Genomic DNA, 112,055 nt, shown 5'->3' with positions numbered 1-112,055 from the left:
GCCCTGCGGGCGTCGGCTCGAACGGGCCTGCGGGCGTCAGTCTGGGCCTGGAGCTCGCCGGGACCGCCGCCGTCGAAGACCCGCCGCACGGTGATCCTTCCCGAGGCGGTCCTGGAGGAGCCGGAGGCCGCCGCGGTCGAGAAGCGCGACGCCTGAGCAGTGGCTGGCGCGACACCACTCCCATGGACGCAGCCCGGCGAGAGGGATGTGAGCCGTCACCATGCTTGATCCAGATCTGCCGTATGTCTGTGCCGACGATACTGCTGGGCCACAATGGCCCACATGCCTACCATGCCCGAAGATCTCGCTGGGACCGCCAACCCCTCCAGGCTCAACGACTACGACAGGATCGCCGAGGGGTACGCGGCCGAGAACGAGACCAGCCTCCCGAACGCGTACTACGAGCGGCCCGCGATGCTCGAACTCGCCGGGGACGTGACCGGCAGGCGAATCCTCGACGCCGGCTGCGGCTCGGGTCCCTTGTTCTCCGCGCTGCGCGATCGAGGTGCCATCGTGACCGGTATCGACATGAGTGCCGGGATGCTGGAGCTGGCCCGACAGCGGCTGGGCGCCGACGCGGATCTACGGGTCGCCGACCTGGCCGGCCCACTGCCCTTCCCTGACGGCTCATTCGACGACGTCGTCGCGTCCCTGGTGCTGCACTACCTGGAAGACTGGGGACCGACACTGGCCGAGCTGCGACGCGTGCTGAGACCTGGCGGCCGGCTCCTCGTCTCGGTCGACCATCCTTTCGTGATCCCCCTCATGCGTGCCATGGCCGGGGGGAAGCCCAGCTATTTCGGCGTCCGTAACCGGACCGAGGAATGGACCATGGGTGGGCAGACCGCCCAGATGAGCTTCTGGGACCGGCCACTGCACGTGATGACCGAGGCCTTCACCGCGGCTGGATTCCGCATCAGCGTCATCAGCGAGCCGCCGTTCGTGCCGGAAGCCCGCGAACTGTTCCCCGATGAGTTCCGCGAGATCACCGGCACGAGGTTCCTGAGCTTCCTGTTCTTCGTTCTGGAAGCCGGCTGACGGCGCCTCGTGAGGCGGTCGATCGCGAAGGCGTGGGCGCGGTGGGTGTTGGGGCTGGCGGTGCGCGCGGTGGCGGGAAGGCGCCGGCGGCCGCGGTACGAGTCCGAGTGGTGTAACGGATAACGCGCGCGAGGCGCGTACCGGTCCGGTGGGACGTTCTCCTGGTCGTGGCGCCGCCATGATCACTCATGTACGCGGTCATCCCCTGTTGCCACGTACATGGGTCAGGACGAGCTGGGCCCGCCGGTGACACCCGGCCCTGCCGGAGCCGTAGCCCAGTTCCTGCGGCAGGCGACCCCGGCACGAACAGGATGCCCTGCAACGCCGGCCGATCATCCAGCCGCTTGCGTCCCGGATGCCGGAACCGAGTCCGGGCGGTCCCGGTGGTCCGGGCGGTCCGGGCGTTGCCGGGGGTGGCGCGGTGCTTCGGCCAGTATGTCGGACAGCACCGCCGCCGCGCTGATCTCCGGCCGCCTGGTCGCGGTCAGCAAGGTCAGCGGCCCCGCCGCGGCCAGCTCGCGCAGGCCGGCCAGCGCCTCTGCCCGCTCCGGCTCCGCCAGCTCGCTCCGGTAGCGGCGGGCGAACTCGTCGAAGCGCTCGGGCGCGTGGCCGTACCAGGTGCGCAGCTCCGTGGAGGGCGCGACCGATCTGCACCAGTGGTCCAGCCGGGCGGCCGCCTTGGACAGGCCGCGCGGCCACAGCCGGTCCACCAGCACCCTGGCGCCGTCGTCGCCGGCCGGCTCGTCGTACACCCGGCGTACCCGTACGTCGATCTTCGCCATGCGCGCCCCCTTCCTTCCACGGTAGGCCGTCACGCGGCGTGCGGACGTCTCCGGAGCAGCTCGACCAGGACCGAGCCGCTGTGCTCGACGCGGCCCTCGGCCGGTCGTTCAACACCGCGATCGCGCCGCTCGGCGAATGAGGCGAGCAGCACAGGGAGCGCATCCGGTCCCGGTTCTGACAGGCCGGGCAGCATGGACCGGTCCCCGGACGAGGAGAGCGCGGTCACCCGATCGCCGAGGTGGTCCAGGGCGGAACTGCCGCGCCTCGCCCGGCCGCGCCTCACGACCTGTCGCCGAACAGCGCCCTCCGGGCGACGTCAGACGGAGCCGAGGGCGTCGATGAAGTCGCGGATCACCGGCCGGTGGTCCGCCGGGTCCCAGGCGACGGCCAGCTCGCAGGGGGACAGCCCGGTGACGGGGATCGCGCGGATGCCGGGCCGCCGGTAGATGGCGGCGTTGCCGGAGGCGAGCAGCACGACGCCGCACCCCTCCTCGACGGCGGTGAACGTCTCGTCGGCGTTGGAGACGGTCGCGCCGACCGTGACGGGACGCCCGCCGCGTTCGTCGAGGCCGAGCCAGTACGCGCGCAGCGGCCCGGCCTCCTCGGGCAGGGCGAGGAACGGCTCGTCGAGCAGTTCGGCGAAGGACACCTCGTCGCGCCCGGCGAGCCAGTGGTCGTCGCGGAAGGCGACCCAGCGCGGCTCGCGCGCCACGACGCGCACGGCGAGCGTCGCGGCGGGCGGGAGGGGCAGCCAGACGAACGCCAGGTCCGCCTCGCCGGCGGCGACCCCCGCCGTGGCGTCGTCCCAGTCGACCTGGCGGATCACGAGCCGCCAGCCGGGCCGCCGCTCCCGGAACACCGACCGCACCGAGGCCAGCAGGCCGCGGCCCACACTGGTCGACATGCCGACGGTGAGGACGGCGGCCTCGGCGGCGGCCGCGTCGCTGACCTGGCGTTGCGCCTGCGCCCAGCGGTCGAGCAGCTCACGCGCGGCGGGCAGCAGCGCGCGGCCGGGCGCGGTCAGCGCCACCACGCGCCGGTCGCGGTCGAACAGCCTGACCCGGAGCGACTCCTCCAGCTGCCGGATCTGCTTGCTGAGCGCCGGTTGCGAGACGTACAGCCGTTCGGCGGCGCGGGTGAAGCTCAGCTCCTCGGCGACGGCCACGAAGTAGCGCAGATCTCTCAGGTGGGCATCCATAGCTGACGGCTATCTAAACAGATATTGGACGTCCGAAATGACGCAAGGCAGGATGATCGCATTCGTCACGAGAGGAGTCCCCATGAGCACGGTCGAGGACCGCTGGGCCATCGTCGAGGTCTGCACGCGGATGGCGTGGCACGCGGACCAGAGGGAGTGGGACCTGCTGAAGTCCGTCTTCGCCGACGAGGTGGTGCTCGACTACACGAGCCTCAACGGCGGCGAGCCCGCCACGCTCACCCCCGAGCAGATCGTCGGCGCCTGGTCCCGGGTGCTGGGCGGCTTCGACGCCACCCAGCACCTGATCACCAACCACCTGGTGACCGTGGCCGGCGACACCGCGGTGTGCACCGCGTCGTTCCAGGCCACGCACCGGCTGGCGAACCCGTTCGGCTCGCCGCTGTGGACGCTGGGCGGCACCTACCGCTTCGACCTGGTCCGTGCGGGGGACGCCTGGCGGATCAGCGGCGTGGTCATGACCGCGACCTGGGCCGACGGCAACAGGGACCTGATGGCGCTCGCCGCGGACGCCGGGTGATCGCCCTCGTCACGGGCGCGAACCGGGGCATCGGACGGGAGGTGTGCCGCCAGCTGGCCGCGCTCGGCCACACCGTCCTGCTCACCGCCCGGTCGCTGGAGGCGGCCACCGCCGCCGCCCGCGAGATCGGCCCGGACGTGCGTCCGATGCGGCTCGACGTGACGGACGAAGCCGGCGTCGCCCGGCTCGCGCAGGAGATCGACGAGCGGTACGGCGGCCTCGACGTGCTCGTCAACAACGCCGCCATCACCTACGACACCTGGCAGCGCGCGATCACGGCCGACCTGGACGTGGTGCGCGAGGCGGCGGAGACCAACGTGTACGGCCCGTGGCGGCTGACCCAGGCCCTGCTGCCGCTGCTGCGGCGGAGCGGGCACGCCCGCGTGGTCAACGTCTCCAGCGAGGCCGGATCGCTGACCGGCATGGGCGGCGGCACCCCGGCCTACAGCCTGTCGAAGGCCGCGCTCAACGCCCTGACCCGGATGCTGGCCGCCGAGCTGCGCGCCGACGGCGTCCTGGTCAACGCCGTCTGCCCCGGCTGGGTCGCCACCGACATGGGCGGCCCCGGCGGCCGTCCCGTCGCCGACGGCGCCTCCGGGATCGTCTGGGCCGCCACGCTGCCCGACGACGGCCCGACCGGCGGCTTCTTTCGCGACGGCCGGCCCCTGCCCTGGTGAAACCGAGAAAGGACCCCCATCACATGATTCTGGTAGCGGGCGCCACGGGTAACGTGGGCGCCGAAGTCGTCCGCGCGCTGGCCGCCGCCGGCACACCCGTCCGGGCGCTGACACGGGACGCCTCCCGGGCCGAGCAGCGACCGGGCGTCGAGTACGTCAGCGGCGACCTGGGCCGGCCCGAGTCGGTCCGGCCCGCCCTCGACGGAGTGCGCGGCCTGTTCCTGCTGCCCGGCTACCCTGGCCTGCAGCACCTGCTCGCCGACGCCCGCCGGGCCGGCGTGGAACGCGTGGTGCTGCTGTCGGGCGGCTCGGCGGGCCTCGGCGACACCGGCAACGCGATCACCCGCTACATGGCCGAGTCGGAGCGGGCCGTGCGCGAGTCCGGGCTGCCGTGGACGTTCCTGCGTCCCAGCGCGTTCATGTCCAACACCTTCCAGTGGATCCCGCAGCTCCGGGCCGGTGACGTCGTGCGCGCCCCGTTCGCGGACGTGCCGATGGCCGTCGTCGACCCGTACGACATCGCCGCCGTCGCCGCGCGGGCGCTCACGGAGGACGGCCACGAGGGCCGCATCCACCAGCCGACCGGCCCCCGGGCCCTGCGGGCCGCCGACCGGGTGCGCATCCTCGCGTCGGTGCTCGGCCGGGACCTGCGGTTCGAGGCGCAGCCGGACGACGAGGCCCGCCGCGAGATGCTGGAGACCACCCCGGCCGAGTACGTGGACGCCTTCTTCGACTTCTACGTCACCGGCACCCTGGACGAGTCGGTGGTGCGCCCGACGGTGCGGGACGTGACCGGCCGCCCGCCCCGCAGCTTCGAACAGTGGGCCCGGGAGCACGCGGCGGCCTTCGGCTGACGACCGCACCACCCGGCCGCGGACCGGCATCGCCCGGAGCCCGCCGGACGGCGTCGAGCGAGGGCCGGGGGCGACGTCGCGCGGAGCCGCCGGGTGGCGTCGTCGCGGCGCCGCCGGGTGGCGTCAGACGATGCCGCCGTTGGCGCGGACCACCTGACCGTTGATCCAGTGGCCGTGCGGCGAGACGAGGAACGCGGCGACCTCCGCGATGTCGGCCGGGGTGCCGAGGCGCTCCAGCGGCGGCTGGGCGGCCATGCGCTCGACGGTCTCCCGGTCCTTGCCGTCCAGGAACAGCGCCGTGGCGGTGGGTCCGGGAGCGACGGCGTTGACGGTGACGTCCCGGCCGCGCATCTCGCGGGCCAGCACCATCGTCATCGCCTCCACGGCGCCCTTGCTGGCGGCGTAGGCGCCGTAGGTGGGCAGGGCCAGGCCGATCATCGAGGTGGAGAACAGCAGGATCGCGCCGCCCGGCCGGACCCGGCGGGCCGCCTGCTGCGCCACCGCGAACGTGCCGCGGATGTTCGTCCGGTACAGCCCGTCCAGGACGTCCAGATCCAGGTCGGCGATGGGGGCCAGGTGCATCCGGCCGGCGGCGTGCACCACCGCGTCCACGCCGCCGAACTCCGCCTCGGCTGTGTCGAACATGGCGGCGACCGCGTCCGCGTCGGCCACGTCGGCGCGTGCCGGGATCGCCTGGCCGCCGGCCTTGACGGCCTCGTCGACGGCGGCCTCGGCCTCGTGCGCGTTGCCCGCGTAGCCGACCACGACGGCGTGGCCGTCGGCGGCCAGGCGGCGGACGATCTCGCGGCCGATGCCGCGGGAACCGCCGGTGACGATCGCGACGCGCGGCGCCCCGCCGGTGTCCGGGGTGGGTTCGGTGGTCATGGAGTGCTTCCTTCCGGTTCCTGGGCCGAGCCGGTGGGGCCGGCCCCTGTCTCCCCTCCTACGGTTCCCGCTGACCCGCGTTCACGCCAGGGCGCCGCGCCCCCATGGAGGGCCGCCAGAGGGCGACGGCCAGCACCAGCAGCCACAGCAGGTAGCCGCCGACGTTGATGCGCTCGAACACTCCGAGCCAGGGCGTGGGCTCGTTCGCGGCCATGTGAGGACCCTGCATTCCCGCCAGGGCGCCGAACACGACGAGCGTCACCAGGGTGACGAGCGAGTAGAGGAGGAACCCTTTCCCGAACGCTCCGGCCGCGAACCCGATGGCCAGGACGATGAGGAGCACGAGCACCGCGGTGAGAGCGGCGTGCATCGTGTCGGTCAGCGTCCCCTCGACCCCACGGAGATGGATCGGGAAGAACGGCGTCGCCACCAGGCCGACGAGCCCGATGCCGATCAGCATGCCGGCTGTGACCCGCAGGGCTCGTCTCCGCCCGGCCGATGCCCAGATTCCCAGCGCGAAGGCGATCACCAGCACGTCGTGCACGAGGAACAACACGACGACGAGCGGCCTCGACGGAGCGCCGATGGCGAAGAGTTCGCTGATGGTCTGGGACGTGGAGCTGTATCCCTCCCACTGCATGCCCGCCAGTACGGTCGTCACGGCATAGAGCAGCGCGGCCAGGACACCGCAGAGGAGCAGGGCCGTGCGCGCCCCGCTCGGGGTCTCGCGTGGTGCGTCGGGCCGCGTCGGCTCCGGCACCTGATGGATCGTCTCTGCCATCGCTCACCTCCACAGGGTGCGGGCTCGGGGACCACCCTCTCCCTGCCTCGATCTTGATCTTGTCGAGTCCGGTGGACCAGGGTCCTGTGGACCACGGATCCCGGGACTTCCGGCCTTGGCCACCCCGCCGGGCCTGGCCGAGGACGTCCCGGCCCGCTGTGCCCCACGGTTCGCCTCGCGGCCCCGCGACGATTCCGCGCCCCTGGCGGAGTCCTACCTGTCGAACCCCCCCGCGAGCCGCGGGGACGACCACCCACGGAAGGACCGCCCAGCATGACCAGCACCCACACCCTCACCGTCCCCGGCGCCCGCCTGCACTACGAGGTGCGCGGCTCCGGCCCCGTGCTGCTGGTGATGGGGTCGCCGATGGGCGCCGCCGCGTTCGCGCCCGTGGCCGACGCCCTCGCCACCGGCCACACCGTCGTCACCCACGACCCGCGCGGCATCGCCGGCAGCCGGCTCGACGACCCCGAGCAGGAGTCCACGCCGCAGCTGCGGGCCGATGACGTCGCCGCGCTGCTGGACGCGCTCGGCGCCGAGTCGGCCGACGTGTTCGGCACCAGCGGCGGCGCGGTGACCGGGCTGGCGCTGGCCGAGCGGCACCCCGGCCGGGTGCGGACCCTCGTCGCGCATGAGGCTCCCGTGCTGGAGCTGCTGCCCGATGCCGCCGAACGGCGCGCCGCGGTCGAGGACATGATCGACACCTTCCACCGGGAGGGGCTGTTCGCCGCGTGGCGGAAGTTCATGGCCAACGCCGGGTACGGGGAGGACGACGTCCCCGGTCCCACCGGGGAAGAGCCGAGCGAGCAGGACCTCGCCGACAGCGCCCGCTTCTTCGCCCACGAGCTGCGCGGCACCACCCGGTACACACCGGACGTCGACGCGCTGCTGAAGGGGGCGGGCCGGGTGGTCGTCGGTGTCGGTGCCGAGTCGGGACACCTGATCGTCCACCGGACGTCCATGGCCCTGGCGGAGCTGCTCGGCACGGCGCCCGTCGAGTTCCCCGGCGAGCACGGCGGTTTCATCGACCGGCCGGCGGAGTTCGCCGACACGCTGCGCGAGGTCCTCGGATAACGCGCGCGCCCAGGGACGGGAAGCCGGGGGCGGGCGGCCGGGGACGGGTGGGCCGGGCTGGGCGGGCCGAGGGCGGGTGGAGCGCCTCCGCCCGTCCCCGGGCGCGGACCGGCGCGGTCAACCGGCGGTGAGCGCCCGCCCGGCCGTGAGGCGCCGCAGCCCGGCGTACTCCAGCCCGGCGTAGACCGCCACCACCACCGCCCCGGACAGCAGGAACGCCACACCCAGGCCGGTGAGCGGCAGCAGACCGCTGACGACGAGCGCCAGCAGCGCGACGCACGACACCGCGTTGCCGGCCACGACGCAGACGGCGTGCCGGACCGGGATCCGCGGATACCCGGCGATGAGGCCGAGGGCGGCGGCGCCGCCGAGCATGGCCACCCCGAACGGGACGGACCAGGAGACGGGCAGCCCCAGCGGCCCGCTCAACGGCGCCGCGCCCGCCAGCAGCACCACGCCGAAGACGGCGGTGCTCCAGCCGTCGATCCGCATCACCTTGCGCAGCAGGTCCGCCTCCGCTTGCATGATCACTCCCTTGTGCCGTGGACGTACGCGCACACCGTGCCAGCACCGGAGACATCGGCTCAATGACCTCCAAGGTCATGCCGGAGCCGATCGGGGCGGTGGCTATCCTCCTGGCATGAACGTGGAGCGGCCGTCCCAGGTAGGCGTCCTGCTACGGGAGTGGCGGCGGCGGCGCCGGCTCAGCCAGCTCGACCTGGCGCTCCAGGCGGGCAGTTCGGCCCGGCACCTGTCGTACGTCGAGACCGGGCGCGCCCACCCCAGCCGGGCGATGGTGCTGCGCCTGTCGGCGGCCCTCGACGTCCCGCTGCGCGAGCGCAACACGCTGCTGCTGGCCGCCGGCTACGCCCCCGCCTACCGTGAGAGCAGCCTCGACGACGCCTACCTGGCCTCCGTCCGCGCCGCCGTCGACACCATGCTGGCGGCGCACGAGCCGTACCCCGCCGTCGTGGTCGACCGCCTGTGGAACGTGCTCGACGGCAACCGCGCCATGACCGTCCTCATGGACGGCATCCCGCCGCACCTGCTCCGGCCGCGGCCCAACGTGTTCCGGCTGACCCTGCACCCCGACGGCCTGGCCGCCAGGCTGGCCAACCTCGGCGAGGTCAGGGCGCTGTTCCTGGAACGGCTGCGGCGCCAGGTCGACGCCACCGGCGACGCCGCCCTGCGCGACCTGTACGAGGAGGTACGCCGCTATCCCGTGCCCGCCGGTCCCGTCGAGGCTCCGACCGGTGACGCCGGGCCGATCCAGGTGCCGCTGCGGGTCCGGACGCCGTTCGGCGAGCTGTCGATGTTCAGCACCATGGCCACCTTCGGCGCCCCGGCCGACGTGACGCTGTCGGAACTGGCGATCGAGCTGTTCTACCCGCTCGACGAGTTCACCGCCGCCGCCCTGCGCGGCCTGTCAGCCGGCGTCCGGGGCGGCGCGGCAGACACCGGAGGCGTGTGACAGGCCACCCGCGTGACCCGGCGCTCCGGCGGGCAGGTGGCCCGCGTTCCGGTGACGCGCGGGCCCCGCGGTCGGTGGCCCCTCGGCCCGGAGCCTACGAGTGTGAGGTCGCGGCGGCGATGGCGGCGGGATCCCAGTAGAAGGGCCGGCATTCGAGCATGCGCCCGTCCCGTACCCGGATCAGCTGCATGATCAGCGTCTCGACGTCCCGGCCGGTGGCGCGAGCGCGGAACCGTACCCGGCTCCACACCACCACCGTGTCCATGTCGCCCCAGTGTTCCTGCTCCAGGAACTCCATGGACGACCAGGTCTCGCTGAAAGCGGCGAGGAACCGCTCCAGCCCGTCGCGTCCCCGCCACGTCCCCGTCCCCGTGAACGGCAGGCCCGGGGCCTGATGCAGGACGACGTCAGGGTCGAGGTATCCGGCCACCTCGTCATAGTCGGCCTCGCCGAACCCGCCCGCGGCGACGTACGCGGCCTCGGCCCGGTAGAAGTCCTCCATCACCGCCCACGCGTCCCGCGGTCGTCCCTCGGCGGGCGAGCCGTCAGTCTGCTTCTCGGTCATGTTCGCCGTACTCATGGGCTCCAGCGTCACAGACGCGTGAGGCGCCGCGCCGGCGGTGATCGGACCTCTCGGCGGAGGGCGAGATCCGCGCTACGGCGCGCCCAGCAGGTCGATCATGCGCTGCAGCGCGGCGGACGTCTGGTCGACGTAGCCGCCGAGCGACGCGCCCGGGCCGACCACGATCTCGATGTCGTCCCAGGCGTCGGCGACGGCCGCGCAGGCCGGGAGGGCCACGCCGGCCAGGACGAGGGCGGCGGTCAGGGTCGTACGGAGGATGAGTCTGGTCATGACGTTTCCTTTTCCTGCGGTCGGCTGGTGGACGGTACGGCGGTTTCGGTGGGGGCCGGGCCCCGTCCCGTGGCGCGCGAGCCGCGGGAAGGGGCCATGGGTGGGGAGACAGGTTCGTCCGGAGGGGGGCCGGGGGCGCGCCCGGCGACGGGAGCGGCTAGCAGGTGCCGCGCACGTAGGCGCGGAAGGTCCAGTTCCACGAGCCGACGTACCTGGACTCGCCCGGAGGCACGCAGAAGTACTCGCTCGGGGAGATGAGGTAGGTCACGAGGATCCGCTGGTTCTCCGCGGTGCAGTTCCGGTACATCGCGGCGCTGCCGTCCCGGTAGAGCCCGCACTCGGCCGCGGCCGCCATGGAGATCCGCACCCCGTCGCCGGACGGGGCGGGCGCGGCGGCGGCCGTGCCGCCGGCGAGGAGGGTGGCGGCGCAGAGCGCGGACGCGGCGACGGCCGCCCGGCGGATCGTGGTGGGCTTGCTCACGGTGTTCTCCTTCGGTGTGCCGGCCACCGCGGCATGCGGTGGCGAGTTCGACAGGTCGATCGTGGCGTCGCCCGGCCGCCGGTCAGAAGGGGTTTCCCGGCCCCCGGGCCAGGAGGAAACCGGGAAACCGGCTGCGACATCGGGCTTCGCGACGCCCACCCGGATCACTACAGTGGGTGCTGGATCGGATGCGAGCGGTGTGCGAAGGGCGGGGTACGCGGGTGCGGGCCGACGATCGGGACGACACGGACACCGGCAGCCCGGGCGCCAGGTTGCGGCGGCTCCGGCAGGCACGCGGGCTGTCCCTGAACGAGCTGGCCAGGCGCACCCACTACACCAAGGGCTATCTCAGCAAGGTCGAGACCGACGAGAAGGCGCTGACCCCGGGCGTCGCCGGCCGCTGCGACGAGGTCCTGGAGACCGGCGGCGCGCTCGCCGCCCTGGTCGAAGGCGGCGCCGGCGGCTGCCCCTACCGGGGGCTGCGCCCGTACGAGGCGGAGGACGCGCGCTGGTTCTTCGGCAGGCAGCACGCCGTCGCCCTCCTGGTGAGCTGGCTGACCGACCGGCTGCACGGGGAGGGTCCGCTCGCCGTGGTCGCCCCCTCGGGAGCGGGCAAGTCGTCGCTGCTGCGGGCCGGGCTGCTGGCCGCCGTACGGGGCGGCGCGCTGCCGGTGCCCGGCTCCCGCTCCTGGCCCGCGCTGCTCTTCACGCCCGGAGACCAGCCGGTCGGTGAGCTGCTGACCCGCGTCGCCGCGGCCACCGGGCTGGACCGCGCCGCCCTCGACCGGGCGCTCGCCGACGGCCCGGACGCGTTCGCCGCCCGCGTCCGGGAGGGGCTGGGCGGCTCCGGTGACCGGCGGCTGGTGCTCGTCGTCGACCAGCTGGAGGAGCTGTTCACGCTGTGCCGCGACCCGGCGGAGCGGCACACGTTCCTGTCGGCCGTCCACGCCCTCACCGTGCCGCCCGGCGCCGGTGGCGGGGCGCCCGCGCTGGTCGTCCTCGGCGTGCGGGCCGACTTCTACGGCCACTGCCTGGCCCATCCCGGCCTGGTGGACGCCCTGCGCGACGGTCAGCTGCCGCTCGGCCCCATGACGCCGGCCGAGCTGCGCGACGTGATCACCGGCCCCGCCCGCGCCGCCGGCCTCACCCTGGAACCGGGCCTGGTGGAGCTGCTGCTGCGCGACCTCGGCGTACGGCCGGAGACCTCCGAGCACGACCCCCGCCCCGGGCCCGAACCCGGCGCGCTGCCCCTGCTGTCCCACGCGATGCTCGTCACCTGGCAGCGGCGCAGCGGCGACACCCTGACCGTCGAGGACTACCGGCGGACCGGCGGCATCGGCGGCGCCGTCGCCGCCAGCGCCGAACGCGTCTACCAGGCGCTCGACCCCGAGGGCCGGGAGATCGCCCGCAGGCTGTTCCTGCAGATGGTGTGCGTGGGCGAGGACGACGCCGAGACGCGCCGCCCCGTGGACCCCCGGCGGCTGCCCGAGTCGCACTTCCCTCCGGAGGCCACCTCGGCGGTCGTCGAGGCGTTCGCCCGCGCCCGGCTGCTCACCGTGGACGCCTGCCACGTGCAGCCCGCGCACGAGGCGCTGCTGCGGGCCTGGCCGCTGCTGCGCGAGTGGATCCTCGCCGGACGGGCCGGCCTGCGGCTGCGCCGGCAGCTCCTGGAGGCGGCCGAGACGTGGGAGCGCGAGGGGCGCGACCCGTCCCTGCTGTACCGGGGCGCCCGCCTGCAGGCGGCCCAGGAGTGGGCGGCCGGCGCCGAGACCGTGCCGACCCTGCCCGAACGGGACTTCCTCGACGCCGGGCTCGCCCTGCGCGCCGCCGAGGAAGCCGCCGCCCGACGCCGCGTCCGGCGGGTGCGCCACCTGGCCGTCACGCTCGCCGTCCTGCTCGTCCTGGCCTCCACGGCCACCGTGTACGCCGCCCGTACCCAGGTCGCGGCCACCGAGCAGCGCGACGTCGCGCTGTCGCAGAAGGTCGCCGGCGAGGCGGCCGCCCTGCGGGAGGCGGCGCCGTCGCTGGCCGCGCAGCTCAGCCTCGCCGCCTACCGGCTGGCCCGCACCCCCGAGGCGCGCGGCGGGCTGCTCACCGCGTTCACCCTGCCGTACGCGACCCGGCTGCCCGCGGGCGCCGGCGTCAACAAGGCGCTGTTCAGCCGCCGCGGCGACCTGCTCGTCACCGCGGGCGACGACGGCGTCCGGCTCTGGGACGTGACCGCCCGGCACCGGCCGCGCCTGCTGTCGGCGTTCGGCGCCGACGCGGCCGACGTCGAGTCCGCCGCGCTCAGCGGCGACGGACGCCGGCTCGTGACAGCCGGCCACGACGGCTTCCTGCGCGTCTGGGACGTCGGCGACCGGCGGCGCCCGACCGAGCTCGCCGGGGTGGCCGCCCACCGGGCGCCCTCCTGGTCGGTGGCCCTGACCGCCGACGGCGCGACGGCGGCCACCGTGAGCGACGACGGCACCGCCCGGCTGTGGGACCTCACCGACCCGCGCGCCCCCCGCCCGCTCGCCACGATGACCGGCCACGCCGGCGCGGTCCGCGGCGTCGCGCTGAGCCCCGACGGCCGCCTGCTGGCCAGCACCGGCGACGACGACACCGGACGACTGTGGGACGTCTCCGACCCGCGCGAGCCCCGCCCCCTCGGCCGGCTCATCGGGCACGACGAGGACGTCTGGGGGGTGACGTTCAGCCCCGACGGCACCCGGATCGCCACCGGGAGCGACGACCGCACGGGCCGCCTGTGGGACGTCTCCGACCCGCGCCGGCCCCGCCCGCTCGGCGTGATGACGGGCCACACCGGCCCCGTCATCACGGCCGGGTTCGCGCCCGACGGGCTGACGGTGGCGACCGGCGGCTGGGACCACGAGGCCCGGGTGTGGGCGGTGGACGACCCCGCCCGGCCGCGGCTGGTGACGACGGTCACCGGGCACAGCGACACGATCGGGACCGTGGCGTTCAGCCCCGACGGCCGCACTCTGGCCACCGCGAGCTGGGACCGCAGCGCCCGGCTGTGGGAGACCGGCGAGCCCGTCGCACGCGGACACGAGGGGGCCGTGCGCGCGGCGGCCTTCCACCCCGGCGGGCGCCTCCTGGCCACCGGCGGCGACGGCCGCGACGTGCGGCTGTGGGACGTCGCCGACCCCTACCGGCCCGCCCCGATCGGCGTGCTCGACAGCCCCTCCGGCACCACGTACGCGCTGGCCTTCGGTCGCGGCGGCACCGTGCTCGCGGCGGCCGGCGAGGACGAGACGGTGCGGCTGTGGGACGTGTCGGATCCGGCGGACCCCCGCGAGCTGCCCACCCTCACCGAGCACACCGCCAGGGTCCGGGCCGTCGCGTTCAGCCCCGACGGGCGCATCCTGGCCGGCGCCGGGTTCGACAACACGGTGCGGCTGTGGGACCTCACCGACCCGCGGCGGCCCGAGGCGCTCGCCACGATCCCGTACCACGCCGGCTCCCTCTACACCGTGGCGTTCAGCCCCGACGGGCGCACGCTGGCGAGCGCCGGGTTCGACGCCGCGGTGCGGCTGTGGGACCTCGCCGACGCCCGCAGGCCGGCGCTGCTCGCCACGCTGCCGAAGCACGCCGGCCCGGTCCACGCCGTCGCCTTCAGCCCGGACGGCCGCATGCTGGCCGGCGCCAGCTTCGACCGGACCGTCCGCCTGTGGGACGTCGGCGACCGGCGCGGCCCGGCGCACCTCGCCACCCTGGAGGGGCACCGCGCCGGCGTCAGCGCCGTGGCGTTCGCGCCGCGCGGCGGCGTCCTCGCCACCACCGGGGACGACCGGACCGTGCGGCTGTGGGACCTCGCCGACCCCGGACGGCCGCGCCCGCTGGCCACGCTCACCGGGCACGCGGACACCGTCCGCGCGGCGGCGTTCGCCTCCGACGGCCGCACCCTGGCCACGGCGAGCGCCGACCGGACGGTGCGGCTGTGGGACCCCGACCCCGAGCGGGTCGCCGCCCGCGTCTGCGCCCTCGCCCACCCGGCCATCACCCCAGCCGAGTGGGAGGAGCACTTCTCCGGCCTCGCCCACACCCCGCCCTGCCCGGCTGACCCGCCACCGCCTCAACCGCGGCGGTGAGCGCCAAGCCGATGCCGCGCCCTACCGGATCGTCCTGTGCCGTCTGCGCTGGGACCCCGCACCCTCGCCTACGCCAGGCGATTGCCCCCTTCTGGGGGTCTGTCAGGGGGCGGCAGCGATGGCATGGATCTCGATGGCGGAGCCGTAGTGGAGTTCGCTGGCTCCCGCAACGGCCCGGGCCGGCCGGTGATCACCGATCCATTCGCTGTAGACCGTATCGAAAGCGGGCCAGTTCGATATGTCCGTGACGTAGCAGGTGACCTGGAGCAGCCGGCCGCGATCGGCTCCCAGCTCTGCCAGGCAGGCGTCAAGGTTGTGCAGCACCCGCCGCGCCTGTTCCGTGAACGGCTCGTCGGCGAGGACTCTGCCGCTCGCGTCAACAGGGAGCTGTCCAGATATGAATGCCAAACCGGAATGAACGGATAGGTGTGAGTAATGCCCCAAAGGCGGCTGCAGTGCCGGTGTGTTGAGAAGTGATATGGGGAGGCGGTGCTGCGTCGGCGACCGATAGGTCATCGAAGGCCTCATTTCTGTTTCGTGTAGTTGTAGACGCTCGCCCGGGAGATTCCCAGCAGATTCGCTATGGTGAGGGCGGAGCTGCGTGATTCGAAATAGCCCGAACGGTGCAGTTTCCGGACGAGTTCCCGCTTTGCTTCCCTTCCCAGCCCGCGAGGCGTCTGAGACCGCTCGGCGGCGAAGGCTTCGATGGCGTCCCGCAGTTCCTTGGATCTGCGGTCACTGAGCGTCTCCACCGGCACGGCGTCGTCGGCGCCGGTCTCTATCACGTTGGCCAGCGTCATGAGCAGGGGGGACAGGGCTGACACGTCAAGGTTCAGGCAGAGCGCCGCGATGTAGCGCCCCTCGCTGTTCTTGATCCCGATAGACGTGCTCTTCACCGGGCGGCCGTCGGGAAACTTGTTGGGGTAGTTCTGGATGACACTCGGGAATTCGGGGTCCTTGATGCGCTGGAGCCCGAGTTCGGTCGCCGAGTCGCCGATCTTGCGGCCGGACAGGTTGTTCTCGATCACGCGTATCGCGTGGTCCGGCTGCGTAAGATCGTGGAGGACCACTTCGCACAGGCCGGGAAACATCTTTCCGACGGCGGTGGCGATCTTCTCTGCTTCCTGGAGCAGGTGTTCGTCCTCTGTCGACGTCATGTCGTCCGAACCCTTCGTCAGATCACGGCGGCCATCGTGTCGGCTGCCTTGAGCGCTGAGCCGGTGAGAACCACGATCGTAGTCTCATCCGCGCCGATGGTGCCGTTCGCGATGTACTGATCCAGCGCGGCCACCGCCACCGCGCTCGTCGGTTCCGCGTACAGGCCCCGAGCGAGCAGTTCTCGCAGGCTCGCGCGGATGGAGTCCTCGTCGACGGCGATGGCCGCGCCGTTGGATCGGTGAATCGCCTCGACCACTTCCCTCAGCCGTACCGGTGCAGAGATGGAAGCCCCTGCGGCGATCGTGGGCGTGCGGGTACGCGGGGCGGTGGACCAGCCGTTGACGCCGTCGACGATGGTGGCCCAGCTTTCGGGTTGACCGACCAGCAGGCGGGGACGGCGGTCGATCTGGCCCGCTTCGAGCAGCTCGGTGAACGCGATGTCGCAGCCGAGGACGACGCTGCCGGCACCCGCGACGAGGACGACGTTGTCGGGTGCGCGGAAGCCGAGCATCTCCCACATCTCGTAGGCGATGGTCTTGGTGCCCTGGAGGAAGAACGGATGCCAGTTGTGGCTGGCGTAGAACACCTTCGCCGACTGCCGCAGGGCCTCCTCGGCCACCTCGTCCCGGGTTCCCGGGTACAGCTCGACGTCGGCGCCGAAGGCCCGGCACTGCAGGGTCTTCGCCTCCGACATCGTCGCTGGAGCGAGAATCCGGGCGCGGATCCGGGACGCCGCGCAGTACGCGGAGACTGACGACCCTCCGTTGCCGGAGCTGTCCTCGAGCAGTTCGGTGACACCGAGACTCGCCAGGTGGGAGATCATGACCGCCGTCCCGCGGTCCTTGAAACTGGACGTGGGGTTGAACCATTCGAGCTTGAAATGGATGTTCCTTCCATGCCAGTCCAGCGGCACCTGCGGCGTGAATCCCTCACCCAGGCTCACCCGCGCCGCGGGGTTCACCGGGATCGCCGCGCCGTATCGCCACAGCGAGCGCTCGGCCGTGTCCACCTGCGAGGGAGTGATGCCGGAGAGCGGGCTCATCATGAGCGGGCCGCCGTCGTCGCCGCGCCAGCGTGGTTCCGCCAGACCATAACGTCGCCCGCTCCGGTCGACAAGGTGAGGGGTTTCCTCGGACTGCTTCATTGATTTCTCCTTCGGGTATCGACGAGCACGTCGATTCAGGGAGGAGCTCGTGCGAACGCCGCGGTTCGCACGAGCGATGGGTCTTCAGGCGCCGGCGGGCTCGATCAGTTCGTCGCCCTTCTGCCGCGCACGAGGCTCGCCTGCCTGGGCGCCGTGCGGCATACGCCCGATGACCGCGGTGGCGATGCCGTTGCCCAGGCAGTTCGTCGCGGTACGCCCCATGTCGAGTATCTGGTCGATGACCAGCAGCAGAGCGACACCGGCGGCTGGAACCCCGAATCCAGGCACCACCGCCGCGACGATGACGAGCGCGCCTCGGGGGACGCCGGCCATGCCCTTGCTGCTGATCAGGAGTATCAGCACCATGAGAAGCTGCTGGCCGATGCTGATGTCGAGATCGTAGGCGTTGATCAGGAACGTGCCCGCGAACGTCATGTACAGCATCGAGCCGTCGAGGTTGAACGCATACCCCATCGGCAGGACGAAGCCCGTCGTCCGACGATCCACCCCGAACTTCGTGAGGGATTCGATCAGCCGGGGAAACGCGGCCTCCGTACTGGCGGTGGAGAACGCGATGAACATCGGTTCCCGGATGGCGGCCACGAGGCGGAACGCCGCTCGGCCGAGGAACAGCACCGCGACGCCCAGCATGACGATCCACAGTCCTGCCAGCGCACCGTAGAAGGTCGCGATGAACGACCCGTACGTGGAGAACGCCTCGAATCCCTCGTCCGTGAAGGCCGAGGCGACGGCCGCGAAGACCCCCACCGGGGCGAGGATCATGACATATCCCGTCATCCGCAGCATGACCGCGGTCAGTTCGTCGATCATCGACCCGATCTTGTTGCTGCCCTCCCTCTTGAGGGACAGCAACGCCGCGCCGAAGAACATGGCGAAGATCAGAATCTGCAGGGGCTGGTTCTCGGCGAGCGCCTTGACGAAGCTCTGGGGAACCAGGTTGACCAGGAACGTTCCAGGGTCGTGGGGCTTGGCCTGGAGCCCGGAATCCGCACCGGTCGCCCTGAGGTGCAGTCCCTCGCCGACCCTCAGCAGGTGGGCCACGCCGAACCCGGCAAGGCCGGCGATGACGGAGGCTGAGGCGAACCAGAGCATCGAACGGACGAAGATCTTGCCGAGCCCCGACTTGGCGGCGTTGATGATGCCCGACACTATCGTGGCGAAGATCAACGGCGCGATGACCATCTTGATGAGATTGAGGAAGAGGTGCGCGATGGTGTCGAAGACATCGACGATGCTTGCTCGGACCGATTCGTCGGTTGTCAGATGATGGCAGCTGAGTCCTACGCCGACGCCGAGAACGAGGGCTGCGGCGATTGAGATGGCGGCCTTGTTTTTCATGAGCGACTTCCTGGAAGGCTTCTGCTTCAGCGGTTGCAGCGTGGCGTCTGGTGACGGGCAGACGTGCCGATCGTCAGTCGTCAGCCCGGGAGGCCGCCTGTTGCCAGGAGTCGCCGGCCCCTTGTGAGGGACCGCGTGCCGGGATGGTTGGCGCGGCCGCCGCGCCGATCAGGAGCAGGCGACCGCTTCTTCAGGGCTGCTACCGACTGGGTAGTCATCGGGAGTGGTGCTTGTGCCACCAACTATAGATTTGACGTCCAAAATTGCAATAGGAGTCTAACTGTCTAAATGTCGCGGCTCCCGGCGGGTCGACCGCTTCCCCGCCAGGCCCGCGATTCTCCGCCTCGCGCATGACGGCGGTGGTGCCGTCTCGCCCGGCCTCGGGGCGACGCAGGCCCTGGCTGGGCCAGGCCCGGCCGGTCGGACGGGCCTGGCCGTGCTCAGGCGCCGAGGTGTGGCGCGCGGGCCGCGGCAGAGCCGTCGCGCAGCACCTCCCCGGTGAGGTTGCCGTTGGCTCCGGAGCCGAGGAAGACGACCAGCCTGGCCACGTCGCCGGCGTCGGACAGCCGCCGGGTCGGCGTGGCCGCGGTCAGGGCGTCGACCAGGGCCGCAGGGACGGGCGGGCGGCTGTCGGTCAGGGTGAACCCGGGCGCCACCACGTTGACCAGGACGCCGTCCCGGCCGCCCTCCCAGGCGAGGGCGCGCGCGAGCCCGTACAGGCCGGACTTGGCGGTCCCGTACGGTCCGGGACCGGGTAGTCCGTCCTCCGCGACGCTGGAGGAGATCAGCACGATCCGGCCCCAGCGCCGCGCGCGCATGCCGGGGAGCACCGCGCGGACCTGGGCCGCGGCGCCGACCAGGTTGGCGTCGATCATGGCCCGCCAGTCCTCGATCGGCACGTCCTCGAAGCGGACGCCCGGGTCCGGCGGCCCGTCGCCGCCCCACCGGACCGCGTTGGCCACCAGGACGTCGACGCCGCCCCAGTGGCGGGTGACGGCCGCGACGGCCTCCTCGACGGTCGCCAGGTCGTCCAGGTCGAGCCGGACCACGAGGGCCTGCCCGCCGGCGGCCTCGACGTCGTCCGCCACCCGGCGGGCGAGGCCGGGGTTGTCGCGGTAGGTGAGGGCGACCCGGGCGCCCTCCCTGCCGTAGGCGCGGGCGGTCGCCGCGCCGATGCCGGTGCTGGCGCCGGTGACCAGGACCACGCGGTCCTCAAGTTCGGTGTCCATGACGTTCGATCCCTTTCCTGGATGATCCGAAAGCAAGATAAACATAGCGCCAGATGATTTGAAATCAATACTATCTAGAGATGGTGGTATCCTGGCGGGTATGGCCACGCGTTCTCCAGCCGCCGACCGCAGCTCGCCGGGGCGGCTGCACGACGACCTGCACTGGGTGTTCGCCCGGCTCAAGCAGGGCCTGGCCACGGCCGAGACCGCCGTCGTCCAGGCGCACGGCATGAGCCTGTGGGGCTACACCGTGCTGATGGCGGTCGCCGAGGCCCCGGCGCGCAACCAGCTCGCGCTCGCCCAGGCGGTGTCGGTCGACAAGAGCAAACTGGTCCTGATCATCGACGAGCTGGAGGCGGCCGGGCTGGTCCGTCGGCGGCCGGACCCGGCCGACCGCCGGGCCCGCATCGTGGAGGCCACCCCGGGCGGTCGTGACGTGCTGGAGGCCGCCCGCGCCGACGTCGAGGCGGTCGAGGCGCGGCTGCTGGCCGACCTCGACGCGGAGGCCGGCCGCGCGCTACGGGAGACACTGCGACGGCTGGTCGGCGACCCCGTCACCCGGATCGAGGACGGCCGCCCACCCCAGACTCCGTGCCCGCCCGGTCCGTGACTCCAGGCGTGTCCCGGCCCGCGTGGGCGCTGCTCCCCGTTCCACTATGAGCCGTGGCCTTCGCGGCCTGTCATCAGATGGCCAGGCGGAAGCGATCGCCGAGGCCGGTGAGGCGTTCGACGGGTTCGTTGGCGAAGACCATCCGCAGGTAGTGCCCTCCGCTCGGGCCCCAGCCGTCCATGGGGGTGGCTGCAATCTTCGCCCGATCGAACAGGCGCCGGGACAGTTCGGAGGCGGTCAGGTCCAGGGGTCTGGTGTCGAGGAGGAGTGACCAGCCGCCGTGCGGCCGGATGACCGGGTAGGCGGCGAGCTGGTCCAGAACCGTCTCGCAGCGCCGCTGCCATTCGGCGGTGGCGGCGGCGACGTCGGCCTCGGCGTCGGGTGCGTCCAGCGCGGCGGCCACGGCCTGCTGGGCCAGGCCGACCTGGCAGACGACGTTGGTCAGACCGACGAGGCGGATGTCGGCCATGACGGGGGCGGGCCCGACGACCCAGCCGACGCGCCAGCCGATGAGTCGCAGCTCTTTGGAAGCCGAACCGACGGTGATGGTACGCCGGGCCAGGCCCTCGTGGGCGGCCGGGTGGCTGGGAGGGCGGCCGTCGAAGCGGATGCGTTCCATGGCCGCGTCGTAGATCAACCAGGCGTCGTGGCGTTCACAGGCGCCGGCGAGGGCGGACCAGTGGCGCTCGTCCAGGACGAGGCCGGTCGGCATCGCCGGGCCCATCACCAAGACCGCCGCCGTGTCGGGTCCGACGGCCTCGGCGAGTCGTTCGGGGTCGATGGTCCAGCCGTCCGCGGTGGGGTGGGCGGGAACGAAGCGGGGGATGCCGCCCGCGAGCCGGACCCGGTTGACCAGGCCGGCGTAGACGGGGTCGCACAGCACGACTTCCTGCCCGCCTTCCACGGTTGCGAGCAGCGTGTTGAGGATGCCGTTGAGCCCGCCGGCCACACCGACGCACTGGGTGTCGGCGTCGTAGACGTGGCCGGAGATGCGACCGACATGCGCTGCGGCGGCCGCGCGGAGCGAGCGGTGCCCGGGGAACGGCAGATAGCTGTTGGCTGAGTCGGCGTCGATGGCGGCATGCGTGGCGGCGAGGGCGACGGCGGGCGGACGCAGGTCGGTGTCGAGATTCTCCAGCCGCAGGAAATCCGGATCGCCTGCGGCGTCGGCCGCGTCGCCGACGGCATCCACGCCGATGCCCGGGATGTCGCGTAGCCGCGTCACCGTCATGCCGCCTCCACGGTCGGACCTTCTACTGGTACGGTCATACCACTATGCTGATACGCATGGATCTCGCGCAAGTGGTGGGGCAGAACGTGCACCGGCTCCGTACGGCGGCCGGGACATCGCTGGCCGACCTGGCGTCCGCCAGCGGCATCAGCAAGACCACGTTGCACGGCATCGAGCAGGGCCAGGGCAACCCGACCCTGAGCACCCTGTGGGCCCTGGCCACCGCGCTGAGCGCGTCCCTCGGCGAACTGCTGGAAACGGCCGCCCCGACGGTCGAGGTGGTACGCAGCGGTGACAGCCGGCCGAAGGTCGAGGGTGACGCGGTGAGCGCGCGCCTCCTCCACCGCATCAGGCTGCGCGGCACCGTGGAGGTCTACGACATCGCCATCGGCCCGAACACCCAGCACTCCGACGCCCACCTGCCCGGTGTCGAGGAGTGCCTCGTGCTCACCCGCGGACGCGTCACCATCGGGCCCGCCGACTCCCTCACCGACCTGGCCGAAGGCGACTTCATCCGGTTCGATGCCGCCCGCCCGCACCGGTACCAGGGCCACGCCGCCCGCAACCGCGCCGTCCTTCTCATGGTGCACCCCGACGGCTGAGGAGCGCGTCGACCTCTTCGGCCGCGGTGTTCCACGGCGGCCGAGGGGATCTCGTGGTCGGTGCCCACAGGCGCCGCCGTTGCGTCCGACGAGGCCGGGATCGTGGATGACGGTGAGTCCGGTGACCGTGAAGCCGGCCGATCATCGTGGCCGCACCGACGCTTCGGCGCGATCGCGGTCCTCCACCCACGGGCCGGTCCGGGCGTAGCCCAGCCGCTCCAGCACCGCGTCGCGCTGCGCCGGCGACAGCGGCACCTCCGGGTGGTCGCGGGGCTCCACCTCGCTGGCGACGACGGCGTCGTCGTCCAGGATCTCGAACGTGTCCCCGCGGGTGACGCCGATGGGCTCGTCGGCGGGATCCGGGTACATGCGCGCGACACGGCGATTCATGGGCTGCTTCCTCCCCCGTATGAGGACGTGGGTCCTGTATACCCCGTGAGCCTCCCCACGACGGGCGCGCGCAGCGCCACGCGCTGTCACCGAGGTGTGCTCCCGGCATGGACCAGGCGACGAGACGCCTACGCGCAGGCGACCAGCCGGCGAATTTCGTCGCCAGGGTCTTCTGCCATGATCACCCATTGGCCAAGATCCTTGACGAGCGGACAGCACGACACCGCTCCGTACAGGAAGGCCATGATGAAGAAGCTTCTCAAGACCGCCGTGGTCGGCGCCACCGTCGCCGCGGCCACCTTTGCCCTCTCCCAGCCGGCGCTGGCCAACTCGTTCACGAAGAACGTCGGTGACGGGACCGTCAGCTACAGCGACGCGGACGACCGGTTCTGCGCGCAGGCGTTCAACACCGAAGGCCCCCGCTGGGTGCGGGTGAAGCTGGTCCCGATCTCCAGGTCCGGCCCGTCGCCCACCATCACCGACTACAACAACAGCTACGGCCACTCGGGCAGCACGTGCACGAGCCTGGCCACGGCCTACGAGGACACGCACTACCGCGCCGACATCACCACCTACTGGGGTGAGCGGGGCACCACGGTCTCCCGTGGCTCCGTCTACTTCTACAGCTGATCGCGCGTACCTGATCGGGCCGCGCCCCGCACGCGTCCGGCGTGCGGGGACGCGGCCCGAAGCGCGTGGTCACCGCGGCGAACCCGCAGGCCGGGCGCGATGCCGGTGGGCGGTCGAGCGGTCTCCCGCTGCAAGATGGGAGAAACGCGAGACCGGAGAACGATGCCCGACACGGGATGGCCGGGTATCGGTCCAGCCGGACTCCAGCACCATGTTGACCCGGTCTTTCACCTGCGGCATACCGCCGGTGACTTCGAAGGTCAGCACCCTTGGAGGTGTCGCGGTCGATGATCAGCTGCCCTGGGTGGGTTGGCCCTCCTGGATCTGGAAGGTCACGGCGGCGCCCGGCCGCCCCTGCGGATCGGCCCTGCGCTCCCGTATGACGCCGACGGGGAGCTTCGCTTCGCGTCGGCGGCGGTGTGCGGGCACGTTAGCTACGCCTGAGGTGCCACGCCGAAGCGTAGGAAGCCGGCGATGCGGGGGGAGAACGTGAGCGGGGTCTGCTCGCCGAGCGACGAGCGCAGGCCCGCCGCCACCTCGGCGTCCGGCTCGCCGAACACCTCGAAGTGCTCCACCCGGCAGTGCTTCATCACGTCCTGGATGAACGGGTCCGCGAGCTTCCAGTGCAGGCGGACCGCGTCGGAGTCCCGATAGAGCTGGAAGCTGTGCGCGAGCATCCGCTTCTCGTCCACGAAGGTCTGCACCATCAGCTGCGGGCCGTGCTGCTGGGCGAACTCCACGGCTCGGGCGATGGCGTCGCGGAACTCCTCCAGGTGGCCGTCGGTGATTCGCATGGTGTTGCGGAAGAGAAGGATTGTTTCGACCTGGTGGCTCATGACGCGGTTCAGCCTTCCTTTTCCAGCAGCTCGAAAAGGCTCGAGAATCCCTGTTCGCCGTGGCCGTCGGCGATCCGGCGATCCATCAGTTCCTTGACCTGTCGCATCCGCACGGCTTCCACGCCGACGGACTCCCGGTGGTCGATCATGTCGTCCATCAGCGCGGCCTGGACGCGGAGCGGACCGAGGTCCGGCGGGTATTCCCCACTCGCGACCGCCTTGGCGATCGCGGTCAGCAACGGCGCATAGGCGGCCAGCGAGCCGGCGACGCGCTCGCCGAACTCCGTCACGTCGGCCCCTTCCGCCCGAACCAGCTTGAGCACGTGCAGAAAGCCGATGAGCATCTCGTAGCCCATGGCGACCTGGGCCATGAACTCCACGGCGGCCAAGCCGGCGTCCTCGCCGTGGTAGCCGACGCCGCCCAGCTCCCGCAGGGCCGACTCGTGGGCGTCGAAGGCGCTGCGGGAACCGCTGAGCAGGACGGTGATGTTCGGTGTGCCGACGTACGGCGGGTCTCCCATGAGCTTGCCGTCGATGTACACGGCGCCGCGCTCACTCGCCCAGCGCTCGTTGGCCCGCGCCTGGGCGGGTGAGCCGCTGGTGAGGTTCACCAGCACCTTGCCCGCGACCGCGGTATCGACCGAGGCCAGCACTTCGTCGACCGCCGCGCTGTCGAGGAGGCAGACCACGACGAGCGGGCTGGCCGCCGCCGCCTCCGCGGCCGTGGCGGCCGCCGTGGCGCCGGCGTCGACGAGCGGCGCGCTCTTGCTCGCCGTCCGGTTCCAGACCGTTGTGCGATATCCGCGTTCGACGAACGTTCTGGCGATCGCCGATCCCATGGAACCCAGACCGAGCACGGTGACCTGGCTCGCCGCTGTGGTGGGGTTGTCGGTCGTCGCTGTTGTCGTCGTCATGGTGCTCCCTCTCGTGTCGGATTCGGGTCGAAGGAATGGCCGCCGGCTCGACGTGGAAAGACCGCGTACTCGGCGGTCGGTTCACCGACGAGCCCGTCCCGTGCCCGGCTGCGCGTCATGGGCGCCATGACCAGGCGGTCGGGAAGATCCAGTTCGCCGATGGTCACCGGCGTGAGAAGCCCGTTCACGTCACCCTCCTCGGCACGGGATCGTCTTCGTCGCCACGAGGGTATGAACGGGCGTTTACGGGCCGAATCGGTAAGGTTTCGGTACGGGACTACTGGGATCGCGTCAGTATCCCCGATGGCACGGCCGTGCGTATCCCCGCACGAAAGGCATAGTCGGTTACTGCATGGCAGGGCGGTCAGCACGCCCCGCTCGACGATCCGCGCCCGCCCGCTGTCCATGCCGGGACCTCACCGTCGCGCACACGAGTACGGAACAAACGCACGGCAGCGCACAGGACTATGGACGCACCGGATGTTCGCAGTCCTCTGCACAGATCCCGTAACCCCCAGGACAGCCGTGCACATGACTTCGAAAAGTGACAGCCTGGCCTGGGGCCGTGAAATGGGCGGGGACGTTGCTTGGTCGACCGTCGGAGATGTTCTGTCGATTGATCAGTCGGTGTCGGTAGCCGCCAGGACGGCGAGGGCTCGGCCGTCAGGTGACAGAGCCGCGATGGCGATGTCCCAGGCGACCTGCTCGAACCACTTCGTCGTTGCCGAGAAGGTGAACCATCGGTGGTCATGGATCTGGTGCTCGACGTCGACGAAGGTCGCGGTCTGCGGCGCTCCGGAGAGTCCCGCCATCGATTTCCACGCCTCCAGGCGTCCATATGCACCGTAGAGACCGTGGTTGTAGGCACCTCCGGCGGAGGCTGCGGCGAAGAGGACCTGCCAAACCCGTGAGGGCGTGCAGGCGGAGGCCGACGGCGCCGCCCGCCGTCCCTTCGCGGCAAGGCAGTCCAAGCTCAGCGCGGAGAGGAGTTCCGCGATCGACCCGCCGGCGGTGCTGAGCGCGAAGGTCCGTACCTCGATCCGGCCGTTGGACTCCTCGGCCCAGTTCGCGACGGCTCTCGCTATTTCGGCGACAGCCGATGACGTGGTGGTCTCCACCGCCGATACGGCTCGGCCGTCCCCTGCGGGAGCAGGGCCGGCTTCATTGCCGGAGGGCCCGAACGGCAGGGAGTGACCGGAACCGCGGACACTGTAGCTGGGGAGGTCGGGGCTCTGCTCGATCGAGGACCGGCGCGGCGGCAACCAGCCCAGGGGGTGGTGTCGCCAGTGCGGCGACGTCGCCCATGGCGCGATCCCGGGCAGGTCACCGACGGCTTCTCCGCGCAGTACCAACTCGTGTACGAGACAGGCGCGGAGCTCTTCCAACCCTCCGGCGTGCACCTGGCCTCCAGCGAAGACACACGCCAGGTCGGTCGCCGCCCGGCTTGAGGCCAAGAGCGACGCGGCATAGCGCGCCTTCTTGCGGTCAACGGAGGCGACGGTCCCGATCAGACGCAGGGCGTGTCCCAGATGCTCTGGGTCGGCGGCGACGGCCAGGAGGCGAAATACCGAGTCGAAGACACTCCTGTACTGCCAGATCGGCCGATCCGCCGACCCGTACGTCCTGAACAACGCGATCCCGAGATCCGCGACGAACGCGGCATCGCCTTCCGCCAGACGCTGCTCGGCCATCTCATGCACGCTGTTCACATCGTTCAGGATCGGCAAGGACCCAACGATCTCCTGAACCTTCTCCGCCATGATCAGAGCCTATGGGTCCGCTTGATCGGGTTCTGTGTCGATCTCCGAAGTTCGTTCCACAGCTGTCCGCAGTCGCCTGCGCAGCGATGAACACTTGCCGGGGAGGCCGGAGGAGGGATGTCGGCAGCTTCGGGGGCGGCGGCGAGGGCCTGGCCGGGGCACTCCGTGACCGGCATCGTCGCAGGCCGTGCTCGGCTCAAGATCATCCTGGTCCTGCCCTGGCCGGACCCCATGATCACCCGGCTGCGCGTCGCACCGAGGCCTCGCGCTGCTGCGTCATCGCGACACCCCCGCCTGAGCATCCGAGAGCCCCCCGGGGGTCCCCTTGATTTTTGAGGGGCTCCGGGAGGCTCTTCGTGCCAGGTCCCCTGGAAGGGGGAGGGCTACCTTGATGGTGGGAGTGGGTCGGTGCAATCTGCGCGGATGCTATGTGTAAATGCAGGGCGTGCCGAATCCTTCACCCGTGCTTCCTGCTCCAAGAGTAGCGGCGTATGCCTGATTGCAGTACGTTTTTCCGTTAGAACCGTAAGTGCTTACGGATGAGCTGCATGTCTTGCCGCGCCCACACTTGGTACTGTGCGTCGTGATGACGCCAGAGATTTTGGCGGTTGCGATCCTGGCTCGCGCGGTGTAGCCGAGCTGCTCGCCCGGGCAGGTGACGCGGGTCGAAGCCTCGATGTATCCGTTCCAGGTCTGTCCGACCCAGGCCCAGCCGTTACAACGCGTGGTGGGGGTGCTGCCGGGTTTTGACACGTAGAAAGTCGTTTCAGATTCTCGTCGGTAATCTGAATCTGCCTGTGCGGGGGTGGCTGATCCTACGATCAGCATGAGCGCTGTTGCGGCAGCGGCGCCGGCCACTGCTCCTACTGCGATTCTTTTCGGCGGGTTCATGCGACTCTTCCCTCGTTGCGTACGACCACTCGAATTTCGGCTCCCTGTGTTCTTTCGAAACCACAGGACGTGTGGCCGCAAGGCGATAAATCGCTGGTAACAGCGACTCTTTCCCAGTTGGAGCCGACCGTCAAAGCCTTTCGGGCAGGGCTGAAAAAGCGAGCTCAGCGGCATCGCCGACGCCGCCGACGCCATCGCCGCCGAGGGCCGCCCCGTGAGGCCACCCATGCGGACGGACAGGCCTTCGAGGAGGATCGGACCGGTCGCAGCGTCGTCGACGATCTTGTCGAGTCCCTTCCGGACGTAGGCATCACCTGGTGTCACGCCGTAAGCGCCGATGATGTGGCCGTTGCGCTCGGAGGGAAACTCTCCAGTACTGCGCCGCGTTCTCTGTCGGAAGCCAGCGGGGAAGCGGGGCATCACGTTCAGCGGTCTGGCCATGGAAAGACACTGGTCATTGGCGAGTTGGGCTCGTTGCGCGGGTGCCACCGGAATACGGTAGAAACGGGCCGCGGGCTTGATCACCGCTCGTCAAGATCTGAGGGTCCACGAGAAGATCAACAAGTTCAACGAGCTGCTGGCCAGCCCATTTGTTCGTGACGCCGCAGAGGGTCCGTCACAGGGTGCCGGGGAAGCCTGGGAGCACGAGTTGGAAGAAGCCTTGGGCGGTGTAGGTGGCGAGCTTCCTGGCCTTGCCGGTCTCGACGTTCACCGCGTAGGCCGTGAAAGGAACGTATGGCGGGTCGAGGCTCGATCCAGGCGCGTTGTCGTCCCGCTCACGGCAGTCCAGGGGCTTGGCCAGGGCCGTGATCTCGTGAGGGCCGGTCCAGCCGCGCAGGTAGACGAAGTTGGCCGTCATGGAAAGGCCCCGCACGCGGACCCTCCGGAGCACCTTGCCGGTCTTCCGATCCAGGTGCACGAGGTCGGCGCCGCTTCTCAGGCATCCGGTGATGCCCGCGTCCACGCTCTCCACCGCGACGACGCTGTGCCCGTCGAGGCCGAGCGCGCCGACCATGTAGTGGCCGGCGACGTTGACGGTTGTCGCGTTGCCCGCCGTGGACGTCTGCCAGAGCCGGGTGATGGTCTGCAGACGGGTCTTGGGCGCGTACTCCGCCAAGGTGATCGTGTCACCGTCCGGGGACAGACCGATGGGGTTCCAGCCGTTCGGCAGCGGCCGGGCCATGCGCTCGCGCATGTCGAACAGCATGGCCGGGTCCTTGAGTGGCGGTCTTTTGGTGAAGGCGAGGAAGCGGCCGTCATCCGACAGCAGGAGGTGCGCGATACTGCCGAGCCAGGCCGTGGGCACCTTCGTCGGCGCCGTGATCACTGCTCCGGAGGCGAGGTCGCGCACCGCGAAGGTGTCAGCCTCGGTGTCGTAGTACGCGATCTTACGGCCGTCCCGGCTGATCGCCAGCGGGCTCGCCCGGAGCCCCGACGGGGAACCGGACAGGGCCTGCGCCACCCGGTACGTCGTACCACCACGGGTGACCACCCGCCAGCCGCCGTTCACGCATCCCGCCGGTGCCTTGCCGCGCTCCGGCCGGCAGAACGTCATGAAGGCGTGGCTCAGCGGCCCCACCCCTCGCGCCGGCAGGTCGGTCACTGTCCCGGGCGCCACGGCAGGGCGCGGCTGTGTGGGCTGCAGCCGTACGGCGGACGTCACGCCGAGCGCGATGGCGACGACCGCGGCGGCCGCGACGATCGAGGTCGTCCTGCGCCGCCGCCGCTTGCGGATCCCGATCGTCCGCTCGGTCAGGTCTACCTGAGGAGCGTCGTCGGCTACGTCGTCCAGCATCTCTCGCAGCCAGGTCATCGGTGTGCTCCCTTCAGGTCTTCCATTTCGGCGAACTTCGGTGCCAGCTCCGGCGCGAGTACTCGTAACCGGGCGAGCGCATGATGGGCTTGGCTCTTGACCGTGCCGATCGAGCAGCTCAGCAGCTTGGCGGTCTCGTGTTCGGTGAGGTCCTCGTAGTAGCGCAGAACGATCACCGCCCGCTGCTTGGGCGGCAGTTGCGCGAGCGCCCGAAGCATGACGATCCGGACAATCATTGAATCTTCGGTGGAATACGGTCGATCCGGCGGCTCGGCTCTCGGCAACTCGGCCACCCTGGCCAGACGCCGGCGCTAGGAGATGTACTGGTTGACCAGGGCCTTGCGGGCGTACGCCTGCGGACTGGTGACGTCCGCCAGCTTGGGCCAGCGGCCGAGCACCTTCAGCAGCACACTCTGCAGCAGGTCCTCGGCCAGGTGGGCGTCCCCCGTGAGCAGGTAGGCCGTCCGCATCAGCGACTGCTGATGGACGGCCATGAACTCGCGGAAGCTGTCATTGGGGTCCAAGATGACTCCTCTCGCCCGTTACCGACGCCCGTGATCGGCAGATGGTTGGGTCACTCCATCCCGCAGCCGGAGTCGGAAGCAGGCGGCCTGGGCGAAGTCACTGCGCGGACACATCCGTGAGGAGTCACACCATCAGACGTGTCCGCTTGAGAACACGGTTCCAAAGCCCTCGGCTACCGGCTCGGCCCTGCACGCCACGGGCCTGGGTTGGGGTGCCCGCTAACCAGGGTGGCCAGCAGAAGCCTTAGAGCGTGTTTGAGAAGATCATCCATGCTCGGCGTGGCGGCGTGACCGAGGATGCGGAAACCGTCAGGGGGGCCGGATGCCCCCTCGTCGCCACTCCTCGACGGATCTCGAATCCCACTACCGCAGCGTCGTCGACGATCTTGCCGAGTCCCTTCCGGACGTAGGCATCACCTGGTGTCACGCCGTAAGCGCCGATGATGTGGCCGTTGCGCTCGGAGGGGAACTCTCCAGTACTGCGCCGCGTTCTCTGTCGGAAGCCAGCGGGGAAGCGGGGCATCACGTTCAGCGGTCTGGCCATGGAAAGACACTGGTCATTGGCGAGTTGGGCTCGTGGTTCGTCATCGTGGAACCCGACGACTGGAATGGCGCTGAAGCCTTGCCCCGGCTCTCGGCCGGTGGTGAGGCGGTGTCCTCGTGGCTCGGGGACACGATGCGGCACTAACGCCCGGGACGGACAGCGTCCAGGGGCCTCACGCACGTGATGTGCCGCCTGATGATGCCGAGCTGTGGCCTTAGTGCGCGCTCGAAGGGCCGTTTGCGCTGGATGTCGATCGCAAATGAAGCGCGGTTGTCGTCGGGCGGGTCCTCCTCGAGCGAGGCGGCGGGTCATGCCGGCGATGGCAGCCCAGCGGATGATCGCCTCGGAGACGGCGGAGTCGCATTCGTAGTCACGAGCCAATCGTCGGCAGGCGGTCAGCCACGCCAGTGTCCCTTCCACCACCCAGCGGCGGGAAATGACGCTGAACCCTTGCTGATCCGCGGGCTTGCGCACGATCTCCACAGTGGTGCGCAGCGTGTCGCGGGCCCAGTCCACCAGCCGTCCCGCGAAGCCCTGGTCGGCGAAGACGTGCCGGATCGGGGTGGTCAGGTAGGTCGATAGCAGGGCGGTCTTGGCGCCGTCGCGGTCTTGCCAGCTCGCGGCCATGACAGCCACGGTGACGAGCAGGCCGGTGGTGTCGGTGATGATGAACCGCTTGCGGCCGTTGACCTTCTTGCCCGCGTCGTAGCCGCGACTGTCGCGGCCCACGGTGTCGGCGCCCTTGACGCTCTGCGAGTCGATTATCCCTGCCGAGGGCTCATCTTCGCGACCCGCCTGGCGGCGCGCCTTGATGCGCAGCTCGGTCAGCAGCTCCTCGGTGACGCCAGCCTGTTCCCACTGCTGGAAGTACCAGTACACGGTCTGCCAGGGCGGCAGGTCGGTAGGGAGGTACCGCCACGGGCAGCCCGAGCGGACCACGTACAGGATGGCGTTGACGATCTCCCTGCGTGTGCTTCTCCGGACGTCCGCCGGTGTTCGGCTCAGGCAGTAGGTCCTCTACCAGCTTCCCTTGGGCATCGGTCAGGTCGGAGGGGTAGCGGGCAGGGGGCATTCGGCCATCCTGACGGCCCCAGCATCCGCGGTCACGCTGTCACGCCAAACTGGAATGATCTTCCCAAACACGCTCTAACGTCGCTTGGGCAGCCCGCGGTAGGTGACGACTTTGTCGCCCGATCCCGGGTACGCCATGATCAGCAGCCGCTGGGTGCCGTACTCCTCGCCCTTCCAGGGGAACCAGGCGAAGTGAACGCGGATGCGGTAGTGCCCCTTGCGGCCGTTGAGCGACAGGTCGGGCAGTTCGGTGCCGCTCAGCCCGTCCATGAAGCTCATCTCGCCGCTCTGGTTGGCGTAGCCGACCTCGACGACGTCGTCCCAGCCCTTGGTCTCGACCGGTGGGCGGCGCGGGTAGGTCTCCAGCGTGACACAGACGTAGAAGTCGGAATGCGTGCCCACCGTCACACGGCCGGGCCCGGCGGTGACCGGGCCGGCGGACGTGCTCCGGCCCTCGCCGGCGGACTCGTCGTACAGCTCCAGCCCCGCCTCGGGCCACTCCGGCTCCTTGAGGCGGATCGCCTTGGCGGGCTTGATGAGGGGACGGTGACGCGGGGTGGCGTCGCATTTGCGCTGCTCCTCGGCTGCGAACTCCTCGTATTCGCGGTTCTCGGCGGCCGCTTTCGCCGTGACCTCTGCCTTCGCGGCCGGGCAGATCTCGGCGAGCACCCCGCTCAGGTTCCCGACGTCCACCCCTTCCACCTCCCGCAGTCGGGCGAGTTCGCGTGGGTCGTTGCGGGTGTAGACGGCGCACAGGCGACGGCCGTAAGCGAGCAGCACCTGGTCCGGCGTGGTGGCGTCGAACGTGAGTGCATTCTGCCGGCGTACGGCGCAGATGAAGGCCTGCGAGCCGGTCCGCGGCGGGGGTTTTGCGGGCCTGCCGTCCATCTCCCAGGGTTCGGGAGGCGAGCAGTCCTCGGCCGTGGTGACCGGGCCGCGTGACTGGTCGGCGGCCGGCAGGAAGCACATGGCCACGGAGGTGGCCAGCGCCGTCACGAGCACGTGGTGGCGCAGGCGGGCGGCGGGTGGGGCGCCGTACAGGGCGAGCAGGACGAGGGCGGAGGCGGCGAGCGCGGCGCTGTACCACAGCGGGGAGAGCCCGAAGAGAATCTCGCCCTTCTCGTTCGGGTCGAACAGCCCGTCCGGGTACAGAGCCAGCCGCTGGTCGACCACCTCGGGGATGAGCTGCCAGTCCGCCTCGGGCTTCGTGGTGAACGAGGTGACGACGCCGGCCGCCGCGGCGAGGGTCAAGATCAGCATCGTGACGCGCAGCAGCCGCCTGGTCCTGCGGACGATCGCGATCAGGACCAGTACGGCAGGGGCGCCGACTCCGATGAGCATGTCGACGGCGACCCAGAGCACCGTCGCCGGGTAGCTGACGTACCCGTGGAAGAAGTCGTCGACCGCGCCCCTGGGGCCGGTCCACACCGGCATGCCGTCCGCGAGGTTGACGGCTGCGGGGATCAGCGGGATCACCACGGCCAAGGCGGCGAGGGGCCACGCCCGCGCAGGTGCGCGCCGGACCGGAGCGGCCGGGGACGGTGCCGGGGCCGGGCCGCCCAGGTCGTGGGCGGAGCGGGCCTGCCACACCATCCCGAAGACGCCCAGGACGCTCAGGACCATGAGCATCACCAGGCGGTAGTTGACGTCCGAACCGCCGAACGCGACGATCGAATGACCTCCGGACGACAGCAGCGACAGCGCCGCCGCGGCTCCGCCCATCCGCACGGTGCCTCGATCCCAGCGCGCGTCCCTGGCCTGGCCGACCAGGACCGGCACGAGCCACAGCAGGTGGACGGTGTTGCCGAGCCGGTACGGAGAGATGGCCTGAACGACGGAGTACTGGTCGAGGCCGTAGGCGACGGTGGAGGTCACGCCCATGACGGCGCTCGCCAGCCCGGCCACGCCCCCGAGCAGCCGCAGCCATCGAGGCAGGGCCCCGGCGAGGACCACGAAGAACAGCCCGACGACGGCGAAGTCGAGCAGGTCGGCGGGCAGGTCCGACCACCACGGGTACGAGATCGGCAGCCGGTACAGCAGCGTGCAGGCGACGCTGAGGTACAGGGCCGCCCGTAACAGCCGGACCGGCCTGTCGTTGACCGCTGCCGTGCCGGCCGGCCGCCCGCGCAGCACCTGCCAGTAGGCCCAGCCCTGCAGGACTCCTCCCGCGACCATGAGGAGCTCCACCCACCAGGTGTAGGGCACGAGGTTCGGGTCCCACCAGCCGGTGACGATCTTGCGCAGCAGCGTGGGGTCGCCGGTGGCCAGCGCGTGGGCGCCGGACCCGACGACGGCGGCCACGTAGCTGGCGGCGAACAGCGCGGCGACTGTGCCGAAACGATGGCGGCGCACGAACGATCCCCAGGGCACGAGCGGACAGGAGGCGAACAACGGCGCCCAACCCTAGCGAGCCACCACCGAAACGATCAAGGGCCTGGCCGGCCGGAACCCGCACCCTCGACGGCCGGCGCGAGGCCATACCCCGCGCGGAGCGGATCATCGGCAGGCGGCACAGCGCTGCGCTGGTCGTCGCACGTGGCGGGGACGTTCCCATGCCAGGATGCGCCAGTCGATGCCCTGGTCCTCATCCAGTAAGAACTCCACCACCACCCCGGAAGCTTCAGCGACCAGATGGCCGAGGTGGGCGCGGAAGGCAGCGCGTCCGCATACGCGCGGGCTGCCCACGGCATCGTCGACGACCCCGCGCCCGGCCGTCTGCGGTCGAGAAGCTCCAGAAGGTGCTGGGCACGCTGGACGAGCAGATCGAGCAGCGGGCCCGCGAGATCTCGCCGAGTCGGTGTCGTGGTGAGCGATAGCTGGCGGAGCCGACGACGCCGGGCGGCTCGCAACCTGAGCCCACCGGCGCGGCCTGACAGACTCGTGACCCATGATCGACGATTTCGCGAAAGACAACCTGCACGAGAGGCTGCGGCGGGACCGCGAGGCGCTGCTCTGGAAACTCGACGGCTTGTCCGAATACGACGTCCGCCGACCTTTGACAGCGACCGGGACCAACCTCCTCGGCCTGGTCAAACACCTGGCCACCGTCGAGGCCAGGTACTTCGGCGAGGTCTTCGACCGCCCTTCCCCGGAACCGCTGCCCCGGTGGCAGGACTCCGACGGCAGCGACCTGTGGGCTACCGAGGACGAGACCCGCGATCAGATCATCGCCTTCTACCGGCGCGCATGGGAACACTCGGACGCGACGATCAACGAGCTTCCCCTCGACGCCCCCGGCCACGTGCCGTGGTGGCCGGAGTCGACGCCGGCCTGGCACACGAACCTGTTCGCCATCATGGTCCATGTCCTCGGCGAGTCCACCCGGCATGCCGGGCACGCCGACATCCTGCGCGAGGGCCTCGACGGCCGGACCGGGTTGCGCGCCGAATACGAGAAGCAGATCGACGAGGAAGCCCGTGCGGCCTACTGCGCGAAGATCGAGCAGGCCGCGCTGGTGGGGGCGGGGGTGAACCGTGGCCCCCGCCCCGGGCGCGGCCACGGTGGCGCGATGGTGGGCAAGCCTTGAAGAATGACGCATGGCGGAGGGGTAAGGAACCATGGTTGTGACGTCCAGCCTCGCCCTGGTCCGGCCGCCAGGGACGTGTCCTCCGGATCATGGACTTCCCGCGAGCCCTCCTGCCGGCATCATCCCGGACCAGGCGTTCTGATGGCTGCTCCCCGGCATCCCCGGTGCTTGCTGCGCCGGGGATGCCGGGCCCGTGGCGACGGGGCGTCGGCCGGGTTACCGGTTCACCCGGGCACGATCAGCATCTGCGCAGGCCGTACCTGCTGGGGTCGGCGTCGAAGGCGCTGGTCGTGTGCACCACGGATGCGGGTACGTACCCGAAGTTGCCGAACCTGTCGCCGACGGTTCCGTACCAGGTGGTGTTGCCGCCCGGGTGGAGTTCTCCCGGTGTCCAGCAGGTGAACCAGCTTTCCGTGGTGTCGAGGTAGTCCACCGCGTCGACGGGCCGGGGCTCGTGGAACACGGGGAGGCCGCCGGCTTCGTTGCTGCAGTGCAGCCTTCCGTCGTGCGGATCGACTCCGCAGGCGGCGGCGGAGGCGGCGGAGGCGGTGGCTGGGGCGACCCCGAGCAGCGCGAATGCCGCGGCGACGATGGTCGTGGAGATGGCTCGGTGCTTGTTCATGTGTGGTGCCTCGTTCGGTGCTGCGGTTGTCGGGGATGCGGATCGGGGGGTCACGGTCCGATGAGTTCGTAGTCGGCGGAGGTGCACTCGCGCAGTCCCGGCGCGGGGTCATGGGGGGTGGACACATGAACGGCGGGCAGGAAGCCCCAGCCGCGGTAGGGCGGCACCGCCTCGTCACCGGCGGCGAGGTACCAGATGTTGTTGCCGCCGGCGTGCGGGCCGCCCTCGACCCAGCACTGGAACCAGCTGAAGCTGCTCGTCAGCACGCCGGTCTCGGCGGTCTGGTAGGAGGCGTCGTAGGACAGGGTGACGTTGGGGGTGTTGCGGCAGTAGAGCCTGCCGTCGGCGCGGACCCCGCATTCCTCGGCCGCCGCGGCCGCCGGGGCGGTCGCCGCGGTGGCCTCGGGGGCGGGGGCTGCCCAGATGACGCTGGACAGGGCCGCGGTGAGCAGCGCGCCGGCCGCGTGCTTGCGGATCACCATGGTGATGGTTGCCTTTCTGCTTCGACAGGGGCGGCGGGTTCGCCGCCCTGAGAGTCAGCGAAGCCGTGGGTACGCGGTGTCCAACAGGGCCGCGGACGGACTCGTCCGAAGACGAGCCATCCGTCGGCCAGCCCCGGACGGCAGGCCGCCGGCGCCGACACGTCTTGGACACTGTGCGTAGTCACTTGTAAACTTTCGGTCAACTACGGGCCGGTGAGCTGCGACGGCCCGCGCGGAAGGGCGAGGACTGAGGCGATGAGCGAGCATCCGGACGGCGACGAGGATGCCCGGGCCGTCAGGCAGGCGTCCCCGTCCCCGGTGGAGTCCGTGACCTGTCACGAGGATCTGGTGAGGCTGCTGGCCGAGCAGTTCGCGCGGGCCGACACGTCACTGCGGGAGCTGCAGCTGCGGGCGGACAGGGCGGGCGGGACCCGCCTGCCGCGGGCGACGTGCGCGGACATGCTGGCCGGTCGGCGCTTTCCGAGGAAGGCGCTGATGGTGGCCTTCCTGCGAGCGTGCCAGGTGCCCGAGGATCAGCTTCCGGCCTGGGAACGGGCGTGGGAGCGCCTGCGCGTCACCCGGATGCCCGCCGGGAGGGAGGAGGAGCGCGGGATCGTGACTCCCGGCGGCGCGGCGCCTGCTGCGCGGACGGCCGGGCCTGGCGAGGCGGCGCCGGCGGGCGTCCTCGGCCGGGGCCGGCGTCGGGCTGCCGTGTCCGCGGCGCTGGCCGTGCTGGCGGCGGCGCTGGCCGTGAGCGTCGTCATCGATCAGCGGGCTGCGTCGCGACGCGACGCGTCCGACGGTTTGGGTGGCTCCGCGGGGCCCGGTCACCTCGTCAGCGACGACGGCCGCGCGTTCGGCCCCGGCGGGTCGAGCCGGTTCACCGTATCCGTTGATCCGGCCAGCACCGGCGTACGCCTGATCCGCCGCCTGGATGTGGGCGTCGCCTCGCAGTACGCCACCATCACCGTGAACGGGGCCCCGGCCGGGGTGTGGCGGGAGCTGCCCGGCGACGGCACCTACAAGTGGCGGGACCAGGTCGTCGAGCTCCCGCGGACCCTGACCGCGGGCCGGCGCTCTCTCACCGTCGTCAACACGTTCGTCTCGTCCTCCCTGGGCTTCAACGAGTTCCTCTACGTCATCGAGCAGCAGGTCAACGGAGACTGGTCGATCGCCGACACGGTCGACGTCGGCCCCCACCACCCCGCCAGCGAAGCCTCGCACGACTACCACATCGTCGCGGAGGGCTGGGCCGGTCCCCAGACATTCGCCTATCCACCACGGGAGGAGGACTGGAGGGTCGAATGAGTGGCGGCGGGCTCGCCGATCGTGGGGGCGGAGTTTCGCCGAGTACGAGGGATTCGACCACGCCACCGGCCGGCACGAGCTGCTCGACGTGCTGAGCCCGCTCTGGACCGACGTGTAAGGGTTATATGGCGATTATATCGGTTACACTGGGCGGGTGCTGATACCCATAACCGACTACGCGGCCGGGGCCGCGGTGGCGACCGACCTGGTCAACACCTCCCCGACCGTCCGGGCCCACCGAGGCGAGGCCCTGACCGGTCCGGAGGCGCTGGCCGGCTTCCTCGCCGAGCACGGCCTGCGGCCCGACGCCCTGGCGGGCGGCCTCACGGAGCAGGACGTGTTCGAGGTGCACCTGCTGCGCCGGGAGGTGCGCGGCATCATGGAGACAGAGACCGAGGAGCAGGCCGTCGCGGGCGCGGCCGTCCTGACCCGCCGGGCCGGTCTCGCCCCGGTGCTGCGTCGCGACGGTGACGGCCGGTGGCAGTGGCACGTGCCCACCGCCCCGGGCGCGTCGCTCGCCGACGAGCTGGCCGCGCTCGCCGGCATCGCGCTGTTCGGGGTCGTCCGGGCCCTCGGCCACGACCGGTTCCGCGGCTGCGCCGCTCCGGACTGCCGGGGCGTGTTCGCCGACCCCAGCCGGGGCGGCCGCCGCGCGTACTGCGCGCCGGAGTTGTGCGGCAACCGCCGCAACGTCGCCGAGCACCGTGCCCGCCGCCGAGAGGGGAGCGCGGTCCGATGAGCGATCCCATGAGCGGCTCGGTGGACGGCCCTGCCGGTGGGCGGGGGAGTGGCCCGGCGGACGGTCCGGCGGGTGGTCCGGCGGGTGGTCCGGCGGAGGGTTCCGGGAGTCGCCCTCCCCTGGAGGGAGCCATCCGGTTGCCCGACGGCCGCTGGGTGCGTGGCCGCGGTCTGCGGAACCCGCTGCCCGGCGGCGCGGTCCCAGGTTTCGGGCTCTATCTCGGCTCCGGCCGGTTGCGCCGCCGCCACGAGGACGGACTGCGCTGGCCGCACGAGTGGATCGACTGGCCCGACTTCCTGCTGCCCCGCGACCGTGACCTGGCGATACGGCGGATCGGCGCCCTGCACGAGCGGGCCGGGGCCGGTGAGGCCGTCGAGGTGGCCTGCGGTGGCGGCGTGGGACGCACCGGCACCGTGGTCGCCTGCCTGGCGGTCCTGTCCGGGCTCGACCCTGCCGACGCCGTCGCCTGGACGCGGGCGCACCACCACCCCCGGGCGGTGGAGACGCCCTGGCAGCGCCGCTGGGTGGTCGCCTTCCCCCGCGGCTGACGGTCAGGTGGCGACGCGGTCGAGAAAACCGGCGATGAGCGGGCCGATCTCCGGCAGGTGCTCCTCCAGTGCGAAGTGGCCGGTCTCGAACAGGTGGAGTTCGGCCCCGGGCAGGTCGCGCAGGTAGGCGCGGGCGCCGGGCTCGGGGAAGAACGGGTCGCGGGCGCCCCAGACGATGAGGGCGGGCGGGGTGTGCTCACGCAGCCACGCCTGCCACTCGCCGTAGCGCTCGACGTTGGTGTGGTAGTCGAAGGCGAGGGCGACCTGGGCCTCCTTGCGTCCGGGCAGGTCGAGGAAGTGCTGGTCCAGCGTCCAGCCGTCGGGGGCGACCCGCTCGGGGTCGGTGACCCCGGTCTCGTACTGGCCGCGGGTCCCCTCCAGGGTGAGCAGGTCGCGGATCGTCTCCTCGGCGCCCGCCTGGCCGGGGCGCAGCGCGACGAAGTCGCGGGCCCCCGCCGACAGGCCCTCCTCGTAGGCGTTGCCGTTCTGCACGACCAGGCCGGCGATCCACTCGGGGTGGCGTGTCGCGAGCCGGAACCCGACCGGCGCGCCGAAGTCGAAGACGTACATGACGAACCGCGTCAGGCGGAGCCGCTCCACGAACCCCTCGACCACGTCGGCGAGCCCGTCGAAGGAGTACGTGAACCCGTCCGGCGCCTCGGTGTGCCCGAACCCCGGATAGTCGGGAGCGATCAACCGGTAGTGGCCGCCGAGTGCGTCGATGAGGCGGCGGAACTGGTGCGACGCCGAGGGGAAGCCGTGCAGGAGCAGCAGCACGGGGGCGTCGGGCCGCTCGGGCAGCGACTCGCGGTAGAAGACGCGGACCCCGTCGACGTCGAGGTGACGGTGCGCGGTCCGGGTGACGAACGGGAACGTCATGACTAATGCCTTTCCGGGTATCTGATGCATTAGGTCTAGCCGCCGATCATCTAATGTGTCAACCCGGGGGCGTACCATTAGAAGCATGAGGCCACTCACCGGGGAGCTCCTGCCGCTGGACCTGGTCAACACCCGTCCGGCCACGGGCGATCTGCTCGCCACCCCCGGCGACCTGCGCGCCTGGCTGGAGCTCCAGTCGGACCGGCTGCCCGAGGAGTTCGGCGAGCTCACCGATGCCGACCTGGCCGCCGTGCGTGCCGTACGCGAGCACACGGCCACCGCCCTGGAGCACGCCCGCCACGGCCGACGGCCACCCGAAGCCGCCCTCGCGGCGCTCAACGAGGCGCAGCGCGCCGCCCCGGCCGTCACCGAGCTGGCCTGGAACGGCGACGCGGTCACCGCCACCCGCCGGCGCGCCGGTCCGGCCGGGCCACGCCTGGCGGCCTGGCTCGCCGAGGCCGCCGCCGCGCTGCTGGCCGACCCGGCCGTCACCACCGTCCGCCAGTGCGCGGCCGGCGACTGCGTGCTGCTGTTCCTGCCCGCCCACCCGCGGCGCCGCTGGTGCTCGGCCACCCGCTGCGGCAACCGCGCCCGCGTCGCCCGCCACTACCAGCGGCATAGGCCCTCCTGAAGTCCGGACCTCACGGGTTCCGACGTGTCGCCCCGGACGGAGCGAACCGCCCGGCAGGCCCCTTACCTTCGCCCGGCAGGCCCCCTACCGTCGGAAGGCACGCCACCGACGAAAGGACCCACCCGTGACCGCAGCAGTGGACCCGGGCCGCTGGCACGCCCGGCTCGCCGAACTGGCCACCGAGTACGAGGTCCCCGGCACGAGCCTGGCCTTCCTGTACGAGGGAGAGATCCACGAGTTCGCCGCGGGGGTGCTCAACGTGGCCACCGGGGTGCCCGCCACCACCGACTCGCTGTTCCAGATCGGCTCGATCACCAAGGTGTGGACCGCCACCCAGATCATGCTCCTCGCCGAGCGGGGCGAGCTGACCCTCGACACCCCGGTCTCGCGAGTCCTGCCCGAGTTCAAGGTCGCCGACCCCGAGGTGACCGAGGCCGTCACCATCAGGCACCTGCTCTCGCACACCTCCGGCCTCGACGGTGACCTGTTCCTCGACACCGGCCGCGGCGACGACTGCGTCGAGAGGTACGTCGCCGCCTGCGCCGACCTCCCCCAGAACCACCCGCTCGGCGCCACCCAGTCCTACTGCAACTCCGGCTTCATCGTCGCCGGCCGCGTCGTCGAACGGCTGACCGGCACGGTGTGGGACGCCGCGCTGCGCGAGCAGATCATCGAGCCGCTCGGCCTCACCCACACCTGGACCCTGCCCGAGGACGTGCTGCGCTTCCGCGCCGCCATGGGCCACCTGGACGGCGCGCCCGCCCCGATGTGGGGCCTGATGCGCTCCTGCGGCCCCGCGGGGCTGGTCAGCGCCCGCGCCGCCGATGTCGTCGCCTTCGCCCGCGCCCACTTCGACGCCGACGGTCTGCTGCTCGCCCGGCCGCGGGCCCTGTGGGAGCCGCAGGTCGACATCCCCAACCCGCACACCATGGGCAGGCAGTGGGGCATCGGCTGGATCCTCGACGAGTGGCAGGGCCACCGCGTCATCTCCCACGGCGGCAACACCATCGGCCAGGCGGCCATGCTGTGGGCGATCCCCGACACCGCGACGGCCGTGTGCGTCCTGGCCAACGGCGGCCACACCGCCGCCTTCCAGCACGCCCTCGCCACCGAGCTGTTCGGCGAGCTGCTCGGCCTGGCCGTGCCGCCGAAGCTGGGCCCGCCGGCCGAGCCGTACGAGACGGACGTCGAACGGCACGCCGGCGTCTACGAGCGGACGGGCGCGCGCCTGCAGCTGACGGCCCGCGACGGCCGGCTCACGCTGCACGTCGAGCCCACCGGCGCGCTGGCCGACCGGCAGCCGCGGCTGGACGTCGACCTCGTCGCGGTCGACGACGCCACCTTCGTCGGCCGCCCCGACGGCCGGCCCGACTGGCTGCCGGTCGTCTTCTACCGGCTCCCCGACGGCACGCCGTACATCCACCTCGGCGTCCGGGCCACACCCAAGGTCGCCTGACACCCGGCCGGTGCCGATCGCCTACCGTGAGGACATGACCGACCGCCCCCGAGCAGCGTGCTGCACGATGCCGGGCTGACCCGGACCTGCCAGGAAGGCACCCGCTGCTTCGTCGAGTCGCGCCGCGATGATCTGGTCGTGCGCTTCCCCGGGCTGCTGGAGGCGGTGCGAGAGGTGGCCCACGGCGACGACGTCGGCGCGCACGTCGGCCACGCCGAACTCGCCGACGCAGCCGCTGCACCTTGCGATACGGCCCCCCGCGGCCCGCCTCACGGCGGCAGGGCCGGGCTCTCGCCGCCAGGGTGGCCGATGCCTCTGCTGGTGTGTTCCCGGCGCCGGTGCCGGTGCCGGTGTCAGCGGGTGCGGGTCGGCAGATCGCTGGTTCGCAGCGCACGTAGCGCGAGCTGTACGGCGAGCCGGGTGTCGGCCTGGCTCAGCGACAGGCCGAGGAGCTTCTCCGCTCTGGCCATCCGCTGGGAGACGGTGTTCCGGTGGATGCCCAGGACCCGGCCGGTCTGCATCGCCGAGCAGGAGCGGTCCAGGTACGCCTCCAGCGTCGCGATCAGGTCCTTGTCCCTGGTATCCAGCAGCGGGCGCAGGATCTGGCCGGCGTAGTCGCGGAAGGCGCTGGAGGAGTACCAGCCGAGCAGCAGCCGTGACGCGCCCAGGTCCTGCACCACCCGCACCGCCATGCCGTCCCCGGACGAGGCGGCGATGACGGCGGCCTGGCGAGCTTCGGCCAGGGTCGTGGCGATCCCGCTGGCGTCCCGCTGCGGCGATCCCACTCCTGCGGCCACCGTCACGCCGCTCCTGCGGTCGCGGAAGGCTTTCAACGCCCGGGTCAGCTTTCCGGCCACCTTGTGGGCGTGGTCGGCGGGCACCGCCTGCGGGCTGGTGATCCAGGTGGACCAGCCGTCGGCGCGTTCGACGAGCGGACCGGGGAAGAGCTGCGCGGCGGCCAGCTCGCGGGCCAGGGTGTCGACCGTGAAGGTGGACAGGCCCGCGCTGTGGCTCAGGCGGAAGTGCAGTCCGACATGCCAGCCGGCGAGCTCCCAGCCGGCCATGGCCGCCTGTTCGGCGACGGCGCTGGTGACCGCGCCCCCGTGTTCGAGGATCTCTGCCAGCAGGGTGCCCCGCAGCCGGGCGTCGCGCTCGGCCGTGAGTTGCTCGCGCGCCAGCCAGGCGAGCAGCGGTCCGTGCGCCACCGACAGGCACAGCTCCGCGGTTCCTCGCCAGAGGGCGCCGGCGCCGGCGCGCTCGACGGCGACCCACAGGGCCGCCGAGCCCGCGAGCCCGGAGACCGGGAGGACCGCGATGCTCGTGTCGCCGGTCTTGAACGAGCACAGCGTACGGCTGGAGACGATGTCCGGTACGGGGGTGGCGGGTTCGCCCCCGCTGAGGACGGCTCCCTGGGCCGTGCACGCCGTCGCTGCCGCGTCGAGGGTCGTCGCCAGGCAGGTCACGATCTGGTCGAGTTTCTCGCCGTGCGTGCGCAGCCGGGATGTCAGCGCGTGCAGGATGCGGCTCCGCTCGACCCGGGGCTCGTGCACGACGGTTCGCAGGTGCACCGCGAGGGGCAGCGCCGGCAGCCGGTCGGGCGCCACCAGGGTGGGAATGGCGAACTTGTCGGCCAGCCGGCGGGTGGCGGTGGCGATCTCGCTGTGATGTCCGGTGACGATGATCGCACAGACCTTGGCGAGGTGCGCGCGGCGGAGCATGAGATCGAGCAGGTGCTCCTGGTGGATGGGACCGTCGGTGTCCCCGAACGGCAGGACGATCAGCGCCGCGGGCGGCAGTTCCGCGGTCATGACGGCCTCCGGCTCGACGATCTCGACCTCGCGGACGACGGTGTCCAGGCCGGCGCCGCCGCCGACGAGTCGCGCGCTGTTGAGCGTGGGGAGCGCCTGCAGATCCCGGAACCGTACGGCCTCGTCCCTCATGGCCGGGCCTCCGTCCCGACCTCGGCCATGCCGTACCCGCGCAGGCCCAGGTCGAGCCGGCCCGGATGGGGCCGCCGCAGCGTCTCGGGCGCGGGCAGGCGGATCACTCGGACACGCTGCTGCACGGCGAGCCGCTCCACCGAGACGGGCTCCCAGGTGCGGGCGTCGAGCACGCAGGTGATGTCGGGGGCGGTGGACACCGGAACGCCGTCGTCGAAGGCGGCGACGTACTCGTTGGCGAAGTCGATCCGCATGGAACGGTCCTCCTCACAGGCGTGACCGAGGGAGATGACGCCGCTGATCTCGGTCGCGGACCGGGTCCTCCTGATCTCCAGCACGGTGCCGGTGAAGACCAGGCGCGCCTGTGCGGCGGCCAGGAAGTCGGCCCCGTCCTCGCGCCGTCGACCGGTCCACGCCCTTCCCAGGGTGAGGGCGCGGCTGACGGAGGCGGGCACGGCGTGGCGCGCGTACTGCCCGGCCGTCCCGGCGTGCAGGCAGACCGCGGCCCAGGCGCCCATGGCGGGCAGCACCGCCCGGACGAGCCGCTCGACGGAGCGGTCTCCGGCGCTGTCCACCAGCATGACGTCCCCGCCCGCGTCGGCCAGCGCCAGCGGGGAGGCCGGGACGACACCCATCAGCACGGTGTGGTCCAGCCGGGGGTAGGCGCGGCCCATGGCGTCGCCGTCGATCGCCGGCAGCCCGAGCCGGCTCGCCGCGACGAGGCCGAGCAGCCCGTTGACGCCGCCGATCTCCAGCGGCTGCAGGGCCTGGAACCGCGTTCCCGTGTGCCTCTCCAGTGCCCGGACAGCCGCCGCCAGTTCCACCCCGCTCGGCAGCCGCTCCAGCATGACGGTGGAGGAACCGACGGCGCCGACGCAGGCGACGCGCGCGTCGGGGTCCAGCGCGGACGCGGAGACGACCGGCAGCGTCCCGTTGACCTCCAGGGTGTGCCGCAGGAGCGGAGCGGCCGCCGCCACGGACCCTCCGCCACCCGCGCCGAGGAACGTGCAGCCCAGCGCCAGAACCTCGACATCGGCCGCGTTGAGGTACATAGGCCTCAGCATAGGCACAGCACCTTGCACCGGCCATGCCCCGCGGCCTGGCACTTTGCCCATTGTCGCCGCCTGACCTGCGTTCTTACTGTGGGGCGAACACCACCGGGCGGTGACGCCCGTCACACCCCTCACGCGGGAGGTCTCATGACCCGCCAAGCCGTACCCGCCGCGAGCGCCGGCGAACACGACGACTACGCCCTGGAACGCGTGCCCGCCGACCGTCGCTACTCGTGGTTCTCCGTCGCCACGCAGCGGTTCGGCCAGCTGTCAGCCCTCGCCCAGTTCCTGCTGGGCGCCACGCTCGGACTGGGCATGACCTTCTGGGACGCCGTCCTGGCCATCACGGTCGGATCCGTCCTGCTGGAGATCGTGACGGTCTTCGTCGGGATCGCCGGAATGCGTGAAGGGCTTTCGACGTCCGTCCTGGCCCGCTGGTGCGGCTTCGGCCGCAAGGGCTCGGCCGTCATCGGCCTGCTCATCACGCTCAGCCTCGTCGGCTGGTTCGGCGTGCAGAACGCCGTCTTCGCGTCCGGACTCCACTCGCTTGTCGGGACCCTGCCCGTATGGGCGTGGGCGCTGCTCGGCGGTGCCGCCGTCACGGCCATCGTGGTCTACGGGTTCGGCTCGATGGCCTGGACGGCTTACCTGACCGTCCCCGCCTTCCTCGCGGTGGCCGCGTTCTCCATCGGATCGCAGCTCATGGAGCACGACCTCGGGGCCCTGATCTCCGCGCCACCGCCGGGCCAGCCGCTGACCCTGGCGCAGGGCGCGACCATCGTGGCCGGCGGTTTCATCGTCGGGGCCGTGATGACGCCGGACATGACCCGTTACAACCGATCGGTCGCCGACGTGGTCAAGCAGACCGTCGTCGGCGTCACCCTCGGCGAGTACGTGGTCGGCCTGATCGGCGTCCTGCTCGCGCACGCCGCCCGCAGCAGCGACATCGTCATGATCATCACGACGTCCAGTGGGATCGTCGGAACCGTCGTCCTGGTCGCGTCGATCCTGAAGATCAACGACTGGAACCTCTACTCGTCGTCCCTCGGTCTGGTCAACGCCGTCGACGTGCTCTTCGGCAAGAGACTCAGCCGAGCCGGCGTGACTCTGGCCATCGGCGCCGTCGGCTCCGTCCTGTCGGCCGCCGGCATCCTGACACACTTCGTACCGCTCCTGACCTTCATCGGCATCCTCACCCCGCCCGTGGCCGGGATCATGATCGCCGAGTACTTCGTCGTCCGCACCTGGCGCAAGCCGCTGGCCGAATCGGCCGCCCGCGGCGCGCTGCCCGACTCCGCACCCGACTGGGTGCCCATCAGCCTGCTGGCCTGGGCGCTCGCCGCGCTGGTCGGCTACACCATCGAGGCCGGCATCCCAGCCGTCAACTCGCTGGTGACCGGATTCGTGGTGTACGCGGCACTCGGCAAGATCATCGCCGCCCGCTCGAAGACCGCTGTCACCGCCCCCGCCCACCAGGATTGAGGTATCAGCCATGCACATCGGCATCGACGTCGGAGGGACCAACACCGATGCGGTCCTCATGGACCACACACACGTCCTGGAAGCCGTCAAGAACCCGACCACGCACGACGTGACCTCGGGCATCATCGGGGCGCTGGACGACCTCGCCGCCGGTCGGCCGTTCGACCCGCAGGACATCGACGCCGTCGCGATCGGCACCACCCACTTCACCAACGCCGTCGTCCAAGCCCGCGGGCTGGCCTCCACCGCCGTCATCCGCCTGGGACTGCCGGCCGCGGCCGGCGTCCCGCCGCTGACGGCCTGGCCGCGACGGCTCCGCCTGGCCCTCGGCGACCACGTCTACCTCTGCAGCGGCGGCCACGAGTTCGACGGCAGGGAGATCTCGCCGCTGAACGAGGACGAACTCAGGCGCGTGGCCGGCGACCTGGCCGCCAAGGGCGTCAGCTCCGCCGCCATCACCTCGATCTTCTCCCCGGTCAACGCCGAGATGGAGCTCCGCGCGGCGGAGATCCTTCGCGCCGAACTGCCCGGACTGCGCGTGTCGCTCTCCCACGAGATAGGCCGGGTGGGGCTGCTCGAACGTGAGAACGCCACCGTCATCAACGCCTCCCTGCTCCCCGTGGCCGAGCAGATCACCAACGCCTTCCTCAAGGCGCTGGACAAGGCCGGCATCGACGCGCCGCTCTACCTGTCGCAGAACGACGGGACGCTCATGGACGTCGACTACGTGCGCCGCTATCCCGTCGCGACGTTCGCCGCGGGCCCCACCAACTCCATGCGCGGCGCCGCGGTGCTGTCCGGATTGTCCGACTGCATCGTGGTCGACGTCGGCGGCACGACCACCGACGTGGGCGCCGTGGTCGGCGGCTTCCCACGGCCCGCCACGACCGAAGTCGACATCGGCGGGGTGCGCACCAACTTCCGCATGCCGGACGTGGTGTCCGTCGGTATCGGCGGGGGCAGCCGCGTCACCCTCGGCGACACGCCCGTCATCGGCCCGGAGAGCGTCGGGTTCCGCATCCACCAGGAGGCCATGGTGTTCGGCGGCTCCACCCTGACCGCCACCGACATCGCCGTCGCGGGCGGGCGGGTGCGGCTGGGAGACCCCTCTCGGGTGGCTCACCTGAACCGGACGGAGGTCAGGCGGTGCCAGCAGGTGGTCGCCGAGCGGGTCGCCGCGCTCGCCGACTCGATGCGTACCTCCGCCGAGCCTGTCCCCATGGTGCTCGTCGGCGGCGGCAGCGTGCTGCTGCCCGACGAGATGCCGGGATTCGACGCCGTGGTCCGCCCGGAGCACTTCGCCGTCGCCAACGCCATCGGCGCGGCCATCGCCCAGGTCGGCGGCGAGGTGGACAAGGTGTACTCCGGCCAGGACCTCGACCGCGAGGACATCCTGGCCGAGGCGAGCGCCGAAGCGCGCCAGAAGGCCCTGCTGGCAGGCGCCACGCCCGACAGCGTCCGCATCGTCGAGATCGACGAGCTCCCCATGGCCTACCTGCCGGGCAACGCGGTCCGCGTGCGCGTCAAGGCCGTCGGTGACCTGATTTTCGGAGGATCCCGGTGAACATGATCGAGAGCAGGGACGTGCGGGACATCGCCCGCGGAGCGGCCATCCTCGGCGCCGGCGGAGGCGGGGACCCGCACGTCGGCAGGCTGCTGGCCGAGAACATGATCGACCGCTACGGCCCCGTGACCACGGTGGCGCTGGAGGACGTGCCCGACGATGCATTCGTCGTCCCGGTCGCCATCATGGGGGCGCCCACGGTCATCGTCGAGAAGCCCCCTTCCGGCGATGAGCTCGCCCGCGCCCTGTACGCGGTCGAGGCGGTGGCGGGGCGCAAGGTCACCCACGTCGCGTGCCTGGAGGCGGGCGGCCTCAACTCCATGACCCCCATCATCGCCGCGGCGACGTCGGGACTGCCGCTCATCGACGGCGACGGCATGGGCCGCGCCTTCCCCGAGCTGCAGATGGTGCTCGCCACCCTCGACGGCATCGCCGCCACTCCCATGGCGATGGTGGACGAGAAGGGCAACACGGTCGCCCTGGAGACCATCGACAACCCGTGGGCCGAGCGCCTGGCCCGCTCCGCCACCGTCGACATGGGGTGTTCGGCTTCCATTGCGCTGTATCCCATGACGGGCCCCCAGGCACGACGCGCGCTCGTCCCGGACACCCTCAGCCAGGCGCTCTGGATCGGCGCCACCATCACGAGGTGCCGCGACGAGCACCGCGACGTCGCCCGGACACTGGCCGCCGAGCTGGGCGGCAGTGTGCTGTTCACCGGCAAGGTCGCCGACGTGGTCCGGCAGACGAGCGGCGGATTCGCCCGCGGCTCCGCCCGCCTCGACGGCATCGGCGCCGACAGCGGATCCCGGATGGTCCTGTCCTTCCAGAACGAGCACCTCGTGGCCGACAGGGACGGCGAGGTCGTGGCCTCCGTGCCCGATCTCATCTGCGTCCTGGACGCCGACACCGGCGAGCCGGTCACCACCGAGGCCATGCGCTACGGCTTCCGCGTCGTCGTGCTCGCCCTGCCCTGCCACCCGCGCTGGCGCACCGCCGAGGGCCTGGCCCTCGTCGGCCCCGCCTACTTCGGCTACGACCACCCCTACGTCCCCGTCGTCCCGTCCGAAAGGTGACTGTCATCATGTCCGACTACCTTGTCCACGTCCGCCACGCCGACGGGCTCTCACTGAACATCACCAATGGCCGCACCGACCTGACAACCGCCTGGAACCCCGAGGACGGCTCCTGGCTGGCCACGGAGCTCTTCCTGGCCGGGCTCGGCGCCTGCATGCTGGCCACGTTGATGAGCTACGCGCAGACCAACCAGATCGACGTCAGCGGCGCCGGCGTGCGGGTGACGGCGGAAAGCGCCGCCCGTCCGATGCGCATGAGCCGCATCGACATCACCTATGAGCTGCCAGGACACCTGACCGAGGCGCAGGTCCAGTCGCTGGTCCGGGCCGGCGACCGGTGCAAGGTGCACAACACCATGGAACATCACCCCGAACTCGTCGTACGAGCCGAGACCGGTGCCGCTCCGACCGGCGGGCAGCCGTGACCACGACCGTCGACGTCCTGCAGGACACCCGACGCCACAGCCCCGCCGCCCGCCGGTGGACGAACTGGGCCGTGGCCACGCTCGAAGCCGAGAGCGGCCGCACCGCCGACACCCACCTGCACCGGGTCCCGCTGCCGCCGGGCTGGGACGTCCTGCTGTACCTGAAGGACGAGTCCAGCCACCCGACCGGCAGCCTCAAGCACAGGCTGGCCCGTTCCCTGTTCCTGTACGCCGTCTGCAACGGCTGGCTCAACGAGGGCACCCCGGTCATCGAATCCTCCAGCGGCTCGACCGCGATCAGCGAGGCCTACTTCGCCCGGCTGCTCGGCCTGCCCTTCATCGCGGTCATCCCACGCAACACCAGCGCCGAGAAGATCGCCCTCATCCAACGGCACGGCGGCACCTGCCACCTGGTCGACGACCCCACCATGGCGGACGGCGAGTCACGCCGCCTGGCCGAGCGGCTGGGCGGCCACTACATGGACCAGTTCACCTACGCGGAACGCGCCACCGACTGGCGAGGCAACAACAACATCGCCGAGTCGACGTTCGGCCAACTACGCCACGAGCCGTACCCGGAACCCCGCTGGATCGTCGTCGGGGCCGGCACCGGCGGCACGAGCGCCACCATCGGCCGGTACCTCCGCCACCGCCGCCACTCCACCCTGCTCTGCGTCGTCGACCCGGAGAACAGCGCCTACTTCCCCTCGTGGGACATGCAGGACCCCGGGTACCGGACCGGACGGGGGTCGCGCATCGAGGGGATCGGTCGGCCCGGCGTCGAGCCGAGTTTCGTGCCCGGCGTGATCGACCGGATGATCCAGGTGCCGGACGCCGCCTCGATCGCCGCGGCCGAGGTGTTCCACCGGCTCACCGGCTTCTTCGCCGGCCCGTCCACCGGTACGAACCTCTACGGCGCGCTGCGCACCGTCTGCGAGATGCGGGCGGCTGGAGAGACCGGCAGCGTGGTCACCCTCTGGTGTGACAAGGGCGAACGGTACACCAGCTCCTGTTTCGACCCGGCCTGGCAGCACGCCCAGGGCCTCGACGTCGCGGCGTACGCCCCGGTCGTCGAAACAGCCATGACCGAGGGCGTCTGGCCGGACGGCCCACCGGCTATCCGGTCCCGCCATGACGTCGAGGCCGAATAGCGGGCGGCGCTCGGCCGCGTCGGCCGGTCCCGCGTCCTGGCGGGCACCCGGGTCATCCGGCGTCCCGGGGGAGTGGGCGGGCGCGGCTCACACGGGGGCGGCCATGGCGTCCAGCAGGGCTCGTACGGCCCCGCGGACGGCGGGAACACGGTCGGCGTCGCGGTGGTGCGACACGTACAGGACACGCGGCCGGAGCCCGGCGGTCGGGCGGACGGCGACGCCCGGGTCGAGGGCCGCGTCGAGGGCCAGCCGGGGAAGCAGCCCCACGGCCAGGCCGCGGGCGATCAGGGCCTGGGTGAGCACGTAGTCGTCGGAGCCGTGCCGGATGTCCGGTACGAACCCGGCGCCCGCGCACACGGCGAGCAGGTTGGCCGTGCACCGCTCGCACCCGCCCACCCACTTCTCGCCGGCCAGCTCACCCAGCGGGAGCGGCACGTCCGCCGGCTCCGCGCACGGGTGCGAGCGGGGCAGGACGAGCATCAGCGGATCCTCACCGACCACCATCCGCACCAGGTCCGAGGCTCCGACCGTCTCCGGCTCCGGGGTGAGGGCCGCGCCGGACCCGGAAGCCGCGTCCGGGCGCGGGGCGGGGTGGGAGAAGGTGACCGCGAGGTCCACCTCGCCCGCCGCCAGCAGGGCGAGCGCCTGCGGAGGCTCGGCCTCGCGGAGCCGGACGTCGAGGCCGGGATGGCGGTCGGCGAGCAGGCCCATCGCGGCGGGGACGACGGTGGCGCCCGCCGAGGGGAAGGCGGCCAGCCGCACCGTCCCGGCGCTGAGCCGTACCAGCGCGTCGAGCTCGTCCGCGGCCAGGCGCAGCCGGGTGGCGATGGCCTCGGCATGACGCAGCAGCGTCTGCCCCGCCTCGGTGAGCTGGACGCCGCGCGGGCGGCGCAGCACGAGAGGAGTGCCCGCCTGGCGTTCGAGGTGGCGCAGGTGCTGGCTGACCGCGGGCTGGGTCCATCCGAGCGACCGGGCCGCGCTCGCCAGGGAGCCGGCCCGCGCGATCTCCCGGAAGATCAGCAGCCGTTGTGCGTCCAGACCGGAGCTCATGCCATAAGTATCGCTTGGGTCAGCGCCAAGACCTTCAGGGCTACCTATGAGCAGGCGCGCACGGCAGGCTGGCTCCATGACGCGAACCATCGGCCTGATCGGCGGCATGAGCTGGGAATCCTCCGCCGCGTACTACCGGATGCTGAACGAGGAGGCCCGCCGCAGACTGGGCGGCCACCACGGCGCCCGGAGCGTGCTGCTCACCGTCGACTTCGCCGAGATCGAGGCGATACAGCGGGCGGGCGACTGGGAGGGCGGGGGACGGCTGCTCGCCGAGGCGGCCACGACGGTGGAGCGGGCGGGCGCGGACCTGGTACTGCTGTGCACGAACACGATGCACCAGGTCGCGGACGCCGTGGAGGCGGCGCTGACGGTGCCGTTCGTGCACATCGTCGACGCGACCGCCCGGCGGATCACCGCCGCCGGGCTCACCAGGATCGGGCTGCTGGGCACCCGCTTCACGATGGAGATGGACTTCTACCGCGAGCGGATGCGCCGGTACGACGTGGAGGTGCTGGTGCCGCAGGAGCCGGACCGCACGCTGGTCCACGACGTGATCTACCAGGAGCTCACCCGCGACCGGATCGAGAGCTCCTCCCGCGACGCCTACCGGCGGATCATGGCCGGCCTGGCAGACCGCGGGGCGGAGGGGATCGTGCTCGGCTGCACCGAGATCACGCTGCTGGTGGGCCCCGCGGACAGCCCGGTGCCGGTGTTCGACTCCACCCGTATCCACGTCGAGGCCGCGCTGGACCTCGCGCTCACCTGAGACGGCGGGCGGGAGCGTCGCGGGGATCGCTCCGGCGGGCGGCCGGGGGACAGGGCCCGGTCGCCCGCCGGAGACGGTCGGCACCATGCCGAGCGGGTCCGCGCCCGCTCGGTTCGCCTGTCGGGTGATTGTCCGTCGCAATCGACTGCTGTATCGTCCGAGACCTGCTTAGTTGGAAAATCAAACCGATGGAGGAATCATGCGGGACGCGGTGATCGTGGAGGCGGTTCGCACCCCGATGGGCAGGGGCAAGCCGAGCGGGGCACTGCACGGCGAGCATCCCGCCGATCTCCTCGCCCGCACGCTCCAGGCGCTGATCGAGCGGGCGGGCATCGACCCGGCGCTGGTGGACGACGTCATCGGCGGCGTCGTGACGCAGGCCGGCGAGCAGGCGGTCAACCTCACCCGCACGGCCGTGCTGGCCGCCGGATTCCCCGAGAGCGTGCCCGGCATGACCGTGGACCGGCAGTGCGGCTCGTCCCAGCAGGCCCTGCACATCGCCGCGCAGGGCGTGCGAAGCGGAGCGTACGACATCGTGGTCGCCTGCGGTGTCGAGTCGATGTCGCGCGTCCCGATGGGCTCGGCCGTGCTTCCCGGGAGCGACCCCTTCGGCTCGATGCTGGCCCGACGCTACCCGGACGGCCTCGTCCCGCAGGGGTTCAGCGCCGAACTGATCGCCGCCCGCTGGGACCTGTCCCGAGAGGAACTGGACGCCTACGCGTACGAGTCGCACCGCCGCGCCGCCGAGGCGTGGAAGAACGGCGAGTTCGATCGGGAGGTCGCCTGGGCCGGCGCCCGCGACGAGACCGTGCGCCCGGACACCTCACCGGAGATCCTCGCCGGCCTCAGGCCCGCCTACTACGACCCGGCGGTCGCCGGCCGGTTCCCGGAGATCGGCTGGAAGGTCACCGCGGGCAACGCCTCCCCCGTCAACGACGGCGCCGCCGCGGTGCTGGTCATGGGCGCCGACACGGCCGAGCGACTCGGGCTGCGGCCCCGCGCCCGGTTCCACTCCTTCGCCGTCGTGGGCGACGATCCTCTGCTCATGCTCACTGCGATCATCCCCGCCACCCGCAAGGTCCTGGCCCGTGGCGGCCTCACGCTCTCCGACATCGACCTGTTCGAGGTGAACGAGGCGTTCGCCTCCGTCGTCCTGGCCTGGGCCCGGGAGACCGGCGCCGATCTGTCCCGGGTGAACGTGCGCGGCGGCGCGATCGCCCTCGGTCATCCGCTCGGTGCCAGTGGTGCCCGCATCATGACCACCCTGCTGCATGCCCTGGAGGATCGCGACGGCCGCTACGGCCTGCAGACCATGTGCGAGGCCGGCGGCATGGCCAACGCGACCGTCGTCGAGAGGCTCTGATCACGGCCCGGTCGTCCGGCGACGAGGCGAAAGCGCTCGAGAGCCATCTATGAATCTACAATGTAAAGGGCCGCTCCAGGCCGCTCCCGGCAGGGCGAAGGCCCACCCCTTTCGGGCGAGGGCGTCAGAAGGTCAGGGCGCCCCGGCCGGTGGGGGTGTGGGCGCCCACCCGTGCCTCGCCGCCGCAGTGGCTGCAGATCAGCAGGGGGTCGAGGGTCTGACCGCAGGAATGCCGCCAGCGGACGGGAGGATCGTCGGGATGCAGGTGACGATCGCCCCACCTCATCAGGACGATCAGAACGTCGCACAGCTCCACGCCGGCGGGCGTGAGGTGGTACTCATGCCGGACAGGCTGATCGCTGTAGCGTTCACGGCGAACGATCCTCGCGGCCTCCAGCTTGCGGAGCCTGGCGGTCAGGATGTCGCGGGGAGCGCCGGTGTTGCGGACGATCTGGTCGAAGCGCCGGACGCCGTAGCTGAGCTCACGAATGGCGAGGAGGCTCCACCGTTCGCCGACGAGGTCCAGGGTGTCGGCGATGGAGCACTCGCGCGGTTGTGCGTCCTTCGGCATGCTGCGCAGCATAGTCTCTCCACCCCTCGTGACCCACCGGCGACGGCCGGTCCTGGGTCGTATCGCCCGGTGTACTCCGCCAGTTCGGCGCCACCCGGCTCGTACGGTGTGATGGCGGGCAGCCTCGGCGGTCCGGCCACGATCACGCGTTGGTGGACACGAGGAGTGCGGCGGCGAGGCTGAGCAGCAGGCCGAGGGCGAAGTAGGGGTGGTAGCCGCCGAAGACGGCGTGCAGGACGGCGGCGACCGCCAGCCCCGCGGCCGCCGACAGCTGGTGGATCACCCAGGCCGGGGCCAAGGTGCGGCCCATCCTCGAGCGGTCCAGGCCGTGGGAGAGCACGGCCATGGTCAGCGGGATCACGGGGAAGGACGCGATGCCGAACAGCACCGCGACCGTGACCAGCGCGGCGGGCCGGTCCGCGACGGCGGCCAGCGCCAGCGACAGCGCCCGCACCAGGTGCAGGGTACGCAGCAGCGTCTCGGGCCGGTGCCGGCGCAGGAGCCGGGCCGTCGCCGCCGAGGTGATCCCGGCGGCGACCGCGGCGACCGCGACCAGCCTGCCCGCGTCGGCGACGGTCCAGCCCAGCTCGGCGGCGTGCTTGGGGAGCAGCAGGACCATCACGTACAGGGTGGCCGCGTGCAGACCGAAGGAGACGAGCATGCGCATGCGTCCTCGCAGGCTCTCCCGGCCGGCGACCGAGGCCCAGAAGCGGTCCCTGGGCAGGACGAGCGCCAGCACGGCGGTGGCGGCGAGCGCGGCGCCGCCGAGCAGGGCGTAGGTGGCGCGGACGCCCACGGGTTCGAACAGGCTGGTCGCGGCCCACGGCACCAGCAGTTGTCCCAGGTTGATGCCGACAGCGGCGCGGGCCAGAGCGGGACCGGCGCTCTGGCCGTAGACGCGTCCGAGGAGGGTGGTGACCGCGAGGCTCGACGAGGAGGCGAAACCGAGCCCACCGAGCACCAGATAGGCGGCGACGAAGTGCCAGGTCTGCTGCACCACCGCGAGTGCCAGGTAGCTGGCCGCCATGAGGAGCAGCCCGGTCACGAGCACGACTTTGGCGCCGACGCGGTCCAGCAGGATGCCGATGACCGGCTGTAACACGCCGGTCAGCGCGGTGCTGAGCGCTGCCGCCACGGCGAGAGCGGTGGCGTCCACCCCGTACGCGGCGGCGGCCGGGGCGAAGAAGACGCCGGCGGAGAAGTTCAGCCCGAACGAGACCGTCATCGCCGCCAGTCCCGCCCACGCCACCCGCTCCCCGGCAGCGCTCCTCGGATCCGTCGTCGGCTCGGTGGCGGCTGCGCGGGTGGTCATGGTCACTCCCCGGACGTGGTCGGCCCGCAGGCCTCTCGACTGATTTCTAACGGCTAGCAAACTATCTAACCGTTAGAGATTGTCGTCCATTCCCACGGGTGAGGATTTCTCCTGACCTTCGGACCACCCGCCGTGCGTCCCGGCGGAAGGACGCAGCCGCTTCGTCAGCCGGTGGCCTCGTCCGTTGGCTCCGCCTCCGCCGCGGCCTCGCCGCCGGCCCGCGCCCCGGTCGTCCGGCCGCGGCCCGACTCCGGATCGGCGAGCACGTCGCGGACGTCGTCGGCGCTGGTCTCCCGCAGGTCCTCGCCGAGGAGCAGCCAGCGGGTGACGCCGACCGACTCCAGGAAGGCAAGGTCGTGGCTGGCGACCAGCAGCGCCCCCTCGTAGGCGGCGAGCGCGCCGGTGAGCTGCCGCACGCTCGCCATGTCGAGGTTGTTCGTCGGCTCGTCCAGCATCAGCAGCTGCGGCGGCGGGGAGGCGAGCATCGTCGCCGCGAGGGCCGCGCGGAACCGTTCGCCGCCCGACAGGGTGCCCACCGGCTGTTCGGCGCGCGCCCCCTTGAACAGGAACCGGGCGAGCTGGGAGCGGATGTGGTTCTCGGTGACCTCGGGAGCCATGCGGGCCACGTTCGCCGCGACGCTCAGCCCGTCGTCCAGCACGTCGAGCCGCTGCGGCAGGAACCGCAGCGGCACGTGCACCCTGGCCGCACCGGACAGCGGCGCCAGCTCGCCGGTGAGAGTGCGCAGCAGCGTGGTCTTGCCAGCGCCGTTGCGCCCGACCAGCGCGATCCGTTCGGGCCCGTGCACGCGCAGGTCGGCGTCGCGCAGCCGCCCGAAGGGCAGGCTCAGCCCCTCCAGGCTGAACACCGTGCGACCGGCCGGCACGGCGGTGTGGGGAAGGCTCACCCGGATCTCCGCGTCGTCGCGGATCGCGTCGGCCGCCTCCTCACGCCGCTCGTGCGCGTCCCGCAGACGGTCCTCCTGCAGGCCGCGCAGCCGGCCCGCCGACTCCTGCGAGGACCGCTTGCGCTCACCGGCGACGATGCGCGAGGCGCGCCGCTGGTCGTCCATCTTCTTGTTGTGCCGTTGCCGGCGGGCCAGCTTGACCTGGGTCTCCTCCAGCTCGCGCCGTTGGCGTCGCACGTCCGCCTCGGCGGCTCGCAAGGTTCGCTCGGCCGCCTCCCGCTGGACGGCGACGGCTTCCTCGTAGGCCGAGAAGCCGCCGCCGTACCAGTCGACCTCGCCGGACCGCAGCTCGGCGATGCGGTCCACCCGCTCCAGCAGGTCGCGGTCGTGGCTGACCACGATCAGCGTGCCGGACCGCCAGGTGTCGACGGCCTCGTAGAGCCTGCGGCGGGCGAACAGGTCGAGGTTGTTGGTCGGCTCGTCGAGCAGCAGCACGTCGGGCCGTTCGAGCAGGAGCGCGGCCAGCCGCAGCAGGACCGTCTCGCCGCCGGACAGCCGCCCGACGGGGCGGTCCAGCTCGACGTGGCCGAGCCCGAGGGAGCCGAGCATGGCGAGGGTCCGCTCCTCGACGTCCCAGTCGTCGCCGATCGTCTCGAAGTGCCGCGCGCCGGCGTCTCCGGCCTCGATGGCGTGCAGCGCGGCACGCCGCTCGGCGACGCCCAGGGCCTGGTCGACGCGGAGTCCCGTGTCGAGGGTGATGTTCTGCGGCAGGTACGCCAGGTGGCCGCCGACGGTCACGGACCCGTGGGCGGGCCGCAGCTCGCCGGCGAGCAGCCGGAGCAGGGTCGACTTGCCCGACCCGTTGGAGCCGACCAATCCGGTACGGCCCCGGCCGACGGTCAGGGACAACCCGTCGAAGACGGTCGTGCCGTCCGGCCACCGGAAGGTCAGGGCCGAGCAGGTCACCGAGGCGCTGGGGGTGATGGGATGAGCCATGATGGTTCTCGCAGTCGCATGTCGAAGGAGCGGGGCTTCGGATGCGAGCACCAGGCGGCGGCGGACCGGGAACGGACGCGGCCCTCCGCAGGGCGCGGAGGGCTCATGCACCGAGGTCGCTTTCCACGCGGGGTCACGGGCGGCGAGAAGCCTGCTCGACGTGACGGAGCACGGGCGGTCGCCGTGCCGCGTGGTGGTCGCGGACCTCAGATGCGCAATGTCCACCTCTATCGGAGACAACAGGACCCTACGACTGTAGCGCAGTCGTTCCCGTGGCGGCCCGGCCGAGGATCGGCGCGCCGCCACGGCGGCCGGGCACGAGCGGCCCGGCCGCGCCCGGCGTCCCGCCCCGCGAGCGAGAGGGGCCCCTGGGTCAGGGGAGGTTGAGCTGCCAGGAGACTCCGAACCGGTCGCTGACCCAGGCGAAGCGGGAGCTGAAGCCGTAGGAGTCGAGCGGCATCATGGTCGCGCCCTTCTCCGACAGCGCCGCGTACAGCCGCTCGATCTCCGCCTCCGACGCGCAGGTCACGTACAGCGAGATCGCCGGGGTGAAGGTGAAGTCGTGCCGCACGTTGCTGTCGATGGCCATGTACGGCTGCCCCGCCAGGGTGAAGACGGCGTGCTGCACCGTCCCCTCGGCGCCCGGCTGGCCGGGGCCGTAGCGGGTGACGGAGACGATCTCGGCGTCGTCGAACAGCGACGTGTAGAACGTCATCGCCTCCTCGGCCTGCCCCTGGAACATGAGAAACGTCATGATCTTCTGTGTCATGTCGACACTCCCGTCTGTGATGCCGGTGTCCAGGAGAGTGTTTCAGTCCACGCTTATATAAGTCAAACCTTATGAGCCAGAAGTCGTCCCGGTCGTCCGGGCGCGGTGCGGACGAGTTTGGCCTTCCTGTCGGTGATCAGTAGCCTGAACGTCCAGAACCCCGTTCCCAGGGATGGACCCGATGGAGCCCGAGCGACCGCTTCCCGCCCTGACCCGCGCCGAGCAGGACTTCCTCGATCACTACCTGCGCATCCTCGAACTCCTGGGCCGGATCAACCCTGCCTCGGCCGAGCACACCTACACCGGCGTCAACGCCGCCCAGGCGCTGGTGACGGAGGCCGCCAGGCTCCGCGACGCGCTCACGCTGATGTACGACCGCGACGAGAGGGAGATCCACTCCGAACCCCTCGTCCGGGCCCTCCGCATCCTCGGCGCCGACGACCGCATCCGCCGCCTCTCACTCCCTTAGACCGGCTCCCCTGGGGGAACCGGTCGATGGCGGCGGGGACGTGGGGGCCGGGGCCGGGCCCGTGCGGTCAGGCGGCGGAGCCCAGGACGAGGGCGGCGACAACCGGCCCGAGGTACAGCAGCGGGTAGGCGACGGTCGCGTAGGAGCGTGCGCGGAGCACGGTGACGACGGCCCCGGCGAAGTACAGGACCAGGCCCACTCCGGCCAGCGTGCCGATCGGCGGCACGAACAGGCCGACCAGCAGGCCCGCTGCGCCCGCGGCCTTGGCGGCACCGAGCCAGGGCCACCATGAGCGCGGGACACCGTACGAGGCGAGCGGCCCGACGACCCACGCCGCGCGGCTGAGGACGGCGTAGGCGGAGAAAGCCACCCACGCGGCGGCGAGAACGGTGACGACGACGTGAACCATCTGGGGTGCTCCTTGCTTCGGTGACGCCGGGCCGGGGCCGCGGCTGCGTGATCGGTGAGTCCGTCACTGCCTTGACCCGGCGCCCCAGGGCGATGTGACCGGCGGCGAGCGTGACGTGCGTCACATGCGAGGAGCCGCGTCGATCTATAGCTACAGTACTGTAGCTACACTAGTGTAGCTATATGATCCCGGTCCCACGCTCTGGAACTGGGTCCCGTAGCGACAGGAGAGAAGCCATGACGGTCGAACCGCCGCAGCCGCCGCCCACCGAGGTGCTCCTCGACTGGAACGCCAGGACAGGCGTGTCGCGCACGACGTTGACCACGCACGTGTGGACCGCCCCGCCGCTGCGTCGTGATTCGCCGATCCACGACAAGGCGTTCGGCGCGCTGCGCGACCTCAACGCCGACCTTGCGCGGTTCCTGCCCTGGTACTCCCATCCCCGCCTGGCGGTGCCCGCCCTGACCCCGCCCACCACCAGTGAGACGTCGTGGGATTTCGCCCTTCTCGATCCCTTCGTGGAAGACTTCATGAACGCGGCGCAGGGCAGGCCGGTCGTGGCCGACTTCGCCACGATCCCCTCGTGGATGTTCGTCACCCCCGAGCCGGTGCCGGTCGCGGAGGACCCTGGCGAGATCCACTGGGAATACGAGCAGGGCACCGAGCTGCGCGATCCCACGCTGAACGAGGTCGTCGACTACTTCTACCGGATCGCGAGCTGGTACATCGCGGGCGGTTTCACCGACGAGCTCGGCCGCCGGCACGAGTCGGGCCACCACTACCGCTTCGCGTACTGGGAAGTGCTGTGCGAGCCCGACATGGGCCACCGCATCCCGCCCGAGTCGTACACGCGGCTGTACGGCGCCGTCGTGGAGCGGCTACGCCCCCTCGATCCCGAGATGAAGTTCATCGGGCTGTCGCTGAGCCCCGTCGCCCGCGAACCGGAGTACTTCTGGCACTTCCTCGACCCGGCGAACCACGCCGACGGCGTGGCGCCGGACGCGATCTCCTATCACTTCTACGCCTTCCCGGAGATCGTGAACCCGGTCTCGGAGCACGGCAACGCCCCCTATGAACACTGGCGAGGACTCTTCTTCGCCCAGGCCGAGGCGTTCCTCGACCAGGTCCGCCACATCGACGCCATCCGCCGCCGGCTCGCACCCGCGACCCGGACCTTCATCAACGAAGTGGGCACCTACCCCCCTGACCTCATGAACCCGGCCCCCACGATCCCGGAGGAGTACTGGTCGCTCAGCGCGGCGCTGCAGTCCTACCTGTGGGCCCGGCTCGTCGAACTCGGCGTGGACCTCGTCGGCATCGCCGAGTTCATGGACTATCCGGGCATGATCCCCGGCGCGACGCTCATCGACTGGGACACCGGCGCGCCCAACGCCCGCTACCGCGCGCTCCAGTTGCTGCTGCGGCACTTCGCCGCCGGCGACTCTCTCGTCACCACGAGCAGCTCGGTGTTCGGCTACCCCGACAACCGGATCCACGCTCAGGGCTTCGTCACGGTGGGCGGCGATCGCAAGCTCCTGCTCGTCAACAAGACGGACGAGCCCGTCGGCGTCGCGATCACCGCCCAGGACGGCCGTCCCGGCCAGGTGGAACAGACGGGTGTCGGCAGCGGCGCGGCCGCACCGGTGCGCACACCGGTGCGGCCGGGGGAGCCGGTCGTCATCGACGCCTTCGCAACCGCCGTCGTCTCGTTCTGACCCCTCGCGCGACCGATGGAGCCGGGGCGTCTCCGGCCCGAACCCGAGCAGAATGAACCGCCTCGCCCGCCGCCGGACCTCCGCCGTCTCCCACGCCCGCCACCGGGTCGCGGTCAGGCCAGGGAGTCGCGGTCAGGTCGGCGGGTCGCGGTCAGGTCGGCGGGTCGCGGTCAGGCCAGCGGGGCCAGGTGTTCGGCCAGGTCGTCCAGGATCTTGCCGGCCGCCGTGACGCCGATGCCGAGCATCCAGATCTCGTCGTCCACGTTGTGGGCGTTGCCCGACGTGACCGCCTTCAGTTTCTTCCACAGCGGCCCGGCGGTCACCTTGGCCTGCGCCTCGGCGGCCGCCTCGCCGTACGCGCTGTAGAAGATCACGTCGGCGTCGGCCTGGGCGATGTTCTCCTGGCTCAGCTTGCCGAAGCGCTTGTCCTGCTGGCCGGAGAGCCGCTGCGGCTCCGGCCGGGCGATGCCGGCGTCGCCCACCACGATGCCGCTGAAGGACTCGGGGCCGTACATGCGGATCTCGGTCGGCATGAAGCGCACGATGCCGACCTGCACCTTCGAGAACCTGCCGCCGACCTCCTTGGCCCGGCTCTCGTACGCGGACAGCAGTTGCGCGGCCTTGTCCTTCTTGCCCAGTGCCTCGGCGTCGAGCAGGAAGTTCTCCTTCCACGTGACGCCGACCCGCTCCGTGAACACCGTGGGGGCGATCTTGCTGAGCTTGTCGTAGAAGGCGGCCTGCCGGAACTTGGAGCCCAGGATGAGGTCGGGCTTGAGCGCCATGATGGCCTCGATGTTCGGCGCCTGCAGGGTGCCGACCGTCTTGGTGGCGGACAGGGCCGAGCCCAGGTACGCGGGCCACTTCTGGCTGTCCTGCGCCTGCGCCGCGCCGACCGGCGCCAGGCCGAGCGAGACCATCGTGTCGAGCTTGTCCGTGTCGAGTACCACGACCCGCTTGGGGGTCATCGGCACCTTCGTCTCACCCATGGCGTGCTTGACGGTCCTCGTCGGACCCGCCTCCTGAGCGGGGCCGGACGAGCCGCAGGCGGTGAGGGCGAGAAGGGGGAGCATGGCGGCGACGGCCAGGCGTAGGCGCATGGGTGTTCCTTGATCGATTAGGTTAGGCAACCCTAAGTATCACACGCCTGGTTCTGCGTCTCCCACAGGGGTTCAGTGAGAGGCCCTGGCGACGATGTCGCCGATCAGGGTCACCACGCCGAAGTCGTTGGTCAGCCGGTTCTTGGTGATGGCGACGGTGACGCCGGTGGCGGTGTCCGCGTAGGCGGCGCTGCCCCCGGCCCCGGCCATGCCGAACACCGTCGGCGTCTGCTCGGCCGAGGAGTCCGGCCGGCCGATGCCGTAGCCGAGCCCCCACGTCGCCGGCATGCCGAACACCTCGTCCACGCCGCCGGACGCCACGGACGTCACCTCGCGCAGGCGTCCGGGCGAGATCAGCCGCGTGCCGTCCACCTCGCCGAGCAGCGCCGCGTACATGCGGGCGATGGCCCGGGCCGAGGTCTTGCCGCCGGCGGGGATGTCGGCGGACAGGTAGTCGGGCCGGCTGCCCAGCTCGGCGGTGGGCATCAGGGTCATCGGTCCCGCCTTGAACATCGGCAGGTCCGCCGGCATGTCCTCGAACGACGGCATGTCCGCCGACATCTCCATGGGGGCGTCCTCCAGCCGCGCCAGGCGGTGGTGCTCGGCGGCGGGCATGCCGAAGTAGAGCTCGTCGGCCACGCCGAGCGGCCCGCTGACCTCCTCGCGCAGCACCTGCGAGATGGGCTTGCCGGTGGCCCGCCGTACGATCTCGCCGACGAGGAACCCGAAGGTGTAGGCGTGGTAGCCCATCTTGGTGCCCGGTTCCCACCACAGCTCGGCGTCCTCCAGGGCGGCGACCATGGTCCCCCAGTCGCAGACGTCCTCGGGCGTCGTGTGCAGCGGGATCCCGGGCACCCCGGCCGTATGCGAGAGCACGTGGCGCACGGTCACGCCGCCCTTGCCGTGCGCGGCGAACTCCGGCCACAGCTCCGCCACGGGGGTGTCATAACCGAACAGGCCGCGCTCGGCGAGCACGTGGGCGACGGTCGCGGTCGCGCCCTTGCCGATGGAGAAGTTGTAGAACGGGGTGTCGGACGTGACCGGCCGCCCGGTCTCGGGGTCGGCCACGCCCGCCACCACGTCCACCACCTGCTCGCCGCCGCGGTAGACGGCCACCTGCAGGCCGCGCTCCTGGCCCGACTCGACCAGCTCGTCGGCGGCCGCCTGCACCTGCTTCTGAAGATCGCTCATGATGGATCTGCCTCTCTCGATCGGAACTGGACGGTACAGTACTGGCGCCGGTACGGAACTGTCTAGTACTGTTTCCGCATCGACGAAAGGAAGCACATGACGGCGGACGTGGAAGAGGGCCGGACGGCACGCAAGCGCAGGCAGATCCTCGACGCGGCCAGGGCGGTCTTTCTGCGCAACGGCTACGTCGGCGCCAGCATGGACGAGGTGGCGGCGCTCGCGGCGGTGTCGAAGCAGACCGTCTACAAGCACTTCACCGACAAGGAGCAGCTTTTCACCGACGTCATCACCGCCACCGCCGGCGAGTTCGACGACCTCACCCGGGCGATCGCCGCCACGCTCGACGCCGCCGACGACCCGGCGAAGGACCTCGGCAGGCTGGCCCGCACCTTCCTCGGCGCCCTGCTGCGGCCCGACGTGCTCCGGCTCCGCCGGTTGATCATCGCGGAGGCCGACCGCTTCCCCGACGTGGGACGCACCTGGTACGAGGAGGGCTTCCAGAGCGTGCTCGACACCCTGGCCTCCTGCTTCGCGCGCCTGGCCGGGCGCGGGCTGCTCCGGCTGGACGACCCCCGGCTGGCCGCGGAGCACTTCATGGGCATGCTGCTGTGGATCCCGGTCAACCGGCTCATGTTCTGCGGCGGCGGCTCCTACGCCGAGGCCGAGCTCGACCGGCTCGCCGAGGCGGCGGTGGCGGCGTTCCTGCGCGCCTACGGCTGACGGGCCGCCACCGGCGCGGCTCAAGCCCGGCTGCGCCCCGTCCTGTGCTCCTCCGCGAGATAGTCGTCCGCGAAGGACAGGGAGCCCGAATGCTCCACTCGGCGGAACGCCGGAAGCTGCTGCGCGACGCCGGCGCTGTCACCGCAGCCTGCGGCATCACGCTGGCCGTCGCGACCGCGCCGGGCGTCGGCCGGCTCGTCGACTTCGACGACCGCGAGCTCTTCAGCGGCCCGGTCGCCTTCTCCGCCCGTCGCTTCACCCTCGACCGGCCGTGACCGCCGACCCGCCATGCCGGTCACCACACCTACGGCCGTAACCGCCGACCCCGCGACGCCGGTCACGACTCGTACGGCCCTGCCCGCCGACCACGCCCACGCTGGTCACAACCCGTACGGCCGTGCCCGCTGACCCCGCGACGCCGGTCACGACCCGTACGGCGGCTGACCCACGCGGCGCAGGCGCAGGACGTTGTCCTCGCGCCGCCCCGGCCGTCCGTCGGGGGAGGCCAGCTCGCGCTCGACGACCTCCGCCACCTCGACCTGCCACCGGCCGGGCTCCAGGCGCAGGCTGTCGAGCACCTCGGAGGTGGTGGGGAAGTGATACGGAAAGGGCGGTTCGTCCACCCAGGACGGCCACCCGGCATGCCCGGCGATCAGCAGGGTTCCGCCCGGCGCCACCGCCGCGGCCGCCCGGCCCAGGATGGCCTCCCGCTCACCCCGCGCGGCGACGGGGGAGTGCAGGAACTGGGCCGACACCAGGTCGAAGGACCCCGCGGGGAACGACTGCGACAGATCATGGCACACCCACTCGACGCGGTCCGCCACGCCTGCCGCGACCGCGTGGGCCGCCGCGCGCCTCAGGGCCGTGGGGGACACGTCGGCCGCGGTGACCCGCCACCCCCGGCGGGCGAGCCAGACGGCGTCGGCGCCCTCCGCGCAGCCGAGATCCAGGGCGGTGCCCCGTGCGAGCGACCCGATCTCGCGCACGAGCAACGGGTTGGGCGTGCCCTTCCATCGCCGCTCCTCGGCCTGGTAGAAGGCCTCCCAGTACTCCTGGGCGGCACCGGCCGGGAAAGTGTCGGTCATGTCCGTTCTCCTCTCGCCCGACGTCGCGGTCGCGCCGGGCGGGCAAGCCGGGGAAGGCGGCACGCGGGCCGCGGCGACGTCGTGTCGATCGCCTCGTTCGCGACAGCACTATGCCCACCCGCGACACCGCGGCAAAGCTTTCTTGCCACTGCGGCAAACTCCGGCGGCGCGCGAGGTCGAGGGAGAGCCGGGCCGGGGGCCGAGGAGGCCGCTTCGTGCCCGGCGCCGGCACGCCGGCGTCCTGGATGTCAGGGGTGGACGATCGGGTCGGCCACGTCGTGGGCCAGCAGGTGGCCGCACATGCCCCACCGGCTCCGCGGCGGGCTCTCCATGAGCGAGGCCCGCCGCAGGTGCGCGCCGTCGCCGCGCTCCAGCGCGTCGAGCAGCTCGCCGGTGTCCCGGGTCTGCCGGGCGACGGTGGCCTCCCAGATGTCGCGCCAGCGGGCGACGTTCGGGCGGACCAGCGCCACGGCGCTGTCGTAGAAGGCCCGCAGCGGCCCGAGGTCCCCCTCGGCGGCGCTGCGGGACAGCCGCAGGAAGCCCTCGACGGCCAGGTCGCGGCGCCGCCGGACGGCCGCCTCCACCACCTCGGGGTCCCCCGCCGGCAGGGTGGCGGCCTCGCGGTAGCGGCCGGGGTCGGCGACGATCTCCGGCGGGAACGTCATGACGGCGTCACCCGCCTCCGGCAGCCCGGCGTTCTGCATGACGACGACCACCTCCAGGTCGCCGTGGTTGACGGCCCGGTGGATCGTGCCGGGGGTGAACCACACGGTCGAGCCCCGGGCCAGCGCGGTCTCGCGCGGGCCGGCCAGGTCGAGGGTCTGCAGAACGCCGCGCCCGCCGACCACCACGTACGCCTCGGTGGAGGCCGTGTGCAGATGCGGCGTGCCGCCCTCCAGTCCGTCGGGGCAGGGGTGACCGGAGTAGACCGACAGCCGGCTGACCGACGTGCCGCCGGGGAACGTCATGCCGAAGCCTCCCGGGCGAGCGCGGCACGGCCCTGCCCGGCCAGCAGCGCCGTGCCGTCCTCGCCCCGGTCGCCGTCGGCCACCACGACCGCGTACCGGAAGCGCAGCGTCTCGCCGTGCGGCAGCTCGACCTCCTCGCTGAAGAACGGCGCCGGGCACAGGCACGCGAAGTCCTCGCTGCGGGCGAACCACTGCGGTGGATGCCGCGGGTTGGCCGCGTCGTCCACCATGACGATCGTGGACCAGCCGCCCGTCTCGTCGTGCCGGCCGCGGAAGCCGAACCACTCCGCGCGCGTGCCGCGCAGCTCGTCACCGCCCGCGCCGGCCGGCGACTGGACGACGCCGCCGGTGAACGACCGCGGTCCGCGCCAGAACAGGCCGCCGTACCCGGCGTTCTCGCGGCCCTTCGTCGTCGGCGAGCCGAAGGCGAGCGTGGCGCCCGAGACGTTCGTCATCGTCGTGCCGAAGAGCAACGCCCAGGTGGCCTCGTCCAGCGTGACGGCCGTCAGCGACCGCCGCTCCTCGATGACCGGCGCGCCCGCCTGGGACGACCAGTCGAGCGTGTGCCCGATCTCCACCCGGTCGCCGGACGCCTCCAGTCTGGTCATCTCGCGGTGCACGGCGCTGCCGTTGTTGTCGAGCTGCACGTAGGCGCTGCCCGGCACGTACGTCGGTCCGCCCCAGAAGTTGTGCTCGCCGACGTGCGGCAGCGACCAGGCGATCCCCTTGTGCCAGACGTGGTCGTGCGGCCTGAACAGCGACACCAGCGCCCCTCCGCGGGTGCGGACCGGGTGCAGGTACGGCTTGGGGGACTCCAGGACCGGAGTGTCCGGCCGGTAGGTGTAGACGAACAGCTCGACGCCTCCGGAGCCGACCGCGAGCGACCGGTTCAGCTCGTGGTTGACCTGGAAGGTCACGTGTTCCTCACCTTCTCCCATGGGGTGCCGGAGCCGTCCATCCGGTGGGCGAACTCGGCCGGCACCTCGCCGGCCCGTACCCGCTCGCCGGTGAAGGCCGAGGCGTAGAGGGCGGCGATGAACTCCATCGTCCGGCGGGCGTCCCCGGCGGTGACCGGGGGCGCCTGGCCGGCGTCGAGGGCGTCGAGCACCGCCGTGAACCAGCCGTCGTGGCCGCTCGGCACGTCGCTGTAGTCCTGCGTCCACAGCCCGGCGACCGCGTCCTGGCCCGGGGCGGGTGTCACCGTCCAGTCGTCGTCGGTGTACCCGTACAGGTGCTCCACCTCGATCGTGGCTCGCTCGTAGTCGAAGCGCAGCTGCGAGGTCTGCCGGGGCGACACCACCGAGTTGACGACCATCGCGACCGCGCCGCTCTCGAACGTCACCAGCGCCATCGACACGTCCTCGGTGTCGACGGACCGGGCTCGGCGGGCCGCGACCGCGGTGACGTCGCTCCACGGGCCGAGCACGGAGAGCAGCAGGTCGAACTGGTGGATGCCGTGGCCCATCGTCGGGCCGCCGCCCTCGCTCTCCCACGTGCCGCGCCACGGCACGGCGTAGTACGCCTCGTCGCGGTACCACTGCGTCGCGCACGTCGCCAGCAGCGGGCGGCCCAGCCGGCCGGCCGCCGCCAGGCGGCGCAGCCGCAGCGCGCCCGCGCCGAAGCGGTGCTGCAGGACCGTCGCGACATGCGCCGTCGAGCGGCGCTCCGCCTCGATCAGGGCGTCGAACTCGGCCAGCGTCAGCGTGGGCGGCTTCTCCACCAGCGCCGTCACGCCCGCCTCCAGGCAGGCCGTCGCCAGTGGGGCGTGCAGCTGCGGCGGGGTGCACAGGTGGACCAGGTCCACCTCGCCCTCCCGCAGCAGGCCGGCCAGCTCGGTGTGCACCCGCGGCACCTGCCACGTCTCGGCGAACGCCGCGGCCCGGCCGGAGTCCACGTCGACCGCGGCGACGAGCCGGGCCCGTCCGCCGGAGGCGGCCACGGCCTGGGCGTGGGCGGTGGCGATCGCACCGGTGCCGACGATCGCGGCCCGGTAGCTCGGTGGGGACATCTCCATCCTTCACTGCTCGTCAGGCGCCGCCTGAAGGGTGCCGCCGCTGCCCCGGCGCACGCGCGTCACGTGCTCCTGTCAGGGGGAACGGAGCGGGAAAGCGCATTCCGCAGTCTGCCCGGAGGCGGATGTGACCGTCAAGGCCGCCGCGGGCTCCGCGCCCGCGCAAGGCTGGGGCGTGCCGAGGGTGACGGCGCCGTTCATCCGCCGGGGTGATGGTGAGTGGGGGACGACTCGCGGCGAGACATGGGCGCGGAGTCTTGCTCGGAACGCGCCCACGGGATAGAGTGATCAGCTCGACATGTTACTCAGCTTCACAACTCTCCCGATAGGAGTATAGCAGCTGATGGCAAATCGTCAAGACGTACGCGCCGAAGCCCTTGACAGCGAGCAGCGTACGGTGTCGGCACTGTACGCCAGGCTCGATCTCGCCCGCGCGCGAGCCGAGGCCGCGCTGCGCGCCGCACACGGGAGCGGCGGCGAGCCGGGCACCCGGCAGGCCCGGGTCGAGCGTGAGGTGACCGCGGCCGAGCAGGCGCGCCGGCTGGCCCAGCTGCACGCCGTCGAGCGCGGCCTGTGCTTCGGCCGCATCGACGACGCCGGCGGACGCACCACCTACGTCGGCCGGATCGGCCTGCGTGACGACGGGAACGAGTCCGTGCTCGTCGACTGGCGGGCTCCGGCGGCGCGCCCGTTCTACGTGGCCACCGCCGGCGACCCCGGGGGACTGGTGCGCCGCCGCCACCTGCACCTGAGACAGCGCAGGGTGGTGGGGCTGGACGATGAGGTGTTCGACCTGGAGCGGATGAGCGAGAGCGACCGCCGCGCCCTGGTGGGGGAGGCGGCGCTGCTGGCGGCGCTGCGGCGCGGCCGTACCGGCCGGATGGGCGACGTGGTCGCCACCATCCAGACCGAGCAGGACAGGGTGATCCGCTCCGGGCTGCAGGGAGCGCTGGTCGTGCAGGGCGGGCCGGGCACCGGCAAGACGGTCGCCGCGCTGCACCGCGCCGCCTACCTCCTCTACACCCACCGTGACACGCTGGAACGGCGTGGCGTCCTGGTGATCGGGCCGAACGCGATGTTCCTGCGCTACATCGGTCACGTGCTGCCGGCGCTGGGGGAGACGCAGGTGGTGATGGCGACGCTCGGCGAGCTGTTCCCGGGCGTGCGAGCGACGGCGGTGGACGAGCCGCGCACCGCGCGGGTGAAGGGCGACGCCCGGATGGCCGGCGTCGTCGCCGCCGCGGTGCGCGACCGGCAGCGGCTGCCCGACGGCGACCTGCTGGTGACGGCCGAGGGGGTGACGATGAGGGTGCCGCACGCGGTGTGCGCGCGGTTGCGCGAGCGGGCGCGGGCCGTCCGGCTGCCGCACAACATGGCGCGCAAGCTGTTCGTCACCGAGCTGCTGAAGGAGCTGGCGCGGGCCGAGGCACGCGCCGTCGAGGAGTCGCTGCACCTGGCCGAGCTGGCGCTCGAGGACCCGGAGCTGGCCGGGTCCCTCGACCTGGAGCACGACCTCGACGAGGTGGACCTCCGGCTGGCGAGCAGGCGGCTGTGGTCGCTGGAGCCGGTCCGGCGGGCGATCGACGCGCTGTGGCCGGAGCTGACGCCGCAGCGGCTCGTGGGCGAGTTGCTGTCGTCCCCCGCGACGCTGCGCGCGGTCGTCCCCGCCGGGCTCGACTGGGCCGCGCTGGTACGCCCGGCGGGCGAGCCGTGGACGGTGGGCGACGTCCCGCTGCTGGACGAGGCGGCCGAGCTGCTCGGCGAGGACGACTCGGTCCGGCGCGCCGCGGCCCGGGAGGCCGAGGCAAGCGAGGAGGAGCTGGAGCGCTACGCGCGGGAGGTGCTGGTGACCACCGGCCTGCTGGAGGAGGGCATCTTCCAGCGGGCCGAGATGCTGGCCGAGCGGCATGCCGGCACCGGCGACGGGCTGAGCACGGCGGAGCGGGCGGCGGCCGACCGCACCTGGGCGTACGGGCACGTCATCGTGGACGAGGCGCAGGAGCTGTCGGCGATGGCCTGGCGGACCGTGATGCGCCGGGTCCCGGGCAGGTCGCTGACGGTGGTGGGCGACATCGCGCAGACCGGTTCGGCCGCCGGCGCCCGGTCGTGGGCGCAGGTGCTGGACCCGCACCTGGCGGGCCGCTGGCGGGAGGAGCGGCTGCTGGTCAACTACCGCACGCCCGTGGAGATCATGCGGGTGGCCGCCGACGTGCTGCGCTCCGTCGCCCCGGACCAGGAGCCGCCGGAGTCGGTGCGTGAGGGCGGTACGCCGCCGCGGGCCGTGCGCGGCGGCGTGGAACGGCTGCGCGAGCTGGTGGCGGCCGAACTGGACGCGGTGGGCGACGGCAGGGTGGGTGTGATCGCCTCCGAGGCGTGGCACCCGCGGGTCGCCGCGCTCTTCCCGGGTGACGACCTGGAGGCCCCGGTGGTGGCGCTGACGGTGACGCAGGCCAAGGGGCTGGAGTTCGACGCGGTCGTGGTGGCGGACCCCGCGGGCATCCTGGCCCGCTCCCCGATGGGCGGGCAGGACCTGTACGTGGCGATCACGCGGGCGACCAGGCGGCTGACCGTGCTGCACGACGGCGACCTGCCTCCGGTCCTGTCGGGGCTGGTCAGGGAGTAGCATGCCTGTCTCCCGGGGGCTCGGCGTTCCGTAGGGCGTTTCCGGGACGGCGGTGTCACCGGGGTGTTCAGGGCGGAGGGGGCGGGATGGCGCGGGCGGGGCTGACGGCGGGCCGGCTGACGCGGGCGGCGGCCGATCTGGCCGACGAGGTCGGCTTCGAGAAGGTGACGGTCTCGGCGCTGGCACGCAGGTTCGGGGTCAAGGACGCGAGCCTGTACTCCCACGTCCGGAACCTGAACGAGCTACGCACCCGGGTCGCGCTGCTGGCGGCGCGCGAGTTCGCCGACCGCACCGGCCCGGCGCTCGCCGGCCGGGCGGGCAAGGAGGCGCTGGCCGCCTTCGCCCATGCCTACCGCGACTTCGCCCGCGCGCACCCCGGCCGCTACGCCGCCACCCAGATCCGGCTCGACCCGGAGGTGCTGGCCGTCCTGTGCGCCGATCCCCGTGACCCTGCTCCGGCCGACGACCTGCGCAGGGGCCGGGAGATGATCGAGCTGACGTACGCGATGCTGGCGGCCTACCGGCTGGAGGAGCCGGATCTGACCGACGCCGTGCGGCTGCTGCGCAGCACCTTCCACGGCTACGCCAGCCTGGAGGCCATCGGCGGGTTCGGCCACCCCCGCGACGTCGGCGCGTCGTGGGAGCGGGCGGTCGACGCGCTGCACGTGGCGCTGGAGCACTGGCCCGCCGCACCGGCCCACACCTGATCTACAATGTAAAGGCGCCGGGACGGGTTCACGACCGGTGCAGTTCCTCGGCGACCTCCTGCAGGCGGCGGGTCACGAAGTCGAGGGCGCGCAGCGTGTCGAGGTCGAGGTGCTCCATGATCCGCCGGATGTGCTGCAGCCCCGCGTCGTTGATCTCCTCGATGAGCCGGGTGCCGGCGGCGGTCAGCTCCACCCGGCGGACGCGGCGGTCGTTGGGGTCCTCGTGCCTGCTGACCAGGCCGTGCGAGACGAGGCGGTCGACGATGCCGGTGACCGTGCCCAGGCCCACGCCGAGGTCGTGGGCCAGGTCCTGACCGGAGAGGGACCCCCTGACCGACAGCAGGAGGACCACCTTGAGCTGCCTCATGGTCAGGTTGGAGGTGAACAGCGGGGACTGCAGGTGGGCGAAGGCCCGCCCCAGCCCGCGCTGGGCCTCGGTGACTCGCCGGATCAGATCTTCACGCTCGTCGATCACTCTCACCCCTCGTTGCCTGAGAATCTTATCAGGAAGGTTGGTTTGCCCTAAATATTCGTTAAAGACGAAGTGTTAGGCTGAGGCGAATTCTCGGAGGGGACCTCATGACCGCATTAGCCCGGTTGAGCCTTGCCAACCGCAGCCTCGTCATCCTCGTGGCGCTCGTGCTCAGCGCGTTCGGCGCGTTCACGATCCCGCAGTTGAAGCAGCAGTTGCTGCCCTCGCTGGCCTTCCCCGGCGCCTTCGTCATCGCCTCCTACCCGGGCGCCTCGCCGGAGATCGTGGAGGACCAGGTCACCGAGCCGCTGGAGGACGCGTTCCAGGGGCTCGCCGGCATGGAGGAGATGACGTCCACGTCGAAGGAGGGCCTGGCACAGATCCAGGTCGCCTTCGCGTTCGGCACGGACATCGAGTCGTCCCTGAACGAGATGCAGCAGGCGGTCACCCGGGTCCAGCTGCCCGACGGCGTCGAGCCGCAGGTCACGGCCGGCAACACCGACGACATCCCGGTGATGGTGCTGGCCGTCGGCGACGGCGGCGACCCGCGGGCGATGGCCGACAAGCTGCGCCAGATCATGCTGCCGGAGTTGCAGGGCATCGAGGGCGTGCGCGAGGTGACGGTCACGGGCACCCGCGACGAGGTCGTGACGATCACTCCCGACCTCGGGAAGATGGTCAAGGCGGGCGTGTCGCCCACGCAGATCCCCGACGTGCTGCGGGCCAACGGCACCCCCGTGCCGGCGGGCGCGCTGACCGACGACGGCAAGTCGCTGACCGTCCAGGTGGGGGCGCGCGTCGACACGGTCGCCAAGCTCAAGGCCCTCTACCTGACCCCCGCCGCGCCCCAGGCCCAGCCGCAGGCGCAGCCCCAGCCACAGGCGCAGGGCCGGCCGCAGGCGCAGGGTCAGCCGCAGGGCGGCCGGCCGACGACAGGTCAGGCGCCGGCCGCCGCGCCGAAGCCCGTCCAGCTCGGTGACGTCGCCAAGGTCGAGCGCGGGCTGGCCGAGGCCACGTCCATCACCCGTACCGACGGCAAGACCAGCCTCGGCGTGTCGGTCACGATGGAGCCCGACGGCAACGCCGTCACCATCTCGCACGCCGTGCGCAAGGAGCTGCCCGACCTGACCAAGGCGCTCGGCGACTCCTCCGACACCGCGGTCGAGGTCGTCTTCGACCAGGCCCCCTACGTGGAGGAGTCCATCGAGAACCTCACCACCGAGGGCCTGCTCGGGCTGGCGTTCGCGGTGCTGGTCATCCTGGTGTTCCTGCTGTCGGTGCGCTCCACCGTCGTGACCGCGGTGTCCATCCCGCTGTCCGTGGTGATCGCGCTGATCGCGCTGTGGGCCGGCGACTACTCGTTGAACATGCTGACCCTCGGCGCCATGACGATCGCCGTCGGCCGGGTGGTCGACGACTCGATCGTGGTGCTGGAGAACATCAAACGCCACCTCGGCTACGGCGAGGCGAAGCTGACGGCGATCCTGTCGGCCGTGCGGGAGGTGTCGGGCGCCGTGACGGCCTCGACGCTGACGACGGTGGCGGTGTTCGCGCCGATCGCCGTGGTCGGCGGCATGGTGGGCGAGCTGTTCGGGCCGTTCGCCGTCACGGTGGCGGTGGCGCTGATGGCGTCGCTGGTCGTCTCGCTGACCGTGGTGCCGGTGCTGGCGTACTGGTTCCTGCGAGCGCCCGACCTGACGCCGGAGCAGGCGCGCGCCCAGCGCGAGCAGGCCGAGGCCAAGGAACTGCGCAGCCCGCTGCAGCGCGCCTACCTGCCGGTGCTGCGCTTCGCCACCCGTTTCAAGGTCGTCACGCTGGTCATCGGCCTGGTGGTGTTCGCCGGGACGATGGGCCTGGCCGGGCGCCTGGAGACCAACTTCCTCGACTCCTCGGGGCAGGACACCATCTCCGTCAACCAGCGCATGCCCGCCGGCAGCGACCTGGCCACCACCGACGCCGCGGCCAAGAAGGTCGAGGACGTGCTGGCCGGCATGGACGACGTCGAGTCGTACCAGGTGACCGTCGGCGGCGGCAACGCGCTGGCGGGCGGCTTCGGCGGTGGCGGCGGCGCCGACCGGGCCTCGTACTCCGTGACGATCAAGGAGGGCGCCGACACGCCGCGGATCGAGCAGGCGCTGCGCGAGAAGCTGGACGGCCTGTCCGGCGTCGGCGAGGTGCGCGTGGGAGCCGGCGGCGGGGGCGGGTTCTCCTCCGACACCGTCCAGATCATCGTGCAGGCACCCGACGCGGCGTCGCTGCAGACGTCCGCCGACGCGGTCAAGACCACGATGAGCCAGGTGACCGGGCTGCGCGACGTGGCCTCCAACCTCGAGACGAGCGCACCCCGCATCGAGGTGCGCGTCGACCGTGAGAAGGCGGCGGCCAAGGGCCTCACCGAGGCGCAGGTCGGCCAGTCGGTGGCGCAGGCCTTCCGCGGCGCGCCGCTCGGCCAGCTCACCCTGGACGGGCGCGCCAGCGACCTGGTCATGCGCGTCGGTGACGCGCCGAAGGACGTCGAGGAGATCGAGGACCTGCCGCTGCAGACCGCGACCGGCCTGATCAAGCTGTCGTCGGTGGCCGAGGTCGAGGAGGTGGCCGGCCCGACGCAGGTGACGCGCGTCGACGGCGCCCGCTCGGCCACGGTGACGGCGAAGGTCACCGCCAGCGATCTCGGCAGCATCACGCAGACGCTGACGCAGCGGCTGAAGGGCCTGGAGCTGCCGGCCGGGGCCTCGTACAAGATCGGCGGCGCGTCCGCCGACCAGGAAGAGGCGTTCGCCGACCTCGGGCTGGCCATGCTCGCGGCCATCGCCATCGTCTTCATGATCATGGTGGCGACGTTCCGCAGCTTCGTGCAGCCGCTCATCCTGCTGGTGTCGGTCCCGTTCGCGGCGACGGGCGCGGTGGGGCTGCTGCTGGCCACGGACACTGCGATGGGCGTGCCTGCGCTGATCGGCATGCTGATGCTCATCGGCATCGTGGTCACCAACGCCATCGTGCTGATCGACCTCATCAACCAGTACCGCGACCAGGGCATGGGCATCGTGGAAGCGGTGATCGAGGGCGGCCGGCGCAGGCTGCGGCCCATCCTGATGACCGCCATCGCCACGATCTGCGCGCTGACGCCGATGGCGCTGGGCGTGACGGGCTCCGGCGGGTTCATCTCGCAGCCGCTGGCCATCGTCGTCATCGGCGGCCTGATCAGCTCGACCCTGCTGACCCTGGTCCTGGTTCCGACGCTCTACGTGATGGTGGAGCGGACCAAGGAGCGGCTCCGCCGCCGCCCCGAGGCCGGCGTACCGCCTCGCCAGGACGCCGACGCCGCCGGGAAGGACAAGCTCGCCGGCCAACCGGCCTGACACCTCCCCGCAGAAGCCCCGGCCGCCCGCCGGGGCTTCTCCCGTTCCACCCTCGTCGCGGGAACGCGGCGGCCGGGGCCTGGCGCACGCCGGATCGGCCGGTGCTCACGTGCCGATCGCTCGGAGCCGTACAGCGGTGCGGCTATGGTGATCACCACAGTGCGGACAATGAGGAGGCACCCCCGGGTGGGTAAGATCAAGCGAAGTGCAACCCTCGCTCTCGGGATGGCCGCCACGCTGGCGGCGTCCGTGACGTTGAGCGGTCCTGCCATGGCGGCGTCCTCGCCCATCGAGGCCTGTGGCGGCGGCAGCTACCATGTGATCGACAGCCACGCCTTCGGCTCCAGCGCCACCACCTACCTGCTCTACAACGGCAGCAGCAACTGCGTGGTGACCTGGAAGACCGGAGCGAGGGGCAACACTGCCTGGGTGCGTGCGATGGTGCAGGCGTACGGCTCGCCGGGCGACGTGGACGCGAATCACTACCGCTACTACGCCGGCCCGGTCAAGGCCTATGCGCCGGGCAAGTGCATCAAGTGGGGCGGCTCCTACGGCGACCAGTGGTGGGAGAGCCCCTGGGAGCACTGCGGCTGACCTCGACGCCTCACTGCGGAGAGATCGCAGTGCGCTGGGCAGGGGCGGACATCACGTTCGGGCCCCTGCCGGTCGCGAGAGTCCGGGCACCGACCCCGGCACCGCCAAGCCGGCGAGGGCCATCAGGAGGACCAGCCATCCGACCCGGTCGGCCAACCCCATGGCGCGTGGTCGGCGTCTCGACCGGCGACACCCGCGACAGCACGGCGAGGCGGACGGTGTGTCACGGCGACGGCAATGTCACCGATCGGTGATCGCGGAGGACCCCTCATGGAGGTGTTTACCGGGATGATGGTGGCGATCTCCCGGGCTCCCGGGAAGGCCGTCATCTCAAGTCGAAAGCGAACCCATGGGCGAGAACCAGCAACCGACCCCCTTCCGCCCTGATCGGATCCGTGTCTCGCACGACGAGCGCGAAGCGGTGGTGGAGCGGCTCAACACGGCGGCGGCTGAAGGACGACTCGACTTCGCCGAGCTGGAAGCGCGGCTGGATCTGGCGCTGAACGCCAGGACCTACGCCGACCTGGCACCCCTCACCGCCGATCTGCCCTCGGAGGCTCCCCTGGAGCCGCTGGTCGTCAAGGGAGGCATGAGCGGCGCAGCGCGGACCGGGCGCTGGCGGGTGCCTGCCCGGATCACCGTGTACGGCGGCATGGGCAGCGTCAAGCTCGACTTCACCCAGACCCAGTGCCGGCTGCCCGAGATCGTGATGGAGGTGCACGGACAGACGGGCGGTGTCACGATCATCATCCCCGACGGGTGGGTGGCGGAGACCGCCGACATGGAGCCCGGCCTCGGCGGCTTCAGGGACAAGACCACGTCGGAGCGGCTTCCCGGGACGCCGCGGATCCGCCTTGCCGGCGATGGCGGGACCGGGGGCGTGGTCATCCGCCACCCGAACAGCTGGGAACGCCGCATGCAGCGGCGCGGCGGCGGGTGAGGAAGACGGGTCGAGGGACGGCGCTTGCTACGCCGTTCGGTGTAACGCGTACGGCGAACGGTGCAAGGCCAGGTGACGACCAACCGATGACGCGCTCCCGCTGCGGTCCGGCCTAGCGTTTCTCGTCGAGACAGCCGGATGAGAGATGGAGAGATCGCCATGAGCAGGAGAGCGATGACTGCGGTCGCCGGGTTGAGCTTGACGGCCGGTCTGCTGGGAGTGGCCGGCGCGCCGGCCGGTGCCCAGGCCGGCGCGGCCGGCGCGGCCACCGCTGCGATGGCCGCGCCGAAGCCGCCGAAGGGCGCCAGGGCGGTGGTTCAGGTCAGCCCCAATCCCACCACCGAGCGAGGGCAGGAGGTGACGATCACCGGTCGCTGCGGCGGCGGCGAAGGGCTCAAGGCCGTGATCGGCGGACTCGACAGGGAGCACCCGGTGATGCGGAACATCCGCATCATCAAGGACGACCCGAAGGGATTCGTGGCCAGGGCGACCCTCGACCCCAAGATCGGTAACGGCGTCGGGCCCGTGTTCGTCGACTGTGGCGGCGAGGCAGGCGTGACCCTGCTGGTCACCCACGTCTGATCCGAACCTTCCCACCCCGGGCCGGTAACGGCTCCAGAGCTTCCGCAGTCCTTGAGTCCGCCGTCCACGCGGCCACGGAAGCCGACCATGCCGACGGCGTCGCCCATGTGACCACCTGGGCGACGCGGTCCCCGGTAGGCCCCGGCGCGGCGTCACACCCGTCACCCCTCGAGAAAGGGCCTCCGCGTGGCCGAGCCGTCCCCACGATGCGAACCCGCTCATGTCCGGCACCTCGCCCGGATCGCCGACATCGCCCTCGCCGCCCTCACTGTGGTCTTCTTCGTCGCCGTGGCCCTGGCCACCGGGGTGCGCAGCCCCTGGCAGGGCACGATTCCCCTCGGCCTGCTTCTCGGAGTGCTCCTGCTGGTCAGACGCCGCTGGCCGATGACCGTGCTGCTGCTGTCGATCGGTGGGATCTTCGTCTTTCACCTCACGGGACACTGGTCTCCCGCCGGTTGGATCTGGCCGGCCGCGGTCGCCTACTTCACCGCCGCCACCACACCACGCGTGCGCTGGGTGGCCGCCATCGGCCTGGCCCAACTGATCTACTCGGCGGTCGACTTCCGCTGGGTCCTGGGCACGAACCCGACCCGCTACGTGTTCCACGTCGCGGGCGAAGGACTGCTCCTGGTGATCCTCATCGCCGCGGGCCTCACCTACGCCGCCGCGATACGCTGGCGCGAGCGGCTGCGCGAGTCCGACAGCCGTGCCCGTGCCGCCGAGGAACGGCTGCGCGTCTCGCACGAAGTGCACGACATCGTCGCGCACACGCTGGCCGTCGTCGGCGTGCAGCTCAACGTCGCCGCCGACACCGTCCAGGAGGATCCGGCCGAGGCCGCCGCCGCGCTACGCCTGGCCAAGGACGTCAGGAACCGGGCGATGACCGACCTCCGCTCCCTCATCACGATCTTGCGTGACAGTCCCGGCGGCACCGCGCCCCAGCCCGATCTGTCCTCCTTGGACACGCTCGTCGCCGACGCCCGCACCTCGGGACTTGAGGTGACCCTCGCCGAGCACGGCGACCGCGTGGCCGTCCCCGCGCTCCCCGCCATCGCCGTGTACCGCGTCGTACAGGAGTCCCTCGCCAACACGCTCAAGCACGCGGGGGCGAGCAGGGCCGAGGTGACGATCGGCTACCAGCCTCGCTCGATCACCGTTGAGGTCGTCGACAACGGCCGCAGCGTCACCGGCGGCGCCGACGTCGCCGAAGGCCATGGCCTGGCCGGTATGCGCGAGCGGGTGAGCGCCCTCGGGGGCGCGCTCACCGCAGGACCCCTCCCCGGCGGCGGCTTCGCCGTGCGGGCCGACATCCCTGTGGCAGGCTCGACGGCATGACGATCAAGGTGCTCCTCGCCGACGACCAGGCACTCGTACGGGCCGGCTTCCGCAGCCTGCTGGCCCGCTCCCGGGACATCACGGTCGTCGGCGAAGCTCAGGACGGCGACGAAGCCGTACGGCTGGCCGCGAGCACCCACCCCGATGTGATCCTCATGGACATCCGCATGCCGGGCACCGACGGGATCATCGCCACACGCCGCATCGTCACCGACCCGGCCACTCCGGGCTGCCGTGTCATCATCCTCACCACGTTCGACACCGACGAACACGTCTTCGCCGCCCTGCGCGCCGGAGCCAGCGGCTTCCTCACCAAGGAAGTGGAACCCGCCGACCTGCGCCGGGCGGTCGCCGCGGTCGCGGGCGGAGACGCGCTCCTGTCGCCGGGCGTGACCCGGCGCGTCATCGAGCAGTTCGCCCACCGGCAGGGCCTCGCGCCGGGCGCCGGGCAGCGGCTGGCCGTCCTCACCTCCCGGGAACTGGAGACGGTCAAGCTGGTGGTGCTCGGACTGTCCAACGACGAGATCGCCGAGCGCCTCGTCATCAGTCCGCTCACCGCCAAGACCCACATCACCAGGGCCATCGCCAAGCTGGACGTGCGCGACAGGGTCCAGCTGGTCATCCTGGCCTACGAGAGCGGCCTGATCCGGCCTGGCGTGTGACGCCGGCCGTGTGACGCCGGCCGTGTGACGCCGGCCGTGTGACGCCGGCCGTGTGACGCCGGCCGTGTGACGCCGGCCGTGTGACACTGTCCGCGGCGGCGCGGCATCCGCCGCGCCGGGTGCGCGTCGGTGACGTCACCTCGCAACGGCGGAGCGCGCCGCCCGCGCCGCGGGCGGCGCGCCACCGCTCAGCCGGGGAAGACCGCGCTGTGCAGGTCCACGGGGTTGGCGGCGTCGCTGGTGGACACGCCGTACACGGCGGTAAAGGCGCTGCCGACCGAGACGAGGCCGGTGTAGTCGCCGATGAGGCGTCCCACGCTGGTGGCCGGTACCTTCCGCGCGTCGAACGGCCCCTCGATGTGCTGCTCGCGCCAGGACTTGGGCTGCGTGCAGTTGCTCGCGCAGGTGACGGCCCACAGGTCGGTGGGCAGGGTGGCGGGGTCGGGGGTGTTGTTGCGGAAGTCGTAGTAGGTGACCGCCACGGTGCCCGTCCGGGACGCGGCGACGACCGGCACGGCGGCGGAGCCGGTGGGCGTCCGGTCCACGCGAACCGGGCTGGACCAGGTCTTCCCGCCGTCCGCCGATCGCGAGTAGGCCACGTGGAAGGTGCCGTCGGACTCCTGGCTCTGCCAGACGGCGTTCACCACCTGGGTGCCCGGCTGGGCGGCCAGCAGGGGCAGGGCCGCGTTGCGGATCGGGTCGCCCGAGTTGTCCGGGTCCGGGATGCGGGGGCCCACGGCGAGCGGGGCCGGGACGTTCAGCGTCGGCGCCGACCAGGTCCGGCCGCCGTCGGTCGAGCGGATGACCTGGGTGGAGCCGTCGGTGGTCGTCTCGTGGTGCATGCCGATCAGCAGCGTCCCGTCAGGGAGCGCCACGAGCTGGGTGCCGATGACGCCGCTGTTGGTCGGCACGTCGTACACCTTGCTGGTGGTCCAGGTGCGCCCGTCGTCGGTCGACTTGGCCAGGTAGACCGGCTGCACCCAGTTCGGGGTGGTGCTCGTCGACTGGTCGTCGATGCGGTCCCACACCGCGTAGACCACGCCCGGGCGGTACGGGTCCGCGGTCACCGACGGGCGGTCGTTGAAGAACCGCGGGTTGTCGTCGCGCTGCAGGGTGACCGGGCGGTCCCAGGTCCGGCCGCCGTCGGCGGACCGGGCCACCAGGATGGCGGTCACGTCGCCGGCGCGGGACATCGACAGGGACGCGGCCACCGCCGTACCCGACGGGGTGACCGTGACCCAGTGGTCCGTCGTGACGTCGTAGTCTCCGCCGTTCTCGGCCGTGCCGCCGTTGCACCGGGAGAAGGCGGGCTGGTTCTCGGACGGCTTCCAGGTCAGACCGTAGTCGTCCGACACGGCGGCGACCGCGCCGTTGCTGCCGTACCGGCTCCAGCGGTCCTGCTGGAACACCGTGACGAGGCGCTGCGGACGCTTCGGGTCCCGCGCCAGCATGGGCAGGACTTCGGTGTTGGGATTCAGGGTGTAGCCGTCGGCCGGGGGAAGTCCGCAGTCCGGGGAGAGCGGGCTGAGCCCCGAGACCGGCCGGACGATGGCAGGGCCGGGGGTCGCGGTGTCGTCGGCGGCGGCGGGCTGCGCGACGGTGCAGGCGAGCAGCGTGGCCGCTGCGGCTAACAGTGCCCTGGAGCGTCGGATCACGAGCTTTCCTCATCTTCGTTGGATCTCTGGGACGTCGCCTCCCCGCCGGGGTGACGTGGCACCCTTCCGGGAGTCGGCGAACGACGCAGGGAAGATTACAGCCACAAGATCAGCTTCGTCCGGCTCTTGGCGACAGGCGCGGTCGAGGATGTCTCCGACCAGCACGGACAGGGCGATCGCGAAGCTGACCGGCGTCTCGACAGGCGGACGGCGCGGAGTCAGCGCGGGCGCTCCCGGGGTCGGGCATGCGCCGCTTCCGCGGTCGGGCGTGCGCCGCTTCGGCGGCTCGGCCGGTACGCCCACAACGAAAAGAATTCTTGAGACTTGTGGCGTTGCGTTCCTTCCCGAGAAGTGTCGTAGGCTGATTATCGAGCGCATGCGCGTGCCGCTGCCGATCCATCGTCCCCGATTCGGGTATTTCGTCGGAGTGGCGCTTTCGCCGGTTGCCGGACACGTCATCGACCGCGAATAGTCCGGGGATTTCATATTGCCCGTCGGGTCATCACGGATAATCGTCGTGGCTTTGCCGCATGCCATTTCCTCCGGCACGAGCTGTGGCGTGCCACGTCACGCCGTTCTGCGGGAAGCCGCCCAGGGGGAATGACGGGAGGTTGCATCATGGCGACCGAGGTCAGAGGCGGAAACAGGACCGCGAGCCGAGCGGTGGCGGCGTGGAGCGTGCGAGCGGCCGCCGTGCTGCTCTCCCTGGCCATGCTGCCGACGCTGGGGACCGCCGCGCTCGCCGCCGCGCCGGACGAACCGCCGAGAGTCGTTCCCAGCGTCCCCGGCACGGGCAGCCTGCCCGGCAGCGTCGTCGTCCGGTGGGAGCATCCCGTCCCCGTGTGCACCGGGATCGGCTGCGTCTGGGACTATTCGGTCGAACGGCTGGAGCCGTACCAACGCTGGGACAACGTGAAGCCGGACCGGCGTGACCTCTTCGACAGCGGACTGCGGCCGGACACCGAGTACACCTATCGTGTCTGCGCCTACTTCATCACCGAGGAGGACAACGAACCGGCCTGCTCGGAGGGCGCCGGCCGGACCGCCCCGCCCGAGACTCCCAGGCCGCAGAATCGTCCGCCCCGGCCCCGGATCGTCGAGCATCACGCGGGTCCGACGTGGATCGGCATCAAATGGGAAGCCGGTTACGACTACGATTCGTACTTCGTCAACTTCACCGGCCCGTTCGGAACGGCGAAGGGGCCGCGCGAGTTGCGTACCGTCCACCACGACGACGACGGGACGTGGGGTTATCAGCGCGTCGACGGTCTGCTGCCGGGCCGCGCCTACGACTTCTCGGTGCAGGGGTGTACGGAGACCATTTTCGGCATCGGCAGCGACAACTGCCACGACTGGGCTCTGGGATACCGTGCCTCCACCCTCGCGTACCCGACGCACTCCGGTCCCGACACCTGCGCTCCGCCGTTCGTCTGGCGGGAGGCGTTCGCCGGGGACCATGTCTGTGTCGAGGTGCACCGGCGCAAGCAGGTGGCCGCGGACAACGACCAGGCGCAGAACCGGCGGGCGTACACCTGCACTCCTCCCAACTGCGTCTTCGTCGCGCCGGACGACTGCAAGGTCCCCTATGTCTGGCGCGAGGCGCGCCCGAGCGACCACGTGTGCGTGAGCGTGCAGGAACGCTCACAGGTGGCGGCCGAGAACGCCCTGGCCAACGAGCGCCGCGCGGTCCCGCGCTAGGGAGCCCTCGCGCGGCAGGTCCGAGCGGGGCATGACGCGCCAGGCCGCACGTCCGTACTGGGCGGTCGGTTCGGTGGCCGTGCTGACGCCGACGGCGGTGTCCATGGTACTCGTGGCGATCCTGTGACCACCGGGCGGCTCGTTCCGGGCCACGACCGGCGGGGATGGCGCTAGGTTGGGCCGGTTACGAGCAGCGGAACAGCACGTGACCAGGCCCCGACCTCAAGCCGCACCCGTCCGGGAGACACGATGCCCAGCCCGAAGACCGCGGTCGACGTGGTGGTCCTCACCATGAACGACCGGCCCGAGGCGTTCTCGCAGGCGATGGAGTCCCTCCTCGCCCAGCGGGACGTCGACCTGCGGGTGGTCGTGGTCGGCAACGGGGTCGTCCCCGCCCGGGTGCCCGCGGGCGTCCGTACCGTGACGCTGCCGGTCAACGAGGGCATCCCGCAGGGCCGCAATGTCGGCGCCGACGCGCTGGGCGGCGCGGGCGGCGGCGAGTTCGTCTTCTTCTTCGACAACGACGCCGTCCTGCCCACGCCTGACACGCTGGCCCGGCTCGTCGCCGAAGCCCGCAGGCACCCCGAGGCCGCCTACATCCAGCCGCGCATCGCCGACCCGGACACCGGTGTGACCCTGCGCCGCTGGGTGCCGCGCCTGCGCGCGGGCGACGCCGGCCGGCGGGGCACCATCACCGTCATGGCGGAGGGGGTGGTCCTGGTGCGCCGCGCCGACTACGAGCGCGCCGGCGGCTGGCCCGGCCACTTCTTCCTCTTCCACGAGGGCGTCGACCTGAGCTGGCGGCTGTGGGACCTGGGGCGCACCGGCTGGTACGCGCCCGACATCGTCATCCACCACCCCGCGACCGACCCCGCCCGGCATGCCGGCTACTACCGGCTCGTCGCCCGCAACCGGGTCTGGCTCGCCTTCCGCCGCCTGCCCGCGCCCCTGATCCCCGTCTACCTGGCGACCTGGGCGGTGCTCAGCGTCACCCGGATCCGGTCCCGGGCCCACCTCGCCGTCTGGTTCGCCGGCCTGCGGGAAGGGCTCAGGGGCGGTCACGGGCAGCGCCGGCCGATGTCGTGGCGCACCGTCCTGCGGCTGACCCGGGCCGGTCGTCCGCCGATCGTGTGAGTACGGTCCGCCCGCGCCGGGACGGCGGTGGCCGCTTCAGGGCGAGCTTCGGCGCGCCTTGCCGGCGGCCCGCCACTCCGGCGCGAGCACCGACCAGACCTCGATGTCCTGCAGCTCCCCCCGGTGGCGGAAACTCTCCCTAAGCACGCCGTCCCTCGTCATCCCGAGCCGCCGCGCCACGGCGATGCTGGCCTCGTTCGCCGAGGAGACCCGCCACTCCACCCGGTGGATGCCGCGTTCCTCCACGGCCCAGTCGATGATCACCCGTGCCGCCCGGGTGACCAGGCCGCGGCCTGCCGCCGACGGCTCCAGCCAGCAGCCCGCCTCGGCGACGCCCTGCGCGACGTCCATCGTCCGGAACAGGACGCCGCCGACCAGCTTGCCGTCGGTCCAGATGCCGTGGATGCGCCCGGTGTCGGCCGCGGCCTTGTCGGCGTACGCCTGGAGGAACGAGCGGCTCGACGCCAGGTCCGTGACCACGTCGGCCAGCGCGATGTGCCGGCCGACGAACTCCCGTCCCCGGTCCATGTGGGCCAGGAACTCCTCGGCCCGCCACGGCTCGAGGGGGCGCAGCTCCGCGCCGTCGTCACCCAGGGATACCGCGAACATCGTCCCTCCACGGTGGAAACCGGTACATGTCGGGACGGATCTTCTCACAAGGGGTGTCACCGCCGGTTCACGGCCGTACCTCGTAGACCAGGTTGAACGGGGTCTGCGCGGCCCGCCGGAACCGGGTGAAACCCGCCTCGGCCGTCACGGCGCGGACAGCGGCCTCGCCGGCCTGCGCCCCCAGCGCGTGACCGCCCTCCTGGGACAGGCCGTTGGGGACGCACAGGAACGTGGAGGCGCTGTAGTACAGCCGCCCCACAGGCGTGAAGTTCTCCTCGACCCGGTCCGCGGCGAACGGCTCCACCAGCAGCCACGTCCCGTCCGGGGCCAGCGCCCGCCGCACCCGCCGGGCCGCGCCGAGCGGGTCGCCCATGTCGTGCAGGCAGTCGAACATCGTCACCAGGTCGTAGCCCGTGCCGGTGAAGGTCTGCGCGGTGGCCACCTCGAACGTCACCCGGTCGGCCAGCCCGCTCTCGGCGGCCTTCTCGCGAGCCAGCGCCACCGACTCGGCGTGGTAGTCGAAACCGGCGACCGCGGTGCGCGGGTACGCCTCGGCCAGGATCAGCGACGACGAGCCGAGACCGCAGCCGACGTCGGCGACGCGCGCCCCCGCGCCGAGCTTCGCCTCGACCCCGTCCAGCGCGGGAATCCAGTTCGGGACCAGCGCGGCGGCGTACCCGGGCCGGAAGAAGGCGTCGCAGCCGACGAAGACGTCCTCGTCGTGCTCGTGCCAGCCGACCCCGGCGCCGGTGCGGAACGCCTCGGTGATGCGCGGCTCGGCCCGCAGCATGCCCAGCGAGATCAGGAACGCCGCCGGCACGTTCGGCCCCGCCGGGTCGGCCAGGCAGAACGCCTGCTCCTCGGTCAGCGAGAACCGGCCGGTCAGCGGATCGTAGTCGGCGTACCCGCCGGCCGCCTGGCCGCGGAGCCACTCGGTGAGATAACGCGGATGGCAGCCGGTCCGCTCGGCGAACTCCGCGGGCGTCGCGGGGCCCTCGGCGAGCGCGTGGTAGAGGCCGAGCCGGTGACCGATCACGACGGATCCGGCGGCGTCGGTCGCCGCCAGGTCCGCCACCATCCGCTCCATGAACTGGTTCACCTTGTCGTGGTCCATCGTCGTCCCCCCTCTCTCCGGGCCCGGCTCGTGCCGGTCCCACCCGAAAGGCTCCACGCGCCGCCTGTCACGGCTCTCCCACGGCGTTATCGTCGTCCTAACAGGACGCATCTCTCCTGGTCACGGGCATGATGGGGGAGAGGAGGTGGCATGGCGGCCGACTGCCCGCCGCCGGTCCGGGTCGAGGTGCTCGGACCGCTGCGGCTGCTCGTCGACGGCGCGCCGGTGGACGTCCCGGGCCCGAAGCGGCGCGCCGTGCTCGCGCTGCTCGCGCTCGCCGAGGGGCGCGTCGTCACGGTGGAGCGGCTCGTGGACGCGCTGTGGCCGTCGGAGGTGCCCGAGTCGGGACGGCAGGCCCTGCACAACCACGTGTCCCGGCTGCGCGGCCATCTCGGCCCGGCGGCCGGACGGCTGACGCTCCGGCACGACGGCTACCGGCTCGACCTCGGGGGAGACGGGCTCGACGTGGCACACGCCCGCGCGTCGCTGGCCGCCGCGCGGACGGCGGCACGGCACGACCCGGGCCGCGCGTTCTCCGTGCTGCGGGAGGCGTACGGGTTGTGGCGGGGGCCGGTGCTCGCCGACCTCACCGAGGTGGAGCCGATCGCGGCCGCGGTCGAGGAGTACGCGCGGCTGCACCGCGAGGTGACCGACGCGATGATCGCCGCCGCCGTCGACGCGGGTCAGGCCGACCGGGTCCTGGACCGCGCCGCCGCGTCCTGCGCCGCCGACCCGCTGCGGGAGCCCGCGGTGCTCCTGCTCATGCGGGCGCTGGCGGCCACCGGGCAGGCGCCCGAGGCGCTGCGCGTCGCCCGGGCGCACCGGCGCCGGCTGGCCGACGAGACCGGCCTCGACCCGTCGCCCGCCCTGGACGAGCTCGAACGCGCGGTCGCCCGAGGCGCCGCCGGACCCCGCCCCGCCTCCACTCCGGCACCCCCCGCCCACCCCGGCCCCGCCGGTCCACCACCGCCCGCCGAGCGCCCGTCGCCCACACCGCGCCCCGGGCCTGCCGGGCCGGCCGCACACCCGGGGCTCGGTGTGTACGACGGGCTCAGGACGCCCGTCGCCCCCGCCACCCCGTTGATCGGCCGCGCGCCGCAGGTCGCCGCCCTGCACCAGGTGCTGGCCGCCGAGCGGCTGGTCACCCTCGCCGGTCCCGGCGGCGTCGGCAAGACCCGGGTCGCCCTGGAGGTGGCGCGGCAGAGCGGCCCCGCCCCGGTCCTGATGCTGGCACCGGTCACCGACCCCGCCGCCATCGCCCACGCGCTGGCCGCGGCCCTGAACCTGAAAGTCGTCCAGGGCGACGTCCTGTCCGCCTGCGTCGCCCTGCTCGGCGACCAGCCCGGCCTGCTCGTGATCGACAACTGTGAGCACCTGCTCGACGGTGTCCGCGACCTGACCGGCGTGCTCCTGTCCTGCTGCCCCCGCCTCCGCCTGCTGGCCACCAGCCGCGAACCGCTCGGCCTGGCCGCCGAACACGTCTCACGGCTGGCCCCGCTGGCGCTGCCGCACTCCGCCGAGGACCCGTCGCGGGTCCCGTCCGTGGCGCTCTTCCTCGACCGGGCCCACCGGGTGCGCCCCGGCCCGCCACCCACTCCGGACGACCTGCGCGCGGTCGCCGACATCGTGCGCAGGCTCGACGGCATGCCGCTGGCCATCGAACTGGCCGCCGGCCGGCTGTCCACGTTCTCCCTGACGGACCTGCGCGACCGCCTCGACCGCTCGCTCGACCTGCTCGGCGGCGGCACGTCCGGCGCCGACACGCGGCACCGGACGCTGCGCGCGACGATCGACTGGTCCTACCGGCTGCTCACGGACGACGAACGGCGGCTGTTCCGGCACCTGTCGGTGTTCGCCGACGGCGTCGCGCTCGACACCGCCGAGCGTCTCGCCGCCGGGCTGGGTCTGCGCGGCGATCCCGGCAGCGCGCTGGCCCGCCTCGTCGACACCTCCATGATCGAGGCCAGGTTCGAGGGCGGCACCCGCTACCGCATGCTGGAGACGCTGCGGGCGTTCGGGCTGGACCGGCTGGCCGCGGCGGGCGAGGACGAGGCCGCGGCCGAGCGCATGCTGCGCTGGGCCACCGAGCTCACCGCCTGGATCGCCGAGACGATGACCACCGGGCGGGAGCCGGACGCCGATGCCGTCCTGCGCCGCGAGCTGCCGAACCTGAGGGCCGCCTGGCGGCTGGCCCGTGACCGGCGCGACCCTGACGCCGCCGCGGCGATGGTCGTCGCCCTGTACGAGGCGGTCGCCTACCGCGACCTCGCCGAGATCCGCGACTGGGCGGAGGAACTGGCCGGCGATCCGGCTCTCGCCGTCCACCCGCGCGCCCCGGCGGTGTTCGGCACCGCGGCGGAGGCCGTCTACCACCGCGGCGACTACCGGCGGGCCGACCGGCTCGCCCGCGCCGGCCTGGCCAAGGTGTCCGGCGGCGATGGGCCGGCCAAGGTGTCCGGCGGCGACGGGTCCTGGCACTGCCTGTCGGTGCTGTCGGTGGCCGACCTGGCCCGCGGCGCCTACGGCGACGTCGTCGAGCACTCCCTGGCCGCGGCCGAGCTGGCCGGTCCGCAGCGGGAGAACCTCGGGATCGCCGCCCTGGCGAAGGCGTACGCGGGCGACCTCGACGCGGCGCGCGAGCTGAACGACCGGGGGCTCGCCGCCGCGGTGTCGCCCACGATGCTGTCGTGGGGCGCGTACGTGGCCGGCGAGATCGACAACGCGGCAGGCCGCAGCGAACCGGCCGAGCGGCACTACCTCCGCGCCATCGACCTGGCGCGCGCCTCGGGCGCGACGTTCCTCGTCGGCGTCGCGACCGTCGGCCTGCTCACCGTGCGCGCCGAGGCCGGGCGGACGCCGGAGGCCCTCGGCGGCTACCGGGACGTCATCGACTACTTCGCCCGCAACGGCAACTGGACCCACCTGTGGGTCACCTTGCGCAACCTCGCCGGCCTGCTGCGCCGGCTCGGTGACGACGAGCCGGCGGCGCTGATCGACGCGGCGGCCGGCCAAGCCCCCGACGCCCCCGCCGTGAACGCCGCCCCCGACGCCCGGGCCGTCGCCCATGACGCTGCCACCGCCTGCGCCGGCACCCACGACGCCCCGACCATGATCGCCGCCCCGCCGTCGTGCGCCGCCCCGGTGACGCCCGTCCTGGGCCGGGCCGCCGTGCTGGACGTCGCCAGGCGGGCGATCGAGCGGAACCTCACCCGTTCATGACGGCCGCCCGTCCGCTGCGGGCACGCGCGCCGGTTCGGTGAAGGCCTCGTCGGCGACCCACTCGGTGAACCGGTCCACGCCCAGGCCGGCGATGAGCGCGCCCGTCTGGGTCTCCTGCGCCGCCAGCGCGCGCGCCTTGCGGGCCGCGGTCCGCGCGTCCAGCACGAGGTCCACCGCCAGCCGGTGAGCTGGGGTCGTGACCGGGTAGCCCGGCGGGAAGATGCCCAGGCTCGCGTTGAGCGCGTCCCAGCGGGCCGCCCGCCGTTCGGCGAACGTCGCGTGCAGCAGCCGCGCCCCGGACGGGGCGGCACGGCCGAACGCCGCGGTCGTCCAGGCCGAGACCGCCTGGTGGTCCGGGTGGCCGGTGATGCCGTCCGGGCCGAAGGTGAGCACCGTGTCCGGGCGGACCCGTTCCATGATCTCGCACAGCCGCGTGACCGCGCCGGACGCCGGGACCGCCGCGCACCGGCCGTCGCGGTAGCCGAGCCAGTGATGCTCGTCCACCCCGAGGATCTCCAGGCAGCGTGCCAGTTCGCGCGTCCGCGCCGCCGCCAGTCTGTCCGGCGGCCACGTCTCGGGGTTCGGAGTGCCCAGCTCGCCACGCGTCGCGGTCACGCACACCACCCGCGACCCGCCGTCGCGGGCCAGCGCCATCACTCCGCCGGACAGGTACGCCTCGTCGTCCGGGTGTGCCCAGACGCCCAGGATGGTGCCCAGTCCGGCCACGTCGCGAACTGCCGTGCTCATGCCTCTGCCCTCCTGCCGGGTCGCCGGGCGAGGATCGCGTGCCCGGCGAGCCCGGCGCCGCAGCACGCCACGGCGAACGGCCACAGCCGGCCGGCTCCGGCGGTGTCGACCACCAGGCCCCCGGCCAGCGCGCCGGTCGCCGCCCCGAGCTGGACGGCGGAGCTGTTCAGGGCCAGCGGCAGCGGTCCCCGCTCCCCGGCCGCCCCGAGCAGCCGATGCTGCTGCGCGGACACGAACGCCCAGGCCGCGACGCCCCACCCGGCCATGACCGCGTCATCGCGCATCTCGTCCTCCACGTCCACGCACGCCCCGATCGTCGGGGGAGCGCCTCGCACGGCGCTCTCACGGCGCTGTCGCGGTCGCGGGGACCCCGCGGGCAGGATTCGCTCCTGTACGGCTCGTCCTGCGGGGAACTCACGCCGGTGGGGCGAAGCCGCGCCGGGCCCGGTCGGCGCGGAAGGCGTCCAGCCGGTCGAAGCCGAGGTCGCGCACCCAGAGCGGCGTCCGCGGGGCGGCGGTGGAGCAGTCGCCGGGCGTCCCCGGGGCAGCGGTCGGCGAATCCGGTGACGCCGGCGCGCCGGTGCCCGTCGAACGCGGCCTCGTGGCTCCTGCAGGGTGCCACACGTGCGGCCGGGCCGCCCCGGCGGGTCAGCGGGGGCCGGCGGCCTCGAGCAGGATCCTCAGCAGGTCCTGCGGCGCGTCCCGCATGAGGTTGTGCCCGCTGTCGAGCGCGTGCGTCGTCCAGGCGGGGTCCTCGCGCAGCCGGTCGTGGACGGAGGTGAAGGGGGACTCGCCGTCCCAGCCCGCCGCGTACACGTAGACGAGGCGCTGGACGCCCGTGTGGTCACCGGTGAGCCGGAGCGGCTGGAGCAGGGAGGCGACCGGGTGCGGTGTGGCCCGGGGATCGAAGAACGGCATGGGCCGCGTCGCGTATCCGGTGTCCACCACGTCCGCGTACCACTGCCGCTCGCGGTCGGTGACGAGGCTCCAGCAGGAGTCGCCGTCGCCCGGCACCATGGCGTCCAGGTACACCATGGCGCTCACGCGGCCGGGCACGCGGTCGGCGACTCCGGTGATCACCATGCCGCCGTAGCTGTGGCCGACCAGCACGGCGTCGTGGATGTCGGCGGTCGCGAGGACCGCGGTGACGTCCAGGATGTGGGTGTCGAGGTTCACTCCGCCGTGGAGGAGGTGGCTGCGCTCGCTGAGCCCGGTCAGCGTGAGCGGGAGGGCGTCGTGCCCGTGGCCGCGCAGCTGTCCGGCGAGGTCGTCGAAGCACCAGCCGCCGTGGCACATGCCGGGGATCAGGATGAAGGTCGCCATGGTGGTGCTCCTTGTCGGGGTCGTGCTTGTCGTCATGGTCGGGTACGTGCTGGTCTGGGGGCCGGGCGCTGGTCAGGCATCCGGCCGGGGGAGGGGAGCGGGCCGCGGGAGGGGAGCGGGGCGCGAACGGCCGGCGATCAGCGCGCTGAGGGCCGCCGCGGCGCACAGGACCGCGGTCCAGGCCAGGGTGGCGTCGGTCGAGGTGCGGTCGGCGAGGAGTCCGGCGAGCCAGGGGCCGGCGGTCTGGCCGGCCGCGAACAGCGTGGTGAACGCCGCCAGCGTGGCGGTCCAGTCGGCGGGCGAGGTGTCGGCCTTGATGAGTGCCGTGACGGCCGCCGGGACCCCCATGAACGTCGCCCCGTAGACGATCGCGGAGGCGAGGATGACCGGCGGCGCGGGTGCCGCCAGGGCCAGCGCCGCGCCACCGGCGAGGAGGCCGAGCAACGTGGTCAGGGTGCGGGTGCCCGGCCAGCGGGCGGTGGGACGGCTCCACAGCGCGGGCGCCGCCACGACGGCCAGGCCCAGCGCCGTCCAGGTGAGCACCACCTGCCCCGTGGGGGCGTGCCGGTCGGCGAGGTAGGCCGACAGGAAGGTGATGTAGGTGATGTATCCGGTGGCGAACAGCAGGTAGGCCAGGGCGACGCCCCAGAGCGGGCGCACGTGGGCCCGTCCGGTGGTGGCGGCCGGGCTGTCCGCGCCGGCCCGCACGGCGGTCCAGCTGATCAGTGTCGCCAGGGCGGCGGCGGCGCTCAGCCCGGCCCAGGCGAGGTGGCGGTGGTCGCCGAGCGGCGGGATGGTGGCGCCGCTGAAGACGATGCCCAGCCCGGTGCCGGCGAAGTACACGGTGATGGGCGTGCCGGAGGCGGCGCGGGCGGCGATGCGTGAGGCGATCACGCCTCCGGTGACGAACACGGCCGCTCCGCCCGCGCCGGCGGCGGCTCGTACGGCGAGCAGCGCCAGGTAGTCGTCGGTGGCCGCGGTGGCGGCCAGCGCCACGGCGGTGACGATCATGCCCGACCGGAAGGTGGCGGCGGTGCCCGTCCGGCGGACGGCGAAGGCGGTCAGCAGCGCGCCGAGCAGGTAGCCGAGCCCGTTGGCGGTGTTCATCGCCCCGGCTTCGGCCAGGGACCAGTGCAGGTCGTCGCGCATCGCCGGCAGGAGCAGCCCGTAGGCGAAGCGGGCCAGCCCGAGGGCCGAGGCGGTGCCGAGAGCCAACCGCGCTGCCTGCCGTGTCGACGGGGGGAGGACCAGAGGGGCGGGCACGTCGTTGACTCCAGAGATCGAACCGATCGGTACGATCTCGAATGCTAGCAGTGGATCGAACTGATCGGTACCATCCTTGGTATGCCGGTTCCCAAAGGCTCGACGATCGACCCCGAGCGCACGCGCGCCGCCATCCTCGAAGCGGCCACCCCGATCCTGTACGAGCGCGGGCTCGACGGTGTCGGCGTGGCCGAGTTGTGCGCCCGCATCGGGGTGTCCAAGGAGACCCTCTACCGCCACTTCGGCACCAAGGACGGGCTCGTGGCGGCCATGCTGGAGGCGCGCAGCGAGCGGGTGACGCGCTGGCTGGCCGACGCCGCCGCCACCGCCGGGGACGACCCCCGTGGCCAGGTCGCCGCGGTGTTCGAGGCCCTTGAGGGCTGGTACGGCGACCCGGTCTTCCGTGGCTGCGCGATGCTGAACGCGGCCGCCCAGCACCACGTCGAGACGGTGCGGGCCATCACCGCGCGCCATCTCGACCGCTACCTGCGCCTGCTGACCGGCATCGCCGAACGCGCCGGAGCCGCCGATCCCCACCTCCTCGGGCGGCAGCTGCTCGTGCTGGTCGAGGGCGCCACCGTCGTCGCCGCGCACCACGACCCGGCCGGCGCGGCCGGGCACGCCCGTGACGCCGCGCTCACCCTGCTGTCCGCCGCCACCCGGGCCGATTAGTGATCTACAATGTAAAGGCGCTCGGCTCGTACAGGCTGATGCAAGATCAACAAGCGCGGGTGCATAGACTTGTGCGACGTGACATCCAAGCCGCGTATCCCCGATGTTCTGGCCGCCCGTTATGCCTCCTCCGAGCTGGCCCGCCTGTGGTCGCCGGAGTACAAGGTGATCGCCGAACGGCGTCTGTGGCTGGCGGTGCTGCGCGCGCAGGCCGAGCTGGGCGTGGCGGTGCCCGAGGAGGCGCCGGCCGACTACGAGAAGGTGGTCGAGCAGGTCGACCTGGAGTCGATCGCGGCGCGTGAGCGGGTCACCCGCCACGACGTCAAGGCGCGCATCGAGGAGTTCAACGCGCTGGCCGGGCACGAGCAGGTGCACAAGGGCATGACCTCGCGCGACCTGACCGAGAACGTCGAGCAGTTGCAGGTGCGCGACAGCCTGCTGCTGGTGCGTGACCGGGTCGTGGCGCTGCTGGCCCGGCTGGCCTCGCTGGCCGAGGAGCACCGGGCCACCGTCGTCGCGGGACGGTCGCACAACGTGGCCGCCCAGGCCACCACGCTGGGCAAGCGGTTCGCGACGGCGGCCGACGAGCTGCTGGTCGCCTACCGGCGGCTGGAGGAGCTGATCGCCCGCTACCCGCTGCGCGGCATCAAGGGCCCGGTCGGCACCGCCCAGGACATGCTCGACCTGCTCGGGGGCGACCAGGGCAAGCTGGCCGAGCTGGAGGGCCGCGTCGCGGCGCACCTGGGGTTCGAGCGGCGGCTGACGAGCGTGGGCCAGGTCTACCCGCGCTCGCTCGACTTCGAGGTGGTATCGGCGCTGGTGCAGCTCGCCGCGGCGCCGTCGTCGCTGGCCAAGACGATCCGGCTGATGGCCGGGCACGAGCTGGTGACCGAGGGCTTCAAGGAGGGCCAGGTCGGCTCGTCGGCGATGCCGCACAAGATGAACACCCGCTCGTGCGAACGGGTCAACGGCCTGACGGTCGTGCTGCGCGGCTACGCCTCGATGGTGGGCGAACTCGCCGGCGACCAGTGGAACGAGGGCGACGTGTCCTGCTCGGTGGTGCGCCGGGTCGCGCTGCCCGACGCGTTCTTCGCCTTCGACGGGCTGGTGGAGACGATGCTGACGGTGCTGGACGAGTTCGGCGCGTTCCCGGCGGTCATCGAGACGGAGCTGGGGCGCTACCTGCCGTTCCTGGCGACCACGAAGATGCTCATGGCCGCCGTGCGGGCGGGCGTGGGCCGCGAGCAGGCGCACGAGCTGATCAAGGAGCACGCGGTGGCGTCGGCGCTGGCGATGCGCTCGCAGGGCGCGGCGAACGAGCTGCTCGACCGGCTGGCGGCCGACGAGCGCTTCCCGCTGGACCGGGCGGAGCTGGAAGCGCTGCTGGCCGACCGGGTGTCGTTCACCGGGGCCGCCGCCGACCAGGTGCGTGCGGTGTCACTGCAGGTCGGCGAGGTGGTGGCGGCCCATCCGGAGGCGGCCGCCTACCGGCCGGGCGCCATCCTGTGACGGCACCCGTCCGCCCGGCGTCCGCCGCCGGGGGGCGCGGGTGGCCGGGCAGGTGATCGCGCGTGCTGCGTGAGCTGCGGACGCTGGACGAGGTGCGGGCCGCCTGCGGGGACGACGACCTGCCCGTGTGGGGGGCGCAGGGGCTGCGCGACGGCGCGCGGGCGTGGGCGCTGGGCGACGCGGTGGTGACCGCCGCCCGCGACATCTCGCGCCGGGACCGGCTGGCGGTGTGGGGCGGCACGTCCTGCGCGGTCGAGCTGGTACGCCACGCGCTCGGCGAGGTCGGGCCGTCGTTCCGGCCGTTCGGCGAGGCGGGCCTGCTGGCCGAGGTGACGGCGAAGATCGACGGGCTGGAGGTGTCGGGCGGCTTCTCCTGGATGAGCCTGCCCGGCCCGTGGGCCGGCGCGGCGGCCGGTGGCGCGGCCGGTGGTGCGGCCGGTGGTGCGAACTCCCCGGCGGACGGCCCGCCGGAGGACGTGGGCTGGCTGGGGCCGCAGGACGCCGAGGAGGTCCGGGCGTTGCTGGCCGGGCACGCGCCCTCCTCCTACGCGGTGCCGGGCGGGCCGGGCGTGCGTCGGTGGGCGGGTCTGCGCGTGGCCGGCCGGCTCGCCGCGGTGGCGGCCGACGCGTGGAGCGCGCCGTCGGTCGGGTTCCTGGCGGGCGTCGCGACGGCCGCTCCGCTGCGGGGCCGGGGTCTGGCCGCACGGGTGTGCGCGTGGGTGTCCCGCGAACTGGTGGCCGAGCACGGCCGGGCGGCGCTCATGGTCGACGACGACAACCCGGCCGCGATAGGGGTGTACGAGCGGCTCGGCTACCGGCGTCGCCACGTGCTGGCGGTCCACGTCACCGCCGGAACACCCGACTCTTGACGCACGTCTTCTATGTCGTGAATACTGAGACATAGTTCGAGGGGGAGTACCCGACGCGTCAACGCGCCGCCGTCACTACGGACCCGGCAGATCCAGGTCCCGGTGGTGCGGCCATCACCTTGGTGGCCCGGGGAGACCGTCGACCGTCAGCTGCCGCCACGCTGTGCGTGCCGCGGCCGGGTCGAGGAGGTCTTCCCATGTCTGTCGCCTGGTGGGCCTGGGTCGCCGTGATGGCGGTGGTCGCCGTGATGCTGGCCGTCGACCTGCTGTCGCACCGCGACAACCACGTCGTCGGCTTCCGTGAGGCCGCCGTCTGGTCGGGCGTCTGGATCGCCGCCGGCCTCCTGTTCGGCGTGATCCTGTGGTGGTGGCAGGGCGGTGAGGTGGCGGGCACGTACTTCGCCGGATACCTCATCGAGAAGGCGTTGTCGATCGACAACGTGTTCGTCTTCGCGCTGCTCTTCACCACCTTCGCGGTGCCCGCCGCCCTCCAGCACAAGGTGCTGTTCTGGGGCGTCATCGGCGCGCTGGCCTTCCGGCTGGTGTTCGTCCTCGTCGGCGCGGAACTGCTGGAGAGGTTCTTCTGGACCGCCTACCTGTTCGGCGCGTTCCTCGTCTACACCGGCTACAAGATGGCGTTCAGGCACGGCGCGCAGGCCTCACCCGACCGCAACCCGGTGGTGCGCCTGGTGCGCAGGATCATCCCGACCGACCCGCGCTACCACGGCGACCGGTTCTTCGTCCGCCTGGACGGCAGGCGCGTGGCCACGCTGCTGTTCGTGGTGCTCCTATCGATCGAGGCCACCGACCTGATCTTCGCGATCGACTCGGTCGCGGCCATCCTGGCGATCACCACCAGCACCTTCATCGTCTGGACCGCCAACGCGTTCGCCGTCCTCGGTCTGCGCAGCCTGTACTTCTGCCTGGCCGGGCTGCTGCGCCGGTTCGTGCACCTGCACTACGGCCTGGCGGTGCTGCTGGCCTTCGCCGGCGTCAAGCTCATCGCCTCCGAGACCCCGATCGGCAAGCTGCCCATCCCGCTGACCCTGGGCGTCATCGTGGTCACCATCGCCGCGTCCATCATCTGGAGCCTGCTCGCCACCCGGGACGCCGACGCCGACACCAGCGCCGACGCCGGCCGGCCGGGTCCTGACCCCGTCGGCCGCTCAGGGCCTGAGGTCGTTGGACAGGTTGATCCGGATCTCCGTGTTGCGGTACCCGGCGCGCCCGAACGCGGCCACCATCGGCGCGTTGCCCACGTCGGTGGTGGCGGTGACGCGTACCTCTCCGTTGGCCGCGTGCATACGGGTGATCTCGGCGAGCACCTCGTCCACGTAGCCGCGCCCCCGGAACTCCGGGACCACCCCGAGATACCCGACGTTCACGTTGTACGGCGTCGCCGAGGGAATCGCCATGCCCGCCACCTCGCCGTCGTGCGTATAGGCGATCCGCCACCACTCCCGCTTGCCCGGCGCCCCGAGATAGAAGTCCATCTCTTCGCGCGCGGTCGCGTCCACGCCCTTGGCGGCCAGGCTCGCGCAGGTCTGGGCGTCGAGGCTCCCCTCGGCGATTCTCGTGAACACCGCCAGGAACTCCTCGTCGGACGCCTCGGCGAACCGCAGCACGCCGGTCGTCGTGGGCACCCCGTCGGCGGGTGTCCACTCGAACTGCAGCCGCTCCACCTCCCGGGTGAGGCCCGCCGCGTGTGCTGCCGCCCGCCGCCATCCCACGGCCGTCGACGTGGCCGGATCGTCGCGCCAGCCGCCGGCCGCCTTGATCGCGTACTGCACCGGCTGCGGGAATCCGGCCAGCGCGGCCGTGATCAGCTCGGTGGCGATGGCGGTGCGCTCACCCACTGCGGGATCCACGTCGAGGCAGTCGAGCGCGACCGGGTGCGCGCTGCCCTTCGGCCCCCACCACAGCGCCCGTCCCACGACCCGGTCGCCGACCTCGGCGATCCACGTCCATTCCGGCCGGTACATGTTCTCGGCCAGATCCGCGAGGTAACGGTCGGCGGAGATCCAGCCGACGGGCTCGGTCACGGTCCACGCGGTCACGCGGTCAAGGTCTGCTGGAACAGTGGGGCGGTAAGAGATCACCTGGATAACCTACAGCCCTCTTGTCATCGTCTGAGCCAAATGTCCTCCTGTGCGTGCCGTGGCGGCGGCGCCTGCCCTATCCCGGCCCGGGCATTGAGCGGGTGGGAACGCCCGGGCCGGGAGGGACATCGGGTCAGGCGTCGAGCGGGTTCACGGAGACGCGGCCGGCGAGCCCGGCGCGGATGAACTCGGCGGCGCGGCCGTCCGGCTTCCGGTTGGCCTGGTCCTCGAAGCAGGCGGTGAACTCGGCGGCGAGGTCCAGTCGAGGGTATGCCGTCAGCACCTCGGCGCGCAGGCCGGCGGGGATCTCCTCGACCCGGAGCCCCGTGATCTCCATGCCGGTCGACAGCTCCAGCAGGTGCACCTCGGGGTCCTCGGCCGCGTCCACGGTGCCCCACGTGTGGCGCACGATCACCTGCGCCAGGCGCTCGCGCCGCTCGGGCGGCCAGCCCGCCCCCGCCGCGAGGACCCACGCCACGTGCCCGCCCACCTCCTCGAACGACACCGTATGGCTGTCGAACTCCTTCATCAGCCCCATGTCGTGCAGCACCGCGGCGACGTAGAGCAGTTCCTCGTCGAAGGTGATGCCGTTCGCGATCGCGTGCGCCGCACCCCACAGGTAGGACCGGATCACGTGGTTGTACAGCGCGGGAGGGCAGTAGGCGGCGCTCACCTCGCACGCGGCGGTGGCGGCTGCGGACGTGGGGATCGGGATGTCGGAGAGCTTCATGCCGACATTCTTGCAGCAACCTTCAGTCATCCTGAAGCTGGGGTCCCGTGACGATTCGAGCGCCTGGAACACCATTTGACTTTTGTACAAACGACTGTTTGTGTAAGAGTCATGCACAGCACCGATACCCTCGACCTGCTCGACAAGGGCCTGACGTGGACGACGGCCCGCATCGCCGCCGTCCCGGCCGATGCCCTCGACGCCGCCACCCCGTGCGGCGACTGGGACCTCCGGTCGCTGCTCGACCACACCGTCCAGAGCATGGCGACCTTCGCCGACGCCCTCGACGGCGGCGGCGCCACCGTCACCGGACCATGGGACGCCGCCATGGCCGACCTCGCGGCCCGGGCCCGGCTCGCCTGGCGGCAGCCCGGCGCGATGGATCGCACCTACGAGCTGCCGTTCGGGACGATGCCCGGGCCGGTCATGGCGTCGGCGAACCTCCTCGAAGCCGTCGTCCACGGCTGGGACATCAGCCAGGCCGGCGGCGAAGCGGCGTCCATCCCGGACGACCTCGCGTCCGCCGTCCTCACCTTCGCCCACGCGGCCATCGGGGAGGCGCAGCGCGGCGACGCCTTCGGCCCCGCGCTCGGCCCGGCGCTCGACACCGGCGCCACGGCGTCCGAGCGGCTCGTCGCCTACCTCGGCAGGACGCCGTGAGCGCAGCCACCGCCGAGGTGCTGGACAGTACCCTCCGGGCGCTGGCCGACGGCAACCGCCGCGCCATCCTGAGCATCGTTCGGGACGAGCCCCGGGCGGTGGGCGAGGTCGCCGACGCGATGGCGATGAGCCAGCAGGCCGTCTCCCACCATCTCCGGGTCCTCCGCAGAGCCGGGCTCGTCACCGAGACGCGGGAGGGCACCCGCCACCTCTTCGTCGTGCGCACCGACGGCTTCGCCGTCGTCCGCCAGTTCCTGGAGGGCTTCTGGCCCGATCACCTGGCCGCTCTCAAGACCGCTGCCGAGAAGACCGCTGCCGAGAACACCGCTGCCGAGAAGACCGCCGCTGAGAAGACCGCGAGGACCCATGGCTGAGTTCACCACCTCCATCGACATCGACGCCCCGCCAGAGATCGTGTTCGACCACCTCGTCACGGTCGACGGGATGCTGGCGTGGATGGGCCGCAGCGCCGAGCTCGATCCCCGGCCGGGCGGCGTGTTCGCCGTCGACATCGACGGGAACCCGATCCGCGGCGAGTTCGTCGAGGTGGACCGGCCCCGCTCGGTCGTCGTCACCTGGGGACTGGAGGCCGACGACGTCCTTCCCGCCGGGTCGACCGAGGTGGCGTTCCGCCTGACGCCGACGGCCACCGGCACGCGGGTCGACCTGACCCACTCGAACCTGCCGGAGTCGCAGGTCCCACCCCACGCCGAGGGGTGGCCGCACTTCCTCGGCATCCTCGCCGAGACGGCGGCAGCCACCGCCGCCGCCTGAGTGATCCGTGCCGGCCGGGAGGGGGCGTGACGGGCCACCGGCTGATCGAAGCGTTCACGGCGAACGCACGAACACCACGACGTCCGCCCTCGCCCCGGTCAGGCGCCGCCAGCCGAGCCGTTCGTAGAGCCTGATCGCGTCAGTCGCTCGCGGGGCGGTCAGCAGCCAGCAGGAGCCGGCGCGGCCGCACAGGAGGTCGAGGATCCGTCCCGCGAGGCCCTGACCGCGCGCGTGCGGGCTCACCGCCAGCTCGTCCACCTCCAGCGCGCCTCCCAGCCGCGTTTCCACCGCGTCACCTAGTTCGGCGCGGACGAGATCGTAGGCCCGGCCCGTGGGGAAGGGCCTCGGGGTGCGCCATGCCGTACCGAAACCGGCGGGTCCGCCGTTGTCGGCGGCCAGCACCGCCGCGAATCCGGGACGTCGCGCGTCCGCGGCCAGGCGTTCGGCGAAGGCGTCGGCGGCACGATCGTCCTCGTGCCACGGCGGGCCGCCGAACGCGGCCCGGTAGATCTTCACCAACTCGGAGGCGCGGGCCACGACCTCCTGACCGGTGAGGCGTTCGAGGTTCACGCGGCCGCCCGCGCCTTCTCGGTGATGGGGGCGCATGTCAGCCTGCCTCGGCCGGACGGAGGACGGCGCTGCGCAGGCGGGCGACGGGCACGAGCATGAGCAGGCCGATCGCGCCCAGCGAGCCGAAGGCGAGAGTGAAGTCGCCGGTGGCATCGCGCAGCGCGCCCACCAGCAGCGGAGCCAGCCCGGCGCAGCCGTACCCGACGAAGAACGCCATCGCGCTGATCCGCCCGGCCTCGCCGGGGTCGCGGCCGGCCAGCACGGGCAGGGTGAGCACGAGCGTGAACAGCCCGCCGTGCCCCACGCCCAGCGCCGCGATCCACACCCATGTCGCCGTGCCGGGCGCGTACGCCAGCCCCAGGAAGCCGGCAGAGGTCAGCGTCATCGTGACTGCCAGACCCGCCCACGTGCCGCGGCGCTCGCCCAGCAGCGCCGGTACGGCCGGCATCGCCACGACCTGAATGGAGATCATCGCGGTGAGCATGAGCCCGGCGGTCGCCGCGTCGCGACCGGCGTCATCGTGCAACAGCGGCGCCACCCAGGCCAGCTCGCAGTAGTACAGGGCGGAGTTGACGGCCGACAACAGGGTGATGTGCCAGGCCACGCCGCTGCGCCAGGGTATCCGCTGGGCGGCGGGCCCGGCGGGGGCCATGGCGTCGGCCAGGCCCAGCGAGCCCTTGGCGGCCGACCACAGCGCGATGCCCGCCAGCGCGAGCACCGCCCAGGACGCCAGCGCTCCCGGCCAGGAGCCGAGGGCGTCGGCCAGCGGCGCGCTCACTCCGGCCGCCACCGCGCCGCCCAGGCCGAGCCCGGCGGTGTAGACGCCGGTGACCAGCCCGGCGCGGGCGGCGAAACGGGTCTTGACCACGGCGGGCAGCAGCGTCTGGGCGATGGCGATCCCTGCTCCGACGACGGCCGCGCTGCTCAACTGCAGCCAGGTGGACTCGCCGAGCAGGCGCGCCGCGGTGGCCACGGCGATGATCACGAGCCCGGCGAGTACGCCGGAGTGCAGGCCGTACCGTCGGCCCGCGTACGCGGCCAGGGGCGCGCACACCCCCATGGCCAGCGTCGGGATGGTGGTCAGCAGCGACACTCCGGTCGCCGACAGATCCAGGTCTGCGCGGATGTGGTCGACGAGCGGCGAGACGGCCGCGATGGCCGGCCGCAGGTTCGCCGCCGCCACGAACAACGCCAGGGCGGCCACCCCCAGGGATGTGCGGGTGCAGGGCAGTGCTGTCTGCGTCATGGGCGCTCCGACACCTTGTCTCGGATATTTTCTATCCGAGTTCATATCACAACTCGGACATTACTTGTCCGAGACGGGTAGGGTGGGGGCATGAAGATGTCGAGCGGGGTCGAGTGGGCGTTGCACAGCTGCGTCACCCTCAGCCAGAGCCACGAACCGGTGCCGGCGGCTCGGCTGGCGGAACTGCACGGCACCCCGCCGGCGTACACGGCCAAGCACCTGCAGGCACTGTCGCGGGCCGGCATCGTCCGCTCCACCATGGGCCAGGTCGGCGGCTACACCCTCACCAGGCCCGCCTCGGAGATCAGCGCCCTGGAGGTGGTGCAGGCCATCGACGGGGACGAGCCCGCGTACCGGTGCGCCGAGATCCGGCAGCGCGGCCCCCTCGGCATCCCCGCCGAACGGTGCTCACGGCCCTGCGCGATCGCCCGAGCCATGGCCGCCGCCCAGGACGCCTGGTCCCACGCGCTCGCCCGGACCTCCATCGCCGACCTGGCCGCCGACATCGACGCCGACAGCGACGGCACCGCCATGCTCGACGTACGCAACTGGCTGACCGCCACCAGGAACTGACCGTCGGGGCCAGACCGTGTCGCGGCGCCGCCGCACGGCGGCCGATGCTCTCGGCTTCACCTGAGGCGCCGAACGGCCGGTGGGGAACCTCCGGCGACGGGCACGCCTCCGCCCGCAGCACGGGCCGCTCCAGCGCGCGCAGGAGGTCCCTGACCCGGCAGGATCCACGCTCGCTGGTTCGTCAGTTTGCGTTCCGGACACATCCAGCGCCTTTTGTACGATGGAGACGTGCCGGACTGGACCTTCCTGACCAACCACGCCCACGTGCTGCTGTGCATCGCCCGCGACCCCGGTGCCCGCATCCGTGACGTGGCCGCCCGCGTCGGCATCACCGAGCGTGCCGCGCAACGCATCCTGGCCGATCTCACCGCCGCCGGATACCTCACAGCCACCCGGGAAGGCCGCCGCAACCGCTACCAGCTCAACCCGACCCTGCCGCTGCGCCACCCCCTCGAGGGCGGCCACCAGATCGGCGAGATCCTCGCCGTTCTCCACCCCGTCGACGCGTCGAGGTCCGGCCCGGCGTCCGGCCCGGCGTCCGGCCCGGCGTCCGGCCCGGCGTCCGGCCCGGCGTCCGGCCAGCAGGCCACGGCCGCGACGGCGACGCACGCCCGCCGGTAGCCGACGGGGGCCGGGCGGCACCGCGGGACGGTCGTCCTGGTGCCGCGTCGGCGTGTCCGCGCGCGGGCGTACCGCCGGCGGCCTCGCCGAAATTGAGGTGAGTACCACAGGGGCGTGGTGCACAGTTGGCAGAGTGATGTCCGATTTTGTGCCTGGTATCGAGTTGTCCCGAGCGTTCTATGCCGAGGCGGTGGCGCCGCTGCTGACCGGTGTCGCGCACAGCGCCGCGTTGATCGGCCCGGGGTCTGAGGTGTTGGAGTTCGACACGGCGCGCTCGGCCGACCATGACTGGGGACCGCGGGTGCTGGTGTTCGCCGAGCCGGGGCGGGTGGCGGCGGTGGAGGCGCGGGTGGCCGTCGGGCTGCCGGAGCGGTTCGGCGGCTTCCCGACGGTGTTCGGCTACCACGGGGTGGTGCGGTCCGGGGTGGTGGTGGCTGAGCTGGGGGCGTGGCTGCGCGAACGGCTCGGCTTCGACCCGTCGAGGGGGGTGTCGCTGCTCGACTGGTTGTCGGTGCCGTGGCAGGGACTGGCCGAGGTGACGCGGGGTGAGGTGTTCCACGACGGGCTGGGCACGCTGGAGGCGGCCCGGTCGGCGCTGCGCTGGTACCCGGACGACGTGTGGCGCTACGTGCTGGCCTGCCAGTGGCGGCGCATCGCGCAGGAGGAGCCGTTCCCCGGCCGGTGCGGCGAGGTGGGCGACGAGCTGGGGTCGGCCGTGGTGGGGGCGCGGCTGACGCGCGAGGTGATGCGGCTGGCGCTGCTGCTGCGCCGCCGCTACCCGCCGTACGCCAAGTGGCTGGGCAGCGCGCTGGCGCGGCTGCCGGGGTCGGCGGAGCTGGGGGAGTCGCTGGAGCGGGCGGTGGCGGCCCGGTCGTGGCGGGAACGGCAGGAGTCGCTCGCGGCCGCGTACGCGCGGCTGGCGGCGCTGCAGAACCGGGTGGCGCTGGCCGAGCCGCTGGACGCGCGGGTGCGCGGCTTCCATGACCGGCCGTTCCCGGTGATCGGCGGTGACCGGTTCGCCGGCGCGCTGCTGGGAGCCGTGTCGGACCCGGTGGTGAAGGGCCTGCCGCTGGTGGGCTGTGTGGACCAGGTGTGCGACAGCGTGGATCTGCTGCTGGAGCCGCGGCGGGCCAGGGCGGTCACCGCGGCGGCGCTCGGGCTCACCGCCTGACGGGCCGTCCTGCTGCGTGCGGCCCGCCCGGCCGGCGTGCGAGCCCGAGCGGCGGGGGTCAGATGGTGAGGCCGGCCACCGTGGTCGCGAGGTCTTCGGCGTGGGCGCGCCAGGCGGGCAGGGTGGCCGGGTCGTCCCTGTGGGTGATGACGAGGCGCGCGCCGTGGCCGGTGCCCTCGGTGAGCTCCCACCGGACCGTGCCCGCGCCGGCGTCGAACTCCAGGAGTTTGCCCGGCTCCGCACGGGTGACCGGGCCGGCCTCGACGCCGGCCGCGGTGAACGGCGCGGGCGGGGGAGCGCCGACCGTGGCCCGGTCGCCGTCCAGGGCCTGCCACACCACGGGCGCGGGCCGGGTGAGCTGCCGTTCGACGCGTACGGTGCCGCCGCGGGCGGTGCCGCCGGACAGGCCGAGAATGGCGACGTAGTGCTCGTGCAGGGCGGCGGTGTCGCCGGGGGCGTGCGGGCGCAGGCCGTCGAGCAGCCGGGACAGGGCGACGAAGCAGGTGTGCCAGCCGGAGGCGAAGCTGGCGGCGCCATGGCGGTCGGCGAAGGTGTGGGTGAAGTCGAGCAGGGTGCCGCCCGTGGTGTCGGGGCTGATCTCCCAGCGCAGCTCGTCGTCGCCCCAGGTGAAGGCGAGCAGGCGGGGCGGGTCGTGCGCGATCACGGTGCCGCCGGGGCCGAACCCGAACCGGACCTGGTCGCCGTCGATGCTCACCTCGGTGGGGAACCACTGGGCGAGGTGCTCGGGCTCGGTGAGCGCGCGCCAGACCTTGGCGGGCGGGTGAGCCAGGCGGCGCTGCATGTGCAGGACGCTGCGGCCGTCGGGCGTGGTGAGCAGGCGCTCGTTCATGCGAGGTCCTCCAAGCTGTCCGGAGCCGGGCCCGCGGCGGTTGCGGGAGCGGTGACCGGGGTGTCCGGGGTGTCGGGCATGGTGTCGAGGTGGCGTTCGAGGCGGTCGAGGCCGGTGGACCACAGCCGCCGGTAGGGGGCGATCCAGGCGTCGATCTCGGCGAGCGGCCCGGGGCGCAGTTCGTACCAGCGGCGCTGGGCGTCCTTGCGTACGGTGACCAGGCCTGCCTCGCGGAGCACACGCAGGTGCTTGGAGGTGCCCGGCTGGGTGAGGCCGAGTCGTTCGGTCAGCTCGCCGACCGGGCGGGGGCGTTCGAGCAGCAGGTCGAGGATCTGCCGGCGGGCGGGGTCCGCGAGCACGTCGAAGCGCATGCCCCCTAATATACCAGTCTGGTTATATAAAGCCAGTGGCATGAAAAGAACCCCCGGCCGGAGTGCCGGCCGGGGGTTCGTGCGCTGGAGGACAGGTCAGCCGGTGAAGCCGACCTGGGTCCAGTCGGGAGCCTTGTAGCCCCAGGGGCCGAAGTTGGCGAGGGTCTTCTTCGTCGCCTGGATGTCGGGGCGCTGGTACAGCGGGATGGTGTGCACCATGTCCCAGATGAGCTTGTCGGCCGCGTTGGCCTTCTCGATGGCCTTGGCCGGGTCCATCTCGCCCACCGTCTCGTCGATCGCCGCGTCCAGGGCCGGGTCGCTGCCCTTGGGGAAGTTGCTCTCGGAGCCGGTCTTGTAGATCTGCGGCAGCGCGCCGATCGGCAGCGGCGTGCCGATCCAGGAGAACGGCACCAGGTCGAAGTCGCCCTTGATGATGAAGTCGGTGAAGAACTTGTCATCGGGGACGGGACGGATGGTCAGCTTGATGCCGACCTCCTTGAGCATCGCCTGGGTGAGCTCGCCCTCGGTCTTGGCGTAGGGGACGCCAGCCGGGACGACGAAGCTCAGCGCGAACTCCTTGCCGTCCTTCTTGCGGACCTCGCCGTCCTGCTTCCAGCCGGCCGCGTCGAGGAGCTGCTTGGCCTTCTCGGGGTTGTACTTGCCGAGGTCGCCGGAGTTGTCGACGTAGCCCTTGTGGTTGTTCATGAAGACGTGGTTGCCGAGCGTCTGCAACGGCCAGTCCATGTCCTTCAGGTCGGACTGGGTGATCACGTCACGGTTGATCGCGTACGCGACGGCGTGCCGGACCGACTTGTCCTTGAGGAACTCGGTCTGGTTGTTGACGGTGATGTGCCGCCAGTTCGGGCTGAGCGCCTTGCGGATGTCGACGTTCGGCACCTCCTTGGCCCGCTTGAGGTCGGCGGGGCTGCCCGGCGGGATCTCCACGGCGTCGAGCTCGCCGTTGGCGAAGGCGTTGACCTGCGCTGCCGGCGTCTCGATCGTCCGGAAGATGATCTTGTCGAGCTTGGCCTTCTTGCCCCACCACTTGTCGTCACGCACGACGGTGAGCGTCTTGGTCCCCTCGTCGATCTTCTCGACCTTGAACGGGCCGGCCGTGACGGGGATCTTCTGCAGGTAGTCCTTCTCGTACTTGTCCGGGTCGCCGTTGGTGGCGGCCGGGATCAGGTGCGGCGAGCGGGACAGCAGGCCCTGCCAGTCGGGGTAGTTCTTGGCGAACGTCATGACGGCGACCTTGTCGGAGTCGCCCTTGGTGACCGACTCGATGCGGTCCCAGCCGTCGGTGGAGGCCGGCTTGTACTTCTTGTTCTTGCCGCTGTTGGCCGTCCACATGGCCTCGACGTCCTTCCACGTGATCGGCGTGCCGTCCGACCACGTGGCCTTGTCGTTGATCGTCCAGGTGACGACCTGCTTGCCCGAGGAGGTGTCCACCTTCGCGTCGGTCAGGAAGTCCGGGTTCGGGGTGAACGTGGCGTTCTCGTCGGCCACCATCATCTGCGGCAGGATCGTGTCGAGCATGTCGGCGGTGTCGGCCTGGTTGCCGTCGACGTGGTTGGGGTTCCACTGGCTGGGCCACTGCCCGACCGCCAGCGTCACCGTGCCGCCGTCCTTGACCTGGTCGTAGGCGACCGGGTTGATGCTGATGGACGGGGTCTCCGCCATCTGCTGCTGCGCCTGCTGCGACTGCTGGGCGCTGGGCTTCTTGGCGTCGCCGCCGCCACCGCCGCAGGCCGCGACGGCCATGGCGAGGACCGCGATCCCCGCTGCCGCCCGGTATCCAACCTTCACTTTTCCTCCTGGTCTCCCGAGGCCGTGATGACCTCGATCTCCTCTGCGTAGTGGCAGGCGGCGCCATGGTCGGCGGCGCTCGCGAGCCGGACAACTGAGGGCTCTTCGTCCACACAGCGCCGCCGCTCGGCCTCACTCAGGCGGGCGAACTTGGGGCAGCGGGTGCGGAACCGGCAACCCGATGGCGGGTCGGCCGGGCTGGGCAGGTCCCCTTCGAGCAGGATCCGCTTACGGGTGCGTTCCATCTCCGGGTCGGGGAGCGGGATCGCCGACAGCAGCGCCTGCGTGTAGGGGTGCGCGGGCCGGTCGTAGACGTTCGCCACCGCGCCGATCTCGGCGATCTTGCCGAGGTACATGACCGCGACCCGGTCGGCCAGGTGCCTGACCACGGCCAGGTCGTGCGCCACGAACAGGTACGACAGTCCCAGCGTGTTCTTCAGCTTCTCCAGCAGGTTGATCACGCCGGCCTGGATGGAGACGTCCAGCGCCGATACCGGCTCGTCCAGCACGAGCAGCTTCGGGTCGAGGGCCAGCGCGCGGGCGATGCCGATGCGCTGGCGCTGCCCGCCGGAGAAGCGCTGCGGGTAGCGTTCGGCGTGCTCGGGCGCCAGCCCGACCAGCGAGAGCAGCTCGGCCACCCGCGCGGCCACGTCCTTGTGGCCGTGCGCGCGCAGCGGTTCGGCGATGATGTCGCCGACCGGCATGCGCGGGTCCAGCGCCGCCATCGGGTCCTGGAAGACGATCTGCAGGTCGCCGCGCAGCGACTTCCTGGCCGCCCGGTCCAGGTGGGCGCTGTCCTTGCCGAGCACCACGACCCGGCCGCCCTGTGGCGGCTCCAGCCGCATGATCTGCTGCAGCGTGGTCGTCTTGCCGCAGCCGGACTCGCCGACCAGGGCGAGCGTCTCGCCCTCGGCGATGTCGAAGCTGATGCCGTCCACCGCGTGCACGGTGCCGACGCGCCGCTTGAACACCGCGCCCTTCATCAGCGGGTAGTGCCGCACCAGCCCGTCCAGCTCCAGCACGGTGGGACGCTGCTCGCGCGGCACCCGGACCACGTCGCTCGGCGGGATGACCGGCACGGGGAACACGTCGGCGCCCGTCAGGCCCTTGTGCTCGATCTCGCGCGAGCGGATGCAGGCCACGTGCCGGCCGCCCCCGATCGGGGTCAGCGGCGGCTCCTCCTCGTCGCAGGAGTCGATGCGCATCGGGCAGCGCGGCGCGAACGGGCAGCCGGGCGGCAGCGCGGCGGGGGAGGGCGGGTTGCCCTCGATGGGCACCAGCGGCCCCTCCTCGCCGTCGATCCGGGGGATCGAGGCCAGCAGCCCCATCGTGTACGGCATGCGCGGCCGGTAGTACAGCTCGTCCACCGGGCCCTGCTCGACGGGCCGGCCCGCGTACATGACGAGCACCCGGTCGGCCATCCCGGCGATCACCCCGAGGTCGTGGGTGATCATCACGATGCCGGCGCCGGTCTCCCGCTGCGCGGTCTTGAGCACCTCCAGCACCTGCGCCTGGATGGTGACGTCCAGAGCGGTGGTCGGCTCGTCGCAGATGAGCAGGTCAGGATCGTTGGCGATGGCCATCGCGATCATGGCGCGCTGGCGCATGCCGCCGGAGAACTCGTGCGGGAAGGACTTGGCCCGCACGTCCGGGTGCGGGATGCCGACCAGGTCGAGCAGCTCGACGGCCCGCTTGGCGGCCTTGTCCTTGGCCATCTTCTGGTGGATGCGGACGGCCTCGGCGATCTGGTCGCCGATGGTGTAGACGGGCGTGAACGCCGACAGCGGATCCTGGAAGATCATGCTGATCGACTTGCCGCGGACCTTGACGAGCTCGTCCTCGTCGACGCCGATCAGCTCGCGGTCGTGCAGCTTGACCGAGCCGCTGACCACGGCGTCGCGCGGCAGCAGCCCCATGATGGCCAGCGACGTGACCGACTTGCCGGAGCCGGACTCGCCGACGATGCCGAGCACCTCGCCGCGGGAGACCTCGTAGCTGACGCCCCGTACGGCCTGGATGTCGCCGGGGAAGGTGACGGTGAGGTCGCGCACCTGAAGGATGCTCATGAGTTGCTCCCCGGGTCGAGGGCGTCGCGCAGGCCGTCGCCGATGAGGTTGATGCTGAGCACCAGCAGCACGAGCAGCCCGGCGGGGAAGGCGAACAGCCACGGGTAGCCGGTGGCGTTGCGTGAGCCCTCGGCGATGAGGGTGCCGAGGGAGACGTCGGGCGGCTGGATGCCGAAGCCGAAGAACGACAGCGCGGCCTCGCCGATGACGGCGGCGCTGACGTTCAGCGTCGCGTCGATGATCAGCAGGGACGACAGGTTGGGCACGATGTGCCGGAAGATGATCTTCCAGCGGGGGATGCCCATGTAGACGGCGGCCAGCACGTACTCCCGCTCGCGCAGCGACAGCGTCATGCTGCGCACGACCCGCGAGGTGATCATCCAGGCGAACGCGGCGAGCAGCACCACGAACCACAGCCAGGTGGCGCCGCGCAGCCGGGGCGAGATGATCGCGATGATGAGGAAGCTGGGCAGCACGAGCAGCAGGTCGACGCCCCACATGAGGAACTTGTCGACCCAGCCGCCGAAGTATCCGGCGAACGCGCCCACCACGGCCGCGAGGCCGGTGGAGATCAGCGCCACGAGCAGGCCGATGATGATGGACTTCTGCATGCCGCGCAGGGTGACGGCGTACATGTCCTGGCCGATGGTGGTGGTGCCCCACCAGTGGTCGGCCGACGGCGGCGACAGGAAGGCCAGGAAGTCCTTGTCGGTCCAGTCGTAGGAGCCGAGGAAGGGGCCGATGTAGGCCAGGGCCACCAGCAGGATCAGGGCGATGGAGCCATAGCGGGCCTGCCTGTTGCGGAACAGGCGTCCGATGACGACTTTGGAGCGCATCTAGCTCACCCGCACACGAGGATCGAGGGCCGCCACCAGCACGTCGGACAGGAAGGCGGCGGTCAGGACGCAGATGGCGGTGAAGAAGGTCACCGCCGCGACGGAGTTGACGTCGTTCTGGTGGATCGAGTCGACCAGCCAGGCGCCCATGCCGTGCCAGGCGAAGATCTTCTCGGTGAAGATGGCTCCGGTGAACATCGTCCCGAACGCGAAGGCGAAGTAGGTGGCCGAGGGGATCAGCGCCGTGCGCAGCGCGTGCTTGGTCAGGGCGGTCCTGCGCCGCAGGCCCTTGGCCATCGCGGTGCGGACGAAGTCCTGGCCCAGCACGTCGAGCATCATGTTGCGCTGGATGCGGCTGTAGAACGCGACCGAGCCGAGGGTGAGCGAGATGGTCGGCAGGATCAGGTGGTTGACCCGGTTGAGCAACTGGTCCCAGCCGCTGAGGCGCGGGTTGTACTCGCCGGTGTACTCGATCAGCGTGAATCCCAGGCCGCGGTTGACGTTGTACGTCGCGATCGCGAGCAGGGTGGCCATCAGGAACACCGGGATCGCCATGATGGCGAACGAGCTGACCCCGACGAACCGGTCGGTGAACCTGTACTGCCTGATCGCCGACAGCGCGCCCAGCGCGACCCCGATGACGAAGCCCAGCACCGTGCCGATGAGCAGCAGTCGCAGGCTGACCCAGATGCGCCGGCCCATCTCGTCGTTGACCGAGCCGCCGTTCCAGGTCTTGCCGAAGTCCCCGGTGACGACGCCCGAGACCCACGTGGCGTACCGCTCGAGGACGGGCGTCTTGTCGTTGAGGTTGTAGGCGTCCAGTGTGGCGTCGATGACGTGCTCGGCGACCGGGGGCTGGCGGCCCTCGTAGGCGGCCCTCGGATTCATGGTGGTCGCGGCGAGCAGGTAAGCCAGGCTTGCTGCGATGGCGACCAGGACCACGTTGATCGCCAACCTGCGTAGCAGGTACTTGCCCATTACCCTCCGTTCGCGTTGACGGGGGCGTGTTGTGCCGGTCGGATGAGGTGCCCCCGCAACGTAAAGGCCGTCTTACGTGCTGAAGAACACTTGACGTGAGTCGACGACCACGCCGCAGAATATCCGGCAAATCGCAAGAGTCAGCAATACACACGACATAACAGTAAGATCACCACGCGGTAGATCATTTAGGTTGCGCATGATCTTCGTGGTGGCTCTGACCAGCGGGAATCCGCGGTCATGCCGGGTGGGGCGGAGCTTGACGCGAGCGGCAGTGTCACAGGATCCGCACACAACCGACGATCGTTCGCGGCATACCTGACAGGGCGTTCCCGGCGGGGGAGAGACCCTTCGGCGCCGTGTCGCCGCGAGGGGTCTTTGCCCAGGTGACCGTGTTCCCCCGTCGTCTCGCGCGGCGAGATCGCCGTCATGCCCCTCCGCCGCGCCCCTCCGCCGCGCCCACTGTCGTGCCCACTGTCGTGCCCACTGTCGTGCCCACTGTCGTGCCCACTGTCGTGCCCACTGTCGTGCCCACTGTCGTGCCCACCCGCCGTGCCCCGGCCCGCCCGTCACGCTGCGTGAGAGGGTCCGGGCCTCTCCGGCCGCCGGAGCCGCCGATGCCGGGGCGCGATCCGCGGATGTCCGGCCGGGGCGTGATCCGCCGTCCGCGAAAAGGGGCGGGAGGCGGATATGCCGACCGCGAACCGGCTGCGCGCCCGGCCCGGCCCGCCCGTACGGTCGGGCCATGACGATGATCGAGTCCTGTGGGATCGCCTACGACGAGGCCGGCCCCATGGCGCGGGCGGCCGGCCTCGCCGATCGGCCGGCCGTGGTGCTCGTGCACGCCGGCGTGGCCGACCGGCGCATGTGGGAGCACCAGTTCCGGGCCCTGTCCGCCGGGCACCGGGTGATCCGCTACGACTGGCGCGGCCACGGCGAGTCGCGCGACCCGGGGCCGGAGGTGTGTCACCACGAGGACCTGCTGGCCGTGCTCGACGCCCTGGAGGTGCGCCGGGCGGTGCTGGTGGGCTGTTCCATGGGCGGCGCCTACGCCGTCGAGGCGGCGCTGGCCGCCCCGCACCGGGTGGCCGGCCTCGCGCTGATCTGCTCGGGCCTTTCGGGGCACCGGTGGCCCGAGGACATGCTGGCCCAGGCGCGTGAGCGCGTCCACAGCTCCGTACCGGCCGACCGGCTGGCCCGCTACCGCGCCGGCTCCGCTGAGCACGTCGATCCGGCCGACGTGCTGGCCATGGCCCGCGCGCACACCCTGTGGCAGGTGGCGGGCCCCGACCGGGGCCGCGCCGATCTGACCGACGAGGTGTGGGAGGCGGCGGTGGAGATGTGCCGGCTGGTGTTCCACCGCATGTGGACGGGCCCGCGCACCACCGAACGCCTCCTCGACCCGCCGGCGGCGGGGCGCCTGCGGGAGATCCAGGCGCCGACCCTGGTGGTCAACGGGCTGTCGGACGTCGCGGGCATCCAGGCGGTCTCGGGCCTGCTGGCCCAGGGCATCCCCGGGGCCCGCCGCCTGGACCTGCCGGACACCGGGCACCTGGCGCCGCTGGAGCGCCCGTCGGAGGTGACGGACGCATTGACCGCCTTCTTGAAATCTACAATGTAAAGGCGTCGGGTCGGGTGAAAACCCATTTCCGCAACCTGCAAACCCCCTTCATCGACCGGTGGCGTTGGCGTGGATCGCCAGCCGGAGGTAGTCCGCCAGCCCCGGGACGATCGCGTCGAAGGTGGCGGTGAACCGGGGGTCGGTCACGTACAGCTCGCCCAGGCACTGGTGGATCTCGTACGAGCACTCGTAGAACCAGCGGCTGATGTGGCCGCGGTGCCGCTCGGCCAGGTCCATCGCCTGCTGTCCGTCGGCCGGCAGGCCCGCCTTGAACGCCGCCGCC

General features: G+C 72.0%; 108 protein-coding genes and 2 pseudogenes (1 of these 110 running past the window's edge). 49 read left to right on the top strand and 61 right to left on the bottom strand.

Translation table 11 applies throughout. From position 1 onward, the window contains the following. Positions 1-273 precede the first annotated feature (273 nt). Positions 274-1,038 carry a class I SAM-dependent methyltransferase gene (locus CXR44_RS30865; RefSeq protein ID WP_425437458.1) on the top strand — a complete coding sequence of 255 codons (765 nt, stop codon included), beginning with the start codon at positions 274-276 and terminating at the stop codon, positions 1,036-1,038. 332 nt (positions 1,039-1,370) lie between these two features. Here the strand turns inward: CXR44_RS30865 and CXR44_RS30860 are convergent, their stop codons facing one another. Both CXR44_RS30860 and CXR44_RS30855 read right to left on the bottom strand, forming a co-directional pair. Beyond that, positions 1,371-1,820 carry a DUF488 family protein, N3 subclade gene (locus tag CXR44_RS30860; RefSeq protein WP_180903780.1) on the bottom strand — a complete coding sequence of 150 codons (450 nt, stop codon included), beginning with the start codon at positions 1,818-1,820 and terminating at the stop codon, positions 1,371-1,373. Positions 1,821-2,137: 317 nt separating this feature from the next. Beyond that, on the bottom strand, positions 2,138-3,019 hold the full coding sequence (locus CXR44_RS30855; RefSeq protein ID WP_101789664.1) for a LysR family transcriptional regulator: 882 nt from the start codon (positions 3,017-3,019) through the stop codon (positions 2,138-2,140). A gap of 82 nt (positions 3,020-3,101) precedes the next feature. Between CXR44_RS30855 and CXR44_RS30850 the strand changes: the two genes are divergently transcribed. The 3 genes from CXR44_RS30850 to CXR44_RS30840 are packed head-to-tail and all read left to right on the top strand — an operon-like array spanning position 3,102 to position 5,088. After that, complete coding sequence (locus CXR44_RS30850; protein ID WP_219602047.1) at positions 3,102-3,557, top strand: nuclear transport factor 2 family protein; 456 nt, start codon at positions 3,102-3,104, stop codon at positions 3,555-3,557. Next, a complete protein-coding gene (locus CXR44_RS30845; protein ID WP_101789662.1) occupies positions 3,554-4,234 on the top strand; it encodes an SDR family oxidoreductase in 681 nt (226 codons plus the stop codon). The genes CXR44_RS30850 and CXR44_RS30845 overlap by 4 nt, the downstream gene beginning before the upstream one ends. 23 nt (positions 4,235-4,257) lie before the next feature. Further along, positions 4,258-5,088 carry an NAD(P)H-binding protein gene (locus CXR44_RS30840; RefSeq protein WP_101789661.1) on the top strand — a complete coding sequence of 277 codons (831 nt, stop codon included), beginning with the start codon at positions 4,258-4,260 and terminating at the stop codon, positions 5,086-5,088. A 123-nt stretch (positions 5,089-5,211) separates the two neighbouring features. Here CXR44_RS30840 and CXR44_RS30835 read toward each other — a convergent pair whose 3' ends face one another. Together CXR44_RS30835 and CXR44_RS30830 are read right to left on the bottom strand one after the other, a co-directional pair. Then, the gene (locus CXR44_RS30835; protein ID WP_101789660.1) at positions 5,212-5,973 is read right to left on the bottom strand and encodes an SDR family oxidoreductase; all 762 of its coding nucleotides are present in this window, start codon (positions 5,971-5,973) and stop codon (positions 5,212-5,214) included. 58 nt (positions 5,974-6,031) lie between these two features. Continuing rightward, positions 6,032-6,754 (bottom strand): DUF998 domain-containing protein, encoded by a 723-nt coding sequence (locus CXR44_RS30830; protein WP_101789659.1) that lies wholly within the window; start codon positions 6,752-6,754, stop codon positions 6,032-6,034. Positions 6,755-7,027: 273 nt separating this feature from the next. On the opposite strand from CXR44_RS30830, the gene CXR44_RS30825 reads away from it, so the two are divergent. Further along, the gene (locus tag CXR44_RS30825; RefSeq protein WP_101789658.1) at positions 7,028-7,828 is read left to right on the top strand and encodes an alpha/beta fold hydrolase; all 801 of its coding nucleotides are present in this window, start codon (positions 7,028-7,030) and stop codon (positions 7,826-7,828) included. A 117-nt stretch (positions 7,829-7,945) separates the two neighbouring features. Here the strand turns inward: CXR44_RS30825 and CXR44_RS30820 are convergent, their stop codons facing one another. Further along, the gene (locus tag CXR44_RS30820; RefSeq protein ID WP_101789657.1) at positions 7,946-8,353 is read right to left on the bottom strand and encodes a hypothetical protein; all 408 of its coding nucleotides are present in this window, start codon (positions 8,351-8,353) and stop codon (positions 7,946-7,948) included. Between the two features lie 115 nt (positions 8,354-8,468). Between CXR44_RS30820 and CXR44_RS30815 the strand changes: the two genes are divergently transcribed. Further along, positions 8,469-9,299 (top strand): helix-turn-helix domain-containing protein, encoded by an 831-nt coding sequence (locus CXR44_RS30815; protein ID WP_101789656.1) that lies wholly within the window; start codon positions 8,469-8,471, stop codon positions 9,297-9,299. A gap of 94 nt (positions 9,300-9,393) precedes the next feature. Here CXR44_RS30815 and CXR44_RS30810 read toward each other — a convergent pair whose 3' ends face one another. The 3 genes from CXR44_RS30810 to CXR44_RS30800 all read right to left on the bottom strand — a co-directional run bounded on the left by CXR44_RS30810 (position 9,394) and on the right by CXR44_RS30800 (position 10,633). After that, positions 9,394-9,879, bottom strand: coding sequence for a nuclear transport factor 2 family protein (locus tag CXR44_RS30810; protein ID WP_101789655.1), 486 nt, complete (start codon positions 9,877-9,879; stop codon positions 9,394-9,396). A 75-nt stretch (positions 9,880-9,954) separates the two neighbouring features. Next, positions 9,955-10,152: a hypothetical protein gene (locus CXR44_RS30805; protein ID WP_101789654.1), complete on the bottom strand. Its 198-nt coding sequence runs from the start codon at positions 10,150-10,152 to the stop codon at positions 9,955-9,957. Between the two features lie 157 nt (positions 10,153-10,309). Next, positions 10,310-10,633, bottom strand: a complete 324-nt coding sequence (locus tag CXR44_RS30800) for a DUF6355 family natural product biosynthesis protein (protein ID WP_144070141.1) — start codon at positions 10,631-10,633, stop codon at positions 10,310-10,312. A gap of 221 nt (positions 10,634-10,854) precedes the next feature. Here CXR44_RS30800 and CXR44_RS30795 point away from each other — a divergent pair, with 221 nt between their 5' ends. Continuing rightward, complete coding sequence (locus tag CXR44_RS30795; RefSeq protein WP_180903779.1) at positions 10,855-14,727, top strand: nSTAND1 domain-containing NTPase; 3,873 nt, start codon at positions 10,855-10,857, stop codon at positions 14,725-14,727. Positions 14,728-14,829: 102 nt separating this feature from the next. Here the strand turns inward: CXR44_RS30795 and CXR44_RS30790 are convergent, their stop codons facing one another. The 5 genes from CXR44_RS30790 to CXR44_RS30770 all read right to left on the bottom strand — a co-directional run bounded on the left by CXR44_RS30790 (position 14,830) and on the right by CXR44_RS30770 (position 19,617). Then, on the bottom strand, positions 14,830-15,243 hold the full coding sequence (locus CXR44_RS30790; RefSeq protein WP_101789651.1) for a RidA family protein: 414 nt from the start codon (positions 15,241-15,243) through the stop codon (positions 14,830-14,832). An 8-nt stretch (positions 15,244-15,251) separates the two neighbouring features. Next, entirely contained in the window at positions 15,252-15,884 is a 633-nt protein-coding gene (locus CXR44_RS30785; RefSeq protein ID WP_101789650.1) for a helix-turn-helix transcriptional regulator, read from the bottom strand. Positions 15,885-15,901: 17 nt separating this feature from the next. Continuing rightward, entirely contained in the window at positions 15,902-17,029 is a 1,128-nt protein-coding gene (locus CXR44_RS30780) for a threonine synthase (protein WP_101789649.1), read from the bottom strand. 84 nt (positions 17,030-17,113) lie between these two features. Next, entirely contained in the window at positions 17,114-18,388 is a 1,275-nt protein-coding gene (locus CXR44_RS30775) for a dicarboxylate/amino acid:cation symporter (protein ID WP_101789648.1), read from the bottom strand. Positions 18,389-18,828: 440 nt separating this feature from the next. Then, positions 18,829-19,617: an SDR family NAD(P)-dependent oxidoreductase gene (locus CXR44_RS30770; protein ID WP_101789647.1), complete on the bottom strand. Its 789-nt coding sequence runs from the start codon at positions 19,615-19,617 to the stop codon at positions 18,829-18,831. 100 nt (positions 19,618-19,717) lie between these two features. On the opposite strand from CXR44_RS30770, the gene CXR44_RS30765 reads away from it, so the two are divergent. After that, positions 19,718-20,227: a MarR family winged helix-turn-helix transcriptional regulator gene (locus tag CXR44_RS30765; RefSeq protein WP_101789646.1), complete on the top strand. Its 510-nt coding sequence runs from the start codon at positions 19,718-19,720 to the stop codon at positions 20,225-20,227. 73 nt (positions 20,228-20,300) lie between these two features. On the opposite strand, the gene CXR44_RS30760 is transcribed toward CXR44_RS30765, so the two are convergent. Continuing rightward, positions 20,301-21,458, bottom strand: coding sequence for a pyridoxal phosphate-dependent aminotransferase (locus CXR44_RS30760; protein ID WP_101789645.1), 1,158 nt, complete (start codon positions 21,456-21,458; stop codon positions 20,301-20,303). Positions 21,459-21,514: 56 nt separating this feature from the next. Here CXR44_RS30760 and CXR44_RS30755 point away from each other — a divergent pair, with 56 nt between their 5' ends. Continuing rightward, positions 21,515-22,060, top strand: coding sequence for a helix-turn-helix domain-containing protein (locus CXR44_RS30755; RefSeq protein WP_101789644.1), 546 nt, complete (start codon positions 21,515-21,517; stop codon positions 22,058-22,060). A 141-nt stretch (positions 22,061-22,201) separates the two neighbouring features. On the opposite strand, the gene CXR44_RS30750 is transcribed toward CXR44_RS30755, so the two are convergent. Continuing rightward, entirely contained in the window at positions 22,202-22,450 is a 249-nt protein-coding gene (locus CXR44_RS30750; protein ID WP_144070140.1) for a hypothetical protein, read from the bottom strand. 243 nt (positions 22,451-22,693) lie between these two features. Here CXR44_RS30750 and CXR44_RS30745 point away from each other — a divergent pair, with 243 nt between their 5' ends. Continuing rightward, positions 22,694-23,080: a hypothetical protein gene (locus CXR44_RS30745; protein WP_144070139.1), complete on the top strand. Its 387-nt coding sequence runs from the start codon at positions 22,694-22,696 to the stop codon at positions 23,078-23,080. Between the two features lie 434 nt (positions 23,081-23,514). Here CXR44_RS30745 and CXR44_RS30740 read toward each other — a convergent pair whose 3' ends face one another. The 10 genes and pseudogenes from CXR44_RS30740 to CXR44_RS30705 form a co-directional block, all read right to left on the bottom strand. Continuing rightward, positions 23,515-23,874 (bottom strand): hypothetical protein, encoded by a 360-nt coding sequence (locus CXR44_RS30740; RefSeq protein WP_245899590.1) that lies wholly within the window; start codon positions 23,872-23,874, stop codon positions 23,515-23,517. Between the two features lie 50 nt (positions 23,875-23,924). Next, the gene (locus tag CXR44_RS30735; protein WP_101789640.1) at positions 23,925-24,830 is read right to left on the bottom strand and encodes an NAD(P)-dependent oxidoreductase; all 906 of its coding nucleotides are present in this window, start codon (positions 24,828-24,830) and stop codon (positions 23,925-23,927) included. Beyond that, positions 24,827-25,018: a hypothetical protein gene (locus CXR44_RS30730; protein ID WP_101789639.1), complete on the bottom strand. Its 192-nt coding sequence runs from the start codon at positions 25,016-25,018 to the stop codon at positions 24,827-24,829. The genes CXR44_RS30735 and CXR44_RS30730 overlap by 4 nt, the downstream gene beginning before the upstream one ends. A gap of 432 nt (positions 25,019-25,450) precedes the next feature. Then, positions 25,451-26,590 (bottom strand): DUF6183 family protein, encoded by a 1,140-nt coding sequence (locus CXR44_RS30725; protein ID WP_101789638.1) that lies wholly within the window; start codon positions 26,588-26,590, stop codon positions 25,451-25,453. Positions 26,591-27,016: 426 nt separating this feature from the next. Then, on the bottom strand, positions 27,017-28,006 hold the full coding sequence (locus CXR44_RS39120; RefSeq protein ID WP_144070138.1) for a hypothetical protein: 990 nt from the start codon (positions 28,004-28,006) through the stop codon (positions 27,017-27,019). A 91-nt stretch (positions 28,007-28,097) separates the two neighbouring features. After that, a complete protein-coding gene (locus tag CXR44_RS30720; protein ID WP_101789637.1) occupies positions 28,098-29,294 on the bottom strand; it encodes a TolB-like translocation protein in 1,197 nt (398 codons plus the stop codon). Next, a complete protein-coding gene (locus CXR44_RS42010; RefSeq protein WP_342748616.1) occupies positions 29,291-29,587 on the bottom strand; it encodes a sigma-70 family RNA polymerase sigma factor in 297 nt (98 codons plus the stop codon). The genes CXR44_RS30720 and CXR44_RS42010 overlap by 4 nt, the downstream gene beginning before the upstream one ends. An 18-nt stretch (positions 29,588-29,605) precedes the next feature. Beyond that, positions 29,606-29,818: a sigma factor gene (locus CXR44_RS42005; RefSeq protein ID WP_342748615.1), complete on the bottom strand. Its 213-nt coding sequence runs from the start codon at positions 29,816-29,818 to the stop codon at positions 29,606-29,608. Positions 29,819-30,635: 817 nt separating this feature from the next. Next, a pseudogene (locus CXR44_RS30710) lies at positions 30,636-31,434 on the bottom strand (IS5 family transposase); the annotation flags it as partial. Positions 31,435-31,508: 74 nt separating this feature from the next. After that, positions 31,509-33,785, bottom strand: coding sequence for a cytochrome d ubiquinol oxidase subunit II (locus tag CXR44_RS30705; protein ID WP_144070137.1), 2,277 nt, complete (start codon positions 33,783-33,785; stop codon positions 31,509-31,511). A 535-nt stretch (positions 33,786-34,320) separates the two neighbouring features. On the opposite strand from CXR44_RS30705, the gene CXR44_RS30700 reads away from it, so the two are divergent. Beyond that, complete coding sequence (locus CXR44_RS30700) at positions 34,321-34,959, top strand: DinB family protein (protein WP_245899586.1); 639 nt, start codon at positions 34,321-34,323, stop codon at positions 34,957-34,959. 238 nt (positions 34,960-35,197) lie between these two features. On the opposite strand, the gene CXR44_RS30695 is transcribed toward CXR44_RS30700, so the two are convergent. Further along, entirely contained in the window at positions 35,198-35,581 is a 384-nt protein-coding gene (locus CXR44_RS30695; protein WP_101789635.1) for a hypothetical protein, read from the bottom strand. 50 nt (positions 35,582-35,631) lie between these two features. Beyond that, positions 35,632-36,063: a hypothetical protein gene (locus CXR44_RS30690; protein ID WP_101789634.1), complete on the bottom strand. Its 432-nt coding sequence runs from the start codon at positions 36,061-36,063 to the stop codon at positions 35,632-35,634. Between the two features lie 255 nt (positions 36,064-36,318). Between CXR44_RS30690 and CXR44_RS30685 the strand changes: the two genes are divergently transcribed. From CXR44_RS30685 to CXR44_RS30675, 3 genes are all read left to right on the top strand, one after another. Next, positions 36,319-37,371, top strand: coding sequence for a hypothetical protein (locus tag CXR44_RS30685; protein ID WP_101789633.1), 1,053 nt, complete (start codon positions 36,319-36,321; stop codon positions 37,369-37,371). Between the two features lie 154 nt (positions 37,372-37,525). Continuing rightward, positions 37,526-38,110, top strand: coding sequence for a CGNR zinc finger domain-containing protein (locus CXR44_RS30680; RefSeq protein ID WP_101789632.1), 585 nt, complete (start codon positions 37,526-37,528; stop codon positions 38,108-38,110). Between the two features lie 137 nt (positions 38,111-38,247). Further along, a complete protein-coding gene (locus CXR44_RS30675; RefSeq protein WP_342748613.1) occupies positions 38,248-38,658 on the top strand; it encodes a phosphatase domain-containing protein in 411 nt (136 codons plus the stop codon). Positions 38,659-38,661: 3 nt separating this feature from the next. On the opposite strand, the gene CXR44_RS30670 is transcribed toward CXR44_RS30675, so the two are convergent. Further along, complete coding sequence (locus CXR44_RS30670; protein WP_101789631.1) at positions 38,662-39,537, bottom strand: alpha/beta fold hydrolase; 876 nt, start codon at positions 39,535-39,537, stop codon at positions 38,662-38,664. A gap of 85 nt (positions 39,538-39,622) precedes the next feature. Here CXR44_RS30670 and CXR44_RS30665 point away from each other — a divergent pair, with 85 nt between their 5' ends. Both CXR44_RS30665 and CXR44_RS30660 read left to right on the top strand, forming a co-directional pair. Beyond that, positions 39,623-40,168 (top strand): CGNR zinc finger domain-containing protein, encoded by a 546-nt coding sequence (locus tag CXR44_RS30665; protein WP_101789630.1) that lies wholly within the window; start codon positions 39,623-39,625, stop codon positions 40,166-40,168. Positions 40,169-40,292: 124 nt separating this feature from the next. Continuing rightward, positions 40,293-41,624 (top strand): serine hydrolase, encoded by a 1,332-nt coding sequence (locus CXR44_RS30660; RefSeq protein WP_245899584.1) that lies wholly within the window; start codon positions 40,293-40,295, stop codon positions 41,622-41,624. A 353-nt stretch (positions 41,625-41,977) separates the two neighbouring features. Here CXR44_RS30660 and CXR44_RS30650 read toward each other — a convergent pair whose 3' ends face one another. After that, positions 41,978-43,564 carry a helix-turn-helix domain-containing protein gene (locus CXR44_RS30650; protein ID WP_101789628.1) on the bottom strand — a complete coding sequence of 529 codons (1,587 nt, stop codon included), beginning with the start codon at positions 43,562-43,564 and terminating at the stop codon, positions 41,978-41,980. Then, entirely contained in the window at positions 43,561-44,616 is a 1,056-nt protein-coding gene (locus CXR44_RS30645; protein WP_180903778.1) for an S-methyl thiohydantoin desulfurase family protein, read from the bottom strand. The genes CXR44_RS30650 and CXR44_RS30645 overlap by 4 nt, the downstream gene beginning before the upstream one ends. 147 nt (positions 44,617-44,763) lie before the next feature. Between CXR44_RS30645 and CXR44_RS30640 the strand changes: the two genes are divergently transcribed. The 5 genes from CXR44_RS30640 to CXR44_RS30620 are packed head-to-tail and all read left to right on the top strand — an operon-like array spanning position 44,764 to position 50,314. After that, entirely contained in the window at positions 44,764-46,098 is a 1,335-nt protein-coding gene (locus tag CXR44_RS30640) for a purine-cytosine permease family protein (RefSeq protein ID WP_101789626.1), read from the top strand. A 10-nt stretch (positions 46,099-46,108) separates the two neighbouring features. Further along, positions 46,109-47,662: a hydantoinase/oxoprolinase N-terminal domain-containing protein gene (locus CXR44_RS30635; RefSeq protein WP_101789625.1), complete on the top strand. Its 1,554-nt coding sequence runs from the start codon at positions 46,109-46,111 to the stop codon at positions 47,660-47,662. Between the two features lie 2 nt (positions 47,663-47,664). Then, positions 47,665-48,738 (top strand): S-methyl thiohydantoin desulfurase family protein, encoded by a 1,074-nt coding sequence (locus tag CXR44_RS30630; RefSeq protein ID WP_101789624.1) that lies wholly within the window; start codon positions 47,665-47,667, stop codon positions 48,736-48,738. 8 nt (positions 48,739-48,746) lie between these two features. Continuing rightward, positions 48,747-49,163, top strand: coding sequence for an OsmC family protein (locus tag CXR44_RS30625; RefSeq protein WP_101789623.1), 417 nt, complete (start codon positions 48,747-48,749; stop codon positions 49,161-49,163). Next, positions 49,160-50,314 carry a PLP-dependent cysteine synthase family protein gene (locus CXR44_RS30620; protein WP_180903777.1) on the top strand — a complete coding sequence of 385 codons (1,155 nt, stop codon included), beginning with the start codon at positions 49,160-49,162 and terminating at the stop codon, positions 50,312-50,314. Before CXR44_RS30625 ends, CXR44_RS30620 begins: the two co-directional genes overlap by 4 nt. A gap of 87 nt (positions 50,315-50,401) precedes the next feature. On the opposite strand, the gene CXR44_RS39115 is transcribed toward CXR44_RS30620, so the two are convergent. Further along, entirely contained in the window at positions 50,402-51,364 is a 963-nt protein-coding gene (locus tag CXR44_RS39115) for a LysR family transcriptional regulator (protein WP_180903776.1), read from the bottom strand. 76 nt (positions 51,365-51,440) lie between these two features. On the opposite strand from CXR44_RS39115, the gene CXR44_RS30605 reads away from it, so the two are divergent. Both CXR44_RS30605 and CXR44_RS30600 read left to right on the top strand, forming a co-directional pair. Beyond that, positions 51,441-52,133 carry an aspartate/glutamate racemase family protein gene (locus tag CXR44_RS30605; protein WP_101789620.1) on the top strand — a complete coding sequence of 231 codons (693 nt, stop codon included), beginning with the start codon at positions 51,441-51,443 and terminating at the stop codon, positions 52,131-52,133. A gap of 199 nt (positions 52,134-52,332) precedes the next feature. Beyond that, positions 52,333-53,496: a thiolase family protein gene (locus tag CXR44_RS30600; RefSeq protein ID WP_101789619.1), complete on the top strand. Its 1,164-nt coding sequence runs from the start codon at positions 52,333-52,335 to the stop codon at positions 53,494-53,496. Positions 53,497-53,620: 124 nt separating this feature from the next. On the opposite strand, the gene CXR44_RS30595 is transcribed toward CXR44_RS30600, so the two are convergent. From CXR44_RS30595 to CXR44_RS30580, 4 genes are all read right to left on the bottom strand, one after another. Further along, the gene (locus tag CXR44_RS30595) at positions 53,621-54,067 is read right to left on the bottom strand and encodes a winged helix-turn-helix transcriptional regulator (RefSeq protein WP_101789692.1); all 447 of its coding nucleotides are present in this window, start codon (positions 54,065-54,067) and stop codon (positions 53,621-53,623) included. 142 nt (positions 54,068-54,209) lie between these two features. After that, positions 54,210-55,379, bottom strand: coding sequence for an MFS transporter (locus tag CXR44_RS30590; RefSeq protein ID WP_101789618.1), 1,170 nt, complete (start codon positions 55,377-55,379; stop codon positions 54,210-54,212). A 164-nt stretch (positions 55,380-55,543) separates the two neighbouring features. Next, positions 55,544-57,280 (bottom strand): ABC-F family ATP-binding cassette domain-containing protein, encoded by a 1,737-nt coding sequence (locus CXR44_RS30585; protein ID WP_101789617.1) that lies wholly within the window; start codon positions 57,278-57,280, stop codon positions 55,544-55,546. Between the two features lie 373 nt (positions 57,281-57,653). Next, the gene (locus CXR44_RS30580; protein ID WP_101789616.1) at positions 57,654-58,049 is read right to left on the bottom strand and encodes a VOC family protein; all 396 of its coding nucleotides are present in this window, start codon (positions 58,047-58,049) and stop codon (positions 57,654-57,656) included. Positions 58,050-58,230: 181 nt separating this feature from the next. Here CXR44_RS30580 and CXR44_RS30575 point away from each other — a divergent pair, with 181 nt between their 5' ends. Then, positions 58,231-58,518, top strand: a complete 288-nt coding sequence (locus CXR44_RS30575) for a hypothetical protein (protein WP_101789615.1) — start codon at positions 58,231-58,233, stop codon at positions 58,516-58,518. A gap of 67 nt (positions 58,519-58,585) precedes the next feature. Here CXR44_RS30575 and CXR44_RS30570 read toward each other — a convergent pair whose 3' ends face one another. Next, a complete protein-coding gene (locus CXR44_RS30570) occupies positions 58,586-58,927 on the bottom strand; it encodes a DoxX family protein (protein WP_101789614.1) in 342 nt (113 codons plus the stop codon). A gap of 236 nt (positions 58,928-59,163) precedes the next feature. On the opposite strand from CXR44_RS30570, the gene CXR44_RS30565 reads away from it, so the two are divergent. Continuing rightward, positions 59,164-60,642 carry a hypothetical protein gene (locus tag CXR44_RS30565; RefSeq protein ID WP_101789613.1) on the top strand — a complete coding sequence of 493 codons (1,479 nt, stop codon included), beginning with the start codon at positions 59,164-59,166 and terminating at the stop codon, positions 60,640-60,642. Between the two features lie 170 nt (positions 60,643-60,812). On the opposite strand, the gene CXR44_RS30560 is transcribed toward CXR44_RS30565, so the two are convergent. Together CXR44_RS30560 and CXR44_RS30555 are read right to left on the bottom strand one after the other, a co-directional pair. Next, positions 60,813-61,739: an ABC transporter substrate-binding protein gene (locus CXR44_RS30560; protein WP_101789612.1), complete on the bottom strand. Its 927-nt coding sequence runs from the start codon at positions 61,737-61,739 to the stop codon at positions 60,813-60,815. A 72-nt stretch (positions 61,740-61,811) separates the two neighbouring features. Beyond that, positions 61,812-62,930: a serine hydrolase domain-containing protein gene (locus tag CXR44_RS30555; RefSeq protein ID WP_101789611.1), complete on the bottom strand. Its 1,119-nt coding sequence runs from the start codon at positions 62,928-62,930 to the stop codon at positions 61,812-61,814. A 96-nt stretch (positions 62,931-63,026) separates the two neighbouring features. Here CXR44_RS30555 and CXR44_RS30550 point away from each other — a divergent pair, with 96 nt between their 5' ends. Further along, positions 63,027-63,650 (top strand): TetR/AcrR family transcriptional regulator, encoded by a 624-nt coding sequence (locus CXR44_RS30550; protein ID WP_101789610.1) that lies wholly within the window; start codon positions 63,027-63,029, stop codon positions 63,648-63,650. Between the two features lie 89 nt (positions 63,651-63,739). Continuing rightward, a complete protein-coding gene (locus tag CXR44_RS30545) occupies positions 63,740-63,925 on the top strand; it encodes a hypothetical protein (RefSeq protein ID WP_101789609.1) in 186 nt (61 codons plus the stop codon). A gap of 147 nt (positions 63,926-64,072) precedes the next feature. On the opposite strand, the gene CXR44_RS30540 is transcribed toward CXR44_RS30545, so the two are convergent. The 4 genes from CXR44_RS30540 to CXR44_RS30525 form a co-directional block, all read right to left on the bottom strand. Beyond that, the gene (locus tag CXR44_RS30540; protein ID WP_101789608.1) at positions 64,073-64,735 is read right to left on the bottom strand and encodes a class I SAM-dependent methyltransferase; all 663 of its coding nucleotides are present in this window, start codon (positions 64,733-64,735) and stop codon (positions 64,073-64,075) included. A gap of 248 nt (positions 64,736-64,983) precedes the next feature. Beyond that, entirely contained in the window at positions 64,984-65,703 is a 720-nt protein-coding gene (locus tag CXR44_RS30535; RefSeq protein WP_101789607.1) for a cupin domain-containing protein, read from the bottom strand. Then, on the bottom strand, positions 65,700-66,620 hold the full coding sequence (locus tag CXR44_RS30530) for a DUF6807 domain-containing protein (RefSeq protein WP_245899582.1): 921 nt from the start codon (positions 66,618-66,620) through the stop codon (positions 65,700-65,702). Before CXR44_RS30530 ends, CXR44_RS30535 begins: the two co-directional genes overlap by 4 nt. Then, positions 66,617-67,711: a Gfo/Idh/MocA family protein gene (locus CXR44_RS30525; RefSeq protein WP_101789691.1), complete on the bottom strand. Its 1,095-nt coding sequence runs from the start codon at positions 67,709-67,711 to the stop codon at positions 66,617-66,619. The genes CXR44_RS30530 and CXR44_RS30525 overlap by 4 nt, the downstream gene beginning before the upstream one ends. A gap of 346 nt (positions 67,712-68,057) precedes the next feature. Here CXR44_RS30525 and CXR44_RS30520 point away from each other — a divergent pair, with 346 nt between their 5' ends. Together CXR44_RS30520 and CXR44_RS30515 are read left to right on the top strand one after the other, a co-directional pair. After that, positions 68,058-70,337: a HelD family protein gene (locus CXR44_RS30520; protein WP_101789605.1), complete on the top strand. Its 2,280-nt coding sequence runs from the start codon at positions 68,058-68,060 to the stop codon at positions 70,335-70,337. Between the two features lie 86 nt (positions 70,338-70,423). Then, complete coding sequence (locus CXR44_RS30515) at positions 70,424-71,044, top strand: TetR/AcrR family transcriptional regulator (protein ID WP_101789604.1); 621 nt, start codon at positions 70,424-70,426, stop codon at positions 71,042-71,044. A gap of 28 nt (positions 71,045-71,072) precedes the next feature. Here CXR44_RS30515 and CXR44_RS30510 read toward each other — a convergent pair whose 3' ends face one another. Beyond that, complete coding sequence (locus tag CXR44_RS30510) at positions 71,073-71,519, bottom strand: MarR family winged helix-turn-helix transcriptional regulator (RefSeq protein WP_101789603.1); 447 nt, start codon at positions 71,517-71,519, stop codon at positions 71,073-71,075. Between the two features lie 104 nt (positions 71,520-71,623). On the opposite strand from CXR44_RS30510, the gene CXR44_RS30505 reads away from it, so the two are divergent. From CXR44_RS30505 to CXR44_RS30480, 6 genes are all read left to right on the top strand, one after another. Beyond that, complete coding sequence (locus CXR44_RS30505; protein ID WP_101789602.1) at positions 71,624-74,875, top strand: efflux RND transporter permease subunit; 3,252 nt, start codon at positions 71,624-71,626, stop codon at positions 74,873-74,875. Positions 74,876-75,100: 225 nt separating this feature from the next. Continuing rightward, on the top strand, positions 75,101-75,469 hold the full coding sequence (locus tag CXR44_RS30500; protein ID WP_219602043.1) for a spore-associated protein A: 369 nt from the start codon (positions 75,101-75,103) through the stop codon (positions 75,467-75,469). Positions 75,470-75,818: 349 nt separating this feature from the next. Beyond that, complete coding sequence (locus tag CXR44_RS30495) at positions 75,819-76,409, top strand: DUF1707 SHOCT-like domain-containing protein (RefSeq protein ID WP_101789600.1); 591 nt, start codon at positions 75,819-75,821, stop codon at positions 76,407-76,409. A gap of 174 nt (positions 76,410-76,583) precedes the next feature. After that, positions 76,584-76,991 (top strand): hypothetical protein, encoded by a 408-nt coding sequence (locus tag CXR44_RS30490; protein ID WP_245899580.1) that lies wholly within the window; start codon positions 76,584-76,586, stop codon positions 76,989-76,991. A gap of 186 nt (positions 76,992-77,177) precedes the next feature. Next, positions 77,178-78,326, top strand: coding sequence for a sensor histidine kinase (locus tag CXR44_RS30485; RefSeq protein WP_101789598.1), 1,149 nt, complete (start codon positions 77,178-77,180; stop codon positions 78,324-78,326). Further along, positions 78,323-78,988 carry a response regulator transcription factor gene (locus CXR44_RS30480; RefSeq protein ID WP_101789597.1) on the top strand — a complete coding sequence of 222 codons (666 nt, stop codon included), beginning with the start codon at positions 78,323-78,325 and terminating at the stop codon, positions 78,986-78,988. The genes CXR44_RS30485 and CXR44_RS30480 overlap by 4 nt, the downstream gene beginning before the upstream one ends. Positions 78,989-79,176: 188 nt before the next feature. On the opposite strand, the gene CXR44_RS30475 is transcribed toward CXR44_RS30480, so the two are convergent. Next, positions 79,177-80,643, bottom strand: a complete 1,467-nt coding sequence (locus tag CXR44_RS30475; RefSeq protein ID WP_101789596.1) for a sialidase family protein — start codon at positions 80,641-80,643, stop codon at positions 79,177-79,179. A 618-nt stretch (positions 80,644-81,261) separates the two neighbouring features. Here CXR44_RS30475 and CXR44_RS30470 point away from each other — a divergent pair. Both CXR44_RS30470 and CXR44_RS41820 read left to right on the top strand, forming a co-directional pair. Continuing rightward, the gene (locus tag CXR44_RS30470; protein WP_101789595.1) at positions 81,262-82,341 is read left to right on the top strand and encodes a fibronectin type III domain-containing protein; all 1,080 of its coding nucleotides are present in this window, start codon (positions 81,262-81,264) and stop codon (positions 82,339-82,341) included. A 249-nt stretch (positions 82,342-82,590) separates the two neighbouring features. Then, the gene (locus CXR44_RS41820) at positions 82,591-83,475 is read left to right on the top strand and encodes a glycosyltransferase family 2 protein (protein ID WP_101789594.1); all 885 of its coding nucleotides are present in this window, start codon (positions 82,591-82,593) and stop codon (positions 83,473-83,475) included. 36 nt (positions 83,476-83,511) lie between these two features. Here CXR44_RS41820 and CXR44_RS30460 read toward each other — a convergent pair whose 3' ends face one another. Both CXR44_RS30460 and CXR44_RS30455 read right to left on the bottom strand, forming a co-directional pair. Next, a complete protein-coding gene (locus tag CXR44_RS30460) occupies positions 83,512-84,084 on the bottom strand; it encodes a GNAT family N-acetyltransferase (protein ID WP_101789593.1) in 573 nt (190 codons plus the stop codon). Between the two features lie 67 nt (positions 84,085-84,151). Beyond that, a complete protein-coding gene (locus tag CXR44_RS30455) occupies positions 84,152-85,198 on the bottom strand; it encodes a class I SAM-dependent methyltransferase (RefSeq protein WP_101789592.1) in 1,047 nt (348 codons plus the stop codon). A 150-nt stretch (positions 85,199-85,348) separates the two neighbouring features. Here CXR44_RS30455 and CXR44_RS41815 point away from each other — a divergent pair, with 150 nt between their 5' ends. Beyond that, positions 85,349-88,417 (top strand): AfsR/SARP family transcriptional regulator, encoded by a 3,069-nt coding sequence (locus CXR44_RS41815; protein WP_101789591.1) that lies wholly within the window; start codon positions 85,349-85,351, stop codon positions 88,415-88,417. On the opposite strand, the gene CXR44_RS30445 is transcribed toward CXR44_RS41815, so the two are convergent. The 4 genes from CXR44_RS30445 to CXR44_RS30430 all read right to left on the bottom strand — a co-directional run bounded on the left by CXR44_RS30445 (position 88,412) and on the right by CXR44_RS30430 (position 91,702). Beyond that, positions 88,412-89,164, bottom strand: a complete 753-nt coding sequence (locus CXR44_RS30445; RefSeq protein ID WP_101789590.1) for a PIG-L family deacetylase — start codon at positions 89,162-89,164, stop codon at positions 88,412-88,414. The genes CXR44_RS41815 and CXR44_RS30445 overlap by 6 nt on opposite strands. After that, positions 89,161-89,499, bottom strand: coding sequence for a hypothetical protein (locus CXR44_RS30440; protein ID WP_144070135.1), 339 nt, complete (start codon positions 89,497-89,499; stop codon positions 89,161-89,163). The genes CXR44_RS30445 and CXR44_RS30440 overlap by 4 nt, the downstream gene beginning before the upstream one ends. A gap of 313 nt (positions 89,500-89,812) precedes the next feature. Then, positions 89,813-90,487, bottom strand: coding sequence for an alpha/beta fold hydrolase (locus tag CXR44_RS30435; protein WP_101789588.1), 675 nt, complete (start codon positions 90,485-90,487; stop codon positions 89,813-89,815). Positions 90,488-90,559: 72 nt separating this feature from the next. Then, on the bottom strand, positions 90,560-91,702 hold the full coding sequence (locus tag CXR44_RS30430; RefSeq protein ID WP_245899579.1) for a YbfB/YjiJ family MFS transporter: 1,143 nt from the start codon (positions 91,700-91,702) through the stop codon (positions 90,560-90,562). A 129-nt stretch (positions 91,703-91,831) separates the two neighbouring features. Between CXR44_RS30430 and CXR44_RS30425 the strand changes: the two genes are divergently transcribed. The 4 genes and pseudogenes from CXR44_RS30425 to CXR44_RS30410 all read left to right on the top strand — a co-directional run. Beyond that, positions 91,832-92,422 (top strand): TetR/AcrR family transcriptional regulator, encoded by a 591-nt coding sequence (locus CXR44_RS30425; RefSeq protein ID WP_101789587.1) that lies wholly within the window; start codon positions 91,832-91,834, stop codon positions 92,420-92,422. 78 nt (positions 92,423-92,500) lie between these two features. Further along, positions 92,501-93,931, top strand: a complete 1,431-nt coding sequence (gene purB / locus CXR44_RS30420) for an adenylosuccinate lyase (protein ID WP_101789689.1) — start codon at positions 92,501-92,503, stop codon at positions 93,929-93,931. A gap of 62 nt (positions 93,932-93,993) precedes the next feature. Continuing rightward, positions 93,994-94,800: a GNAT family N-acetyltransferase gene (locus CXR44_RS41810; protein ID WP_219602042.1), complete on the top strand. Its 807-nt coding sequence runs from the start codon at positions 93,994-93,996 to the stop codon at positions 94,798-94,800. A gap of 197 nt (positions 94,801-94,997) precedes the next feature. Further along, a pseudogene (locus CXR44_RS30410) lies at positions 94,998-95,846 on the top strand (TerC family protein); the annotation flags it as partial. Between the two features lie 120 nt (positions 95,847-95,966). Here the strand turns inward: CXR44_RS30410 and CXR44_RS30405 are convergent. After that, the gene (locus CXR44_RS30405; RefSeq protein WP_219602056.1) at positions 95,967-96,857 is read right to left on the bottom strand and encodes a GNAT family N-acetyltransferase; all 891 of its coding nucleotides are present in this window, start codon (positions 96,855-96,857) and stop codon (positions 95,967-95,969) included. 175 nt (positions 96,858-97,032) lie between these two features. Beyond that, positions 97,033-97,629, bottom strand: coding sequence for an HD domain-containing protein (locus CXR44_RS30400; RefSeq protein ID WP_101789586.1), 597 nt, complete (start codon positions 97,627-97,629; stop codon positions 97,033-97,035). A 111-nt stretch (positions 97,630-97,740) separates the two neighbouring features. On the opposite strand from CXR44_RS30400, the gene CXR44_RS30395 reads away from it, so the two are divergent. From CXR44_RS30395 to CXR44_RS30385, 3 genes are read left to right on the top strand one after another with little or no spacing between them, the layout of a single operon-like run. Continuing rightward, the gene (locus tag CXR44_RS30395; protein WP_101789585.1) at positions 97,741-98,289 is read left to right on the top strand and encodes a TIGR03086 family metal-binding protein; all 549 of its coding nucleotides are present in this window, start codon (positions 97,741-97,743) and stop codon (positions 98,287-98,289) included. Beyond that, complete coding sequence (locus CXR44_RS30390) at positions 98,286-98,663, top strand: ArsR/SmtB family transcription factor (protein ID WP_101789584.1); 378 nt, start codon at positions 98,286-98,288, stop codon at positions 98,661-98,663. Before CXR44_RS30395 ends, CXR44_RS30390 begins: the two co-directional genes overlap by 4 nt. Further along, the gene (locus CXR44_RS30385) at positions 98,656-99,063 is read left to right on the top strand and encodes an SRPBCC family protein (protein ID WP_101789583.1); all 408 of its coding nucleotides are present in this window, start codon (positions 98,656-98,658) and stop codon (positions 99,061-99,063) included. Before CXR44_RS30390 ends, CXR44_RS30385 begins: the two co-directional genes overlap by 8 nt. Positions 99,064-99,117: 54 nt before the next feature. On the opposite strand, the gene CXR44_RS30380 is transcribed toward CXR44_RS30385, so the two are convergent. Continuing rightward, positions 99,118-99,633 (bottom strand): GNAT family N-acetyltransferase, encoded by a 516-nt coding sequence (locus CXR44_RS30380; protein ID WP_219602041.1) that lies wholly within the window; start codon positions 99,631-99,633, stop codon positions 99,118-99,120. A 37-nt stretch (positions 99,634-99,670) separates the two neighbouring features. Then, the gene (locus CXR44_RS30375) at positions 99,671-100,879 is read right to left on the bottom strand and encodes an MFS transporter (protein ID WP_101789581.1); all 1,209 of its coding nucleotides are present in this window, start codon (positions 100,877-100,879) and stop codon (positions 99,671-99,673) included. A 90-nt stretch (positions 100,880-100,969) separates the two neighbouring features. Between CXR44_RS30375 and CXR44_RS30370 the strand changes: the two genes are divergently transcribed. From CXR44_RS30370 to CXR44_RS30360, 3 genes are all read left to right on the top strand, one after another. Further along, positions 100,970-101,452 (top strand): RrF2 family transcriptional regulator, encoded by a 483-nt coding sequence (locus tag CXR44_RS30370; RefSeq protein WP_101789580.1) that lies wholly within the window; start codon positions 100,970-100,972, stop codon positions 101,450-101,452. A 228-nt stretch (positions 101,453-101,680) separates the two neighbouring features. Further along, complete coding sequence (locus CXR44_RS30365) at positions 101,681-102,073, top strand: helix-turn-helix transcriptional regulator (protein WP_101789579.1); 393 nt, start codon at positions 101,681-101,683, stop codon at positions 102,071-102,073. Positions 102,074-102,236: 163 nt separating this feature from the next. After that, on the top strand, positions 102,237-103,244 hold the full coding sequence (locus tag CXR44_RS30360) for a DUF4037 domain-containing protein (RefSeq protein WP_245899577.1): 1,008 nt from the start codon (positions 102,237-102,239) through the stop codon (positions 103,242-103,244). A gap of 58 nt (positions 103,245-103,302) precedes the next feature. Here CXR44_RS30360 and CXR44_RS30355 read toward each other — a convergent pair whose 3' ends face one another. From CXR44_RS30355 to CXR44_RS30330, 6 genes are all read right to left on the bottom strand, one after another. Continuing rightward, a complete protein-coding gene (locus tag CXR44_RS30355) occupies positions 103,303-104,094 on the bottom strand; it encodes an SRPBCC family protein (RefSeq protein WP_101789577.1) in 792 nt (263 codons plus the stop codon). Next, positions 104,091-104,465: an ArsR/SmtB family transcription factor gene (locus CXR44_RS30350; RefSeq protein ID WP_101789576.1), complete on the bottom strand. Its 375-nt coding sequence runs from the start codon at positions 104,463-104,465 to the stop codon at positions 104,091-104,093. Before CXR44_RS30350 ends, CXR44_RS30355 begins: the two co-directional genes overlap by 4 nt. A 96-nt stretch (positions 104,466-104,561) precedes the next feature. After that, on the bottom strand, positions 104,562-106,271 hold the full coding sequence (locus CXR44_RS30345; protein WP_101789575.1) for an ABC transporter family substrate-binding protein: 1,710 nt from the start codon (positions 106,269-106,271) through the stop codon (positions 104,562-104,564). Beyond that, positions 106,268-108,337 carry an ABC transporter ATP-binding protein gene (locus CXR44_RS30340; protein WP_101789574.1) on the bottom strand — a complete coding sequence of 690 codons (2,070 nt, stop codon included), beginning with the start codon at positions 108,335-108,337 and terminating at the stop codon, positions 106,268-106,270. The genes CXR44_RS30345 and CXR44_RS30340 overlap by 4 nt, the downstream gene beginning before the upstream one ends. Further along, a complete protein-coding gene (locus tag CXR44_RS30335; protein WP_101789573.1) occupies positions 108,334-109,173 on the bottom strand; it encodes an ABC transporter permease in 840 nt (279 codons plus the stop codon). The genes CXR44_RS30340 and CXR44_RS30335 overlap by 4 nt, the downstream gene beginning before the upstream one ends. Then, the gene (locus CXR44_RS30330; RefSeq protein WP_101789572.1) at positions 109,174-110,151 is read right to left on the bottom strand and encodes an ABC transporter permease; all 978 of its coding nucleotides are present in this window, start codon (positions 110,149-110,151) and stop codon (positions 109,174-109,176) included. Positions 110,152-110,896: 745 nt separating this feature from the next. Between CXR44_RS30330 and CXR44_RS30325 the strand changes: the two genes are divergently transcribed. Continuing rightward, complete coding sequence (locus CXR44_RS30325) at positions 110,897-111,772, top strand: alpha/beta fold hydrolase (protein ID WP_101789571.1); 876 nt, start codon at positions 110,897-110,899, stop codon at positions 111,770-111,772. Positions 111,773-111,820: 48 nt separating this feature from the next. On the opposite strand, the gene CXR44_RS30320 is transcribed toward CXR44_RS30325, so the two are convergent. Then, a protein-coding gene (locus CXR44_RS30320; RefSeq protein ID WP_101789570.1) for a MerR family transcriptional regulator crosses the window boundary here: on the bottom strand, positions 111,821-112,055 show its final stretch. Its footprint extends 521 nt past the window's final position; 235 of the gene's 756 nt are visible here — the last part of the coding sequence; its start codon lies off the right edge, out of view; it ends in the stop codon at positions 111,821-111,823.

The sequence above is a fragment of the Nonomuraea indica genome (assembly GCF_002850745.1).
GTDB lineage: Bacteria > Actinomycetota > Actinomycetes > Streptosporangiales > Streptosporangiaceae > Nonomuraea > Nonomuraea indica.
The sequence above is the reverse complement of the archived record's forward strand: the minus strand, read 5'-3'. Positions and strand labels throughout refer to the sequence as shown.

Coding starts and splice junctions, on each gene's coding strand:
- CXR44_RS30815 (WP_101789656.1), top strand. CDS start 8,469: ATGAACGTGGAGCGGCCGTCCCAGGTAGGCGTCCTGCTACGGGAGTGG.
- CXR44_RS30695 (WP_101789635.1), bottom strand. CDS start 35,581: ATGAACAAGCACCGAGCCATCTCCACGACCATCGTCGCCGCGGCATTC.
- CXR44_RS30555 (WP_101789611.1), bottom strand. CDS start 62,930: ATGAGCGATCTTCAGAAGCAGGTGCAGGCGGCCGCCGACGAGCTGGTC.
- CXR44_RS30470 (WP_101789595.1), top strand. CDS start 81,262: ATGGCGACCGAGGTCAGAGGCGGAAACAGGACCGCGAGCCGAGCGGTG.
- CXR44_RS30855 (WP_101789664.1), bottom strand. CDS start 3,019: ATGGATGCCCACCTGAGAGATCTGCGCTACTTCGTGGCCGTCGCCGAG.
- CXR44_RS30540 (WP_101789608.1), bottom strand. CDS start 64,735: ATGACCGACACTTTCCCGGCCGGTGCCGCCCAGGAGTACTGGGAGGCC.
- CXR44_RS30790 (WP_101789651.1), bottom strand. CDS start 15,243: ATGACCTATCGGTCGCCGACGCAGCACCGCCTCCCCATATCACTTCTC.
- CXR44_RS30860 (WP_180903780.1), bottom strand. CDS start 1,820: ATGGCGAAGATCGACGTACGGGTACGCCGGGTGTACGACGAGCCGGCC.
- CXR44_RS30700 (WP_245899586.1), top strand. CDS start 34,321: ATGATCGACGATTTCGCGAAAGACAACCTGCACGAGAGGCTGCGGCGG.
- CXR44_RS30595 (WP_101789692.1), bottom strand. CDS start 54,067: ATGCCGAAGGACGCACAACCGCGCGAGTGCTCCATCGCCGACACCCTG.
- CXR44_RS30455 (WP_101789592.1), bottom strand. CDS start 85,198: ATGGACCACGACAAGGTGAACCAGTTCATGGAGCGGATGGTGGCGGAC.
- CXR44_RS30600 (WP_101789619.1), top strand. CDS start 52,333: ATGCGGGACGCGGTGATCGTGGAGGCGGTTCGCACCCCGATGGGCAGG.
- CXR44_RS30580 (WP_101789616.1), bottom strand. CDS start 58,049: ATGACACAGAAGATCATGACGTTTCTCATGTTCCAGGGGCAGGCCGAG.
- CXR44_RS30355 (WP_101789577.1), bottom strand. CDS start 104,094: ATGAACGAGCGCCTGCTCACCACGCCCGACGGCCGCAGCGTCCTGCAC.
- CXR44_RS30745 (WP_144070139.1), top strand. CDS start 22,694: ATGATGAAGAAGCTTCTCAAGACCGCCGTGGTCGGCGCCACCGTCGCC.
- CXR44_RS30635 (WP_101789625.1), top strand. CDS start 46,109: ATGCACATCGGCATCGACGTCGGAGGGACCAACACCGATGCGGTCCTC.
- CXR44_RS30550 (WP_101789610.1), top strand. CDS start 63,027: ATGACGGCGGACGTGGAAGAGGGCCGGACGGCACGCAAGCGCAGGCAG.
- CXR44_RS39115 (WP_180903776.1), bottom strand. CDS start 51,364: ATGAGCTCCGGTCTGGACGCACAACGGCTGCTGATCTTCCGGGAGATC.
- CXR44_RS30755 (WP_101789644.1), top strand. CDS start 21,515: ATGGATCTCGCGCAAGTGGTGGGGCAGAACGTGCACCGGCTCCGTACG.
- CXR44_RS30340 (WP_101789574.1), bottom strand. CDS start 108,337: ATGAGCATCCTTCAGGTGCGCGACCTCACCGTCACCTTCCCCGGCGAC.
- CXR44_RS30820 (WP_101789657.1), bottom strand. CDS start 8,353: ATGCAAGCGGAGGCGGACCTGCTGCGCAAGGTGATGCGGATCGACGGC.
- CXR44_RS30775 (WP_101789648.1), bottom strand. CDS start 18,388: ATGAAAAACAAGGCCGCCATCTCAATCGCCGCAGCCCTCGTTCTCGGC.
- CXR44_RS30825 (WP_101789658.1), top strand. CDS start 7,028: ATGACCAGCACCCACACCCTCACCGTCCCCGGCGCCCGCCTGCACTAC.
- CXR44_RS30575 (WP_101789615.1), top strand. CDS start 58,231: ATGGAGCCCGAGCGACCGCTTCCCGCCCTGACCCGCGCCGAGCAGGAC.
- CXR44_RS30395 (WP_101789585.1), top strand. CDS start 97,741: ATGCACAGCACCGATACCCTCGACCTGCTCGACAAGGGCCTGACGTGG.
- CXR44_RS30370 (WP_101789580.1), top strand. CDS start 100,970: ATGAAGATGTCGAGCGGGGTCGAGTGGGCGTTGCACAGCTGCGTCACC.
- CXR44_RS30325 (WP_101789571.1), top strand. CDS start 110,897: ATGACGATGATCGAGTCCTGTGGGATCGCCTACGACGAGGCCGGCCCC.
- CXR44_RS30490 (WP_245899580.1), top strand. CDS start 76,584: ATGACTGCGGTCGCCGGGTTGAGCTTGACGGCCGGTCTGCTGGGAGTG.
- CXR44_RS30640 (WP_101789626.1), top strand. CDS start 44,764: ATGACCCGCCAAGCCGTACCCGCCGCGAGCGCCGGCGAACACGACGAC.
- CXR44_RS30570 (WP_101789614.1), bottom strand. CDS start 58,927: ATGGTTCACGTCGTCGTCACCGTTCTCGCCGCCGCGTGGGTGGCTTTC.
- CXR44_RS41820 (WP_101789594.1), top strand. CDS start 82,591: ATGCCCAGCCCGAAGACCGCGGTCGACGTGGTGGTCCTCACCATGAAC.
- CXR44_RS30525 (WP_101789691.1), bottom strand. CDS start 67,711: ATGTCCCCACCGAGCTACCGGGCCGCGATCGTCGGCACCGGTGCGATC.
- CXR44_RS30330 (WP_101789572.1), bottom strand. CDS start 110,151: ATGGGCAAGTACCTGCTACGCAGGTTGGCGATCAACGTGGTCCTGGTC.
- CXR44_RS30460 (WP_101789593.1), bottom strand. CDS start 84,084: ATGTTCGCGGTATCCCTGGGTGACGACGGCGCGGAGCTGCGCCCCCTC.
- CXR44_RS30590 (WP_101789618.1), bottom strand. CDS start 55,379: ATGACCACCCGCGCAGCCGCCACCGAGCCGACGACGGATCCGAGGAGC.
- CXR44_RS30500 (WP_219602043.1), top strand. CDS start 75,101: ATGGCCGCCACGCTGGCGGCGTCCGTGACGTTGAGCGGTCCTGCCATG.
- CXR44_RS30515 (WP_101789604.1), top strand. CDS start 70,424: ATGGCGCGGGCGGGGCTGACGGCGGGCCGGCTGACGCGGGCGGCGGCC.
- CXR44_RS30535 (WP_101789607.1), bottom strand. CDS start 65,703: ATGACGTTCCCCGGCGGCACGTCGGTCAGCCGGCTGTCGGTCTACTCC.
- CXR44_RS30435 (WP_101789588.1), bottom strand. CDS start 90,487: ATGGCGACCTTCATCCTGATCCCCGGCATGTGCCACGGCGGCTGGTGC.
- CXR44_RS30690 (WP_101789634.1), bottom strand. CDS start 36,063: ATGGTGATCCGCAAGCACGCGGCCGGCGCGCTGCTCACCGCGGCCCTG.
- CXR44_RS30720 (WP_101789637.1), bottom strand. CDS start 29,294: ATGACCTGGCTGCGAGAGATGCTGGACGACGTAGCCGACGACGCTCCT.
- CXR44_RS30605 (WP_101789620.1), top strand. CDS start 51,441: ATGACGCGAACCATCGGCCTGATCGGCGGCATGAGCTGGGAATCCTCC.
- CXR44_RS30645 (WP_180903778.1), bottom strand. CDS start 44,616: ATGTACCTCAACGCGGCCGATGTCGAGGTTCTGGCGCTGGGCTGCACG.
- CXR44_RS30785 (WP_101789650.1), bottom strand. CDS start 15,884: ATGACGTCGACAGAGGACGAACACCTGCTCCAGGAAGCAGAGAAGATC.
- CXR44_RS41815 (WP_101789591.1), top strand. CDS start 85,349: ATGGCGGCCGACTGCCCGCCGCCGGTCCGGGTCGAGGTGCTCGGACCG.
- CXR44_RS30805 (WP_101789654.1), bottom strand. CDS start 10,152: ATGACCAGACTCATCCTCCGTACGACCCTGACCGCCGCCCTCGTCCTG.
- CXR44_RS30865 (WP_425437458.1), top strand. CDS start 274: ATGGCCCACATGCCTACCATGCCCGAAGATCTCGCTGGGACCGCCAAC.
- CXR44_RS30585 (WP_101789617.1), bottom strand. CDS start 57,280: ATGGCTCATCCCATCACCCCCAGCGCCTCGGTGACCTGCTCGGCCCTG.
- CXR44_RS30335 (WP_101789573.1), bottom strand. CDS start 109,173: ATGCGCTCCAAAGTCGTCATCGGACGCCTGTTCCGCAACAGGCAGGCC.
- CXR44_RS30765 (WP_101789646.1), top strand. CDS start 19,718: ATGGCCACGCGTTCTCCAGCCGCCGACCGCAGCTCGCCGGGGCGGCTG.
- CXR44_RS30850 (WP_219602047.1), top strand. CDS start 3,102: ATGAGCACGGTCGAGGACCGCTGGGCCATCGTCGAGGTCTGCACGCGG.
- CXR44_RS30830 (WP_101789659.1), bottom strand. CDS start 6,754: ATGGCAGAGACGATCCATCAGGTGCCGGAGCCGACGCGGCCCGACGCA.
- CXR44_RS30840 (WP_101789661.1), top strand. CDS start 4,258: ATGATTCTGGTAGCGGGCGCCACGGGTAACGTGGGCGCCGAAGTCGTC.
- CXR44_RS30565 (WP_101789613.1), top strand. CDS start 59,164: ATGACGGTCGAACCGCCGCAGCCGCCGCCCACCGAGGTGCTCCTCGAC.
- CXR44_RS30560 (WP_101789612.1), bottom strand. CDS start 61,739: ATGCGCCTACGCCTGGCCGTCGCCGCCATGCTCCCCCTTCTCGCCCTC.
- CXR44_RS30480 (WP_101789597.1), top strand. CDS start 78,323: ATGACGATCAAGGTGCTCCTCGCCGACGACCAGGCACTCGTACGGGCC.
- CXR44_RS30650 (WP_101789628.1), bottom strand. CDS start 43,564: ATGAGGGACGAGGCCGTACGGTTCCGGGATCTGCAGGCGCTCCCCACG.
- CXR44_RS30505 (WP_101789602.1), top strand. CDS start 71,624: ATGACCGCATTAGCCCGGTTGAGCCTTGCCAACCGCAGCCTCGTCATC.
- CXR44_RS30810 (WP_101789655.1), bottom strand. CDS start 9,879: ATGAGTACGGCGAACATGACCGAGAAGCAGACTGACGGCTCGCCCGCC.
- CXR44_RS30665 (WP_101789630.1), top strand. CDS start 39,623: ATGAGGCCACTCACCGGGGAGCTCCTGCCGCTGGACCTGGTCAACACC.
- CXR44_RS30520 (WP_101789605.1), top strand. CDS start 68,058: ATGGCAAATCGTCAAGACGTACGCGCCGAAGCCCTTGACAGCGAGCAG.
- CXR44_RS30760 (WP_101789645.1), bottom strand. CDS start 21,458: ATGACGGTGACGCGGCTACGCGACATCCCGGGCATCGGCGTGGATGCC.
- CXR44_RS30400 (WP_101789586.1), bottom strand. CDS start 97,629: ATGAAGCTCTCCGACATCCCGATCCCCACGTCCGCAGCCGCCACCGCC.
- CXR44_RS30630 (WP_101789624.1), top strand. CDS start 47,665: ATGATCGAGAGCAGGGACGTGCGGGACATCGCCCGCGGAGCGGCCATC.
- CXR44_RS30770 (WP_101789647.1), bottom strand. CDS start 19,617: ATGGACACCGAACTTGAGGACCGCGTGGTCCTGGTCACCGGCGCCAGC.
- CXR44_RS30375 (WP_101789581.1), bottom strand. CDS start 100,879: ATGACGCAGACAGCACTGCCCTGCACCCGCACATCCCTGGGGGTGGCC.
- CXR44_RS30350 (WP_101789576.1), bottom strand. CDS start 104,465: ATGCGCTTCGACGTGCTCGCGGACCCCGCCCGCCGGCAGATCCTCGAC.
- CXR44_RS30735 (WP_101789640.1), bottom strand. CDS start 24,830: ATGACGACGACAACAGCGACGACCGACAACCCCACCACAGCGGCGAGC.
- CXR44_RS30425 (WP_101789587.1), top strand. CDS start 91,832: ATGCCGGTTCCCAAAGGCTCGACGATCGACCCCGAGCGCACGCGCGCC.
- CXR44_RS30545 (WP_101789609.1), top strand. CDS start 63,740: ATGCTCCACTCGGCGGAACGCCGGAAGCTGCTGCGCGACGCCGGCGCT.
- CXR44_RS30740 (WP_245899590.1), bottom strand. CDS start 23,874: ATGCGAATCACCGACGGCCACCTGGAGGAGTTCCGCGACGCCATCGCC.
- CXR44_RS30670 (WP_101789631.1), bottom strand. CDS start 39,537: ATGACGTTCCCGTTCGTCACCCGGACCGCGCACCGTCACCTCGACGTC.
- CXR44_RS30725 (WP_101789638.1), bottom strand. CDS start 26,590: ATGGCGGAGAAGGTTCAGGAGATCGTTGGGTCCTTGCCGATCCTGAAC.
- CXR44_RS30750 (WP_144070140.1), bottom strand. CDS start 22,450: ATGAATCGCCGTGTCGCGCGCATGTACCCGGATCCCGCCGACGAGCCC.
- CXR44_RS30780 (WP_101789649.1), bottom strand. CDS start 17,029: ATGAAGCAGTCCGAGGAAACCCCTCACCTTGTCGACCGGAGCGGGCGA.
- CXR44_RS30445 (WP_101789590.1), bottom strand. CDS start 89,164: ATGAGCACGGCAGTTCGCGACGTGGCCGGACTGGGCACCATCCTGGGC.
- CXR44_RS30625 (WP_101789623.1), top strand. CDS start 48,747: ATGTCCGACTACCTTGTCCACGTCCGCCACGCCGACGGGCTCTCACTG.
- CXR44_RS30835 (WP_101789660.1), bottom strand. CDS start 5,973: ATGACCACCGAACCCACCCCGGACACCGGCGGGGCGCCGCGCGTCGCG.
- CXR44_RS30495 (WP_101789600.1), top strand. CDS start 75,819: ATGGGCGAGAACCAGCAACCGACCCCCTTCCGCCCTGATCGGATCCGT.
- CXR44_RS30685 (WP_101789633.1), top strand. CDS start 36,319: ATGAGCGAGCATCCGGACGGCGACGAGGATGCCCGGGCCGTCAGGCAG.
- CXR44_RS30385 (WP_101789583.1), top strand. CDS start 98,656: ATGGCTGAGTTCACCACCTCCATCGACATCGACGCCCCGCCAGAGATC.